101 protein-coding genes and 21 pseudogenes (1 of these 122 cut by a window edge) are annotated in these 113272 nt (G+C 69.0%); 64 read left to right on the forward strand and 58 right to left on the reverse strand.

Going from position 1 to position 113272, the window contains the following annotated elements; all coding sequences use genetic code 11:
* Positions 1–198: 198 nt before the first annotated feature.
* On the forward strand, positions 199–567 hold the full coding sequence (locus F0344_RS00005) for a hypothetical protein (protein WP_185296811.1): 369 nt from the start codon (positions 199–201) through the stop codon (positions 565–567).
* Between the two features lie 512 nt (positions 568–1079).
* Here the strand turns inward: F0344_RS00005 and F0344_RS00010 are convergent.
* From F0344_RS00010 to F0344_RS35225, 6 genes are all read right to left on the reverse strand, one after another.
* Positions 1080–1307, reverse strand: coding sequence for a hypothetical protein (locus F0344_RS00010; protein WP_185296812.1), 228 nt, complete (start codon positions 1305–1307; stop codon positions 1080–1082).
* A gap of 238 nt (positions 1308–1545) precedes the next feature.
* Positions 1546–2040 (reverse strand): hypothetical protein, encoded by a 495-nt coding sequence (locus F0344_RS36425; protein ID WP_185296813.1) that lies wholly within the window; start codon positions 2038–2040, stop codon positions 1546–1548.
* Between the two features lie 242 nt (positions 2041–2282).
* Positions 2283–2783, reverse strand: coding sequence for a S1 RNA-binding domain-containing protein (locus F0344_RS00020; RefSeq protein ID WP_185296814.1), 501 nt, complete (start codon positions 2781–2783; stop codon positions 2283–2285).
* A gap of 91 nt (positions 2784–2874) precedes the next feature.
* Entirely contained in the window at positions 2875–3411 is a 537-nt protein-coding gene (locus tag F0344_RS00025) for a hypothetical protein (RefSeq protein ID WP_185296815.1), read from the reverse strand.
* Positions 3411–3566, reverse strand: a complete 156-nt coding sequence (locus F0344_RS35220; protein ID WP_258049529.1) for a hypothetical protein — start codon at positions 3564–3566, stop codon at positions 3411–3413. Before F0344_RS35220 ends, F0344_RS00025 begins: the two co-directional genes overlap by 1 nt.
* Before the next feature lie 10 nt (positions 3567–3576).
* Positions 3577–3780 carry a hypothetical protein gene (locus F0344_RS35225; protein WP_258049530.1) on the reverse strand — a complete coding sequence of 68 codons (204 nt, stop codon included), beginning with the start codon at positions 3778–3780 and terminating at the stop codon, positions 3577–3579.
* Positions 3781–3873: 93 nt separating this feature from the next.
* Here F0344_RS35225 and F0344_RS00035 point away from each other — a divergent pair, with 93 nt between their 5' ends.
* On the forward strand, positions 3874–4095 hold the full coding sequence (locus F0344_RS00035; RefSeq protein WP_185296816.1) for a hypothetical protein: 222 nt from the start codon (positions 3874–3876) through the stop codon (positions 4093–4095).
* A 209-nt stretch (positions 4096–4304) separates the two neighbouring features.
* On the opposite strand, the gene F0344_RS00040 is transcribed toward F0344_RS00035, so the two are convergent.
* Together F0344_RS00040 and F0344_RS37015 are read right to left on the reverse strand one after the other, a co-directional pair.
* On the reverse strand, positions 4305–4694 hold the full coding sequence (locus F0344_RS00040; RefSeq protein WP_185296817.1) for a hypothetical protein: 390 nt from the start codon (positions 4692–4694) through the stop codon (positions 4305–4307).
* Between the two features lie 177 nt (positions 4695–4871).
* Positions 4872–5000, reverse strand: a complete 129-nt coding sequence (locus tag F0344_RS37015) for a hypothetical protein (protein ID WP_445585686.1) — start codon at positions 4998–5000, stop codon at positions 4872–4874.
* Between the two features lie 6 nt (positions 5001–5006).
* On the opposite strand from F0344_RS37015, the pseudogene F0344_RS00045 reads away from it, so the two are divergent.
* A pseudogene (locus tag F0344_RS00045) lies at positions 5007–5361 on the forward strand (transposase); the annotation flags it as partial.
* Here the strand turns inward: F0344_RS00045 and cimA are convergent.
* Together cimA and F0344_RS00055 are read right to left on the reverse strand one after the other, a co-directional pair.
* Positions 5336–6490 (reverse strand): annotated as a pseudogene (cimA, locus tag F0344_RS00050) (citramalate synthase); the annotation flags it as partial. The pseudogenes F0344_RS00045 and cimA overlap by 26 nt on opposite strands.
* 385 nt (positions 6491–6875) lie before the next feature.
* A complete protein-coding gene (locus F0344_RS00055) occupies positions 6876–7487 on the reverse strand; it encodes a TetR/AcrR family transcriptional regulator (protein WP_185296818.1) in 612 nt (203 codons plus the stop codon).
* Between the two features lie 143 nt (positions 7488–7630).
* Here F0344_RS00055 and F0344_RS00060 point away from each other — a divergent pair, with 143 nt between their 5' ends.
* A complete protein-coding gene (locus F0344_RS00060; protein WP_037738440.1) occupies positions 7631–8365 on the forward strand; it encodes an SDR family NAD(P)-dependent oxidoreductase in 735 nt (244 codons plus the stop codon).
* Between the two features lie 33 nt (positions 8366–8398).
* Complete coding sequence (locus F0344_RS00065; RefSeq protein ID WP_185296819.1) at positions 8399–9022, forward strand: NADPH-dependent F420 reductase; 624 nt, start codon at positions 8399–8401, stop codon at positions 9020–9022.
* A gap of 29 nt (positions 9023–9051) precedes the next feature.
* On the opposite strand, the gene F0344_RS00070 is transcribed toward F0344_RS00065, so the two are convergent.
* The 8 genes from F0344_RS00070 to F0344_RS00105 form a co-directional block, all read right to left on the reverse strand.
* Positions 9052–9474 carry a hypothetical protein gene (locus tag F0344_RS00070; protein WP_185296820.1) on the reverse strand — a complete coding sequence of 141 codons (423 nt, stop codon included), beginning with the start codon at positions 9472–9474 and terminating at the stop codon, positions 9052–9054.
* A 166-nt stretch (positions 9475–9640) separates the two neighbouring features.
* Entirely contained in the window at positions 9641–10228 is a 588-nt protein-coding gene (locus F0344_RS00075) for a TetR/AcrR family transcriptional regulator (RefSeq protein ID WP_185296821.1), read from the reverse strand.
* 5 nt (positions 10229–10233) lie between these two features.
* Positions 10234–10488, reverse strand: a complete 255-nt coding sequence (locus F0344_RS00080; RefSeq protein ID WP_258049531.1) for an ABC transporter permease — start codon at positions 10486–10488, stop codon at positions 10234–10236.
* Positions 10489–10870: 382 nt separating this feature from the next.
* The gene (locus F0344_RS00085; protein WP_185296822.1) at positions 10871–11296 is read right to left on the reverse strand and encodes a hypothetical protein; all 426 of its coding nucleotides are present in this window, start codon (positions 11294–11296) and stop codon (positions 10871–10873) included.
* Positions 11297–11332: 36 nt separating this feature from the next.
* Positions 11333–13888 (reverse strand): hypothetical protein, encoded by a 2556-nt coding sequence (locus F0344_RS00090; protein ID WP_185296823.1) that lies wholly within the window; start codon positions 13886–13888, stop codon positions 11333–11335.
* 442 nt (positions 13889–14330) lie between these two features.
* Positions 14331–15089: a heliorhodopsin HeR gene (gene heR, locus F0344_RS00095; protein ID WP_185296824.1), complete on the reverse strand. Its 759-nt coding sequence runs from the start codon at positions 15087–15089 to the stop codon at positions 14331–14333.
* A gap of 503 nt (positions 15090–15592) precedes the next feature.
* Entirely contained in the window at positions 15593–16648 is a 1056-nt protein-coding gene (locus F0344_RS00100; protein WP_258049532.1) for a cobalamin B12-binding domain-containing protein, read from the reverse strand.
* Positions 16645–16983 carry a SpoIIE family protein phosphatase gene (locus tag F0344_RS00105; RefSeq protein ID WP_185296825.1) on the reverse strand — a complete coding sequence of 113 codons (339 nt, stop codon included), beginning with the start codon at positions 16981–16983 and terminating at the stop codon, positions 16645–16647. The genes F0344_RS00100 and F0344_RS00105 overlap by 4 nt, the downstream gene beginning before the upstream one ends.
* A 493-nt stretch (positions 16984–17476) precedes the next feature.
* Here F0344_RS00105 and F0344_RS35230 point away from each other — a divergent pair.
* The 3 genes and pseudogenes from F0344_RS35230 to F0344_RS00120 all read left to right on the forward strand — a co-directional run.
* A pseudogene (locus F0344_RS35230) lies at positions 17477–17753 on the forward strand (MOSC domain-containing protein); the annotation flags it as partial.
* 179 nt (positions 17754–17932) lie between these two features.
* A complete protein-coding gene (locus F0344_RS00115; RefSeq protein ID WP_185296826.1) occupies positions 17933–19510 on the forward strand; it encodes an outer membrane protein assembly factor BamB family protein in 1578 nt (525 codons plus the stop codon).
* Between the two features lie 385 nt (positions 19511–19895).
* Positions 19896–20075: a DUF6480 family protein gene (locus tag F0344_RS00120; protein ID WP_185296827.1), complete on the forward strand. Its 180-nt coding sequence runs from the start codon at positions 19896–19898 to the stop codon at positions 20073–20075.
* Positions 20076–20172: 97 nt separating this feature from the next.
* On the opposite strand, the pseudogene F0344_RS00125 reads toward F0344_RS00120, so the two are convergent.
* Together F0344_RS00125 and F0344_RS35235 are read right to left on the reverse strand one after the other, a co-directional pair.
* Positions 20173–20343: pseudogene (locus F0344_RS00125) on the reverse strand (telomere-protecting terminal protein Tpg); the annotation flags it as partial.
* 54 nt (positions 20344–20397) lie between these two features.
* A complete protein-coding gene (locus F0344_RS35235; RefSeq protein WP_258049533.1) occupies positions 20398–21099 on the reverse strand; it encodes an excalibur calcium-binding domain-containing protein in 702 nt (233 codons plus the stop codon).
* A 160-nt stretch (positions 21100–21259) separates the two neighbouring features.
* Here F0344_RS35235 and F0344_RS35240 point away from each other — a divergent pair.
* Positions 21260–21577, forward strand: a pseudogene (locus F0344_RS35240) (SAM-dependent methyltransferase); the annotation flags it as partial.
* A 327-nt stretch (positions 21578–21904) separates the two neighbouring features.
* Here the strand turns inward: F0344_RS35240 and F0344_RS00140 are convergent.
* Positions 21905–22804: a helix-turn-helix domain-containing protein gene (locus tag F0344_RS00140; RefSeq protein WP_185296828.1), complete on the reverse strand. Its 900-nt coding sequence runs from the start codon at positions 22802–22804 to the stop codon at positions 21905–21907.
* Between the two features lie 141 nt (positions 22805–22945).
* Here F0344_RS00140 and F0344_RS00145 point away from each other — a divergent pair, with 141 nt between their 5' ends.
* A complete protein-coding gene (locus tag F0344_RS00145) occupies positions 22946–23476 on the forward strand; it encodes an SRPBCC family protein (protein ID WP_258049534.1) in 531 nt (176 codons plus the stop codon).
* A gap of 267 nt (positions 23477–23743) precedes the next feature.
* Here the strand turns inward: F0344_RS00145 and F0344_RS00150 are convergent.
* From F0344_RS00150 to F0344_RS00160, 3 genes and pseudogenes are all read right to left on the reverse strand, one after another.
* Positions 23744–24261, reverse strand: a pseudogene (locus F0344_RS00150) (O-acetyl-ADP-ribose deacetylase); the annotation flags it as partial.
* Between the two features lie 355 nt (positions 24262–24616).
* On the reverse strand, positions 24617–25246 hold the full coding sequence (locus F0344_RS00155; protein WP_185296830.1) for a type VII secretion system-associated protein: 630 nt from the start codon (positions 25244–25246) through the stop codon (positions 24617–24619).
* A gap of 240 nt (positions 25247–25486) precedes the next feature.
* Complete coding sequence (locus F0344_RS00160) at positions 25487–26575, reverse strand: scabin-related ADP-ribosyltransferase (RefSeq protein ID WP_185296831.1); 1089 nt, start codon at positions 26573–26575, stop codon at positions 25487–25489.
* On the opposite strand from F0344_RS00160, the gene F0344_RS00165 reads away from it, so the two are divergent.
* On the forward strand, positions 26574–27176 hold the full coding sequence (locus tag F0344_RS00165; protein ID WP_258049535.1) for a transposase family protein: 603 nt from the start codon (positions 26574–26576) through the stop codon (positions 27174–27176). The two genes, F0344_RS00160 and F0344_RS00165, sit on opposite strands and share 2 nt — an antisense overlap.
* Positions 27177–27525: 349 nt before the next feature.
* On the opposite strand, the gene F0344_RS00170 is transcribed toward F0344_RS00165, so the two are convergent.
* The 3 genes from F0344_RS00170 to F0344_RS35245 form a co-directional block, all read right to left on the reverse strand.
* Entirely contained in the window at positions 27526–28683 is a 1158-nt protein-coding gene (locus F0344_RS00170) for an epoxide hydrolase family protein (protein WP_185296832.1), read from the reverse strand.
* A gap of 257 nt (positions 28684–28940) precedes the next feature.
* Positions 28941–29513, reverse strand: a complete 573-nt coding sequence (locus tag F0344_RS00175) for a PadR family transcriptional regulator (protein WP_185296833.1) — start codon at positions 29511–29513, stop codon at positions 28941–28943.
* Between the two features lie 581 nt (positions 29514–30094).
* Entirely contained in the window at positions 30095–30256 is a 162-nt protein-coding gene (locus F0344_RS35245) for a hypothetical protein (protein WP_258049536.1), read from the reverse strand.
* A 263-nt stretch (positions 30257–30519) separates the two neighbouring features.
* Here F0344_RS35245 and F0344_RS00185 point away from each other — a divergent pair, with 263 nt between their 5' ends.
* From F0344_RS00185 to F0344_RS00195, 3 genes are all read left to right on the forward strand, one after another.
* On the forward strand, positions 30520–30990 hold the full coding sequence (locus F0344_RS00185) for a hypothetical protein (RefSeq protein ID WP_185296834.1): 471 nt from the start codon (positions 30520–30522) through the stop codon (positions 30988–30990).
* 280 nt (positions 30991–31270) lie between these two features.
* Complete coding sequence (locus tag F0344_RS00190; RefSeq protein WP_219732091.1) at positions 31271–31750, forward strand: SDR family NAD(P)-dependent oxidoreductase; 480 nt, start codon at positions 31271–31273, stop codon at positions 31748–31750.
* A 501-nt stretch (positions 31751–32251) separates the two neighbouring features.
* Positions 32252–32509: a hypothetical protein gene (locus F0344_RS00195; RefSeq protein ID WP_185296835.1), complete on the forward strand. Its 258-nt coding sequence runs from the start codon at positions 32252–32254 to the stop codon at positions 32507–32509.
* A 300-nt stretch (positions 32510–32809) separates the two neighbouring features.
* On the opposite strand, the gene F0344_RS00200 is transcribed toward F0344_RS00195, so the two are convergent.
* Together F0344_RS00200 and F0344_RS36650 are read right to left on the reverse strand one after the other, a co-directional pair.
* Complete coding sequence (locus F0344_RS00200; protein ID WP_185296836.1) at positions 32810–34153, reverse strand: M14 family metallopeptidase; 1344 nt, start codon at positions 34151–34153, stop codon at positions 32810–32812.
* A 362-nt stretch (positions 34154–34515) separates the two neighbouring features.
* Positions 34516–34599 (reverse strand): hypothetical protein, encoded by an 84-nt coding sequence (locus F0344_RS36650; protein ID WP_219732161.1) that lies wholly within the window; start codon positions 34597–34599, stop codon positions 34516–34518.
* 284 nt (positions 34600–34883) lie between these two features.
* Between F0344_RS36650 and F0344_RS35250 the strand changes: the two genes are divergently transcribed.
* The gene (locus tag F0344_RS35250; RefSeq protein ID WP_258049539.1) at positions 34884–35012 is read left to right on the forward strand and encodes a hypothetical protein; all 129 of its coding nucleotides are present in this window, start codon (positions 34884–34886) and stop codon (positions 35010–35012) included.
* Positions 35013–35227: 215 nt separating this feature from the next.
* The gene (locus F0344_RS00205; RefSeq protein WP_219732092.1) at positions 35228–35437 is read left to right on the forward strand and encodes a DUF6243 family protein; all 210 of its coding nucleotides are present in this window, start codon (positions 35228–35230) and stop codon (positions 35435–35437) included.
* Positions 35438–36234: 797 nt separating this feature from the next.
* Here the strand turns inward: F0344_RS00205 and F0344_RS00210 are convergent.
* On the reverse strand, positions 36235–36480 hold the full coding sequence (locus tag F0344_RS00210; RefSeq protein ID WP_185296837.1) for a hypothetical protein: 246 nt from the start codon (positions 36478–36480) through the stop codon (positions 36235–36237).
* 186 nt (positions 36481–36666) lie between these two features.
* Positions 36667–37035, reverse strand: coding sequence for a VOC family protein (locus tag F0344_RS00215; protein ID WP_185296838.1), 369 nt, complete (start codon positions 37033–37035; stop codon positions 36667–36669).
* A gap of 186 nt (positions 37036–37221) precedes the next feature.
* Here F0344_RS00215 and F0344_RS00220 point away from each other — a divergent pair, with 186 nt between their 5' ends.
* The 3 genes and pseudogenes from F0344_RS00220 to F0344_RS00230 form a co-directional block, all read left to right on the forward strand.
* A complete protein-coding gene (locus tag F0344_RS00220) occupies positions 37222–38109 on the forward strand; it encodes an alpha/beta hydrolase family protein (RefSeq protein WP_445585680.1) in 888 nt (295 codons plus the stop codon).
* Between the two features lie 10 nt (positions 38110–38119).
* A complete protein-coding gene (locus tag F0344_RS00225) occupies positions 38120–38386 on the forward strand; it encodes a hypothetical protein (RefSeq protein ID WP_258049541.1) in 267 nt (88 codons plus the stop codon).
* Positions 38373–38531 (forward strand): annotated as a pseudogene (locus F0344_RS00230) (VOC family protein); the annotation flags it as partial. The gene F0344_RS00225 and the pseudogene F0344_RS00230, both read left to right, overlap by 14 nt.
* A gap of 221 nt (positions 38532–38752) precedes the next feature.
* On the opposite strand, the gene F0344_RS00235 reads toward F0344_RS00230, so the two are convergent.
* Complete coding sequence (locus tag F0344_RS00235) at positions 38753–39025, reverse strand: hypothetical protein (protein ID WP_185296839.1); 273 nt, start codon at positions 39023–39025, stop codon at positions 38753–38755.
* Positions 39025–39258: a hypothetical protein gene (locus tag F0344_RS00240; RefSeq protein ID WP_185296840.1), complete on the reverse strand. Its 234-nt coding sequence runs from the start codon at positions 39256–39258 to the stop codon at positions 39025–39027. Before F0344_RS00240 ends, F0344_RS00235 begins: the two co-directional genes overlap by 1 nt.
* 698 nt (positions 39259–39956) lie before the next feature.
* Here F0344_RS00240 and F0344_RS37020 point away from each other — a divergent pair.
* The 6 genes and pseudogenes from F0344_RS37020 (at position 39957) to F0344_RS00265 (ending at position 46507) form a co-directional block, all read left to right on the forward strand.
* Positions 39957–40408: pseudogene (locus F0344_RS37020) on the forward strand (class III lanthionine synthetase LanKC N-terminal domain-containing protein).
* Positions 40354–41118 (forward strand): annotated as a pseudogene (locus tag F0344_RS36660) (lanthionine synthetase LanC family protein); the annotation flags it as partial. The pseudogenes F0344_RS37020 and F0344_RS36660, both read left to right, overlap by 55 nt.
* Before the next feature lie 60 nt (positions 41119–41178).
* Positions 41179–42105: pseudogene (locus F0344_RS00250) on the forward strand (ATP-binding cassette domain-containing protein); the annotation flags it as partial.
* The gene (locus F0344_RS00255) at positions 42071–42916 is read left to right on the forward strand and encodes an ABC transporter permease (protein WP_185296842.1); all 846 of its coding nucleotides are present in this window, start codon (positions 42071–42073) and stop codon (positions 42914–42916) included. The pseudogene F0344_RS00250 and the gene F0344_RS00255, both read left to right, overlap by 35 nt.
* A gap of 140 nt (positions 42917–43056) precedes the next feature.
* Entirely contained in the window at positions 43057–43815 is a 759-nt protein-coding gene (locus F0344_RS00260) for a carbonic anhydrase (protein WP_374940042.1), read from the forward strand.
* 178 nt (positions 43816–43993) lie between these two features.
* On the forward strand, positions 43994–46507 hold the full coding sequence (locus tag F0344_RS00265; protein ID WP_374940043.1) for a SpoIIE family protein phosphatase: 2514 nt from the start codon (positions 43994–43996) through the stop codon (positions 46505–46507).
* Here F0344_RS00265 and F0344_RS00270 read toward each other — a convergent pair.
* The 4 genes and pseudogenes from F0344_RS00270 to F0344_RS00285 all read right to left on the reverse strand — a co-directional run bounded on the left by F0344_RS00270 (position 46504) and on the right by F0344_RS00285 (position 49938).
* Positions 46504–46773 (reverse strand): cellulose binding domain-containing protein, encoded by a 270-nt coding sequence (locus tag F0344_RS00270; RefSeq protein ID WP_185296843.1) that lies wholly within the window; start codon positions 46771–46773, stop codon positions 46504–46506. The two genes, F0344_RS00265 and F0344_RS00270, sit on opposite strands and share 4 nt — an antisense overlap.
* A gap of 118 nt (positions 46774–46891) precedes the next feature.
* Positions 46892–47078 (reverse strand): annotated as a pseudogene (locus F0344_RS00275) (IS5/IS1182 family transposase); the annotation flags it as partial.
* Positions 47079–47105: 27 nt separating this feature from the next.
* Positions 47106–47591 carry a DUF1877 family protein gene (locus F0344_RS00280; RefSeq protein ID WP_185296844.1) on the reverse strand — a complete coding sequence of 162 codons (486 nt, stop codon included), beginning with the start codon at positions 47589–47591 and terminating at the stop codon, positions 47106–47108.
* A gap of 1543 nt (positions 47592–49134) precedes the next feature.
* Positions 49135–49938 carry an N-acetylmuramoyl-L-alanine amidase gene (locus F0344_RS00285; RefSeq protein ID WP_258049543.1) on the reverse strand — a complete coding sequence of 268 codons (804 nt, stop codon included), beginning with the start codon at positions 49936–49938 and terminating at the stop codon, positions 49135–49137.
* A 544-nt stretch (positions 49939–50482) separates the two neighbouring features.
* Between F0344_RS00285 and F0344_RS00290 the strand changes: the two genes are divergently transcribed.
* The 8 genes and pseudogenes from F0344_RS00290 to F0344_RS37025 all read left to right on the forward strand — a co-directional run bounded on the left by F0344_RS00290 (position 50483) and on the right by F0344_RS37025 (position 56681).
* A complete protein-coding gene (locus F0344_RS00290; protein WP_185296845.1) occupies positions 50483–50734 on the forward strand; it encodes a hypothetical protein in 252 nt (83 codons plus the stop codon).
* A 379-nt stretch (positions 50735–51113) separates the two neighbouring features.
* Positions 51114–52406, forward strand: coding sequence for an ice-binding family protein (locus tag F0344_RS00295; protein WP_185296846.1), 1293 nt, complete (start codon positions 51114–51116; stop codon positions 52404–52406).
* 203 nt (positions 52407–52609) lie between these two features.
* A complete protein-coding gene (locus F0344_RS00300; RefSeq protein WP_185296847.1) occupies positions 52610–53212 on the forward strand; it encodes a DUF5819 family protein in 603 nt (200 codons plus the stop codon).
* The gene (locus tag F0344_RS00305) at positions 53205–54356 is read left to right on the forward strand and encodes an HTTM domain-containing protein (RefSeq protein WP_185296848.1); all 1152 of its coding nucleotides are present in this window, start codon (positions 53205–53207) and stop codon (positions 54354–54356) included. The genes F0344_RS00300 and F0344_RS00305 overlap by 8 nt, the downstream gene beginning before the upstream one ends.
* Before the next feature lie 67 nt (positions 54357–54423).
* A pseudogene (locus tag F0344_RS00310) lies at positions 54424–54912 on the forward strand (IS5 family transposase); the annotation flags it as partial.
* Entirely contained in the window at positions 54893–55477 is a 585-nt protein-coding gene (locus F0344_RS35260) for a hypothetical protein (RefSeq protein WP_185303019.1), read from the forward strand. The pseudogene F0344_RS00310 and the gene F0344_RS35260, both read left to right, overlap by 20 nt.
* 54 nt (positions 55478–55531) lie before the next feature.
* Positions 55532–55807, forward strand: a pseudogene (locus F0344_RS36665) (Tn3 family transposase); the annotation flags it as partial.
* 25 nt (positions 55808–55832) lie between these two features.
* Entirely contained in the window at positions 55833–56681 is an 849-nt protein-coding gene (locus F0344_RS37025; protein WP_445585681.1) for a Tn3 family transposase, read from the forward strand.
* A 133-nt stretch (positions 56682–56814) separates the two neighbouring features.
* On the opposite strand, the gene F0344_RS00330 is transcribed toward F0344_RS37025, so the two are convergent.
* Complete coding sequence (locus F0344_RS00330; RefSeq protein WP_185302438.1) at positions 56815–57762, reverse strand: alpha/beta hydrolase family protein; 948 nt, start codon at positions 57760–57762, stop codon at positions 56815–56817.
* A gap of 164 nt (positions 57763–57926) precedes the next feature.
* On the opposite strand from F0344_RS00330, the gene F0344_RS00335 reads away from it, so the two are divergent.
* The 4 genes and pseudogenes from F0344_RS00335 (at position 57927) to F0344_RS00355 (ending at position 61381) form a co-directional block, all read left to right on the forward strand.
* The gene (locus F0344_RS00335; protein WP_185302439.1) at positions 57927–58298 is read left to right on the forward strand and encodes a MerR family transcriptional regulator; all 372 of its coding nucleotides are present in this window, start codon (positions 57927–57929) and stop codon (positions 58296–58298) included.
* Positions 58299–58477: 179 nt separating this feature from the next.
* Positions 58478–59224, forward strand: coding sequence for a recombinase family protein (locus F0344_RS35265; RefSeq protein WP_258049544.1), 747 nt, complete (start codon positions 58478–58480; stop codon positions 59222–59224).
* Positions 59225–59491: 267 nt separating this feature from the next.
* On the forward strand, positions 59492–60340 hold the full coding sequence (locus F0344_RS00350; protein ID WP_258049545.1) for a GNAT family N-acetyltransferase: 849 nt from the start codon (positions 59492–59494) through the stop codon (positions 60338–60340).
* Positions 60341–60405: 65 nt separating this feature from the next.
* A pseudogene (locus tag F0344_RS00355) lies at positions 60406–61381 on the forward strand (transposase family protein).
* A 95-nt stretch (positions 61382–61476) separates the two neighbouring features.
* Here the strand turns inward: F0344_RS00355 and F0344_RS00360 are convergent.
* Positions 61477–61950: a MarR family winged helix-turn-helix transcriptional regulator gene (locus tag F0344_RS00360; protein ID WP_185296852.1), complete on the reverse strand. Its 474-nt coding sequence runs from the start codon at positions 61948–61950 to the stop codon at positions 61477–61479.
* 269 nt (positions 61951–62219) lie between these two features.
* On the opposite strand from F0344_RS00360, the gene F0344_RS00365 reads away from it, so the two are divergent.
* Together F0344_RS00365 and F0344_RS00370 are read left to right on the forward strand one after the other, a co-directional pair.
* A complete protein-coding gene (locus F0344_RS00365; RefSeq protein ID WP_258049546.1) occupies positions 62220–62969 on the forward strand; it encodes a DODA-type extradiol aromatic ring-opening family dioxygenase in 750 nt (249 codons plus the stop codon).
* Between the two features lie 80 nt (positions 62970–63049).
* On the forward strand, positions 63050–64033 hold the full coding sequence (locus tag F0344_RS00370; protein WP_185296854.1) for an NADP-dependent oxidoreductase: 984 nt from the start codon (positions 63050–63052) through the stop codon (positions 64031–64033).
* Here the strand turns inward: F0344_RS00370 and F0344_RS00375 are convergent.
* Positions 63990–65399, reverse strand: a complete 1410-nt coding sequence (locus F0344_RS00375; RefSeq protein ID WP_185296855.1) for an IS4 family transposase — start codon at positions 65397–65399, stop codon at positions 63990–63992. The two genes, F0344_RS00370 and F0344_RS00375, sit on opposite strands and share 44 nt — an antisense overlap.
* Positions 65400–66590: 1191 nt before the next feature.
* Here F0344_RS00375 and F0344_RS00380 point away from each other — a divergent pair.
* Positions 66591–67524: pseudogene (locus F0344_RS00380) on the forward strand (TerC family protein); the annotation flags it as partial.
* A 529-nt stretch (positions 67525–68053) separates the two neighbouring features.
* Here the strand turns inward: F0344_RS00380 and F0344_RS00385 are convergent.
* Positions 68054–69094 carry an NAD(P)-dependent alcohol dehydrogenase gene (locus F0344_RS00385; RefSeq protein ID WP_185296856.1) on the reverse strand — a complete coding sequence of 347 codons (1041 nt, stop codon included), beginning with the start codon at positions 69092–69094 and terminating at the stop codon, positions 68054–68056.
* A 93-nt stretch (positions 69095–69187) separates the two neighbouring features.
* On the opposite strand from F0344_RS00385, the gene F0344_RS00390 reads away from it, so the two are divergent.
* The 5 genes and pseudogenes from F0344_RS00390 (at position 69188) to F0344_RS00405 (ending at position 71579) form a co-directional block, all read left to right on the forward strand.
* Positions 69188–69796, forward strand: a complete 609-nt coding sequence (locus tag F0344_RS00390; protein ID WP_185296857.1) for a TetR/AcrR family transcriptional regulator — start codon at positions 69188–69190, stop codon at positions 69794–69796.
* The gene (locus F0344_RS00395) at positions 69793–69951 is read left to right on the forward strand and encodes a hypothetical protein (protein WP_185296858.1); all 159 of its coding nucleotides are present in this window, start codon (positions 69793–69795) and stop codon (positions 69949–69951) included. The genes F0344_RS00390 and F0344_RS00395 overlap by 4 nt, the downstream gene beginning before the upstream one ends.
* A gap of 331 nt (positions 69952–70282) precedes the next feature.
* A pseudogene (locus F0344_RS37030) lies at positions 70283–70405 on the forward strand (TetR family transcriptional regulator); the annotation flags it as partial.
* 89 nt (positions 70406–70494) lie between these two features.
* Entirely contained in the window at positions 70495–70680 is a 186-nt protein-coding gene (locus F0344_RS35275) for an LmrA/YxaF family transcription factor (RefSeq protein ID WP_258050328.1), read from the forward strand.
* 227 nt (positions 70681–70907) lie between these two features.
* Positions 70908–71579 carry an enoyl-CoA hydratase-related protein gene (locus F0344_RS00405; protein WP_185296859.1) on the forward strand — a complete coding sequence of 224 codons (672 nt, stop codon included), beginning with the start codon at positions 70908–70910 and terminating at the stop codon, positions 71577–71579.
* A gap of 358 nt (positions 71580–71937) precedes the next feature.
* On the opposite strand, the gene F0344_RS00410 is transcribed toward F0344_RS00405, so the two are convergent.
* Positions 71938–72777: a PIG-L family deacetylase gene (locus F0344_RS00410; RefSeq protein ID WP_185296860.1), complete on the reverse strand. Its 840-nt coding sequence runs from the start codon at positions 72775–72777 to the stop codon at positions 71938–71940.
* Positions 72778–73251: 474 nt separating this feature from the next.
* Between F0344_RS00410 and F0344_RS00415 the strand changes: the two genes are divergently transcribed.
* Positions 73252–73521 carry a GlsB/YeaQ/YmgE family stress response membrane protein gene (locus tag F0344_RS00415; RefSeq protein WP_185296861.1) on the forward strand — a complete coding sequence of 90 codons (270 nt, stop codon included), beginning with the start codon at positions 73252–73254 and terminating at the stop codon, positions 73519–73521.
* 250 nt (positions 73522–73771) lie between these two features.
* On the opposite strand, the gene F0344_RS00420 is transcribed toward F0344_RS00415, so the two are convergent.
* Positions 73772–74035 (reverse strand): hypothetical protein, encoded by a 264-nt coding sequence (locus F0344_RS00420; RefSeq protein ID WP_185296862.1) that lies wholly within the window; start codon positions 74033–74035, stop codon positions 73772–73774.
* A 246-nt stretch (positions 74036–74281) separates the two neighbouring features.
* On the opposite strand from F0344_RS00420, the gene ctaD reads away from it, so the two are divergent.
* From ctaD to F0344_RS00435, 3 genes are all read left to right on the forward strand, one after another.
* Positions 74282–76015 carry an aa3-type cytochrome oxidase subunit I gene (ctaD, locus tag F0344_RS00425; RefSeq protein ID WP_185296863.1) on the forward strand — a complete coding sequence of 578 codons (1734 nt, stop codon included), beginning with the start codon at positions 74282–74284 and terminating at the stop codon, positions 76013–76015.
* A 247-nt stretch (positions 76016–76262) separates the two neighbouring features.
* Positions 76263–76496 carry a hypothetical protein gene (locus F0344_RS00430; protein ID WP_185296864.1) on the forward strand — a complete coding sequence of 78 codons (234 nt, stop codon included), beginning with the start codon at positions 76263–76265 and terminating at the stop codon, positions 76494–76496.
* Positions 76497–77303: 807 nt separating this feature from the next.
* Positions 77304–77447, forward strand: a complete 144-nt coding sequence (locus F0344_RS00435) for a hypothetical protein (protein WP_185296865.1) — start codon at positions 77304–77306, stop codon at positions 77445–77447.
* Positions 77448–77619: 172 nt separating this feature from the next.
* On the opposite strand, the gene F0344_RS00440 is transcribed toward F0344_RS00435, so the two are convergent.
* The gene (locus F0344_RS00440) at positions 77620–78288 is read right to left on the reverse strand and encodes an ArsR/SmtB family transcription factor (protein ID WP_185296866.1); all 669 of its coding nucleotides are present in this window, start codon (positions 78286–78288) and stop codon (positions 77620–77622) included.
* 84 nt (positions 78289–78372) lie between these two features.
* Between F0344_RS00440 and F0344_RS00445 the strand changes: the two genes are divergently transcribed.
* Both F0344_RS00445 and F0344_RS00450 read left to right on the forward strand, forming a co-directional pair.
* Complete coding sequence (locus F0344_RS00445; protein ID WP_185296867.1) at positions 78373–79737, forward strand: MBL fold metallo-hydrolase; 1365 nt, start codon at positions 78373–78375, stop codon at positions 79735–79737.
* A complete protein-coding gene (locus F0344_RS00450) occupies positions 79734–81002 on the forward strand; it encodes an MFS transporter (RefSeq protein ID WP_185296868.1) in 1269 nt (422 codons plus the stop codon). The genes F0344_RS00445 and F0344_RS00450 overlap by 4 nt, the downstream gene beginning before the upstream one ends.
* 160 nt (positions 81003–81162) lie before the next feature.
* Here F0344_RS00450 and F0344_RS35280 read toward each other — a convergent pair.
* Together F0344_RS35280 and F0344_RS00455 are read right to left on the reverse strand one after the other, a co-directional pair.
* A pseudogene (locus F0344_RS35280) lies at positions 81163–81422 on the reverse strand (alpha/beta hydrolase); the annotation flags it as partial.
* Between the two features lie 325 nt (positions 81423–81747).
* Positions 81748–82431 carry a TetR/AcrR family transcriptional regulator C-terminal domain-containing protein gene (locus tag F0344_RS00455; RefSeq protein ID WP_185296869.1) on the reverse strand — a complete coding sequence of 228 codons (684 nt, stop codon included), beginning with the start codon at positions 82429–82431 and terminating at the stop codon, positions 81748–81750.
* A 117-nt stretch (positions 82432–82548) separates the two neighbouring features.
* Here F0344_RS00455 and F0344_RS00460 point away from each other — a divergent pair, with 117 nt between their 5' ends.
* Entirely contained in the window at positions 82549–83253 is a 705-nt protein-coding gene (locus F0344_RS00460; RefSeq protein ID WP_185296870.1) for a DUF4386 domain-containing protein, read from the forward strand.
* A gap of 475 nt (positions 83254–83728) precedes the next feature.
* Here the strand turns inward: F0344_RS00460 and F0344_RS00465 are convergent, their stop codons facing one another.
* Positions 83729–84604 carry a PaaX family transcriptional regulator C-terminal domain-containing protein gene (locus tag F0344_RS00465; protein ID WP_185296871.1) on the reverse strand — a complete coding sequence of 292 codons (876 nt, stop codon included), beginning with the start codon at positions 84602–84604 and terminating at the stop codon, positions 83729–83731.
* A complete protein-coding gene (locus F0344_RS00470; RefSeq protein ID WP_185296872.1) occupies positions 84601–85239 on the reverse strand; it encodes a GNAT family N-acetyltransferase in 639 nt (212 codons plus the stop codon). Before F0344_RS00470 ends, F0344_RS00465 begins: the two co-directional genes overlap by 4 nt.
* Before the next feature lie 183 nt (positions 85240–85422).
* On the opposite strand from F0344_RS00470, the gene F0344_RS00475 reads away from it, so the two are divergent.
* Together F0344_RS00475 and F0344_RS00480 are read left to right on the forward strand one after the other, a co-directional pair.
* Positions 85423–86442, forward strand: a complete 1020-nt coding sequence (locus F0344_RS00475; RefSeq protein WP_258049547.1) for an alpha/beta hydrolase family protein — start codon at positions 85423–85425, stop codon at positions 86440–86442.
* A 137-nt stretch (positions 86443–86579) separates the two neighbouring features.
* Positions 86580–86822, forward strand: a complete 243-nt coding sequence (locus F0344_RS00480; RefSeq protein WP_185296874.1) for a hypothetical protein — start codon at positions 86580–86582, stop codon at positions 86820–86822.
* Between the two features lie 194 nt (positions 86823–87016).
* On the opposite strand, the pseudogene F0344_RS00485 reads toward F0344_RS00480, so the two are convergent.
* A pseudogene (locus tag F0344_RS00485) lies at positions 87017–87406 on the reverse strand (TetR/AcrR family transcriptional regulator); the annotation flags it as partial.
* A 185-nt stretch (positions 87407–87591) separates the two neighbouring features.
* Entirely contained in the window at positions 87592–88197 is a 606-nt protein-coding gene (locus tag F0344_RS00490) for a hypothetical protein (RefSeq protein ID WP_185296875.1), read from the reverse strand.
* A 401-nt stretch (positions 88198–88598) separates the two neighbouring features.
* Between F0344_RS00490 and F0344_RS00495 the strand changes: the two genes are divergently transcribed.
* Entirely contained in the window at positions 88599–91424 is a 2826-nt protein-coding gene (locus F0344_RS00495; protein WP_258049548.1) for a PQQ-dependent sugar dehydrogenase, read from the forward strand.
* A 201-nt stretch (positions 91425–91625) separates the two neighbouring features.
* On the opposite strand, the pseudogene F0344_RS00500 reads toward F0344_RS00495, so the two are convergent.
* Positions 91626–92644 (reverse strand): annotated as a pseudogene (locus F0344_RS00500) (aldose epimerase family protein).
* A 286-nt stretch (positions 92645–92930) separates the two neighbouring features.
* On the opposite strand from F0344_RS00500, the gene F0344_RS00505 reads away from it, so the two are divergent.
* The 3 genes from F0344_RS00505 to F0344_RS00515 all read left to right on the forward strand — a co-directional run bounded on the left by F0344_RS00505 (position 92931) and on the right by F0344_RS00515 (position 96729).
* The gene (locus F0344_RS00505; RefSeq protein WP_185302440.1) at positions 92931–94484 is read left to right on the forward strand and encodes a glycoside hydrolase family 43 protein; all 1554 of its coding nucleotides are present in this window, start codon (positions 92931–92933) and stop codon (positions 94482–94484) included.
* Positions 94485–96205: 1721 nt separating this feature from the next.
* Positions 96206–96544, forward strand: a complete 339-nt coding sequence (locus F0344_RS00510) for a MerR family transcriptional regulator (RefSeq protein WP_185296877.1) — start codon at positions 96206–96208, stop codon at positions 96542–96544.
* An 8-nt stretch (positions 96545–96552) separates the two neighbouring features.
* Complete coding sequence (locus tag F0344_RS00515) at positions 96553–96729, forward strand: hypothetical protein (RefSeq protein WP_185296878.1); 177 nt, start codon at positions 96553–96555, stop codon at positions 96727–96729.
* A 623-nt stretch (positions 96730–97352) separates the two neighbouring features.
* On the opposite strand, the gene F0344_RS00520 is transcribed toward F0344_RS00515, so the two are convergent.
* Together F0344_RS00520 and F0344_RS00525 are read right to left on the reverse strand one after the other, a co-directional pair.
* On the reverse strand, positions 97353–99764 hold the full coding sequence (locus tag F0344_RS00520; RefSeq protein WP_185296879.1) for a glycoside hydrolase family 65 protein: 2412 nt from the start codon (positions 99762–99764) through the stop codon (positions 97353–97355).
* Between the two features lie 2 nt (positions 99765–99766).
* Complete coding sequence (locus tag F0344_RS00525) at positions 99767–100558, reverse strand: HAD family hydrolase (protein WP_185296880.1); 792 nt, start codon at positions 100556–100558, stop codon at positions 99767–99769.
* Positions 100559–100894: 336 nt separating this feature from the next.
* Between F0344_RS00525 and F0344_RS00530 the strand changes: the two genes are divergently transcribed.
* Both F0344_RS00530 and F0344_RS00535 read left to right on the forward strand, forming a co-directional pair.
* The gene (locus tag F0344_RS00530) at positions 100895–102100 is read left to right on the forward strand and encodes an MFS transporter (RefSeq protein ID WP_185296881.1); all 1206 of its coding nucleotides are present in this window, start codon (positions 100895–100897) and stop codon (positions 102098–102100) included.
* A 516-nt stretch (positions 102101–102616) separates the two neighbouring features.
* Positions 102617–105382: a glycosyl hydrolase gene (locus F0344_RS00535; protein WP_185296882.1), complete on the forward strand. Its 2766-nt coding sequence runs from the start codon at positions 102617–102619 to the stop codon at positions 105380–105382.
* 39 nt (positions 105383–105421) lie between these two features.
* Here F0344_RS00535 and F0344_RS00540 read toward each other — a convergent pair.
* Both F0344_RS00540 and F0344_RS00545 read right to left on the reverse strand, forming a co-directional pair.
* Positions 105422–106011 (reverse strand): annotated as a pseudogene (locus F0344_RS00540) (substrate-binding domain-containing protein).
* A 179-nt stretch (positions 106012–106190) separates the two neighbouring features.
* The gene (locus F0344_RS00545; protein WP_185296883.1) at positions 106191–106352 is read right to left on the reverse strand and encodes a carbohydrate-binding protein; all 162 of its coding nucleotides are present in this window, start codon (positions 106350–106352) and stop codon (positions 106191–106193) included.
* A gap of 145 nt (positions 106353–106497) precedes the next feature.
* Here F0344_RS00545 and F0344_RS00550 point away from each other — a divergent pair, with 145 nt between their 5' ends.
* Together F0344_RS00550 and F0344_RS00555 are read left to right on the forward strand one after the other, a co-directional pair.
* Positions 106498–106740, forward strand: coding sequence for a hypothetical protein (locus F0344_RS00550; RefSeq protein ID WP_185296884.1), 243 nt, complete (start codon positions 106498–106500; stop codon positions 106738–106740).
* Between the two features lie 115 nt (positions 106741–106855).
* The gene (locus tag F0344_RS00555; protein WP_185296885.1) at positions 106856–107203 is read left to right on the forward strand and encodes a hypothetical protein; all 348 of its coding nucleotides are present in this window, start codon (positions 106856–106858) and stop codon (positions 107201–107203) included.
* Positions 107204–107472: 269 nt separating this feature from the next.
* On the opposite strand, the gene F0344_RS00560 is transcribed toward F0344_RS00555, so the two are convergent.
* Both F0344_RS00560 and F0344_RS00565 read right to left on the reverse strand, forming a co-directional pair.
* Positions 107473–109551, reverse strand: coding sequence for a SpoIIE family protein phosphatase (locus F0344_RS00560; RefSeq protein ID WP_374940044.1), 2079 nt, complete (start codon positions 109549–109551; stop codon positions 107473–107475).
* Positions 109552–109718: 167 nt separating this feature from the next.
* Entirely contained in the window at positions 109719–110501 is a 783-nt protein-coding gene (locus F0344_RS00565) for a TioE family transcriptional regulator (RefSeq protein ID WP_185296887.1), read from the reverse strand.
* 58 nt (positions 110502–110559) lie between these two features.
* On the opposite strand from F0344_RS00565, the gene F0344_RS00570 reads away from it, so the two are divergent.
* Together F0344_RS00570 and F0344_RS35290 are read left to right on the forward strand one after the other, a co-directional pair.
* Positions 110560–111786, forward strand: coding sequence for an erythromycin esterase family protein (locus F0344_RS00570; RefSeq protein ID WP_185296888.1), 1227 nt, complete (start codon positions 110560–110562; stop codon positions 111784–111786).
* A 288-nt stretch (positions 111787–112074) separates the two neighbouring features.
* A pseudogene (locus tag F0344_RS35290) lies at positions 112075–112215 on the forward strand (DUF5713 family protein); the annotation flags it as partial.
* 144 nt (positions 112216–112359) lie between these two features.
* On the opposite strand, the gene F0344_RS00580 reads toward F0344_RS35290, so the two are convergent.
* Positions 112360–113272 carry the 3' portion of a polysaccharide lyase 6 family protein gene (locus F0344_RS00580; protein ID WP_185296889.1) on the reverse strand. It continues 506 nt past the right edge of the window, so the window shows 913 of its 1419 coding nt (coding positions 507–1419); the start codon falls outside the window, past its right edge; its stop codon occupies positions 112360–112362.

A 113272-nucleotide genomic window follows, 5' to 3' on the forward strand; every position in this document is an offset into this window, starting at 1 on the left:
TTGATCTGGGAAGCAAACACAACTGCGGAATCGTCACCGGTCTCGCGACAGTCACCGGACGCAGCGTGGCCTTGGAAATGGCCGCCTACGTCGGCGCGCAGGCGGCCCGATGAACATCCGGCGGAACAAGATGCGGGCCAAGCGAGAAAACATGCTCTGCCCTGCGGGCCGTTCCCGTCACGCACATCGCCCACTGGCATGGGGACAGTCAGCTCCGTCACCCACTGCGGCCTCATCCGGCGGCAGTGCCCTTCCCCGCTGATCGCCACGGCAGAGGCGACCCGGGACGCCACCTCCGGCCGCACACGGGAGCGGGCGCAGGCGGCCGTCGCCCGTGCCTATGTCCTGGCCACCGAACTCACCGTCAAACAGCACTCCGAGGCTGCGTGGGCCACAGCCGACCGCGCCCTCATCGCCGCCCGGGCCAGCGGCGATCCGCGTCCCCTCAGCGACGCGACGCGGGTCCTGGCCATCACCATACGCCGTGCCGGCCGCAGCGCAGCCGCCGTGGACTTCCTGGCGGGTGGCCCGCAGGCTGACACTCTGGCCGCCCGCGTCTGCTGCTGATGACCGCTGCCTACACGACCGGCGTCCGGGGGCCGCCGCAGCACCGCGCTCGACCTGCTCCAAGAGGCAGAGGAGACAGCGGCTGGATCCCCCGTCGACCAGAGCGGAAAGCCCGTCGGCCTTTTCACGATCTCGGCGGAGCTCCGCCGAGGTCTCGATGTACCGGATCAGCAGCCTCACAGTCCTCGGCACGGCCCGACGACGCCGTTCCGTACGTCAGCCGTGTCGAGCCCGCGCAGTTGGCGAACACCGAAAGGGTCGCGCGCTACCTCACCGACAACTGCCCGAGGCGCGCCGCGTCCGCAGATCAAGCGCGTACACGTGGCGTCCGCCACCACCACCCGTCTCCGGCTCGGCGGCCGGCACCCCGGCCCTCGGTGACGCGATCGCGGCCCGCGACCTTCTGCTGTCGCTGCGGGAGCGGCGCCGCACACGCTGCCTGCGCCGCAGCGTGGTCGGGACCCGAGTACCGCCGGGGCAAGCCGTCGGTGCCTTGGTATGCCCTGGCATAGCTACACCGGGGCGAGCAGTTCTCCGTGGTCGAGGACCTCGCGCAGTACGACGGAGATTTCCTCGGCAGCAGGTTCACGGCAGCGAGGGCTTCGGAGGTGAGGGGATCTCTTCGAGAGGTACTCGCCGCGGTCGTCCCGCTGGAACTCGGGGCCGCTGCGGTCCGCGAAGTTCCACGTCTTGATGCGGGCGAGGTAGAAGTGTTCGGTCTCGCCGGATGGGTTCTTCACGCTGGTGGAACGGGCGCACAATCTCCGCCTCACCGGCGATCTCTTCACGGATCTCGCGCAGGAGTGCGGCCTCGTGTTGGCGTCGGTTTCTTCGACGCCGCCTCCGACGACACCCAGTAGGGGGTTCGTCCAGGGCGGACTCGCTTCATCAGGAGGGTGGTGTTGTCAGGGGTGATCAGGATGGCGCGGACGCCGCTGCTTCACGGGTTCGGTCTCCCTTGTGGCTGGGGGCGGTGGGCTAATTCATGAGCCCAGCCGCCGTCGATGTGATCTTGCCAGAGCCCGCAAAGTGCACAGGCGGGTACAACTGAACGTGCACGGCGGTGGTGCACGAGTAGTACGTCGGCGCTTTGCCTCTGCTGATCAGTCCCTGTCCGGGGTGAGGCGGGCCCGTGCGGGAGGTGAGGTGGCGTCGCTCCGATGTGCTGCTGGTGCGTCGAGCCGCCTCACGGTAGGCGTGGGCCGCCGCCTCGTGGTCGCCGAGTTGTTCCAGGAGACGGCGCGGGACTGCGAGCAGGCGATGGTGGTGTGCGGTGCGCCAGTCGGAGTCCAGGGTCGCCGGCAGGTCGGGCCCGGCGGCGGGGCCGTGCACCATCGCGACGGCCGCACGGTTGAGGGTGACCACCGGGTTCGGCGCGAGGTGCTCCAACAGGCTGCACAGGGCAAGGATCTGCGGCCAGTTGGTGGCGTCGACATGCTCGGCCTCGTCTCCGACAACGCTGGGTGGCAGCACAGGAGCAGCAGCGCCCGGGAATCGTCCCGGTCCGCGTCCGCCTCGGCGTTCGCGGCGCGGCAACTCGGCCTGGGGGGCGCCGGCGATGCGGCCCTCGCGTTGGCGCCGCGCCTTGCTCGGTCAGAGCTCGTAGCTGCGTAGGCGCGCCAACGGCTCCTCTCAGCGCGCGCTGAGGGTCAGCGCAGTGGAGGCGAGGCGCACCTGGGCGTGATCGTTGAGGGCTCATGCAGGACCGCTTGCCCTCATTCCGTTTGGGCGCGTTTGAGCGAAAGGCTGATGCGGCGACGTTGGCGGTCCACGTCAAGGATGGCTACGCGGACGTGGTCGCCGGCCGCGAGTACCTCCTGCGGGTGCTCGACGTCGTGATCGACCAATTCGGTAAGGTGGACGAGGCCCTCTACGCCCTCTTCCACCTGGACGAACGCGCCGAACGGCACCAGCTTGGTCACCGTTCCCGAGACCGTGTCCCCGCCCTTGTGGGTATCGGCATAGTGCTGCCAGGGATCGGGCTGCAGTGCCTTCATGGACAGGCTCACCTGCTCCTGTGCGAAGTCGATGCTGATGATCTCGGCGCGGATTTCCCGACCGACCGGGGCAATGTCGTCCACCGAGTCGAAACGGGTCCAGGACATCTCGGGAACCCGGAGGAAGCCGAGGTATCGGCCCAGATCGTCATCGAGGTGTACGTACACCCCGATGTCATTGAGCCCCGTCGCGACAACGCCGGTGACAGCCTCGCCCACTCGCAGCGATCAGATCGGCATCCATGACAGCAGAGAAGTCACTCACGGCAACCCACTGAACGGCAGAATCCCACCACCCACCGCACTGACATCACCATGCCGAACCACCACCGACAAAAATCCGCAGATCATCAGTCGGGGGCGTCTGCGGCTGCGGGGCGGCCGGTTCGGCTTCGGGCAGCAGGGCTGAGGCCTCGGCGATGTGGTGTTCCACCTGCTGCAGCTCGGGCTCCAAGAAGGGCCGCATGGCCCGGCGGTGGCAGACGAGGACCAGGCGGATGCCCGTGCGCCGGTGCAGGGCCAGGAGGTCTTTGAAGCGGTGCGGGGTGAGCAGGTGGGCGCGCAGCAAGGTCAGGTGGGTGATGGGGGTGGCCAGGATCCAGGCGGCGGCGGTCGTCCAGGCCGGGACCGGGTCGAGTGGTCGGTGGCTGTTCAGGGGTACGGGCTTGTTCAGGGCGGCGAGGATGTCGTGGGCGAGCGCGACGGCCGAGTCGACGCCCGGGGTGGGGTGGACGGTGAGGCGTCCTTCGTGCGGGGCGTGGGATGCCAGGGCCGCGCGGGTGTGGACCACGTCGTCGTGCGGGTCGATGATCACCGTGACCGGAGGCGGGTTCGGGCAGTCCAGCATCAGACCGCCCGGCGGTGGCTCAGTTTGCTGTAGGCCCAGTGCAGGAGTTCCTCGTCCACGTGTGCGCGTCCGGATTCTTTCATCCTGACGGTGAGGTGGTGGGTGATCTTCGCCCAGGCCCGGAAGTTCCCGTGGGCCGCTTCCCGGTCGCACAAGGCGATCAGTTCAGTGTCCCGCGTCCGTCCGGGCGGGGTGGAAGGCCGGGACGACGGCCAGGACCTCGTCCAGCGGCATGCGGTCGATCTCCTGCCATGCGTAGACGCGGGACTCCAGCATCGGTTCGCCCTGCAGCATCTCGAAGCAGCCGTTGCCGCCGGTGAAGACGATGGTGAGGTCGGAGTCGGTGTCGTCCCACAGGGGGTGTGTCAAGTTAACGGCTGATCCTGGCTGTTGGTGTTGTCAGTGGTCGGTGGGGGTGAGGCGGTGAAGCTGTAGCGGCCCAGGACTTTCAGGTTCTTGTGCTTGAGCGGGGAGAGCCGGGCCACGTCCTCGTCCCTGATGTCGTGGCCCTCCGGCGCGGACCTGGACGAAGACGTCCTCGCCGAGGCCGCCGCCGAAGCGCGGGCCTTCGGCGCCGGCCCGGCGGCCGCCGTCGACGAGCTGGTGCGCGGCCTGCTCGGGCAGTTGGCCGACTGGCAGCAGTCGATCGGCGAGCTGGGCCCGCGCGCTCACCACGGCAACTGAAGGCCGACCGCTACCCGGCTGGTCCACCGACGCCGGCCGCACCGAGGGCATCGGGTGGCGCCAGGCCCGCACCACGCTGCTCGAGGCCGTCGCACGCCACCACCACGCTCACCTGCTCGCCGCCATCGTCGAGCTCGGCGGTGAGCTGGAGCTCCCAGCTACCCGTAACGGGCGCTTCAGGGGCGCGGTCATCCCAGAAGGCTGCGCGGTCAGCGCCGGCCGCCGCCGATGCGGCGGTCGTCGGCCAGTGCGGTAAGCGGGCCGAACTCGCGGGCAAGCTGGTTCCACGTCAGAACCTCGCCACAGCGGGCCGGGAACTCCTTCGGGTTGAACTCGGGCATGGTCCAGGTGCCAGTGCCCCGGTCCCGCAGCCACAGGTCCCCGTCACCGTCGACCACAGTCGGCGGGACCGGTACGGGCTCGGCCTGATCGGTGGGCTCCCAGGTGACCCGGCCCGGGTGGGAAACGCGGCGCAGTTCGGTGGTGGCCAGCCGCGCGGCCAAGTCACGGGTGGACTCTTCGGCGTCCTTGACCGACGCGAGTCGGTATGCGTCGTCAAGTACGGGCAGGGCTGGATTCTTGCTGCGCTTTGAACTCATACGCTGACTACCTCCGGTGGGGGGCGTCACATCCGTTATGGCACCCCGTGGAGGAACACGGTATCCGAGGCGGGAGCCGGGCCGGCTACGACCACTGTCCAGGTGGAGGCACTGGCACACCGGGCGGTAGGGCTAGGAGCGTGTCTCAGTAACCGGCACCCTGCCTGTGGTTCGTCATCATTCATGCGTGATGATGGCGGTATGAGTGGTGGGGATGGGCTGTTCGAGGTCGAGCCGGTCGAGAAGAAGCGGCCGCAGGGCCCTGCGGCGGCGGTCGGCAAGACGTTTCGGGCGTTCGATCCGCATCAGGTCCTGCTGCTGCCGCCGTCGCTGGACGACTGGCTGCCCGAGGACCACCTGGCCCGGTTCGTCGCCGACCTGGTCGACGAGGTGCTGGACCTCGGGCCGGTCCTGGGCCGACTACACCGAGAAGCGCGGCTATCCGCCCTACGATCCGCGGCTGATGCTGCGGTTGCTGATCTACGGCTACACCACCGGGGTGCGCTCATCGCGGGCGATCGAGCGCAAGTGCGCCGACGACGTCGCGTTCCGGTTCCTGGCCGCCGACCAGGCCCCGGGCTTCCGGTCCATCTCCCGGTTCCGCCGCCGCCACCTGGACGCGCTGGCCGACCTGTTCACCATAGCTCGAAGGAGGCGTCGGCCGCTTCGTAGGTGTAGCCCTGGAGCTCGCGCTCCTTGATCCGCTCCACGAGCCGCCACAGAAACTCGTGGTCGTTGGACACGTCGTAACCCAGTTCCTTGGCCTTCAGCTCCGCTGACGCGCGGCCCGCCATGTCGGAGACGAGCACCCGCATGGTGTTGCCGACCAGCTCGGGGGCGATGTGCTGGTACAGGTCGGGGTCGACCTTGATCGCGGAGGCGTGCAGTCCCGCCTTGTGGGCGAAGGCGGAGACACCGACGTACGGCTGGTGTGTGGAGGGTGGGAGGTTCACGATCTCGGCGACGGCGTGCGAGACACGGGTCATCTGACGCAGACTGCCCTCGGGCAGTACCTTCATGCCGTACTTGAGCTCCAGTGCGGCGACGACGGGGAAGAGGTTGGCGTTGCCGACCCGCTCGCCGTAGCCGTTGGCGGTGCACTGGACGTGGGTGGCGCCGGCGTCGACGGCGGCGAGGGTGTTGGCGACGGCGCAGCCGGTGTCGTCCTGGGCATGGATGCCGAGCCGGGCGCCGGTTTCGGCGAGCACGGTGGAGACGACGGCCTGCACCTGGGCGGGCAGGCGGCCGCCGTTGGTGTCGCAGAGGACGACGGCCTCGGCGCCGGCGTCCGATGCGGCCCGGACCACCGAGTTCGCGTACTCCGGGTCGGCCTGGTGGCCGTCGAAGAAGTGCTCGCAGTCGACGAAGACCCGACGCCCCTGCTCGTGCAGGAAGGAGACGGTGTCGCGGACCATCTCCAGGTTCTCCTCCAGGGTCGTGCGCAGGGCGAGTTCGACGTGTCGGCCGTGCGACTTGGCGACCAGCGTGATGACGGGGGCGCCGGAGTCGAGGAGCGCTTTGACCTGTGGGTCATCGGCGGCTCGCGCGCCCGGACGGCGGGTCGCGCCGAAGGCGACGAGCTGTGCGTTTTTGAAGGTGAGCTCCTGCTGCGCGCGGGAGAAGAACTCCGTGTCCCGCGGGTTGGCTCCGGGCCAGCCGCCCTCGATGAATCCCACGCCGAAGCCGTCGAGATGCCGGGCGATGGCCAGCTTGTCCGTGACCGTGAGGTTGATGCCCTCGCGCTGTGCTCCGTCGCGCAGGGTGGTGTCGAAGACATGAAAGGCGTCATGGGTCATGGCGGGTTTTCCCTGTCCTGGGCTGCTGGGCCTGGTGAGGCCGCTGTGTCAGGTCGCTGATGGCAAAACAAAAAAAGACCCCTCGCGAAATGCGAGAGGTCTGCGTGCGGGCGATGGCCGCCTGGGAGGGATCGCCCCCAGGTCAACTCGGTGCCAGCACGCTGCCGCTAATAATGAGCTGGCGCTGCATGGCAGGGATTCTCACACGGCCCAGCCACCGCGGGAAGGCCGTCTCGCGATACGGAACGCGGCCAACCGCTCCGGCCCGGTATGCGGTCCCCGCCCCGTACCCGGTGTTGCGCAGCGTTCAGGACTGCGGAACAAACCCCGTGGCCCTCCTCGGGCGGACACTCCTGATGCCCCAGCCCGGCCGGGGAGTGCCAAGTCAGCCTGACACTTCCTCCGGTCGCCGGTCATCGCCGGCTGTGGCGGGGATGGCGTTGTCGATGAGGACGGCGGCGATGGCGGCGGCGGTGGGAAAGGCGTCGGCGTTGAGGACCCGGGTGCGGGCAGCGGCGCCGTCGATGAGCAGCGCGAGCTGCTCGCCGAGCTGTTCAGGGTCGGCGGCGCCGGCCTCGCGGGCGGTGTCGGCGAGCCGCGCGGCGACGGCCTTCTTGTAGTCGCGTGCGTACTGGGATGCGGGGTGCTGGGGATCGTGGAGTTCGACGGCGGCGGCGATGTAGGGGCACAGGGGCGTGGTGGGGGGGATGTCGAAGGCGGCGAGGAGCCGTTCGCGGGGCGTGAGGTCGGTGCGGTCGAACACGCCGGACAGAACGGAGGGGTCGAACCGGCGCAGGTACTCGGCGACGAGTTCGTCCTTGCCGGTGAAGTGCTGGTAGGCCGTGCGCTTGGACACCTGGGCCGCCGCGCAGAGCTGGTCCATGCCGGTGCGGTTGATGCCCTGCTCGCGGAACAGTTGCTGGGACGCGCTGATGATGCGCTCGCGGGCGCCCCGGCCGCGGCGGCGGCCCGTGGGGCCCTTCTCCAACTCCGTCATGGCTCCATCGTACCGCGGCTAGGTAACGACCGGTGTACATAGCTTGCGCCCTGACCACCCGCCGCGCACGTTAAGCACACAGAGCGGTGTACTTAGCACCGTCGCCTCAGGCACACACGGCACCACCAACCCAGGGAATGACCATGGGAAAGCTCGACGGCAAGGTCGCGGTCATCACCGGCGGCACCACCGGCATGGCGCTGGCCGGCGCGAAGCTGTTCGTCGACGAGGGAGCGCACGTCTTCATCACCGGCCGCCGCCAGGACGCCCTGGACGAGGCCGTGAAGCAGATCGGCCGCAACGTCACCGGCGTCCAGGGCGACGCCGCCGACCTGGACGACCTGGACCGCCTGTACGACACCGTCAAGCGGGAGAAGGGCAGCCTCGACGTGCTGTGGGCCAGCGCCGGCGGGGGCGAGCCCGCCCCGCTCGGCGAGATCACCGAGGCCCAGTTCGACACCTGGTTCGGGCTCAACGCCCGCGGCACCCTGTTCACCGTCCAAAAGGCCCTCCCGCTCTTCAACGACGGCGGCTCCATCCTCATGACCGGCTCCAACGCCTCCCTCGGCGCCTTCCCCGGGTGGAGCGTCTACGCCGGCAGCAAGGCCGTCCAGCAGGCCTGGGCCCGCATTTGGCTCAACGAGCTCAAGGACCGCCGCATCCGCGTCAACGTCCTGACCCCCGGTCAGGTCGCCACCGCCAAGCAGGAAGAACTCTTCGACGAGGCCACCAAGCGCCAGTTCGAGTCCCTCATCCCCCGCGGCCAGATGGGCCGCCCCGACGAAATCGCCACCGCCGCCCTCTTCCTCGCCTCCGACGACTCCAGCTACGTCAACGGCATGGAACTCGTCGCCGACGGCGGCACCACCGCCATCTGAACCGGACAACACACAACCAGGGCAGGACATCTCATGAGCAGCATCAGCATCATCGGCACCGGGAACATGGCCCGCACCATCGGCGCGCGGGCCACAGCGGGCGGCAACACCGTCGAGGTCATGGGCCGCGATCAGTCCAAGGCCGCCGGCCTGGCCAAGGCGCTCGGCGACGGCGCCACGACCGGAGAATGGGGCACCGCCCCGGCCGGGGACATCGTCATCGTGGCCCTGTTGCACAGCGGGGTCATGCCGGCCGTCACCCAGTACGGAGACGCTCTCGCGAACAAGGTCATCGTCGACATCAGCAATCCCTTCAACTCCACGTTCGACGGGCTGGCCCACCGGGAGGAGACCTCGATCGCGCAGGAAGTCGCCAAAGCGGCCCCGGCCGGCGCCAGCGTGGTGAAGGCGTTCAACACCGTCTTCCGCCATGTCCTGGAGAAGGGGCGGCCCGACGTCTTCATCGCCGGCGACAATGCGCAGGCCAAGGCAAGTGTGGAGGCGTTCGTCGAGAGCCTCGGGCTGCGCCCGCTGGACGTCGGCGGCCTGAAAATGGCGCACTGGCTGGAAGGAGCGGGGGTGGTCACGGTAGGCCTCGCCAACCACGGGGTGGGAAACCTGGACTTCGCCCTCAGCATCACCGAACTTCCCCTCTGAGTAAACGGTTGACGGATCACCGAAGGCGCTCAGCGGGGGCGACCCGACCGTGATCGTGAGGCTGGGTCATCAGGAGTAGGCAGCGCGCCATAGGCGGCGGACAGCCGATGCCGACCGCGTTCCCGGCGCGGGAGACGATCAGCAGTCCGAGGAGGGCATGAGGTCGGATACAGCGGATGTGTGGTGTGTCCGATGCGGGATTGCGTGGGCAGCGTGCGGACCACGCCAGTGCGGTCGGCGAGCTGCCGGCGCAGCAGACGGTTCTCCGTCATCGACTGGTGCAGGGCGCCGACCAGCACCTCGACGCCGGTCTTCAGCTGGGCGATCTCCTCGGCGTCGGCGGCCCGCACCTCTTTGGGCTTGCGGACCTGCCGGCGCAGTCGCTTCTCGCCTTGGCCGGAGCCGCGGTGGAGCCAGAGCGGATCGACGCCGATCCGCGCTTCCGTCGACACCCTCCCCGTGCATGGCAGTGTCAGCGGTTACAGAACCGCCACGCCCGAACATGCACCCCGCATCCGCACATCCGGGTGGATCTTCACGAAACTGGTGGCGCACGGACGCCGCGCATGATCCATAAAAGGGTGTCATGGCCGGGTGCTTGAGGGCTGAGGGCTCGGGTCAGGGGGTGTCCGGGCCGGCTCCGCGCAGAAAGAGGTCGACGACGTCCTGGGCCAGGCGGTCGGTGGTGGCCGGGGTGCAGTCGTCCTGTGGGGGGTGGACGGTGGCGGCGAGCTCCATGAAGGCGGTGGCGAGGAAGCCCGGGTCGGCTTCGCGCAGTTCGCCCGTGGCCACCGCCTGGACCATGAGGTCGGTGACGGGCTGGATGAGGCCGCGCACGTAGGCGTGGGAGACCTCGGCGCGCTGGTCCTCTTCGAGGTGGCGGGTCGCGTAGTAGATCTGGTTGCTGAGCGCGGAGTTGTAGGTGCCCCGGGCGTAGGAGGCGGCGAGGGCGAGGAGCTTGTCGCGCAGGGTGCCGGGGGTGGCGAGTGCGCTCTGGAGGAGGGCCGAGGCTTCCTTGGTGTAGTGGTCGGCCACCTCCATGAACAGGGCGGGTTTTCCGCCGGGGAAGTGGTGGTAGAGGCTGGCCTTCTTCACGTCGACGGCTTTGGCGATGTCGTCGAGGGAGACGCCGAGGTAGCCGTAGTCGGCGAGTCGGCGGGCGAACTCGTCGCGGGCACGGGCGCGGGTGTCGCTCTGGCGGGGCATGGTGGTCAGACTCCTGTACGGGTACGGCGGGTCAGGGTGAGGTGGGCCGCGGCGGCGCCCGCCACCAGGATGGCGAGAGCGACGAGGGCGCCCGGCAGCAGGTTCTGCTCGTTCCAGGGTGCGGTGAGCAGGCTGCGCATGGCTTCCAGCGGCGGGGTGAGCGGGTTGATGTCGGCGGCGTGGGCCATCCAGCCGCCGAGCTGGTCACGCGGGACGAAGGTGGCGGTGAAGAAGGAGAGTGGGAAGAAGACGAGGGTCACGGAGCCGACCGCCGAGCTGTTGCCGGTGTGGAGGCCGACCGCGGCGGCCAGGCCGGCGGAGGCCGGCGGAGGCCGGCGGAGGCCAGGGTGAGCGTCTCGCCGTCGGCGCCGGGGCGGGCGAGCCGGATGCTCCGAAGTCCCGGCCGAGCCCGACGGCACGGATGGATGAGGTGGCGACATTGCCCATACCTAAAACCTACCTATCGATAGGTAGGTTTGGCAAGCGGCCCCGCCGGTCCTGAAGCCCGCCGGGCACAAAGCGCGGGCAGACCAGGGTTCGAGCTGATGCCTGCACGGGATGCGGATCCGGACGATCTGCCACCGGTCTGACGGCAGCCCTGGCTCTGGTCAACGACCTCCCGGCCCGTGGCCGTGCTCCAAGTCAGGCGTCCGGTTCGGTGGTGTAGCGGAAGCCAGTGGTGCGACGGTCGGGGTCCGGGGTGTCCGCCCAGCCCCAGGTGATCGGGGTGCCGGAGGCCAGTTCGGCAAGGCGGTCGGGATCCGTGTACTGGAAGCGGAGCCGGTATTCGCCTTCAGCCCCGGCTCCGGGTTCGGTCGCCGGGGAGCACTCGACGACGCGGACGTCTCCGATGAACAGGGCGGGGCCGAGGGCGCGGGCAGGGACCGGGCCACTCAAGGTGACCAGGAACTCGACCGCTTCGGTGCGGTCAGCCAGGGCGGACCGGAAGTTGCGCGGCGGGCGCCTCTCGTAGAGCCGGCGTCCGAGAAACCGGATGTCCAGCACGTCGGGGAGGTTCCAGTCCGGCCGGGAACGACCCGGCAGTTCGGAACCGGCATCGACTGACATGTTCCGCCTCCTCTCCGTCCCGGGGCGCGGGCTCGGCTACTTGACGATCTGGAGATCGTCGAAGGCGAGGTCTCGCTCGTCCTCGCGGTTGCAGCGGATGAGGACGGCCACGATCTCGTCCAGCCGCAGCCGCTCCTCCCTGCCGAAGCATCCTGCATGGAAGCGCAGCGTCGTCGGCATCGACTTGATCAGACCCGGGTTGCGCGGATACGGACGCGGAAGTCCGCCCACCACGTCGGAGTCCAACCAGGCCCGGTTGCCGTTCGTGTCCTCGACGCCCAATTCGAACCCGGTGGCACCCGGGGGAACTTGCGATCCGTCCGTCACCTCGGCGGCACGGATCCACAGCTCGGTGCCCACCAGATCGGTGGGCTCGGTGAGTTCGGACCGGAAGGTCCGGCCACCGGCGCCCGCCAGAGCCACCATGCCGGTTGTCTCACCGTAGAAGGAGTCGTTGAAGGCCCCGGGGACCTGCTGGAAGGGGAACTCGTCCGCGCTCAGACCGGACAACTGCGCGGTCGGCCGTCCCAGGGAGTTCTTCTCGATGGTGTTCCCGTCCTGATGGTTGTCGACCGTCAGCACGTCCTGTCGCGCGAAGGCCAGGTGGACGTAGTGGGTGAGTACTCCTGCGGGCAGCACCGAACCGTCGAGATACGCGGTGGCACTGCCGTGCCCCAGCAGGGTGGACCGGTACAGGGCACAGCCGTACGCCGCCAGGATGCGCTCGTGGTCCGCCCGGTCGATCACCGCGGGCTGAGGCGGCGTCCACAGACTGTCGTCATCGAGCCACTGCCGGTTGAAGAAGTTGTGGTTGGTGAAGTCGACGTACTGCTGGGACTTGAACGGCCCGGGCGCGGCCAGGTCGTAGAACTGCGCGCCGTTGTTGGACGATACGTCGCCGTCGCCCGCCGGCAGCAGAGTCATGAACGCGTGGCTGGGAGCGGGCTGGACGCTCGGCAGACCGTCGTAGTTCGCCCAGTTGGTGGGGGCCAGCGAGAGGGCCGACCTGATGGTGACGCCGGGGAGGGAGACGAGGCTGGGGACGATCACCACCGCCTCCCCGGCCCGGGAGTGGCCCATCAATCCCACCCGGCCGAAGTCGATGCTGTGGTGGAACATTGAACCCGGATCGGCGTCGACCGCCTGAAAGTGCTTGATGTTCTCGATGATCAGGTCCGCCCGGTCCTCGATATTGGCGAACCCGCTGGCACCGTTGTTCAGGGCGTTGCAGTCGATGGACACGGCGATGACGCCCATCTTCGCGAGGTCGTGCTGGAAGTAGTCGTAACCGAGGTAGCTCGGGTCAGAGGCCGAGTGCATGCCGTGCGCCATGAAGACAATCGGCACCCGCCCCAGCGCCGACAGCCGCTGGTTGAACGGCTGGTTCACGCCGTCGTCCTGAGCCGGATAGTAGACGCTGCCCTTGTTGCCGCCGACGCCGTATTCGAGCCGGCCCACCGGGAACAGGTCGAGCCAGGACGGGTTTCCCGCGCTCGGCGGGTCCACGCAGGCCACGCGGATCTCCACGGCGTACAGGCCGTAACAGCCGCCGAGGTCTTGGACCACGTGCAGGGTGTCACCATGGGCCACGGTCTTGGTCAGCGTCACCATCGGTCCGCCGCCGACGCCCACGAGCGTTCCGTCGAGCCACGCGCGGACGACCGCACCGGGGACGAACGCGGAGAGCGTGATGTGCGCGTCCCCGGCCTGCACCGGGCCGACCTGAGGCGGCGGCAGACTGGAACATGGCAGCACCGTCCCGATACCCGGCAGGCTGGGCGGGTCCTCCGGGCACATCGCCTGCGTCGCGCTTGGCGGTTCCGCAGTCGTGAACGGGCCCAGTCCGCCGACGGCCAGCGTCCCGCCCCAACAGCCCCAGGTACCCAGTGGCGTGCCCCCACGGTAGACGGTGACTTTCGCACCGTTCACGACGCCGTGCACGACCACCTGCTGGGGGTCGCTCCCGTAGACCGAGTCGACGGTCGGCGCGGGCAGCGGTTGCGGCGGGAACAGCGCGTTGTGCCCGACGGACGGCGGACTCGGGTCCCCGCACAACTCGAACCAGGCGCGTGCCTGCTGCGCGAGGGCGTACGCCGGGCTCACGTCCACACCCTGTACCGGCCCGCAGCCATCCTGCCGGCCGACCTCGGTGCCGTTAGCGGTGATCCAGACGTTCCCGCCGGTCAGCAGATTGGTGACACCCGTGCGGACGCCGCAGGCATGGACCGGAGCGGGATTGATCTGCGGCCGCGGGGGACCCGCGGGGAAGTCCACGGTGTGGTCACGGACCGTCACCGGGGCGGACCAGTCGCTCTGCGCCGTCGCAGTCGTCTGCCGCGCCCGCACCTCCTGGGTCGCCGCCAGAGCGCCAGGCAGGGGCACGGTGACGCCGAGGGGCCAGGGACAGCCACCGTTGACCACCGGTGCGCCGACGCCGTCGACCTCGACCTCGACGTCGGCACCGGGGACGTAGTCGAAGACGACCACGGAGGTGGCGCACTGATAGACCGGCTGGTCCACGCGGGGCGGGGAGAGGAGACGGGGATCCTCCGCCAGTTGGAGGCCCTTGCGTTCGACGATCTTGGCATCCATGGGCAGTACCTCGACGTACCTCGACCAAGCAGTCAACCCCCATCTCACGTTCCCATGAGGAGGTACGACCGGCAACCGGACCGGAACATGCCTGACGCGGACCACGGATACGGGGCCCTGTCAGCTGAAGACGACCGAGTGGCGCTTCAGGCGTTCCGTGCCGTAGCGGGCGAGGGGTCGGAGGGTGAAGTAAGCCTGAGACAACGTCACCCGTCATGCGATACCACCCAGAACAGTGCACCTATCCCGATCTCTCACCCCGCGACAGTGAACCCGCACCGCAGAAAGCAGCAGACGGGGTCAGGGCCCGCTGCTTCTCCAAGCCTCCGGCAGGATTCGAACCCGCGACACCGCGTCAGGAGTCCTCCCTGGCGGAACAGCGACGCGTGGAAAGGCGGTCGCGTGGCGTGGGGGCCGGGGAACCACCCCGGACGAAGGAGGTTCAGCCGGCCAGCGAGCCGGTGAAGATCTGCCAGGCCAGAAGTGACTTCGCCACGAGGCTGAGAACCAGGTAGGCCTTCTCCCCGTATGCGTAGTCGGACCACCGGCCGACTCCGCGGTACTGGAGCCACTGGTTGAGACCGAAGCTGAAGAAGAGGGCGGCCTGGACGAGAACGATCCCGTACACGAAGCCGGGGATGGCCCCGGTCGCGACGATGTTGTACGTGATCGAGAGCCACGGCGTCACACCGACCAGCGTCCCGAACCAGAACGGGAGCATCGTGGTCACCACCCGTCCCGGCGGGTTCATCTCCTCCTCGATCCAGCCGAAGAGAATCATCCCGACGTTGGCGCCGATCACGGCGATGACGGCGTTGAGGCTGGTGATGCCCGAGTAGAAGCCGATGAGGAGCACCATCAGGGTCGCGCTCAGCGCGTACTCCAGCCACCTGAATCGGTTGATGCCGCGTCTGAGGTCGCGTTCGTAGGTGCCGCGGCACACCGTCGCCGTCAGCAGGTGGTCCAGTGCCGCGAGGGTGAGGAAGACGGCGACGGCCCAGCCGATCGGCACGTCGAACAGTGCTTCGGGGGCAGGCGCCTTCGTCCCTGGGGGCCCCTCGGGCAGAGAGGAGGTGACGGTGATCGAGAAGCTGCCGGCGAGGAAGAGGATCGCCAGGGCCTGGACCAGGTGCAGCAGCGTGAGCCCCACGTTCCACGCACGGAGCCCGGCGAGGCGTTCGGCGGTGACACCGGTGGCCACCGGTGTGCCGTCCTCTCTTCTCAAAATTCCTCCCGAGGGTCGGCGCCGCAGTACGTCTGCATGGTCGTCCCGTCCGGGTGGGGATGACGGCAATCACGTCGCTGCCCCGCCAAAAGCCACACGAGTGGCACAACGAACCGCCGCACCCGCCGCCGCACCCGCCGCTCTCCGGGACGGTCCGCGCGCCGAGAGCGAGTTCGCCCCCCATCCCCTGCGGTGCTGATGTGGCCCGTTAACTCTTTCGCGGTCCTGCAACGCGACCGCTGGCCTCTGGGCCCGGCATGACTGTTGCCCTCTGCCGAAGGCCCCCCGAAGATGATCATCGCCACTGTCCACAACCTCCCGGGACAGGACAGCTAGCGCACGGTCCGGTGCCTCGGCACAGTCCCGGAAGGAGGTGCGCTCGCGTCCGGCAAGCGCCAGCCCGAGCGGCACCACCGCCGGTGATCACCGGATGAGCCGATCGCCCGGTACGCGTGCGTGTCCCGAATCTGCCGCAGGGATCAGGCGTCCGCCCAGGTGTGTCCGGCCCGCTCCAGTCGTCCTCGGCCCGCGGCCAGATGGGTCAGGGCGCGGGGAAGATCACTCAACGGCTCGCAGAGGGCCTGGACCGCCAGGTCCAGGCCGGCCGGCGGTATACCGCGGTGGGCCAGCACACCGGCGAGGAACAGCAGGAAGTCGGTGAACACGCGCGGGTCGTCGACGAAGACACCCGCGGCGAGGAAATCCACCAGGAACCCCAGGTCCTCGACAGCGGCCTCGTACCGGTCGTCGGCGCACCGGCCCATCGGCGGGAAGTGCCGGCGCAGGTGGTCGGCCAGGTGCCGCAGAAGCTCACCGCGACGGCTGACGAGTTGGGTGTACTCCCCGTCAGCCAGGTGGTCCAGTGCGGGCTCCCCGGACAGCGGCGGCGGCCACTGTCCCACCAGCAGGTCCGCGGCGTCCACCGCGGTGCGCGCGTAGAGGTCGGCACCCAGCGCACGGGCCCAGATGCCGTCCGGTCCGAAGCCGGCGCCACCGACCATGACCGGGACACGCGCCAGTCGGCACGCCTCGATCGTGTGGTACACCCGGGGCAGGCGCACCGCCAGCATGCACGACAGGACGATCAGATCAGAGCCGTTCTGATGGAGATACGAGATCAGGTGTGCCGTGGGTACCCCGGCACCGAGGAACCGCACCGTGAAGCCGCGCAGTCGCAGCACCTCCGCAACAATGTGGGCGGGCAGGGTGTGCCATTCGCCGTCCGGACAGGCCACCACGACGCTCCCGAGAGGATGGTCGGGGACCGCTGTCGCGGCGGCGAGTGCGGAGACTGCCCGGTTGCTGACATGGGTGGCCGCGTGTTCCTGGGCCACACTCCACTCGTTGGTCACCCAGTGCTCGCCAACCGCTGCCTGGGCGGGTGCGATCAGGCCGAGCAGCACGTCCTCGGCGCTGACGCCGCTGGCGAGAAGTTCCAGGACGAGTGCCACGGCGGCGGTCTCGTCCGCTCGGGCCAGGTGGTCGTCGAAGGCCGTGCGGACACTCTCGATGGCGTCGGAGCGCTCGGCGGTCACTGCGACTGCCCCCCGTCCGTCGGCGCCGCAGGGGCCGCAGCCTGCACGGCCAGAACGGCGAGGTCGTCATGGTCGCCTCCGGCCAGCCACTGCCCGCTGCGCAGGTCGATACGCTCGGCGACCGCGCCGGCCGGCATGCCGAGGCAGGCGGCCAGGTCGCGCATCAACCGTCGTTCGCCGTACATCTCCTGCTCCGTCGGCCCGCCGCTCGCCTCGGTCACACCGTCGCTGTACAACAGCAGTAGTTCGCCGGCCGCCAGCCGGATCTCCGTCTGGTGGAAGTCCGGGTCGGGCAGGGCGCCGACCAGTGTCCCGCCTATGTGCACTTCCTCCACCGCGCCGTCCTTGCGCAGCACCAGTGGTGGGAGGTGGCCGCGGCCTCGTCCCGCTCGGCGGCCGCCAGCCACCGCCACACCGCACGCTCCCGCACCCCCAGCACGCCCGCCGCCGACCTCACCTGCCCAGTGGTGAGCTTCCCCTCCCGCCGCAGGGCCAGCAGACGGCGCACCACAGGCCCCCGCAACGCCCGAACCGACACAGCCGGCAAAGCCCCACTCGAATCACCACCCGCCCCTTCCGGAGTCGGACCCTGCCATGTCTGATCCACACCCCCGAGCACACCAACACCCATCGACCAGCGGATCAGAACTCACGAAACTGAGACAGCATCACCCCTCACGCGATAACACTCCACGACAGCGATGTCCCATGGATCTCTCACGCCCAGGACAGTGACCCCACACCCCGAAACAACCCATGAGCAGCAACAACACACCCAGACCCCGCTGTCTCCCACCCCACCGTCCCAAAACCGAGAGATCGCAGCCGACCTTCGCCCATCATCTCGGGGAGCCGGGGTGGTCCGGCGGTTCACCCAGCAGGGCGCCACCGGCGCGTATCTGCGGGTGATCGAACCGGGCGCTGTGCGCTCCGGGGACCCTGTCGAGATCGTTCACCGGCCCGACACGAGGTCACCGCCGCCCTGCAGTTCGGGGCCTGACGGCCCAACGCACCCTGTTCCGCGCTGCTGGCTGCCGGGGAGGCGCAGGCGCTGCACCCCGAGGCGCTGCGCAAGGCGCAGGATTACGCCACGCGGCAGGGCTGAGAGCGGGCGGCCGTTCCGTGCAGGGGAAGCGGCGGGTCCGGTCCCGTGACGTGGCGTCATCCGTTGCGAGGTCCCGGGGCACTGCGGCGGGAACTGGATCGGTGCGCGGCGCGTCCACCACCAGTGACCGATGCCCGAGGAGAAGTCTTCGAGCCGAGTGACGTCTCAGGGGGAAGACCATGCCCGACCCGCAGCAGCCCTGGTACGCCCAGGGCCCGCCGCACCAGCCCGTTCCCGGCAACCCATATGCCTCGGAGGGCGGGCCCCAGGGGTTCGGGCCGCCGACCGTACCCACACCTCCGCCGCGTCACCGGTTCGGCCGGGGGCCGGTCGTCGCCGCGGTCGTCGCGCTGGTGCTGGTGGTCGTGGCGGGAGGGGCGTACGCGCTCTCCGACCATTGGCGGGACGAGCCCGCGAAGCCCGTGGCGAAGGAGTCGCCCGGCCCCTCCGGATCGGCGTCCCCGTCCGGCTCCCCCGCGGCAGGCGGCCCGGAGCTGAGCCACATTCCGACGACGAAGGAGGTCGCCGCCGCCCGGAAACCGGGCGAGTCGGCGGCGTGGATCGTCGACGACAAGACCGACCTGCCCAAGCAGATCAACAAGGTCCACGACCTGTGGATCGTCGGTGACACCGCCGTCCAGGCCCTGCACCGGAAGGTCACGGCCTACCGGCTCTCGGACGGCGCCGAGGTCTGGAACGTGACGCTGCCCTCCTCCGTGTGCGAGACACCGGCCAACCCGACGCCCGACGGCAGGGTCGTGGTCTTCCACCACGAGAGGCCGGACAACAATCGGGGCAACCAGTGCAACCAGATGCGGATGATCGATCTGAAGACCGGGGAGCAGGGATGGCGCAAAGAGCTCGACGAGCCCGGTGACCGGGACAACACGTTCATCGTCAACAGCGCCATCAGCGGCGACACCCTGGCCGTCGCCCGGAACATGGTGGCCATCACCTACCGGATGGACGACGGGAGCAAGCTCTACGAGATCCCCCGGGAGAACAAGAACAAGTGCGTCCCCGATGACGTGGCGGGCGGCGTTGCCCGGCTGCTGGTCAGCTCCGACTGCATGATCGCCATCGACCGGAGCAAGAACTACGGCCAGGTGCGCGAGCTCGACCCGCGTTCCGGAAAGGTCCTGTGGCGCTACCGGATGAAGACCGGCTGGAGCTTCGGCAGTCTGATCTCCATGGACCCGGTCGTCTTCACCACCTACAACAACGAGGACAGCGCGAGCGACTGGCGGATAACGGTCCTGGACCCCGGAGGCAAGCACCGCACCACCTTCGACGCCCGGGACAAGGGCTTCGAGCAGTGCGCCGGAGACGCAGGCGGAAACATCCAGCCCTGCCGGGGCTCCGGCGTCGGAAAGGGCCTCATCATGCTGGGTGCCACCGACCAGGTCGGCGCGTACGACCTGAAGACCGGGAAGTTCCTGTGGGGCGTCAAGTCCGATGAGCTGCGCAGGCTGTATCCGCTCCGCGCGGAGGACGGCAAGTCGATGCTCATCTACGAGGGTGCCACTTCGAGCCGCCCCGGCCGGACCTTCGTCATGGGCCCGCGCGGTGCCGGCACGGAGAAGGACGTCGTGAAGCACCCGGTGGCGACCGCCCCGTACGAGTACGAGATGTCCATGGGGCACACGGCATACGTCGACGGAAGGCTCGTCCTGACGTCGACGATCGTGAGCGGGGACGAGAAGCGGAAGCCCTGGCGGGAGGCCCGCATACTGTCCTTCGCCCCTGCCGCACCCTGACCGCCCCGCGGCACCCTGACGGGAAGTAAGGGGCCGCCCCGGCCCGGCCATAGGGACCCGGTCGGGGGTCGCTCAAGGGTCTGCTGCATAGCCGGCAGGCGGTCGGCCGGAATGGGGTCTGTACAGCGACACCCTCGCCCACACACGACCACTGACCAGCCCCAAGAACCCCGCTCAGAACGATCAGCACCGACTCTTACCAACACCAAACCGAGAGATCGCACCTCCGTGTGTCGGGCGTCCCCAGTCCCGGACGGGGGATGGAGATCGAGGTGTACGCCGCCGCCGGACGCCCACAGCTTCATCCCACCGGCTCGCAGCACGTGTCGCCGCGGACAAACGAGCAGCAGATGCGTGATGCGGCGACTGCCGCGAAGCTGGGGGTATGACTGATCCACTCGTGCCTCCCGAGGAGACACCGCCTGCCGAAGGCTCCACTGCTGAGGCGCACGAAGAACGTGCCGACGGCGGCCTGTGGGAACATCCGGGCATCTGGGTGTGGCTGATCATCATCGGCGCCGTCATCGTCGCCGCGTTCTTCATCGCCCGCATGATCTCGTTGTGACCTGGGCAGCACCGAGCTGCGCCGGCCCCGCTGGAACCACCGGATGCCTCATCGCGGCGAGTTGCCCGGGACACCCCGGGGCTGGCCGTCAGCCGGGTACGTCGTCCGAACGCGTCGAGCCGATCCGCGCGTCGTGGCCCATGCGGGCGCGGGTGCCGATGACGATGCCGTCGGAGGTCGCGGCCGTATGTCGTGCCTTCGCCCGGATCTGCGGTCGCCATTGATTCACCTCGCGCTCCAGGCGCGGGCGCGCGGCGAGATCCGGTCGTGCTCCCGATCCCAGCGTGACGGCCCGCCGCTCGGGCACCGGCGACGCATCCCCTCAGTTGGCCTCGCAACCGATGCCGTCACCATCGCGGTCGAGGTTGTGCGGGTCGGACGGGCCGACCCAAACGGGACCGGAAAGGTCCTCGCAGTCGACGTCGGGCTCACCCGCGGGCGGACCGGGCGGGTAGGTGCTCTCGGATTCGTCCGGCGGCGCCGGAGCCTCGACGAGGCGTATGGCGGCGTCAACGATGATCCCGCCCCTGACTGTGTAAGTACCCTCGTACGACTGCTGGGTCCCATCCGGCCGCAGTACATCGATCGTGACAGTCACGCTCCCTCCCGTGACATCAAGAATGTGAACGGTGTCGCGTTCAACATCGGCGAACCCCGCTGCGAAGGACGAGTAGGAAGGGTCGCCGAGGTTCTTGCCCCCGAGGTCCCACGCCCGTCGGTAGTCGCGCGCGTTGATGGCATCGAAGTACGCCTCGACGGTGGAGGCTGCGCCGGTGGGGGCGGGCGGCTCCGGCGTGGTCGGGGCTGGGGGCGGAGGCGGGGTGGGAGTGGCCTTGGGCGGTGCCGGGGAGGGCGTTGGCTCAGGGGTGAGGGCCTGGGTCTCGGTCCGGGTCTGCGTCCGAGTGACCGTCGGAGTGGCCCCCTGCGGCGTCTCGTCGCCCTCGGAGCCACAGCCACTGAGCCCTGCCACGGCAACGGCCGCCGCCAGCAGGAAGGCCGAGCCCGAGCAGAGGACGCGGCTCATAGGCATCACCTCACGGAGAGGGTCCCGCATTCACTCCAGTGTGCGCCGACGGTTTGGGCCGCGCCTGTGGAACCACGCGTCCCGAGGCGGTCGGTGTTTCACCTCGTACCGCGGCAGAGCCGCATCCGGCCGCTGGAAACGTGAGCGCCGCCTGGCAGCGATGTTCGCCGGCCTGGGACCGCAGGCGGTCGCAGCGGACCGGGCGGATGCGGCTGATGTCACCGTTGTACTTGATCAGGCCGGCGGCCATGGCGGCGACGCCCTCCGGCTCGCCGCCGAAGGCTGGGACGTCACGGCTGTCGACGTTTCACAAACCGCCCTCGGCCGCGTGAGCGCGGGCGCCGCGGCCACCGGCGTCACCAACCGGGTCCACACCTGGCGACACGACCTGGCCGCGACCTTCCCCGACGGCGCCTACGACCTGGTCACCGCCACCTACTTCCACACCCTGATCGCCATCTCCCGCGCACACGTACTGCGCCGGGCCGCCCAGGCCGTAGCTCCCGGCGGGCTGCTGATCGTGATCGAACACGCCTCCCTGGGCCCCTGGTCCTGGCGGACCGGCCAGGACATCCAGTTCCCCACCCTCGACGAGGTCATCGCCTCGCTGCAGCTGAAAGACGCTGGCACGTCGAACGAGGCCACGCTCCCCAGCGCACCGCCACCGGCCCTCAGGGGCAGACGGCGACCGTCCCCGGACCCCGCGCCACCGGACGTGCAAGGTTTAGCCGACCGTGAGGGAGCGCGAACCCCATCGTTTCGGGCGTCCTGGGCCGCAGCAGGGCCCGAAGCGGGGCTTCTTGGGTCAGGAGTGACGGGATTCGGCGCCCTTGCGGGGCAGGGCTGCCTCGCTCGGCCCGCCGACGTGGGCGAGGAGAGCCAGGGCCGTCGCGGACGGGGACCCCTGGGCGGCCGTGGCGATCACCACGGCCGGTCCGCTTCCTCGCGGACTCTGGAGTGTCTGCTGGGTGACGGTCAGGTTCCCGACCGCGGGGTGGTGTATCTCGTAGTCGGCGGCATCGCAGGCCAGGATCCGGTGATCGGCCCACATGGTGGCAAACTCCGGGCTGCGGATGATCAGCTCGCCGACGAGCCCGGCCAGCAGAGGATCCTCCGGGTACCGGCCGGCGGTGAGGCGCAGGTTGCCGACCACGGCCTTGGCCTTGGCGGGCCAATCGGTATAGAGGTCGCGGGTGTGAGCGTCGAGGAACACCAGTTTGGCCATGTTCGGCCGACAGCCCGGTTCAGCGGGGCTGCCCCGGTCGAGATGGCCGGCAAACAACGCGTGACCCTGCGTGTTCCAGGCCAGAACGTCACTGCGGCGGCCCATGACGATGGCGGGGGTGCCTTCGAGTGCGGCGAGCAGCGCGCCGTGAGCCGGGGTGACGCGCTCGGGACGGGGCCGGGGTGCGGCTTTGCCCCGCTTCGGTGCACGGGCGAGTTCGTACAGATGGGCCCGCTCGGACTCATCCAGGCATAGGGCGGTCGCGATGGCATCGAGTACCTCGCGCGAGGCGTTGCGTGACTGGCCCTGCTCGAGCCGGGTGTAGTACGGCGCGCTGATGCCCGCGAGCATCGCCAGCTCCTCCCTCCGCAGCCCCGGCACCCGGCGCCGCTCGCCGTAGGTCTGCAGCCCCACATCCTCGGGACGCAGAAGGCCCCGGCGTGCCTTGAGGAATGCGGCGAGCTGCCCGTGCTTGTCCATGAACCGAGTATGCGCGGCAGATCCTGAGCCGCGCCTCACCCTGCTGGGGTACGGATCCGCAGGGTCTGGCTGCTCCCCGCACCGGCCCTCATGATGAGGCCCACACCCCCCTTCTGTCGTCTTCATCTGTTGGGATGCCCTGTGAGCACTACGACGTTCGAGAGCACCGCCCCCAACCGGCGAGATCCGCTGGCCGGCCTCGATCTGACACCCTTCACCTTCACCAGGCGGTGCTGGGTCGACTCGACGCCGGACTCCGTGTATCAGCTGATCAGCGACGTGTCCCTGATCGAGACGTGGAGCCCTAGCGCCAGCGCCGTGAGCTATGAGCCGGGAGACGGCCCATGGGTCGGCGCACGGTTCAGCGGACGCAACCGCCGTGACGGGCGCGAATGGGTCACCCACTCCGAGGTGGTCCAGGCTGATCCAGGTTCCGCGTTCGCCTTCGTCGTCGGCGGAGCCGAGCAAGGCATCGTTCGCTGGAACTGGCACCTCTACGAGCAGGGCGTTGGCAGCATCGTCCAGCAGTCCTGGCGCCTGTTGCGCACCGACCCGCTCCTGGGCAACGCACCCGCGGACCTCCATGCTTTGCGGGACCACATGGCAAGCAGTGCGGAGGCCACCCTGCTGTCCCTGGCGGAGTGGATCGCGCGACACCGCACTCAGCGGTAGCCGCCCCGGTCCAGGTGGCGCGAGACTGTGAGGACGATACGGGTTCACCGCGCGACCCAGCGGCCGCCGCACTCACCGGCGAAGGCTCCCTCCCTGCCCGCAGGGTCCAGATCCATTGCCGGTGAACTGGGACCCAGTCATCTGCCGCTCGGCCCGTCCAGACGACCACCCGCAAGACCTGATTCGGGGCCGGCGCTGATGAATGGACGACACCGTAGTCATCCCCGTGCACGCCCGGCTGGGAATACGGATCCCTGTCCACGCCGTCAGTGCCTCGTCGAAGCAGGCGTACGCCTCCTCGTCGAAGAACACACGAACCGGACCTCGGCGACCGGAGGGAACGCGGCCTCGCGGACCGTACGCACAGCGATCCGCGCCCCGCCTCGAGCGGCCAGCCGTAGATGCCCGTCGAGATCGCCGGAAAGGCAACCGTCCGGGCTCCCAGCTCCGAGGCCACCCGCAGGGATTCCCGGTAGCAGGAGGCCAGCAACACGGAACAATCCCCCGTACGCGACCAGACCGGGCCCACCGTGTGGACGACGTGCTCCGCGTGCAGCCGGCCGGCCGTCGTCGCCACCGCCTGCCCGGTCGGCAGTCCCTTGCCGTAGTGCGAGGCCCGCAGGTCGCGGCAGGCGGCAAGGATCTCGGGTCCACCGCGCCGGTGGATCGCGCCGTCCACCCCACCACCACCGAGAAGGAAAGGAGTTGGCGGCGTTGACCAGGACGTCGGCGTGCTGCTCGGTGATGTCCCCGCGTACAAGGGTGAACGCCGGCCGTGCCGTCATACCAACAGAAGCGCAGCCGCCGCACGAAGGGCACTGACGGCGGCAAAGTCGGAGCAGATCGACCGGGATCACATCTGGGCGTGGAACCACTTGGAGGGCGTCCGGAAGGGTGAGAGGCCACCGAACCGGAGCCCAGCGACGCGCTCCGACCGGGAAGAGGCACGCACGCTGGAGTGGGCACACCACCTGTACGACGGACTTGTCCGATTCTTCGGCGGGACGGCCGGCGAAGGTCACGCCGTCCCGGTCCGGCAGGTCTGATTCCAAACCGCACCTCCGGTGTCCCCGTCGCTGCCCGACGAGTGACTACGTGACCGAGCGGGTGTTGACAGCCCCGCGACCCGGTCAGACCGGATCACGCGACACCCTCCATGCCGGACCGGGACCGTTCAGCTGCCGGGGCAGGACCGAGCACATCGGCGAGTCCCTCCGTGGGCAGCACCATGCTGACCGTGGCCGAACTGTTGACGCACAGGCTGCAGCCCGGAGGAATCCGGGCGAGCAGGTCCGCGACCGGCAGCCGTTCGAACCCCAGCTGTCCGACGGCCCGGAGAAAGCGGGGGGAAGTGTAGACAGGCACCACCGCCGTTCCGTCGGGCGCCGACGCGCTCACCGGCTCACCCTGCGCCGTGAGCAGAACCGCGACCTCGGCCCGAGCCAGGGCTGCGGTGACGTCCTCCGCCCGGCCGTACCCGGTGGTGGCGAGCTGGATCGCGCGGTCCACGTCGTCGGCCGGCTCGGGCCACCCCATCGCCTCGGGCGACGGTTTGTAGTCCTCGTTGTCCTCCCACTCGACGATCTCGCCCTCGGAGTCGGAGCGCCACTGGCCGACAACGGCCCACGCCGGCGGCGGGCCCTCCCCCTGCCAGGCGGGATCGGCCAGGTAGAGCCAGTGGTCGGGTGCCAGCCTGGCGGCCCGGACGAACTCCTCGGGTGGTACGGGGTTTCGGGGGGCGGCGGGGCTTTCGGCTCCGGTCTCGCTCATCTCGTCCTCACTTACTGGTACCAGGGTTGGTGCTGGGCCTGCCCGGTCGGGTTCACCCGGAACGGATTCACCCGGAACGGATTCACCCGTCATATCCGCCCACCATGCCCGCAGACCGTCCACCGGAACGGGCAGGACAACGGGGCGAGCTACTGAGGAACAACACGTCCCGGCCGGGACAACCGGTCGAGGAGGTAGGAGCGACACCGTCACATACACAGGCAACCAGTTCACCGACTCCTACGTCGACACCAGGAAAACGGGCATCGCGAGCGCACCACCAACTGCCCGCGTCCACACCGGCTCCCCGTCCTCGGCCACACGGACAGCTACCGTTCCTGCCTCCGCGAGCACCTCTGCCACGCCCACGGACCACACCGTAACCGGAGGCAGTGCCGGGAACGATTCGAGCACCAGGCCGGCGGCGGGATTCGCCGGTCCTGCGAAGTCCGCGTCCACGACGGACGATCCGCCGCTTCCGGCAACCGGTGCAACCGGTGCAACCGGTGCAACCGGTGCAACCGGTGCAACCGGTGCAACCGGTGCAACGTGCGGGTTGTCGATGTACGGTCCGAGCGGAACTCCGTACTCCATCGGCTGCGCACCGCGGATGTACCGGCAGTCGATGCCCCCGGGGAAGAGCACTTCCCCCTGGTCGGGGAAAGGAGAGGCGAGGCCCAGGGTGGCGTTCACGTCGATGCCGCCGGGGACCTGAATGTCGTAGCGCCAGCGGCAGCGGCAGTAAGGGAGGGGGCGCCCATCGGGTTCGCCCGGGCGCTGTCGCGCACGTAACCGCGGTTGGCGGTCGCGCTCGCGCTCGCGAAGACGGTGTACGGCACAAGGGCGCTGCCGCCGTAGACGTGGTCGACGAGGTGCACCATGTCGGGGCCGTACGGCTTGAGCCCTTCGCCGAAGACCTGCTCGGGCCCGTCGGGGCTGAAGCGGAACAGCGGGCCGTCCGGGGTCGCGCCACAGTGCCTCGGGGAGCGTGTTGCCTGCCAGCGCGGCCGGGTCCGCGGCGGTCGAGGCCGGGTCGACGGGCGGGGTAGGGCTCACCGGTCCGGTGGCGGACCAGCCGACCGGTACGGGTGCGGGGCCCTGCTCGTCGCCGGTGAGCGGGGCCGTCAGCAGGCGGGAGGAGGCAACGAGTCCGCGGCCGGGCAGATACCAGTCCCAGGCCGGACCGTTGCAGTGCACCCGCCCGGCCATGTCGGTGACACCGCCGGCGGACGGGCCGTCGGGGTTGTACTCACCGCGCAGTCCGAGCGACGGTATCTCGGCCACGGACACGTGGAAGTCGGGATCGGCCTGGCCGTAGCCCCACACCATGTGGCGATCGACGGAAGCAGCCACCAGGAAGGCTGCTCTGCTCGCGCCCAAGGCCCCGCGCCTGGACCGCATCCTGAAGAAGATCGCCAGGCGGGGCGGGGAAGTCGTCCTGGTCGACGGCACCCTCGTACCCACCCAGCGCCGCACCGGAAAAGCGAACCGGCCGAACTACTCCGGCAAACACCACACCCATGGCCTGCACTTCCTCGCCCTCACCGACGAACGCGGACGTCTGATCTGGATCTCCGCGGCCCGGCCCGGCCGCACCCACGACATCACCGCCGCCCGCCGAGAACAACTCCTGACCCACCTCCGCGACGTCGGCCTCGGCGCCCTGGCCGACCTCGGCTTCCTCGGCCTGGACGACGATTCGGACGACCCCGTGGTCGTCACCGGCTTCAAGGCCACCCGCTATCGCAAGCTCACCACCTGCGAAAAGGACGCCAACCGGGTTCTGGCCGCCGGACGCGCACCCGTCGAACACGGCTTCGCACGCCTCAAGAACTGGCGCACGCTCACCAAGCTCCGCACCGACCCCGCCCGCGCCACCCAGCTCCTGCGCGCATTGCTCGTCCTGACGAACCTCGAAGTCCACCGCTGACAAGTGACAGATGATCTTCAACGCAGACTGCCGCCCTCGACCAGCACGAGCACGAGCACCCAGACCGAACCCCACGGAAGGGCACCTGACCCCACTAGCCCGCGCGTTTCGGCTGCGGCCGTTCCCGGATCATGAGGCACAAGTGCGCTGCGCGGGCCGGCGGCCGCGGGTCCGGGATTCTCGGATGCGTCACATGCTCATCCGCAGGAACAAACTCGTCTCAGGGCTCCGCAGCTGGAACCCCTACCGTCAATCCATGGGATAGAAGCGGCGTTCCGACGTGTCCTGTCCAGAGAGCTGGATTGGCTCCTGGAGGGTGTTGATGGGGAAATCGACCGGCACTGGAAGATCAGCGTAGGGTACTGAAACTTTCCCTGATCTCGTCGACGAAGAGGTCAGGCTGTTCCAGAGCCGCGAAGTGGCCACCCCTGTCGGGCTCGTTGAAGTGAACGACGTTGCTGTAGCGGCGTTCCACCCAGCGCCGTGACTTCCGCATGGGTTCGGAGGGGAACATGCTGAACCCCGTCGGCACGGTGATGGGGTCGTCGATCGTTGCCGGCGGCCACCACCCGGTCTGCATCATCTCCCAGTACATCCTGGCCGCGGATGTACCGGTGTTGGGCAGCCAGTAGAGCATGATGGCGTCGATGATCTCGTCGAGCGGCATGGACGCTTCGGCGTTGCCCGGTGTTTCGCCGATGTCCTGGATCAGGGCGTAGATCCAGGCAGCCAGTCCGGTCGGAGAGTCCGCGAGGGAGTAGCCGACGGTCTGCGGGCTGTTGGACTGCATCCCAAGGTAGCTCGTCTTCGTTTCCCAGAAGGCTGCCGCGCGTCCCAGCATTGCCTTCTCGTCCGGGGTGGCATCGGCGATTTCTTCGGGGGTCGGCTGGAACATGGTGAAGTTGAGGTGGAGCCCGACGCAGCCGGGCGGTGCCTTGTGGCCGATCTCGTCGGTGACCGCGGCGCCGAGGTCTCCGCCCTGGGCGCCCCAGCGCCGGTATCCCAGGCGGTCCATCAGGGTGATCCAGGCGTCGGCGATACGGGGGTATCCCCAGCCGGACTCGGCCGGCTTTTCGGAGAAGCCGAACCCCGGCAGCGCCGGGATGACGAGGTGGAAGGCGTGACGCGGGTCGCCTCCATGGGCAGCGGGGTTGGTCAGTGGGCCGATTATCTTGCGGAACTCCAGTACCGAGCCCGGCCACCCGTGGGTCATGACCAACGGGAGTGCGTCCGGTTCCGGTGAGCGAATGTGAAGGAAATGGATGTCGAGGCCGTCGATGGTGGTCGTGAACTGGCCGAAGTCGTTCAGGGTCTTCTCTGCGGCCCTCCAGTCGTAGCCCGCGCGCCAGTAGTCACAGAGTGCCTGGATTTTCGCGAGCTGCAGTCCCTGGGTGGTGTCGGGGACGGTCTCTCGTTCGGGCCACCGGACACGGGAGAGCCTGTCACGCAGGTCGGTCAGCTGTTCCTCGGGCACGGACAGGTTGAAGGGGCGGATCTGTTCGGACACTGGTGTTCTCCCTTGATCGGGCATCGTTGACGAACCCCGTCTCGTTTCGGTGTGAGAGGGGCCGTGGTGGGTGTCGGGGCTCGAGCCGTGGGTACGGCCTTGGTTACCGGCGACGGCGTCCCGGCTGGGCACGGGTGAGCGGCGCGTCGAACGGGGCGGACAACGGCCGGGTGCGGCCGAGGCGCAGAAAACGGGGACGGGGAGCGTGCGTGTCCCGTCCGGCCGCGGTGACGGCGTACATCAGGCGCGACGGCAGGCTACCCTCGCGTGGGTTTCGCCCCTGACTGCTCGTCGGCGACGATGCCCGGTGCGGCGTCGATGAGGTCTTCCAGCCAGCTGACCTCCGCACGGAGACGGTATTCCGTGTGGCTCAGCGCCCACTTCTCGCTCACTGACACATGCTCCAGGGCGTCCGCGTTCACCCTCTTCGTCTGTTCGAGCAGGTCGCGCACCGCCGCCAGGCGCTCCGAGAGGACCTCTGGCAGCTCGGTCAGTGTGTCCGGGTCGACGCGGGTCAGCGCCAGATCGAAGGGATCGAATTTCACCCAGATGTCCCGCAGGCCCCGGTGGCGAAGCTCGGCAAGGACGTCACGTCCCGCCGCGGTGATGGCGTAGATCTGGCGCGCCGGTCGATTGCCGTCCCGTTCGCTGCGCACTTCTTCGAGCAGGCCCTCGCCGACGAGGCGTTTGATGGCGCCGTACACGCTGCCCACGGAGATGTCGGTCCACAGGTGGACGTACTCCTGCTCGGCTTGTGCGCGCACCTGGTGACCGTGCATTTCGCCATGCGTGGCGAAGGAAGACAGGATGAACAGCCGGATCGAGGACATGCGATTACTCTTGCATGAGTACTCGCGTGCGTCAATCGAGGAGGAGGTGTCCGACCATGCGTCAGGGCTCGCCGTTTCGGTTGCAATGAGACTGGGAACGTGTCTTCTGTGGTGAATCGGACGAGCTGTTCGTGTCAGCAGAAGGCGACAGCGAGGCGAAACCGCCCCGCCAGATGATTCACAGCTCAAACTGCCGCCCACGACCAGCACGAGCACCCCGGACGGACGTCACGGAAGCCCCGCTGAACAGCGACTTTCAAGATGGCGCACGCTCACGGATTTGATGCGCACGGTGCGCACCCCGCACCGGCCGGTGCGGGGTGCGCATCGAGGGCCCGGCCGAAGCCGACGGCTTCCATCTGGCGCAGGACACCGGCGACGGTCTCACCGCACTCCTCCATCGTGAGGACCTGTGCGACGGAGGCGATGATCGCATGGGCGACACCTTCCGCCCCGCCCGCGACCTGCGCCCAGGCGCGCAGGGTGGCCGTGAGTACCCGGCCGACGGCCTTCAGGGCGAAGGAGCCGTCGCACGGCTCCGGGTCGATGCCGCACAGCGCGGTGACCGGGACGACGATCCGTTATGCGACGTCCGCGAGCGGTGCGGGCATCCGCGGATCGGCGTCGGCGAACCCGGCAGCCGCTTCGGTGCCGCCGGCCTCCACAGCCCGGAGGTAGTTGAAGGCGCTGAACACCGCGTCCGGCGCCATCGGGGCGAGCGGCACGGTGGGGTTCTGGCACATGGACGGCTCCTCAACGACGGGCCGCCCCCTTTGATCGCGGCGGCCTCAAGATCGAGTCTCGGAGCGCAGCCCTGTGGACAGAGTCCGAGCACTGACGCTGAGCGGACGCCGTGTGGCCGGGGGCTACGTTTCCCTTGACCGGGTCCGCTACGTGCGACAAACCGCCCTAAATCGAGAGGGGGGAAGTCTCCCTCCCAGCGCGCTGCGCGACGGCCTGGCGAAAAGGTCCTGCCGTCGGCGCGCGCCGCCGAAAGACTCCGGGGATGACCACGCAGCGGCTGCCGTTCCCGGTCCCGGACGAACGCGCCCACCTCTTCGTCGACACCTACGCCGACATGCACGACCTCGTTGAGGACCTGGTCGTGCCCGACGGTGCTCCCGAGGCCGCGGCGACGGTCCTGCGTACGGCCCGCGAGCTGCTGCGCCAGTCGTACTACTGCTACGAGTTCTCCACCGTGGCGGTCCTGCACTCCCTGATCGCGGTGGAGATCGTGCTGCGCGACCGCATCCCGGACGCGGGCAAGAAGCCGCTGCACGGGCTCATCAAGCAAGGCGACGACGCGGGCATCCTGACCGCCCGGCAGGCGGAGTACCTCGACTACGGTCGACAGATCCGCAACGGAATGGCGCACGGCAAGACCACGCACACGGCGATGCCGCCGGCCATGGCCGTGCCGATGGTAACGACCTCGTTCGCGATCGTCTCCGAGCTCTGCACCGCGCCCGCCGGATGATCACAGGTCGGTAACGTCGCCCGGCAAAGCTCGGTGGAGTGTCACACCGTCGACTTCCAGCACACCTCTAGCAAGTGAGGGCACTCCATCCGGAGTCCCGCGCCACCTGCGTGAGGAGCCTTGCCATGACGTACACCAGCGGTGCCCAGCAGCCCGATCCGGAGCCGCGCCCGACCTGGACAAGGGGTGCTGAGCGGCCTCCGGGCGGCCCGGAATCCAGTGCCGTGAACGGTGCCGCGAACGAATCCAACGTCGTGCCCAGCTGCGCAGCAAGGGCTGTGTGATCAACATCAGCTCGGTCGGCGGCAAGTTCGCCATGGCCACATACGGCGCGTACGCCGGCGCGAAGTTCGCCCTGGAGGCGGTCAGCGACTCGCTCTGCCGGGAGGTCGCTCCGCTGGGCGTACAGGTGGTCGTGGTCGAGCCCGGCGGCGTCCGCACGGAGATGGCTGCCCGCGGGGTCGAGACGGCGAACCACCTGGCTGCCCAGATGACGCCGGAGCAGGGCGAGCGCTACGGCAGCCTGGTCCAGGCGAACAACAAGTTGATGGCCTCGGGCACTGCTTCATGCCTGACCGCCGACGCCGCCGCCCAGGTCATCGCGAGGGCCGTGACGACGCGTAGACCGCGCGCCCGCTACACCGCCGGCCGGGATGCCGCCCTGATCATGCGCCTGGGCCCGATGCTGTCCGACCGCACGCTGGACCGCGTCCTCGCCGCCAACCTGCGCCGCCACTACCCGAAGGGAGCCGTTGGCTGACGAGGACTCCACGAACGACTCCGTCCCCTGTGGTGCGGCCACCGGTGAGCTCACAGACGGACAACTTGCCCTCCGGCCCGGGACGAGGACTCTCCCGGCGTCAAGCCGCGGGCTCACTGCACGAGCGTCGCACCGCGGCCAGACCACCGGCCACGGCTTTCATGCGCAAGGCATCCACATCAGGATCTCAGGCTTTGTTTCTCGATGGCGTCCGGGTCCCGGAAGGGCCGCAGGCGACGACGAGCTTACGAACCACGATCAACCACCTACATGCCCAACCTCCAAGTTCTGCTGGGCGTACGAACGATCGAGGTTGGAGCGTTAGGTCTTGGATTTACGGTCCCAGTCGGCGCACGTGATCAGAGTGAGCCGGGGTTCCGTGGTGGGGGCGTAGACCTGATGGCCGGGGAATGCGTTTTTTGTAGACGGCCATGCTGGTGACGGTGAAGGTGGCTGTGATCCTGTTCGCGGCGTGTGACTTTGCCAGCCCATTGCCAGCCCATGGAAGACATCCGGCTGCGCTCCCCCGAACCGGCGCCGCCCGCCGCCGCGGCCCGCTCCGTCCACCCGAAGACGGACACGAAGGCCACCGACATCACGCTGTACGCCTACGCCACAGCGGCCGACGCAGAGGAACTCCTCACTCGCGTCCGTAACACGTCGATGAAGTTCCCCCCTGACCCGTCCAGACGTGACGGACTCCGTCACAACCGAACCCCTGCCGGCGCGCGGGCTGCCGGGCGGCAGGAGTGGCAGTGACATCTCCGGCGGCGGGACTTCCCGCCCGAGTCGGGGCTGGGTGTGAGCCGCAGTCCGGCCCCGGGTACTGTCCGGGGCCGGAGCTACAGGAAGATCGCGCCGGCGGCGGCAGCGTCTCGCGCGCCGGCACGGGGCGGGAAGGGGGAGTAGCTCCGCAGGGTGAACCCCAGGATCGGGGTGACCCAGCCGGCGTGCCAGGAAGACAGCCGATTCCTCGGCCGCGCCAGTCCCGGTCACACTTCCCCGGGGCGACCCCGTCCCCCTGAGACGCCGGTGGAAGCCAAGCACCGGCTGTCAGCGTCAGGCGCAGTACTGCTGCTCCTTGCCGATCGAGCGGTACATGCAGTCCGCGTTCTCGATCAGTTGGAGTACCGCGTCGCGGTTGCGGCTCGTCTCGCGCTCGATAACCTCGTCGGGCGGGTAGAAACCGCCCCCGCCGGCACCACCGGGATACATCTCGAAGGTGTAGCCGAAGATCTTCTGGTTGCCCCACAGCCAGTCGTCGATGGAACCATCGGTGATGTACAGGTCACTCGACTGCTCCGGGGTGTAGCCGTTGCTGGCGGCCATCTTCCGGCCGACGGTGGCGAAAGCGTCGCGGTCGTCCTGGGTCAGGCCCGGCGCCGTGTCGGCGCTCGTGTAGCCGAACGGCCAGAGGATCAGCTCGCTGTACGTGTGGAAGTCGATGCCCGCCCTGATCTGCTGCTTGCCGCCGATCACCCGGGAGCGCACGAAGTCGGCGACGACCTTGACCTCGGGAGCCGACTCGGCCGAGGGGCCGCGGTAGGTCTCCGAGCTCGTCGAGCCCGAGGAGCCGCCGCAGCAGCCCCACTTGAAGTTCCAGTTGCGGTTCATGTCCGTGCCGACGTACGACGAACCGGCGTTGGGCTGCCGGTTCTTGCGCCAGCTGCGGTAGGAGCCTGAGGCGATGTCGTACTCGCCGCCATCCGGGTTGAGGTCCGGCACGATCCAGAGCTCACGGCCGTTGACGGCGTTGGTGATCCGGGAGTCGGAGCCGTAACCCGCGCCCAGCTCGCGCAGCAGGTACAGGGCCATCTCGACGGTGAGGTGCTCGCGTGCGTGCTGGTGGTGAGTGAAGAGGACCTCGGGCTCGTTCTCGTCGGTGGCCACGTTGTCACTGACCTTGATGGCGATGATGTCCCGGCCCTGGTACGTCTTGCCGATGACCCGCTTGCTCATGATGCCCGGGTACTGCTGGAGCCGCTGATTGATCTCCGTGTTCATCTCCGCGTAGTTGTGGTAGCGGGAGTCGGCGGAGGGGAAGTCCATCGGCCGCACGGCCTGTCCGCCGGTCCGGTCGGGCGGCGCGGGCAGCGCCTTCAGGGTGTGGCCGAGCGTCCGCAGGCGGGCGGCCTGCTCGGGGTTGGCGCTGACGACGACCACGTGGCCGTCCGACTCATCGACGGAGACGCCCGCGGCGGTGAGGGCGGTGCGTTCGGCGGCGGTGTCCGGGCCGTGGATCTCGTACTGCCGGATGACCTCCTCGCCTGCCGCGACTGGTGTGGTGGCGGGTGCGGCGGGCGTGCTCGGGGTGGTCGCGGTGGCGGTGAGCGGTACCGCGACGGCGAGCGCCAGTAAGGCCGTGAGGGTGGCGGACCTTCTGCCGCGTATGCGAAATCGCATGCTGTCTCCTGTGTGGGGGTACGAGGGCTTCCCGTGCGACGCATCGTGCAGTGCTGGCATGAACTCGTCAAGAGAGCCACTCGGGCCACGGCCCGCCCTGCGATCCGTAGCCACCGATCACAGCAGGTGGCAAAGGTGTCAGGTCTCTGCCGGGACTTGTGCCCCGCGGACGAATCGAAGAAGCTACCGAACAGCAGCTCCACCCACAACGAGCAGGGCGGTTCCCAGGGGAAAATATGGCGAGACCGAACGGCTCTGGCAGCGTGTGGGGAGAGTCAGCTGCTGATGCCGATCTCGATTTTCCCCACTGCTGGTCTTCGTCCCAATTGGTTCGCGGAGTGAACCAACTATCCTGCTCGACTTCAGAGTCCTCTGGTTTTGATCACCTGGAAGAGTGCAGAAGCGCCGTCGCCCGGCAGCGGGAGGTAGCCGAGTTCGTCAATCACGAGGAGGCGGGGCCGACGCCTGCCGCAGCCTGTCGGCGACGGCGGCGGCGTAGTAGGACAGGACGATCACGCACCGGTTCGCGACGTCTGATTCAGGTCGGCCGCGAAGCTTCTCGGCTTCCGCCCGGGCCTCGGCCGGTGGAGGTCGGCCGGCCTTCCGAGCTTCCACCGCCCAGCCGCACCGCCCAGACCCGCGCCCCGCAGGCGTACGTGCGCCGACGCAACCGGCGGCCTGCCCGCCGGCCGCGCGCCGGGTATGGACCGCGGCCACCGGGACCAGGGGCGTGCCGGAGTTCATGCCCGGGTTGGCCAAGCACATCGAATCCATCCTCGCCGAGCTGGACACCCGCTGGGCGGGCGGCGACCACCGGCGGGTGCAGGCAGTACGGAGATTCCTGGTAGGAAACGGCTGACCCCAGGCGCTCGCCGAAGGTCGCCTGGCCGAAGCCGGGAGGCGAGAGCCATGGTGTGCGGGGCCGACGGAACCGGGTAACGTCTTGTTCATGGTCTTCCAGACGCCGATTTACGAGTGAGAGCGTGATGGGCCACTGCTGACGTCCTTCGACGTCGCCGCGACCGTCCCCCACAATGAATCCGTAGATCACTTCACATCATTCCCGGAGAACCCGTGAGCAAGAACATCAACAACCCCGTAGGCATGGGCGGCGGCCAGCGCAAGAAGCTGTCCCGCGCCGAGCGGCAGAACAATGGGCCGCACCGCAACCTCGACCGCCAGGGTGCCGCCGACCAGAAGGCGGAGCTGGTTCGCAAAATGCGCGAGAAGGCAGGCGCATCTGAGGACGCCGGGCAGACGGGCGACGACACCGCACAGAGCTGAGGCACGGCCGCCGCAGGGTGGCAGCGCACGCGGCAGGGTCCGGACCGCGAAGCGCGGTCCGGACCCTGCCGCCGCACCGGGCGCGGCCCGCCCCTCAGGTCTCGGCCGGCACCCCGCGGCTCAGCCGACCACCCCCGGAGTAGTCGCAGATTCAGGTTCGGCGGGGCGGTTGTGATGCTCAGCAGCCGGCCCGTTCGGCTGCGCCCTTCTACGCGGCCCGGGCCCGGCGGCATCGCCTGGCGGCAGAATTCACCGCGGTCTCGGTGTGGGAGCGCGGACGGGGCGGGTGCTGGTGAACGCGGGTGAACCGGCCGAGGAGAGTCGACTTTCCTGACCGGGTCAGCGAGGTTCCCAGGGACGGAACTCGCCGAGGCCTCCGGGAGCAGTGGGACCGTCGCTTCCGTGCGGCCTTGCAATGAAGGTCACGTCAACCTCAGGTCGCACATGGTCGCGACCTGAGGTTGACGTGGGAGGACAGCGGGGCGCCCAGCATGGCTGTGTGACTGAGACACTGCCGGATCTGCAGATGTCCCTTCTGGAATCCGTCGTCGTGGTGAGTGCCGTCGCGCTCGTGACAGCCCGCCGGCTTCCCCAACGGATGCGTCGCGTGGGCACCTTGAGCGCCGGAGGGGTGGTGCTGTTGTCGAGCATGGCTGAAGCTTCCCACGCAGCGGTTCCAGCTTGGACCGCACGCTGACGTCGATTCTCAGCGCGTCGCCGACCTGCCGGGCCACCACCGGTCCGGCGGCCTGCCGCACGGCGGCGAGAATGCGCTGGTAGTCCGGCGGGGGCATGGTCTACTCCGCGTCCGGCGTGCGGTGCGGGATGAGTATCACCGCTCGTCCGCCCACTTGTCCGGGCGTCGGCGCGGCCGAGGCGCGTTCGTCGGCGAGCTGTTCGCTCATCCGCTCAAGGCCCCGTTCGGCGACGGCGAGTTCATCCCGCTCGGCTCGCACCTCCGTCAGCTGTTTGGCCAGCTGTTCCTCGAGTTCGTCCAGCTCCGCCCGCCGCGCGGTGATCCGTTCCAGCAGCTCGGGATCCACGTACCGGATCGTGGAAGGCCGCCCGGCCCCAGCAAGCAGGAATCAACGAACCGTCCGGCTCCGTCAGACGATCTACTCCTCAGACAGCACCCCCGAGCAGCGCTGTTCGCCTAGCATCGAGGCCACTACCGGCAAATGATCTCTACCGCAGGCAGCCCACGACCAGCACAAGCACCTGGAACAGTGTCACTGGGCTGGGATCGACTGGGTCAGGTTCACCGGGTTGCCGTCGGGGTCCTGAATGTGGGCGACGCGCTGTCCCCACGGCATGTCGTTGGGGGCGCTGCGGACCGAGCCGCCCAGAGCCTCCACGCGGCCGAGCGTCTCGTCGACGTCGTCGACACCGATGCTGAGCAGCATCCGCGGTGCCGCCCCGGTCCCCAGGTCCGTCTTGGCCACCAGCCCGAGGTCGGTGTCGCCGATGCGCAAGCCGCGGTAGAAGGCCGGCCCTTCCTCCGGTACCCGGAAGATCTCCTCGGCGCCGAACAGCTTCGTATAGAAGCCGAGCAGGACGTCCTGGTCGGCAGTCAGGATCACTGGCTGGATGGTGGACATGGCACTCCTATCTAGAACGGTCGTGTCGCTGGGTAGACCGTTCGTGGACGGTGAACTCATCGGCAAAGCCGCCCTGTCAGACGATCTACGCCCCAGACTGCCGCCCACGACCAGCGTGAGCCCCGAGAACTGGTCACACCAGCCCCTTGACCTGCGGTTTCAAGTTGACGGAGGCTCTCTCCAGGGCTGGGCGGAGTGCGTACCCAGAACTCGGCATGGGCAGAGGAACTGGCCAGCCACGGATATGTCGTCGCAGCCCTTGACCACCCCTACGACTCGGCCGCCGTCCTCCTCGCCGATGGCCGGACCGTCCGTACGAAGGTCACCGCCACAGGTGATGCCGACCGGGACAACGAGTTGGCGGTCAGCTGGACTGCTGTCCGTGCCGCCGACCTGAGCTTCGTTCTCACCCAGTTGGACCGTGCTGCCGGAGGTGAGATTCCGGGGCCTGTGGGCGGGCGCATGGACGCCGGCCGAGTGGCTGTTGCCGGTCACTCCCTCGGTGGAGGCGCCGCTTTGCAGGCCGCTCGTCAGGACCGCCGATTCGACGCCGCCATCAACCTGGACGGCTTTCCGTACGACCCCGACGCGGAGCGTTTCCCGCAACCGGTGCTGGCCCTGACCCAGGATGTCCGCCTCGATATCGACCCGGACTACATACCCCGCCTCACACGTGTGCTCTCGTTGAGCGGCGCGCCCAGTTACCGGCTCTCCGTCCCTGGCGCGGCACATCTCACGTTCACCGACGCGCCGCTCTACATGCCTCCGGTGGAGTCGATCATCGGATCGCGGGGCCGTACCTACGGGCCGCGCATCACCGCCGCTGTCTCACTCGCCCTCCTCGACACCACGCTGCGCCGCGAGCCGGACAACTTGGCCACCGTTCTGCCCTCCTACGGTGCTCTCAGCGTCCACTCACCGCAGGGCAGTACCGGATGGGGAAGGAGGTGCGGCCCCGCCCGCTTTCATCGGCCGGAACCGGTACCGCATGGTCGTGGGGCAGCCGGCTTCGAGCGGCGATGTACGCGGGCATCCGCGGGTCTGCCTCTGCAAGGGGAGAAAAGCGCCTCATAGGGAGTAAGTCATGGGCTCCATCCACATCGAGCTGTTCGCGACCCTCGGTCTCGTCGGGCAGGCTCCCGGCGGGCCCGACGCGGACCCGGTGGGATTCCCGTTCGGCGGCTGGCAGGCGCCCCTGCTGGACAAGGTCGCCGGGGCGCAGGCCAGTGCCGCGTACGAAGGCACGGACGCCCTCCTGCTCGGCCGGCGGGCGTACGACATCTCCGCCGCCTACTGGCCTCACCAGCATGGCGGCGAGGACAACGAGATCGCCACGCATGTTCGCCGTTGACGACATCGAGGACGCCGTTGCGCGCCTGCGCCCTCATGGCGCTGAACTCGTCGGCGAGATAGCCCGGTTCGAAGACAGCCATCTGCTCTGCTACGTCCGCGGCCCGGAAAGCATCATCGTCGGACTGGCCGAGCAACTGCGCTGAGAAGGAGAAACCGAACCATGCAGCCGAACGAGAGCTTCGAGGTCTGAACCGCCCGATCAGCCAGGAACTGCTGGCCCGCGACGTGACCCGCCGGGCCCTCGTCGCCAGGACGGAACCCCGCGCACCGTACCGATCGCCACCACCGAGCACGGGTCCCAGTCCTCCGTGACCGCGGTGGCCCGGCGCCTGGACGAGGGACGGCGCTGGAGCCCCTTCGCTGGTCAGACCTCGATGTACGCGACGACGATCACGGTCCGAAGCGCCGTAACCCAGTACACAAGCCGTACGCGCTCGACTTCGTCGGTGTACTCACGCAGCTGCGGGCCGGCGGTGTCGTCGGGGATCGGCTCGCCGATGCCGGGGTCGACGGAGATGACGACCAGCGCCCGGTCCAGGGCGTGGATCTCCGCCTCGCTGGTCAGGTTCTCCAGTTGCTTCGCGGCGGAGTCGGAGAACGCGATCCGGGCGCGGCGAGGGCCCTGCCGCAGGGCCATCAGACGATGGCTGGGCGCTGAGCGGCGAGACGGGCGAGGTGGGCCTCGCGCAGCTCCTCCCATGGGATGCACTGCTCGGGGCCGGGCAGGCCGTTGGTGGCGATGTCCTCCAGGACGGCGGCGAACCGGTCGGCGTCGGCCCGGGCCTTGGCCGCGTACGCGCGCACAGCGTCGGCGGCCGCGGGCTCCAGCTGCCGGGCGGTGGTGTCGGCGGGGGCCGGCTGTTCGCTCATAGAGGGCTCCAGAGGGCAGAACTAACGTTTCTCACACGGTATCTCCGGGACGGGCCACCGGAGGACGGTACGGGCGCATTCGGTGAGAGCGAGAACGGTGCGGTGGTGTCGATCGGTGTCGATTTCGCCGAGATCGAAGCGGTGACTCGCGCTGTGATCACGTCAACAGCCGAATCGGCCGCACAGGCCGCCGGCCGGGGTACGGATCACTTCGGCGCCCTTGGCCTTGGCGACGTTCAGCTTGAGAAGGTTCACCACCACATTGAGCACACAAGCAGGCAGGCCGCCGCCCAACCGAGGCCAGGGGAGGCCCGGGGACCGCTGTGGAACGGCGCCCGGCTTCACATACGCGGCCGTAGGCCAGATGCAAGGTTCACGGCGGCCTTCTGCTTCAGTTCTCGAGTGGCGCGGTGCGGGTGGGCGTAACTCTGCCGCCCTCCCGGCGCACGAGTTCGCGCCTCTTTCCGCCGGGCGTACCCCGGATCGGAGAAACAGCCGCACGCTCTCGCCGGATGGGATGAAGCAGGCCGGGGGAATGTTGGGCCGGCTTAAGAGGTCGGCAATTCCCCATCAGCGGTTCGGCGTTGAGAGGAACGCACGTGACAAAACATGCCACCGGAGCAAAACTGGAAAGCCTTCTTCACCAAGCGCTGAACTCCACAGGCACAGACGCGCAATGGACGGCCGACACGGACGAAATGTGGTGCCGCCTCGCGCCGCGGTCGGGAACGCGGCGCGAACAGGGCTGGAAGCTGCATCTGTCGGCAACAGCCGCCTCCGCGCCCACGGTACTCGAAAAGGCCTTGCACGTACTGTTGCGGGAGAAGTCGGCATTCAAGTTCGCCCGGTCGCTCGATCAGGTGACGCGCTCAACTCCCGTGCAACGCCCCGGGGTAACTCCGGCATGTTCATCACGGTCTACCCCAGCTCCGACGCCGACGCGGCCCGACTCGCCCAGGAGCTGCACCGGGTTACAGCGGGTCTGGCAGGCCCCCGAATCCTGTCCGACCAGCCCTATGCCGCGCACAGTCTGGTGCACTACCGCTACGACTCCTTCGTCGCACGGCGACGCCTGTCGGACAACGACCTGATGGTGTGTACGACGCGGGATGTGCCGTCGAGGACCGCGGTCTCACCAATCACGCCCTGACTCTCGCCCTGGCACCGCAGCAGCCCACGCCCAGCCACGACATCACCCACGGCACGGCGGGCAGCGGACTCGCCGCCGTCCATCTGTGGCACCGCACCGGCGACCTCCGGTTCGCCGACATGGTTGCCGCTGCCGCAGACCGGCTGACCGCCGCCGCACGGCGTGAGCCGTCCGGCATGAGCTGGGCTGTCCCCGCGGAAGCCGTTTACGAGGAGGCGGGCAAGCGCTACCTGGGCTTCGCCCACGGCACGGCCGGCATCGGCTACTTCCTCCTCGCCGCCGCGGCCGTCTCGGAACGCCAGGAGCACATGGAGGCGGCCATACAGGCCGGCGAGCACCTGGTCGCCCACGTCGTACACACCGGCGCAGCTGCTCAATGGCCGGCCCAGATCACGGACGTGCCCACGGCTCCGTACTGGTGCCACGGCGCGGCGGGCATCGGTTCCTTCCTGATCCGGCTGTGGCAGGTCACCGGCGACGACAGGTTCGGCGACCTCGCCCGCCGGGGTGCCTACGCCGTCACGGAACGCGCCTCCCGTACCGCCCTCACCCAGTGCCACGGGCTGGCGGGCAACGGTGACTTCCTCCTCGACGTGGCGGAGGCCACGGGTGATTCCACCTACCACGACATGGCCAGTGGTCTGGCACGCCTCATCCTCTCCGAGCGCGCCCACCGCCACGACCACGTCGTCTTCCCCGACGAGTACGGGGACATCTCGACCAGCTGGAGCGACGGGGCCGCCGGAATCCTGGCATTCCTCCTTCGCGTCGCCTTTCTCGGCCCCAACGGCGCCGGGAAGTCCACCACCATCGCCCTGCTCTGCGCCTTGGCCCGCCCCACGGCGGGCAGTGCCTCGGTGGCGGGCGCGGACGTGCTCACCCAGCCCCACCAGGTGCGGCGGCAGGTCGGCATGCTCTTCCAGCACAGCGCCCTGGACCCGGACCTGACGGCCGACCAGAACCTCTACATCCACGCGCGCCTCTACGGGCTGCGCCGCCGTCATGCCCGGCGGCGCGCCACCGAAGTGCTCGACCTGGTCGATCTGGCCGACCGTCGGCGCTCCCCGGTCCGCACCTTGTCGGGCGGCATGCGACGCCGCCTGGATATCGCCCGCGGGCTGCTGCACGCGCCCCGTGTGCTCTTTCTGGACGAGCCGACCACGGGGCTCGACCCCCACGCCCGGGCCCAGGTCTGGGAACACCTGCGCGACCTGCGCGACCGCCACGGCAGCACGCTCTTCGTTACCACCCACTACCTGGAGGAGGCGGAGAACTGCGACCGCCTCGCCATCATCGACCACGGTCGCCTGGTGGCGCAGGGAACACCCCTGGCTCTCAGGGCGATCGGGGACGACCGGGTGGTGCTGCACACCAGCGACGACGCGACGGCGCGTCAGGTCGTGCGCCGTATCGCGCCTTCGAACACCAGCATCGCCTCGGACACCGAGGGGATCCGCCTGCGGATGCCCGACGGCAGCGCCTGGATCCCCCGTCTGTGCTCGGCGCTGGAGAGCCACGGCATCGCCGTGCACGCCGCCTCAGCGACCGCGCCCACGCTCGACGGCGTCTTCTTCCACCACACCGGCCGCAGCATGCACGCCCCGGGGACCGGCCCGACACCGGCCGGCCAAGCGAGACCGCGGCGGAATCGGAGGGCGGCCCATGACCACACTCACCGTCCGGACCTCCCGCGATGAACGGCCGGCCCGGCTGCGGCACGAACTGCGCGCGGTCCATGCCCTGGTCCACCGCGACCTGCTGCGTCTGGCTGGTCAGCGCACCCATACCGCGCTGACGCTGGTCCACCCGGTGCTCTACCTCCTCGTGCTCGGAGGTGGGCTGGCCTCGCTGATCCCCCACGCGTCACTGGGCGTCGGATACCGGACCTTCCTTTTCCCCGGGATGCTGATGATGACGGTGCAGATGCCGGCCGTCACGGTCGGCATTCGCATGATCACCGACCGGGAGAGCGGCTATCTGCGCGAGCTTCTGATGGCCCCGGTCAGCCGCTCCACGCTGCTTCTGGGAATCTGTGTCGGCGGCACCATGGTCGCCACTGCGCAGGGCGCTCTCCTGCTCAGCCTGGCCGGCGTCGTCGGTCTGCCCTACGACCCGCCTCTTCTGCTGCTGCTCCTGGCCGGGATGATGCTGGCCTCCTTCACGATCACCGCCGTGGCTCTGGCCCTGGCCGTTGGCCTCCGTCGGGCGGAGACGTACCACGTGCTGCTCGGCCTGGTGATGATGCCGCTGCTGTTTCTCTCCGGCGCCTTCTTCCCTCTGGGGGCCATGCCGGGCTGGGCCCACGCACTGGCCCAGCTGAATCCGCTCGCCTACGGAGTGGACCTGCTCCGCCGCTGTATCACCCTGCGGATACCGGACCATACGGCCGCCGTCGGCATCGAGTGGGCCGGCTGGCAGCCACCCCTGGCCCTCGAAGCCGCCCTTCTCCTGGGCAGTGGCGCGCTGGCTCTTTTGTGGGCCGCCCATCGCTTCGGCCGCCCTGAATGACCGGCCACTCCGGTACGTGTGCCAATTCGTGGAAGGCACCTCCACGAACTGGCAGCTACTCATTCAAGAGCAGCCAAAGACGCGCTGCGCATTCAGTAATCCAATGCCGCGCGGGGGCTGTTGGGCCGTAGGTTTCCGCTGTGACTTCCACTTCCGAACCGCACATAGCCGACGTCGGCACGTCGCCCACGGCGTCCCCCCTGCGTCGCAAGCTGCTCCGCGCAGCACTCACTGGAACCGCCGTCACCGGGGGTGCGTGGGCCCTCGGTGTCCCGACCGCGTCGGCCAGGACGCACTCGTTCGACTGGCCGCGGCCTGTTACCCCTGAAGCGGCCCTGCAAGAACTGAACGCGGGCAATCGGCGCTGGCGTACCTTCCGCGAACGGCACCCTCACGAGACGCATGCTGTCCGGCGGGAAGCAGTGTCCGGGCAGCACCCGTTCGCTGTCGTTCTCGGCTGCATCGATTCCCGTGTGCCTCCGGAGCTTGTTTTCGATCAAGGGCTGGGCGATCTGATGACCGTGCGCTCCGCCGGTGAGGTCTTGGACGAGGCCGTCATGGGAAGCGTGGCGTTCGGCGTTCTCGAACTGGGCATCCCGCTGGTCATGGTGCTCGGGCACCAGTCCTGCGGCGCGGTGTCCGCGGCCGTCCACGCGGAAGAAACAGGCGAGAAACTGCCCGCCCACATCCAGTACATCGCTGACCAGATCAAGCCCGCGATCGACCGCTCCGTCGCGGGCGACGCCCGGATCGACGCGACGGTCACCTCGCAGGTGCGCCTCGTCCGGTCCCGGCTCGCAGCTGAGCCCGACCTGGCCGCGAGGATCGCTACGGGGCAGGTGGCAATCGTCGGCGCCCGGTACGAACTGTCCACCCAGTTCGTCCACCAGATCGCCTGACCACGGCGACGTGCGTTTCCCTGCCGCACCGGGCTGTCGTACCACTCGATGGTGACGGCGACGACACTCACAGCGACACACCGGGGAGGTTCGAGGTCATCGGGCACTTACCCGCCATCCCACCTCTCTGAGTGGCCCACCGGGTGCGCGAACACGCCAATCAGGAGCATGCTGAAATGTGACGTGGTTCGGCACGACGAAACGCGCCCCCCTCGGCGAGAGCGGGGCTGCACCGGCCCGGCCGAGCGGTGGCTGTGTGCCGGATGAGCTGTCCCTGGTGCTCGCGCAGGCCGTGGTGAGCGCGGTCGAGTCAGTCGGCGGATATGCGGGCGGCGTTTATCTGCGCTCCGAAACACCGGAACTGCTGCGCCTCACGGTGCTCGCGGGGCTGCCCATCCCCCTGTTCCGCCCCTGGTGGCGCATGCATGTGAACCGGCCCTTCCCGGTAGCCACGGCCTTGTCCAGTGGTGAGCCCGTCTACCTCGGGGACGCCGAGGAGGCAATGCGCCGGTTTCCGCAGCTGATGGCCGGTCTGCCGTTCCCCTTTGGCTCGCTGTACGTGCCCGTCGTCAGCGGTAACGAGAGGACCGGGGTCCTGGTCGTGCTGCGCCCCGCCACTCCCGGAGAACCGGTCACGCCGGCCGACCGCGGTAGGTTGCAGGACGTCGCCCAGCGGCTGGGAGACGAGCTGACGGCGCTGGCATCCGACGGAACACCGGTCCGATGGGAAGACGACCCGGTTCCCGTCCAACTGCCCGTGGCCAGCGCGCAACCGGTAAGGATCGGTCACTTCGACTGGGATTTCGAAAGCGGCGCCGTCACCGTGGACGAAGATCTGTGCGCGATCTTCGGTACGAGGCCCGCCGACTTCCCTGGCACCATGGACGCGCTGGCGGCGCATCTGGTGCCGGAGGACGTGTACGGACTCTGGACACTGGCCCGACAGGCGGTGAGGACCGGCACACCCGTCACCCGCAGCATGCGGCTCCAAGGCCCCGACGGCAGGTTTCACGTCGTGCAGCTCTCGGGGCGCCGGGCCCATCCGCCCGGCGAAGGCTCGGCAAGCCACTTGACCGGACACCTCGTGGATTTCGGTACCGGGCCCGTCGTCCCGGAGGCAGCGGACCGGCTGCCCCGGGGAATCTTCTCGCTCGACCGGCTGGGACGGATCACCTACGTCAACGATCCGGCGGAAACGCTCCTCGGCACCGCCCGGGCCGACCTGATCGGACGCGTCCTGTGGGAGGCCCTGCCGTGGTTCGGCCACCCCGCCTACGAGGACCACCACCGCGCGGCACTGCTCTCCGTCGAACCCGTTCACTTCCTCGCCCACCGCACCACGAAGGACTGGCTGTCCGTTTCCCTGTACCCGGGCAACAACGGGGTGACGGCCACACTCGCCGCCACGGATCAGCCCGCCTACGCCCCGGGGTCGGTCGTCACCCAGGGCGTCGGGCTCGGATCCCCGGCCGACCGGTCCTCCGCCCCGTACCGGCCGGTAGCCCTGGCCATCGCGCTGACGGAGGCAGTCACCGCCCGACAGGTGTCCGCCGTGGTCACGGAGGAGCTGCTGCCGGCCTTCGGCGGCAGACAGCTGGCGATCTACCTGCTGCACGAGCGACATCTCTACCTGGCCTGGGAGACCGGCTTCCCGAAGGGCTTCCTGGACCCCTTCGACGGTGTCGGCCTCGACGCCCGCATTCCCGGCGTGGAAACCCTCACCTCCGGCCGCCCTATCTTCTTCGAGTCCATGCAGCACCTGGGCGCCGCCTACCCAGGCATCGCCATGGAGACCGATGTCGGGGCCCGCGCCTTCCTGCCACTCATCGCCTCCGGCCGGCCCGTCGGCTCGTGCATACTCGGCTTCGATCAGCCGAGGAGCTTCAGCCCCGAGGAACGTACGGTCCTCACTGCCCTCGCCGGACTCATCGCCCAGTCCCTCCAACGCGCCCAGCGCTACGACACCGAGGCTGCCCTGGCACGTGGTCTGCAGGATGCCTTGCTGCCGAAGCGGCTGCCCCAGGTCGAATATGTCGATACCGCCGGGCGCTACCTCTCAGGCACCCAGGGCATGGACGTCGGCGGAGACTGGTACGACGTCATCGAGACCGACCGGGGCCTCGCCCTGGTCATCGGGGATGTCCAGGGACACGGCGTCGCGGCTGCCGCGACCATGGGTCAGCTACGTAGTGCGGTACGTGCTTTCGCGCTGAGCGGCCGGCATCCGCAGGAGGTGATGAGCGGCACCAACCGGCTGCTCATCGACCTGGATCCCGGTCAGTTCGCCAGCTGCTGCTACATCGTCCTCGACCCGGAGACCGGCTTCGCGCAGGCCGTACGGGCCGGTCACCCGCAACCCGTCCTCCGCCACGCCGACGGCAGGGCCGAGACCCTGGACCTCCCCGGCGGTGTCGTGCTGGGAGTGGATGCCACGGCTTCGTACCCGGTCACCGAGCTACGGCTCGAACCGGGGGCGACCCTGGCCCTGTTCACCGACGGGCTCGTCGAACAGGCGGGCGCCGACATCGACCTGGGCATCGAGCGGCTCCGCAGAACGATCGCCCAGGACAGTTCGGCTTCTTTGGCCGACACCGCGGACCACGTGATCCGGGAGGCGAGGCAAGCGGCCGACCGCCCCGACGACATCGCTCTCCTGCTCGCCTCCCGCTGGCCCATCCGCCGCGCGAGCTAGGACAAGTCCTCTTCCGGTGTCGCCGGCTCAGCCCACCGTGCGGGCCTGTCCGTAGAGGGGAATGCGGTGGGGTTGCCGCCGGTGCCGCCGGCGACGAAGCCCACTGTCACCGAGCCACCCGCTGGAAGGACGCGGGTGTAGTCGGCGGGGATCACTGTGACGTCACCGCCGGTCCGGGACGCTGTGCCTCCCCACATGGTCTGGATCACCTGTCCGCCGGCGAAGCTCCAGGCCAGGGCCCTGCTGGTTGCTGGTGAACCTGCCAAAAGACTCGCACCATGGGCTCACACCGAGCGCATCGCGGCCACGGGCACTTACCTCCCTCGGGCCGGATCCGCTCGACGTGCCTCGGGGACGGTGTCCGGGTTTGTTGCTGTTGGGTGTCGACCGTTCCACGACCCACCGCGTCTTGCCCAGGCCGGAGCCGTGTGGGATGCCGCGGCGGGCGATTCCAGGGGGATTCCACGGGCCCGGATGAGGCGGCGGTACTTGTCGTAGTCGTACCCGCGGTCGGCGAACAGTCGCCGGGGCCGTGACGTGGCCGGCCGCGGAGGCCCCGGATGTGGGGAATCGTGTGCGCCCAGACCGTGGCCACATCTCAAGCCCACACCGCTTTGACCACGGCGTGGCCTGCCGAAGCCGCCTGCCCGTAGAACTCTCGGAGGTCCCGGTGATGTTCGAGGTACTCCTGCCTGGTCCAGCCGAGGGGACTGAACCCGGCACCGACAACGTTCCACAGCTCATCGAGAGAAACTGTCGTAAGGAAGCGCGCGGCCTGTGACACGCCAGGCGCCTCCAATAGCATCAACGGAGGATTGGAGGGGTCGGCGTCAGTGCTGTGGGGCACGGGGCGGCCGCCGTAGATCGGCAGTGCCCACGGCTCGTCGGCGTCGGCATAGAGGGCATCGGCTGCGGCATACAGGTCGTTGACGGCGTCCCAGCCCTTGTTGATCGAGTGGGAGATGCCCGCTGCGTACTCGTCGATGTCGTTTTCCCAGGCCTCGGACATGAACGCAGCAAGCCAGGTGTGGTCGTCCCGGATCTCGGACTCAGCCACGGCACGGAAGTGCAGGTAGATGCTCACGACGACGAATCCCTCAGCTCAACGACCCACCTGTCAGGCCGAACGGCCAGAACCTACTTGAGGGCACTGACAGCACGTGCCGCCGACTATCGACTCGCGCGATCCGGCAGGATTTTCGAAGCAAGGGCTGCTGCAAGAACAGGTGAACTCTGCGGTTCGCACGGCATGTACTCCATCCGCGTCGGACCCGGGGAGCCAGCCTCGTCGGCGCGCGACCGTCTGAACGGGCCCTGGACGGCGCTATCCAACGCTCGACCCGTCGCTGTTCAAAGCGGAAAGGGTCGTGGAACAGGTCTTCACGGGGCCGGTTGGCACCTTGGGCGTACAAGGCATGCCTACACCTGAGCAGATCTGGGCGGACGCCGATCTCCCCGCCCGTCGGCTCACCGGACTGACTCTCTCAACCCGCCGGTGCCGCAAAGCATCCTCCTGCGGCTGCTCTCTGACGCTTGGCTTGCCGCACGGATGGTGCTGTGCCGGGACCGGATCCTGCCCGACACCGTCGTCGACGCGGTGATCGAGCACCCCGGCACCGAGCGCCGCACGCTCATGGCGGACCCCCACCCCGACGTCCGGCTGGCCGTGTCCCTCCACCCCGCACTGAGCGAGGAGGAACGGGACCAGATCGACTACCAGGCCCTCCTGGGCCATCCCTTCGTCTTCCGCCCTGCGCCCGAGATGCCCCGGGATGCCAATACAGTCCGCCGAAACGCACTCTCCAACCACCCGCTGCTGCGCCGGCAGGCAGCCAGGGACCATCCTGCTGCCACTGGACCTCGTCGCGTGCCTGTCCTCCGACGACGACCTCGGCGTACGCGTCATGCTGCCCAATACCATCCGGACGCCCCCGCGCAACTTCTGCTGCGCAGCTTCCTCGAGTACCGGCCCCGAGCGCGGCCACCTCACCACCCGGCCGAACTTCCCGGCCAACGGACTGGCCGCCTTCGCCGAGCACGAGGACTCCAAGGTCCGGGCCTTGTCCGCATTCGATCCCGAAACTGAGCCGACAACCGTGGAGCGGCTCACCCGGGACCCGGAGTATGCCGTGAGGGCTGCGGTGACGCGCCACCCGAATTTTCCGCAGTCCCGGCTCCACGCCGAGCCGAACAGCCGACCCTGCACAACGCTCGGCTGGGAAACCCGGCCGAGCGCCTGCATGACCTGCTTGACTGCGGCCTTCGCGCTGGCCACGGCAACCCGTACGCGGGCCCACGCCGCGCCGGTCGGCGCGCTCCTGCACGGTACCGCTGCACCCTCGATGACGAACTCAGCACCCTTTTCGGCCCGGCACCAACCGCGCCGGACGTCCGGTCCACGCGGACGCGAACGGCGCTGGCCAAGTGCGAGCAGCCGAGGATGGCGCTGTATTGGATCCGCAACTCGCACTCCGCCCGCTTCTCGGCAGCAAGACGCCTAAAAGGCCAGGGGCGTCAGCAGGAAGCAGTGAGGCCGACCGCGCTGCGCGGCCACCGCTGACGACAGCCGCGCACCGGGACGTCGGCGAGCATACGGCGCCGACGCCGCCGGGCGTGCGGCCGTCCCGTCATCCGGAGAAGACCGCGGCGACGTCCGCCCGCAGCGCCGGCAGCTCGCTGTACAGCGTGGCGCCGGGGCACTCCGTGGCAAGCCAGTCGCGGTGGCCGCTGATCATGGGAACGTTCCTCTTGACCCCGTTGACCGGGTTGACGAAGGTGACGTCGGCCTGCGGGTCGAAGTCGTGCACCGCGGACAGCGCCGCCAGAAGCAGGGTGAGCGAGTTACGGGCCGCCGCGGCGGTGGACTGGTCGATGAAGGTGCCGAGCAGGGCGATGCCAAGGTTGCCCGAGTTGTACCCGGCCGCGTGGAAGGCGGTCACCATCTTCCCGGTGGTGTCGTGGGCCGGGAGGCCGTCCGCGCCCGAGTACCGGCCCTCGTAGATCCGCCCGGCCTCGTCGATGAGGAAGTGGTAGCCGATGTCGCCCCAGTCGTTCGTGATCGCGTGCTGGTGGTAGTACGCACGGATCGTGGCCGCCGGGTCCGGGTCGCCGTTGACTCCAGCCGTGTGATGGACGGTCAGGGTTTGCGCCGGGTAGTAGGTCTGCGGCGAGTTCTCGCTGCCGTCCGCCTTGAAACGCAGCGACTCGTCGGCTCCCCAGCCGGCGCGCGTGACGTACTCGACGCCCCCGATGCGGCGGGTCGCGGGGGCGCTGGAGGCCGCGACCGTAGGACCGTTCACCGTGTCGAGGGCGGTCGCGCGCAGGTCGCCCGCTCCATCCGGCACGCGGAGCTCGTACCCGGCGGCACCGCCGGCCGGCACCAGCACGCCGACGCGCGTGGCGGGGTCACCGTCGGCACCGCCCGCGCACATCGGCTGCAGCGCGGTCCACTCACCGCGGCTGCCGTCCTGTCCGAGCAGCCGGATGCCCGCCCCGCGCCGGGGGCCGTTCCAGGAGACTCCGACGTACTCGATGGGGAAGTCCGCCGTCCGGCCACGCTGCTGACGGGCGTGACGAGGGTCCGGGGCACCCGGGCGGCCGGCGCGGCCGCAACAGGTGTGGCGGTGGCGAGGCTCGCCGCGACGGCGACTCCGGCCGCCTGGAGGACGGTTCGCCGCTTCACGTATGGCTGGTGACGCAAGGTCAGTCCCTTCATAAGAGGATGAGCATCATAGGCATGACACCTCCCGGCGCGACCAGCACAGCTCTGACGACACCGGCCGCGAAACCGGGAACACCTCCATGAGGGGTCTTCTCGGGAACGATCGATGCCGCGCCTGCCGCATTCCCGCGGCCAGCACACCCCGAAGCTTCGACCGTCGCTACCGACCGACATGTCTTTCTGTGCCCAGGAATTGGCACCACAGCGCACCAACGCCCGGTACCGGCAACCCTCCTACCGGTCAGGCGGCGCCCATGTCCGCACAAGAGCAGGTCTTGGCCGGCCCCGACCGCGGATTGATCAGCGAGCGTGTGGGCGTGACGGCGATGCAGGAAGTGCCGACGCCGCCAACCGGGCAACCAGCAGAGCTGCATTTCGATCGTGCGCTCGTCGCCCTCGTCCAGCCCGTCACCCTCCCTGGGGCGGCGGCCTGCAGCCTTTGGCGAATGCAGGACCTGACCTGGTGGCAGGTCCTGCGGACTTCTGTCAGAGAGGTTCAGCCATGACAGTGCGGATATTCCAGGTACCAACACAGATGTGCATCCCTTTCGGACACGCCGACCGAGAAGATCCCTCTATTTCGACAGGGAACATGTGACTGATTACTTTTTGCTCGGTTCACGATCGCGGGGAAAATAATTCCGAAAAAACATTTCTGCAACGCGAAGAAACGTTACACGTCGCATAAGTCCTAACGAAGGTCACGGAGGAGCTAGTCGGATTTACCTATAGCCCTGAATTAGTACTCGAAAAAAGCCCGACTCGCCACCATTCCTCCGGGTTTAAGCGCTACGCTGTGCGTAATGTACTGCCGACAACCCGAGGGCTTCCGGGAAACCGCGAACGGCCCGGAAGCCGCCGCCTCGCACAGAAAATCGGTTTCTGATGAATCTCAGAACTCCTGATATCGCAGTACGGCGCATTGTCTCCTCCTGGCTCACCGTCGCTCTCACCGCGACGGTCGCCGCAGCCATGGTGGCCGTGACACCAGCTCCGGCATTCGCCATCGCCACGCCCGTACCGCTCGGGACGGCGGACAGTTTCGCCGTGCTGGCAGGGGAGTCGGTCACCAACACCGGACCCACCGTGATCACCGGGGACGTCGGCGTCAGCCCGGGAACGGCCATCAGCGGATTCCCGCCGGGGCTCGTGAACGGGGTCCAGCACTCGGCGGACGCCGTGGCACTCCAGGCCAAGTCGGACCTCGTGGCCGCGTACAACAACGCGGCGGGCCAGGCCACGGACGCCGCGCTCCCGCCGGACGCCGGGGGTCTGACGCTGGTGCCCGGCGTCTACACGGCCTCCTCGACGCTGGGTCTCACCGGCACGCTCACTCTCGACGCGCAGGGTGACCCCAACGCCGTGTGGGTCTTCCAGGTCGGGTCGGGTCTGACGACGGCGTCCGGCAGCCGCGTCAACCTCATCAACGGTGCGCAGCCGTGCAACGTGTTCTGGGAGATCGGCAGTTCGGCCACGCTCGGTACGGATTCGACCTTCATCGGCAACATCCTGGCCCTGACCTCGATCAGTGTGACCACCGGCGCGACCATCGAGGGCCGCGCACTGGCCCGTAACGGCTCGGTCACCTTGGACAACAACCGCATCACCCGGTCCACCTGCTCCGGCGGCACCACGTCCGGCACGACCACGGGCACGACGACCGGCACCACCACGGGCACCACCACGGGCACGACGACCGGCACCACCACGGGCACCACCACGGGCACCACGACCGGCACCACCACGGGCACCACCACGGGCACCACGACTGGGACCACCACGGGCGGCGTACTGGGCGGGGTGCTCGGCGGCGTCCTTACCGGCGGCACCACAGGAGGGACCGGCGGGGTGCTCGGCGGGGTGCTCGGCGGCGTCCTTACCGGCGGCACCACAGGAGGCACTCCGGGCGGCTCCACCACCACGGGGAACACCGTCGGCAACACCTCCGGAAACATCGCCGGCAACACCACGGGCGGCGGCAAGGGCGGCGGCACCGGCGGCCACTCCGGCGGTCACTCCGGCGGTCACTCCGGAGGCGGCAAGGGCGGCGGCACCGGCGGCCACTCCGGAGGTCACGACAGCGGCGGCTACGGCGACGAGCACGGCGGCTACGACTCCGGCGAGGAGCACGGCGGCTACGGCGACAAGCCGGAGCGCCCCGGCCACCACGAGGGCTGACCGACGGCGCGGCACGCGCGCTGCCGGATGAACGGCGTGCGGCGGGGCATGTCCTTTGCCCCACCGCACGCTTCCACGATACGGACGACGAGAAGAACAGGGCGGGGCTGGGGCACGTGCTGGGTGGAGCCGCAACGGAACATGTACGCAGGCACGTACACGAACACGTACGCAGACGGGTACGCAAACCCGGGCGCAGACCCGTGCGCAGAAGAGTCCTCCACACCGCCGTGGCGCTCTGCCTGACCACGGCTCTCACCCACGTCGGTCTGGTGTTCTTGCACGTGGCACCGTCGAATGTGGTGTCGCAGCGCTACCGCTCCCAGGTGGACGCCTGGGTCTACCCCCTCTTCGAGCAGAACTGGCGGCTGTTCGCCCCCGACCCGGACTCCGTCAACCGGCAGATCTCCGCGCGGACGGCGCACACAACACCGGACGGCTCCCTCCAGGTCAGCGGCTGGGTCGACCTGACCGCCGTGGACGCGTCCGCCATCGAGCACAACGCCTTCCCGAGCCACACCTCGCAGAACATGCTGCGCCGGTCCTGGACGTCGTACGTCGAACTCCACGGCGGCGACGACCTCTCGCGCTCCGACCGGGCCGTGATGATGCAGCGGTACCTGCGCAACATCGCCGCAGACCGCATGGCCGAACGGGACGGCAAGCCGTTCGAGAACATTCAGCTCCGGGTGGTCACTCTGCCCGTAGCCGCTCCGGGCAGCACGGACCGTGACCGCCGTGCCGCCGCCCCGAAGAACGCCGAGACACGGCTTCTGCCCTGGTGGAAGGTGGCCTCCGATGCCTGAGCCGGCCAACTGCCCGAACCGTCCGCAGGAGCCGGTCGGCGGCCCGAACCGTCCGCTGGAACGGGTGACGGGCGCGACACGCCGCGTGTGGGTGCTGTTGACCGACCGCCCTCTCTCCCTCTACGCGGTGTCGGTCCTGCGCATCGGGTACGGCCTCCTCTATCTCGTCTTCCTGCTGCGCGAGTTCCCGCACCGCGATGAGATCTGGGGCCCCGGCTCCCCGTGGACACCGGACCTGGCCCGGCAGCTCTTCGACCAGACGGGCTGGGTCAGCGTGCTGACCCTCTCCGACAGCCGCCTCCACTTCGAACTCTGTTACGTGGCCGCGCTCGTCGTCAGCGTCCTGTTCCTGCTGGGCTGGCGGACTCGCGCGGTCTCCGTACTCTTCGCCGTCGTCGTGGCCTCGTTCCACGCACGGTCGATCTTCATGACGGACGGCGGCGACAACCTCGTCCTCCTGATGGCGCTCTATCTCGTGCTCACCGCGTCCGGCCGCCGCTGGTCCCTGGACGCGAGGAGGGCCTCCCGCGCTCCCGGCCGTCGGTGGCTGCCCGCACTCCCGTCCCAACTCGACGTCGCACGACGTATTTTGGTGACGGCCGTGCACAACTGCGGGCTTTTCGTGATCGCCGTCCAGGTCTGCTTCCTCTACGGCGCCGCCGGCCTCTACAAGGCGCAGGGCGACACCTGGGCCGCCGGAACCGCGCTGCATTACGTCCTGAACCTCGACCTTTTCCAGCCGTGGCCCGCGCTCTCGCACTGGGCGGACGAGCAGGCTCTCGTCATCGCGGTCGTCGGCTACCTGACCGTGCTTCTCCAGGTCGCCTTCCCGTTCGTGCTGTTCGGCAGGCTCAAGTACCCGGTGCTGACGATGCTGCTGGGGATGCACATCGGCATCGCGGTCCTCATGGGGCTGCCGCTGTTCTCCGGCGCGATGATCATCGCCGACGCGGTGTTCCTGCCCGACCGCTTCTGGGTCGCGGCCGGAAGGCTGGCCCGGCGGGCGCTCGGACGTACGGATGAGCCGCAGCCTGCACCGGCAGGGGCACCGGAGACCTCAGGGGTGCCCGAGGCCTCAGAGGCACCGCGTGGTGCGGTGCCGAAGCAGGGTGGCCCTGTGTCCCCGGTCCGCGATCGTCCCTAGGTGCTGTCCGGCGGATCATGTGACCTTCCGACCGGTCGCTCGTTGGTTCGGGTATGGGCCGGGGGATCTGGCGAGCGGCGGGGCACTTCTGGAGCCGCATCTGCCGCCGTCAGGCGGTCGGGGAGGCCGGTGGAGTGACCACCGCATCGTGGTCAACGGGATCCTGTTCCGAGTCCGGACCGGGGTCCCGTGGCGTGATCTACCGGAACGTTAACGGTCCTGGAAGACCGTCTATGAACGACATCGGCGCTGGTCAGCGGACGGAACGTGGGACCGGATCCTGCAGACGGTTCAGGCCGAAGCTGATCTGGCCGGAAGTGTCGATTGGGGCATGGTCGGTGTCGACTCGACGTCCTGTCGTGCCCACCAGTACGCGGCCGGCGCCCGGAAGACCCAACCACGGCCCCAAAAAAGAGGGTTTGAGCCCCGAAACCACCAGCCCGACACAGGAGTTGGACGGTCACGGGGCCGCCTGACCAGCGTGCTGGCGGGCGCGGGCCGCGGTGGAGTCGCCTTCTCACCTGCGGACGCATCCGGTGGCGCTGCGGGTGACGCTGCTGGCCGCGCTGCTGCACGAGCGGGAGCGGGAGATCACGGACACGCTGGTGGAGCTGCTGATCTCCACGGTGCACCGGATCGGGGCGCGGGCGGAGAAGAAGGTCACCGAGCAACTCATCAACGCGTTCAAGAAGGTATCGGGCAAGGAGAACATCCTCTTCAAGCTCGCCGAGGCGTCGCTCGGCACCCCGGAGGGTACGGTCCGCCAGGTCGTGTTCCTGGCGGTGTCCGGGGGCGAGGCGACGCTGCGGGAGCTGGTGCACGAGTTCAAGACCCGCGGGCCGGCCTACCGTCCCCGCGCGATCAGCTCAAGTGCAAGGAGATCTGGGTGGTCGGCGCCGACAAGTGGCGCAACCCGGACGAGGACCTGCCGCAGGACTTCGAGGCCCGGCGGAGGAGAACCAACGGGAGCTGCGCAAGCCGCTGGACGCCGCGGTGTTCATCGACGAACTGCGCGAGCAGATGACCACCGAGGTGACCCTGCTGAACGACCGGATGCCCAAGCTGTCCTGGCTGAACATCGCCGAGCAGAAGTCCGGGGCGATCCGGCTCACGACGGCTGAGGCCCAGCCCGAGCAGCGCAACCTGCGCAGGATCAAGGGCGAGGTACAGCGGCATTGGGGCATCGTGCCGCTCGTCGCCTGGACGCGGTCACCTCCGTCTCCGGCGGCGGCAGCCTCTCGCCGGAGGTGCTGGCCGAACGACTGCTGCTGGTCATCTACGTGTACGGCACGAACACCGGGATCAAGGCCGTGGCGGCCGGCGGCCACGGGCACACCGAGGACGAACTGCGCTACGTGCGCCGCCGGTATTTGTCGGCGGAGGCCGCCCTCGCCATCGCGGTCCAGATCGCGAACGCCACCTTCGCCGCCCGCAGCACCGAGTTGTGGGGCCAGGGTTCGACCGAAGAAGAAGTCCCTGGCCATCCACTCCCAACTGATCAACTGCACCGCCTCCGAGGTCGCCGCGATGATCGAGGGCGCGATGCGGCCCGGCACCACGATGGATGTCGAGGCCAACTACACGGACTCGCACGGCCAGTCGGAATTCGGGTTCGGCATCACGAGGCTGCTGAACTTCGACCTGCTGCCCAGGATCAAGCGGATCAACAAGGTGAGGCTGTACCGGCCGGTGGCCGGCGAACCGGACGCCTGCCCGCAGCTCACCCCGGCGCCGACCCGGCCGATCCGCTGGGAATTCATCGCCCAGCAGTACGACCAGATGATCAAGTACGCCCACCGCGATCCGGACCCGCACCACGTCCGCCGAGGCGACCCTGCGGCGCTTCACCCGCAACGCCTCCCATCCCACCTACGTGGCGATGCTGGAGGTCGGCCGCGCGCAGAAGGCCATCTTCGTGGCCCGCTACCTGCGGCTGCGGGACCTCCAGCGGGAGATCGAGCAGGGCTGAACGTGATGGAGTTCCAACGGCGCGAACTCCGTGATCGCCTACGGCGAGGGCGGGAGATCGCCTCGAAGCGGCGCGACGAGCAGGAGATGTTCGTGCTGTGCCTGCGGATTCTGCAATCGGCACTGGTCTACGTGAACACCCTGATGCTCCAGGACATCCTCGGCGAACCGGAGTGGGCCGAGCTTCTCACGCCCGCCGACCGGCGCGGCCTGACCCCCGCTGTTCTGGTCCCACGTACGCCCGTACGGCGAGGTCAACCTCGACATGGACACTCGCCTCAACCTTGCCGCGGTCAAACTTCCGGGCCCCGAGTACCGACGGACGCCGCCGACCTGCAGCCATCTGAGCATGCGTAGGCGTAGTCGGCCAGACCGGTCCCCACGAGGTATCGCCGAGCTCGTTCACCCGTGTGCGAGACGCCCGTCCTCGGACGACTGATGCCGTGCCAAGGGCTGCGACCGCCCCGGAGGTGGTTCACTTCTCAGAGCTTCACTTGGATTCGATCCGCCCCATAGGGGCGACGCTCTCCGACAAAGCCTTCTGCGCTGCCGTCCAGCTGGTGTCCTCGATGCCGAGTGCGTGACGAAGGTAGGCCCAGGTGACCCGTTGGATCAAAGCCACGCGCTCGGAGTTCTCGTCCGTCGTCTCCCGGACTTCGTAGCCGGCGATTCCGCCGAGGGAGTGCTCCGCCCCGAACAGAGTGAGCAGGCTCTTGCGCCCCGGGCTCAGGTGGTACGGGTCGGCGAGCCACTCCGGCCCTCTGACGGACAGCGGTAGCTCGTCCTTGTCCCCTGCGACCACGAGGGTCGGCGTGGTCATGTGCGCGAAGTCCGGTCCCTTCAACCACGGAAGGTTCTCGGCCGCGAAGGGAGTCAGGTCGGCTCCGCCCCTGCCGGCCGTAGCAAGCAGCACGCCCGCCTTGATCCGCGAGTCGGACAGGTCTTCTGCATTCTTGCTCACCGGATCGAGGACGCGCAGGCCCAGCAGATTGCCCGCCGTCTGGCCGCCGAAGGAGTGTCCGGCTGCGGCAATGCGGCTTCGATCCAGGCGCCCGCTGAGACCGGGAACAGCGGCCTCCAGCAGATCAAGCTGGTCAAGGATGCGCTTCATGTCCTGGACGCGGAAGCGCCAGAGCCGCGGTGTGCGGGGATCGTCCTGGGAAAGACCCACGGTCCTGGAGTCGAGATGGGTGGGCTGAATCACCACGAAACCGTGAGCAGCCCAGAAGTCAGCCAGAGGACCGTAGCCGTTCAACGACGACCCGAAACCGTGCGAGAAGACGATGATCGGCAGTTCGCTCCCGGTTGTCGGCGCGGAAATTCTCACCCGCAGGCCCTCACTGCGGCCCGGTGCTTCCAGCACTACCGGCTTCACCGAGACGATGGGGGCGGGGGCGGTGATGGCCACGTCCGTGGCCGCCGCGTCTGATGCAGTCATGGGCAGATCTTCCTTCGCATTTCCGATGGGGAAGCTGTCGAACAAGCTGGTCACGGTCGCGTCCTTCGCCTTGGCGGAGGGGGTGAGCCGTCGCGAGATACGCTAAGACCTGACGCTGACGTCAGAGGCAAGAAGAGTTGTCTGCCTCACATCGGAGAGACATGATGCGTATCGGCGAGCTCGCCACCAGAGCAGGCGTCAGCGTTCGGGCGCTGCGCTACTACGAGGAACAGAACCTGCTCGCCTCGGAACGCAGCCCCAGCGGCCAGCGGCATTACCCGGACAGCGCGGTCGACCGTGTCCAACTGATCCAGCAGTTGTACGCCGCCGGGCTGCCGAGCAAGTCGATCGCGGATCTGCTGCCGTGTGTCGTGAACGGTGAGGCCACGCCAGAGCTGATCGACCGGCTTTCGGCGGAACGGGATCGCATCGACAGCCGGATCGGCGATCTGGTGGGCGCCCGGGACAGGCTGGGCGCCGTGATTGCCGCCGCCACCGCGAACTGGCGAACAGGCCAACACTGCCGACTCAAGTAATCAGCATGCCGGGCTCTGCGGCTGGGGACGGAGACGCCCAGCAATCAACCGGTTGATGAGCAAGATCGGTAAGCGGCGGTGCGTGGCCGGATCGGCACCGGATCATGCCCATAAAACGGTGTCAGAAAGTCGATGTGCTAAGGAAGTTGAGGAGCACCGTATTCTGCACGATCTGGCAGGTGCAGCTACCCCAGGACGACACCGCCGATCTCCTCGCCCCCGTTCCGGCCGTACGGACCGGCAGCCTCGTGGGATACGCACGCGTGTCCACCAAGGGGCAGTTGCTCGACCGGCAGATCCACGCACTCACCGAAGCAAGGTGCATCCGGATCTTCTCCGACAAGAAGTCCGGCAAGAACGCCGAACGCGAGGAACTGTGGAAGGCCCTTGACTACCTGCGCGAGGGCGACCCTCGTAGTCCCGTCGCGGGACCGGCTCGGCCGTTCTATCCAGGACCTCATCGCAATCGTGTCCGGCCTGCGCAAGCTTTCGGCTGGGGCTACGCGACCGGAGCCGGTAAAGGGTGGGTGGACGGCGGATCGCCGACCATGGGCTTCCTCAGCGGTGTCTCGGCCGGGCCGATGGAGAACACCTTCCATACCTGGGCCGGCGACGCCTGGGCGCACTGGGCCTTCATGCTGGGACTGCTGGGCATCGGCGTGGCACTGCTGAGCGGGGTCGCGCTACGGCCGGCCGCGCTGGCCGGCACGGCCATGATGGCCCTGATGTGGGCGGCTGAATGGCCTCCGGCCCGGCACCTGTCCGACGGCTCGCCCAGCATGTCGACGAATCCGCTCATCGACTACCACGTGCTGTACGCCGCCGTCCTCGTCCTGCTTCCCGTGGCACTCGCCGGACACAGCTGGGGCCTGGGCCGGGCGTGGGCGCGACTGCCCCTCGTACGCCGAAACCGCTGGCTCTTCTGACTCGGTGTCACAACCCGCCGTCAGCACCCTCGGACCGTCGCGTACTTCTTCACGGAGTTGGTGGACGGGGCTGAGAGGAACCCGCCGCGCTGCCGGGCCAACCACCGACCGGGCTGCGGCTCGACCTGGCCCCACTGCCGCAACTCTCCGAGTAACGACTTGGTACGCGATCGCGCTGTCCCGCGCGTGATCGTCCGCGGGAAGGTGGTAGTGGGCGAGTCGTAATGCGGTGGCGGTGGTCGGTGACCTGGTGTTTGGATGCCCCGTGTGACTTCTGTGGATCTTGATGATCGCCCTGAGCGGGTACTGCTGGACCGACTCGAGTGTTACTACGACGCGGTGCCGCGACATAGCGCCCGGGTCGAGGACTTCGGGCCGCTGACTCTGTTCGTGCGGGAAGGCCAGGGATGGCCGTTCTACGCACGTCCGGCTCGGGGATGGTCTGGCGCGGTGAGCGCCGCCGCTGTGGCCCGGGTCCGCGCCCGGCAGCGTGAACTCGGGATCCCGGAGAGTTTCGAGTGGATCGCCGAGACCACGCCCGCGCTGCGGGCCGCGATCGAGGACTCGGGGCTTGTGGTTCACGAGCACCCTTTGATGGTGCTTGACCCGGGCGCCCCAGTGCCCGCTGCGGACGAGTTGTCCGACGGGTTGCGGGTGCGGACCATGGATCCGGACGATCCGGCGCTGGCGAGCGCGCTGGCCGTGCCGCATCTTGCTTTCGCGGAGCCCGGAACTGGTCTCGGCTTCGCGGGAGTCACCGAGCTGGCGGAAGCCGTGCGTGCCCGAGCAGGCGACGGGTCGGTGGAACGCGTGGCGGCACGGATCGAGGCGGGCCTGACTTCGGTTGCCGCAGCGGTGGAAGGTGGGACGGCGTTGTGCGCGGGCCAGCACCAGCCAGTCGGATCGGTCAGCGAAATCGTCGGTGTTGGGACACTGCCCACCGCGCGCCGTCGTGGCCTTGGGATCGCGGTCACCGCGGCGCTGGTGGCCGACGCCCGATCGAGAGCAGTGGAGACCATCTTCTTGTCGGCAGGCGACGATGACGTCGCCCGCATCTATGCCCGACTCGGCTTCCGACGTGTCGCCACCGCGCTGATCGCCGAGCCTGCCGAGTAGCGAGTCGGTCCGTCAGAGACGCGGTCAGCCGTGACGTGACAACGACCGCACGGGTTGGGGAGGTTGTGACGCCATACCCGGCCCGTGCGGCCTTGTCCCATCCTGCCTTCTGCGGCTTGTCCCGAGCACACCTCGGCGATTTGATCGAGGAATTGGCTGTCCCGTGGACCGCTCGGTGCGAGTCGGCCCTCCAAGAGCGGCGCGCCGGACCCCGGCGACGCGCCGCCGGCGCCGGCCCGACCCATCAGCTGGTCTTCACCGACCGCGTGCTGGTCACCCTGGTCGTACTGCGCCTCCAGTTGCCGCACGCGGCCCTGGCCGCCCTCTATCGGGTCAGCCGCCCCACCGTTACCCGGGCGGTGCACGAAATCCGGCCGCTGCTGGCCCGGCGCGGCTTCGCGGTCCCCGACCGGCCCGGCGTGCGCCTGCGGACCTTGGCGGACGTCTTCGCCTACGCCGACACGGAAGGGGTGGACCTGCGTATCGACGGCACCGAGGTGCAGGTGCCTCGCCGGCAAGCTGGCCGCCCTGGCCGCAGGGCATTCGTCTCCGGCAAGTAGAAGCAGAACACCGCCAAGACCACCACCATTTGCGACAGCCAGGGCCGCGTCTTGTGGTCGGGGGCGGATTGTCCCGGCCGCCAGCACGACCAGACCGCGATGCGCACCGAGGGCATCGCCGAGCAGCTCCGTCTCCGCCCGCAGGTCCGAGCCGAGGTCGACGAGGGCTACCGAGGCTTGGCCAACGAGTTCCCCGACCAGGTCAGCGCCCCGCCGCGGAAACCCAAAGACGACGTCCTGCTCGGCGACCAGCATGCCTGGCGCGAGGCACGCCGACGGCAGTCCTCCCACCGGATCTGCGTGGAGCACGCCATCGGCGAGCAGAAGAAGTGGCGCGCTCCAGCGGTACATCGGCCGCCGCGAGCACTACACCGAGACCCATGCCGCCATCGCCGGTTTGGTCTCCGACCGTACTGCCCGCAGGCTGACCCACCGCCCGACGAGCACCGGACTGGTACTCGTCGGACAGGCCGCCTGCTGATCACCCACCAGCCGAACCGCCAGGTCCGCACGCCTTGACCTCAATCGTGCACCAAGGTCGTAAGGCTGACGAAAGGCCCCGCCCGAGGGCGGTGCTCAGCCTCCTTCGACTTCCTGGCGCACGGTAGCGGCGATGCGGGTGAGTGCGGCCCCGAGGTGGCGGCGCTGAGCGGCGCTGAGCGGATCGAACACGAGCCGCTTCACCTGCGCGACGTGTTCCGGTGCGCTCTCGACGAGCTTCTGCCGGCCCACGTCGGTCAGGGCGGCGAGGGTGTACCGACCGTCGCCGGGGTCGGGTCGGCGGGCGACCCAGTCGCGGGCTTCGAAGCGATCCATCACCTTCGACAGGCGGGGTTGGGTGCTGTCGCAGACCCGGGCCAGGTCACTGAGCCGCATCGTGGCCCCGTCGGCCGTGGACAGCTGGGCCATGACCCCGTACTCGAAGTTGGAGATGCCCGCGTCTCGCTGCAACTGGCGGTCGAGGGCCGCCGGGAGGGCAATGACGACCGTGAGAAGCGCCTGCCACACGGCCTGCTGGTCGTCGTCGAGCCAGGGCGACTGAGTATCCATGAACCCCATCATACTTGCCCGGACAACTCCAGCACTTGCCTAGGCAACCTTCAGTGAGCTACTTTTTCACTTGCCAGGGCAAGTGAATGTTCTTGCCGAGGCAAGTGAAGGAGCTGATTTCGACGACCACCACTCGCAGCCCGGCCGCACCGAACGGCCTGACTTCCGCCTTCCCGTCGCGCACACCAGCCGCGGCATACGACGACCTCCTTGCCCGGGTCCTGCCACAGGCGCACGAGCGACGGGTGTGGCATCCCTCCGACGGGCCCTTGCCCAGCCTCTTCGTCAGCCACGGGGCCCCGTTCACCCTCGACGATTCGCAGTGGCTCGGGGACCTCTTCGACTGGGCCCAGTCGATTCCCAGACCCCGGGCCGTCGTGGTCATCTCGGCCCACTGGGAACGGGCACCGGCCGCGATATCCGGAGCCGCGGCCGGTACCCCGCTCTCCTACGATTTCAGCGGCTTCCACCCCCGCTACAAAACCCTTCCCTACGCGACCCCGGACGCCACCGACCTGGCTCGGCGACTCACGGGGCTGCTGGGCCGGACGCCGGTGCACGAGTTCGCCGACCGCGGCCTCGACCACGGCGCCTTCATCCCGCTCATGGCCATGTATCCCGCGGCCGACGTCCCGGTCGTGCAGTTGTCGATGCCGAGCCTCGACCCCAGCGCTCTGTTCGAGCTGGGGGCACGCCTGCGGCCCCTGCGCGAGGAAGGCATCCTCGTTCTCGGCTCGGGCTTCATGACGCACAGCTTCGCTGTCTTGCGCCGGCCGGAACTCGCCGCCGAGACCACGGCATTCGACGAATGGGCCGTTGCCGCCCTCGCCCGGGGCGACGTCGACTCCCTCGCCGACTACCGCAACAAGGCACCCGGCGCCGCGGTCGCCCATCCGACGGCCGACCACTTCGTCCCGTTGCTGCTCACCGTCGGCGCCGCCGATGACCCCAGCAGCGCCGTGAGCGCCATCGACCGCATGGTGATGGGCAACTCCACCCGGTCGGTGCAGCTGACCTGAGTGTCCCGACGTGCATCACCTTCCCGCCCGATCACCTCATCCGTTGACGACGACATCGATACACCCTGGAGGAAAGTGCCATGAAGGCAATGCGTTTCCACGAGTTCGGCAGCAGCGAGGTCTTGCGCTACGAGGACGTCGACCGTCCGGTCCCCGGCAGCGGCCAGGTGCTGGTAAGGGTGGCCGCCACGTCGTTCAACCCGGTCGATGACCACATCCGCTCCGGCGCCCTGGCAGAGATGATCCCGATAGCCCTCCCGTACGTACCGGGGATCGACCTGGCCGGCACCGTCGCCGGACTCGGCGCGGACGTGACCGGCCTGGAGATCGGCGACCGGGTCGTGGCGATGCTGCCCCTCGACTCCGCCGGCGGGGCCGCCGAGTACGTGCTCGCCCCGGCCGAGTCCCTGGCCCCGGCGCCCCGGACGACGGAGCTGGTCGATGCCGCGGCGCTGCCGCTGACCGGCCTGGCGGCCTGGCAGACGGCGTTCGAGCTCGCCGAGCTGAAGCCCGGTCAGACCGTCCTGGTCAACGGGGCGGGGGGCGCGGTCGGCAGCCTCGTGGTGCAGCTCGCCCTCGACGCGGGGGCGCACGTGACCGCAGTGGACGCGCCGCAGCACGCGGACCGCCTTCGGGGCTACGGCGCGGACCGGGTCGTCGGCCCCCTCGCCCTCGCCGCGGGCCCGGCCGCCGTGGGCGGCCCGTTCCAGGTCGTGGTGAACCATGTGCGCGTGTCCCCGGAGGAACTCTCCCAGTTGACGGACTACGTCGCCGACGGCGGGGTCGCCGCCAGCACAGCCGGCCCCATTCCCGAGGACCCCGCCCGGGGGGTGCGCAGCGCGAGCCTGTGGGTCCGCAGCGACGGAGCCCAGCTGGCCGAGCTGGTCGCCAAGGTGGATGCCGGCAAGCTCCGGGTACACGTCGCGGCCCACCGCCCGGTGGCCGAGCTGGCCGCCGTGCATGAGGACGCCGGCGCCGGGCGGCTCTCCGGCAAGACGGTCCTGCTCAACACCGTTGCGTTTACGTCCGCGAGCGGCTCGCAAGTCCGTGCTCGAAGAACGTGACAGTGGTGTGGACGGTGTAGTTCTGGCTGGTCGTGGGGTGTTGTCCGGCGTTCGGGCCGTACTTGCTGGTGGGGTTCTTTCGGGTGCGGGCCTTGACGCGGTGCCGGTGGCGGGCGGGGTGCAGGGCGTCGAGGACGGCCCGGCCGATGGTGCCGACGAGGTCGGCGGGTCCCGTCGGGGGCAGGATCGCGGTCGCGGTGGTCACGGTGTCGCCGGCGGTGGTCTGCAGGACGGTGAAGCTGATGCGGTCCATGTCCAGGCCGGGCCGGGTGCAGGCGGTGTCGGAAGCGGCACGGATCAGGGCCTGGTAGGTGGTGAGCAGGGCGTAGACCTCCTGGTCGAGGCCGGTCAGGCTGCGGGAGCGCAGGACACGGCCGTCCAGCATCGTTGCCTTGATCGAGAAGTACGTCGTCTCCGACTGCCACCGCTCGTGGTAGAGATCCACGAGCCTGGCAGCTGGGTGGGCGGCCGGGTCGAGGAGAGTGGTGAGCAGGCGCCACTGCTCGGTGCGGACGGTGCCATCGGCCAGGGTCACGGTGACGGACGCCTCGATGACGCGGACGGTCAGCATGACGGGCAGGACGCCGTAGCCGATCCGGGCCAGGTAGGAGCCGTCGTCCAGGTGCCGGAAGGGGGTGGGTATGCGGCGGGCGGAGGAGCGCACCAGGAACTGGGCGCCGGTGGCCTGGACGTCCCGGGCGAACTCGTTCGCGTCGAAGCCGGCATCGGCCAGCAGGAGCATCGTGCGGTCCAGCACACTCAACAGGCGTCCCGCGTAGGTGAGTTCGCCGTCACTCTCGGGGCCGAACGCGGCGGCCAGCACGGCACGGGTGCCACACTCGACCAGGACCACGAGTCGTAGCAGCGGGTAGCCGAACTCCACGCTCTCGCCCGCCCGCTTGGGATAGCGCCAGGTGAGCGCCTCCTCATCGGGCACGTGCAGCAAGGTGCCGTCCACGGCCACGGTCCGAAGCCCCCGATAGAACGAGCCGGCCTGCCCGAGGTGGGCGACGGGTCCGGCGAGGATCTCGAACAGCCGCCGCAGCGGTGCCGCTCCTATCCGCCGTCGGGCCCGGGACAGCGAGGAGACCGCCGGACGCACCAACGGCAGTCCCTCCAGCCCCGCCGTCAGCTTGCCCCACACGCCCCGATAGGAACAGTCCTCGAACAGGGCCAGCGCGAGGACGAAATAGACCACCACCCGGGACGGCAGCAGCCGCAGCCGCTTCTCACGTGACCCTGTCTCATCGATCACCGCGTCCACCAGTACGAAGTCCACGATCTGGGTCAGCTCGCCCAAGTGGCCGGGCGCGTACACACCCCCGGCCGCCTCGACCGTGCGCGTGATGACAGACTTCTCCTGCAACGGGACTCCCGATGATCTTCTTGCTCGACACAAGCTGATCTATCAGGACGTCCCGTTGCGTCATTCAACAGGGCTTGACCTGCGACTCAAAACCCAAACGCAACGGCGTTGCGGTCCTGCTCGCTCCCTGATCACCTGACGCACCACACCGGGCCGCCCGCCGTTCGCTCTCCCGCCGGTGGGCGGCCCGGAAGTCCGACGGCGGGCCGCACCCGCGCCCAGTCGGCAAACAGCCATGCCGGGTACGGGGGCCTGGACCCCCGTATCGAGGCCCTGAAAAAGATAAGGGGCAGGTGAACGCCCGTTCGTGCCTGCCTCGGGGAGTGTCGGCGGCCAGCAGGGCGGGTTCGAGCCCGTCGCACACGGCCGCGCGGGAGGTGGCGGGCAGGACAGGGGTTACGCAAGGGGGCGACTGCGCACCGGGCGATCCGGTCTTCGGCGAGATCGGGTCCCAAACGGGGCGGCGGGACGGACGCCACGCCCCTGACGCCCGGGGGCGGGAACACTCCACACCAGGAGTCGTGTTCCACTCCCGTCCGGCGAGGACACCTCCGCGGTGCCACGGGCCATCGTTCGGCACGGTCGGACAGGTTTCGCAGGCCGCGGCGGCGTCTGCCCCCGCCGCCCCTGGCCCCGATCCCGTTTCCGGCGACGGTCAGGGCCACCGGCCGGGACAGACCATGCTCTCCACTGGATGGGCCCGCACCATCACAGGCGCCTACTCTCCACCCCGGCGAACGTTCCCGGTCGGAGCAATACCCGTCACCTTCGGGCAGCGTGCGTCTACGGTGTTCTTCACGCGCGTTGGTTCGCTGCGCTCCTGCCCGTCGGCCGCGGGCACAGGCCGCGGTTAACGGGATCCGCGCTTTGCCGGCCGAGGCCGTCCGCGCGGCCGGACCACGTGCGCGGGTGACCGGACCAGCAGTCGCCGTCTACAGTCTGGCTCCGACTCTCGCTCTGCTGCTCTCCGCCTGACTCCGCAGGGAACGGCGTGCGTGCGGAGCACCGGGCGTCAACGACGTGAATGTAAGAACTGTGCGAGTTCCGCTCCCGGACCGGATCCGCTCCCGGACCGGCCCGTGTACGCGGTCGGCCTCATACGCGCTCCGGCATGCTCCCGGGGGCGTAGTGCCGGAGACTTCTGTATGAGGGCCTGCGTACCGCGCGCGGGCCGCGGTGAGGGTGTTCGGTGTGCTTGAGGTCCCGCTCTGGCTGTGGGGGGCGTTCGCCGCGACGGTGGTGGTGGCGCTGGCGGTTGACCTGCTGTCCCACCGCACCGCGCACGTCATCGGATTCAGGGAGGCAGCCGCCTGGAGCGGCCTGTGGGTGAGTCTCGCCCTGATCTTCGGCGCGGTCGTCTTTCTCGTCCTGGGTACGGCTGCGGGCACCGAGTACACAACGGCGTGGCTGTTGGAGAAGAGCCTGTCTGTCGACAACCTGTTCGTCTTCGCCGTGATCTTTGCGTACTTCAAAGTGCCACGCGCCTACCAGCACCGCGTGCTGTTCTTCGGCGTCATCGGCGCCCTGGTCTTCCGAGGGATCTTCCTCACCCTCGGCGTGGCCGTCGTCAGCCGCTTCACCGCGGTGCTGTTCGCCTTTGCGGCGGTTCTCTTCTACAGCGCCTACAAGCTCTTCAAGGACGAGGAGGTGAGCTTCGACCCGGGCAGGAGTTTCGCAGTACGGATGCTTCGCAAGGCCATCCCGGTGCGTGACGAGTACGACGGGGCGAAGTTCTTCGTCAAGGAAGCCGGGATACGAATGGCGACTCCGCTGCTGGCGGTCGTCGCCGCGATCGAGGCCGCTGACCTGATCTTCGCCGTCGACAGTGTCCCGGCCGTTCTTGCGGTCAGTGACGACGCCTTCATCGTCTACACCAGCAATGCGTTCGCCATCCTTGGCCTGCGGGCCCTCTATTTCGTGCTCGCGGGACTCCTGGACCGCTTCCACAACCTGAGCAAGGGCCTGGCGATCATCCTCGCCTTCATCGGTGTCAAGCTCATCCTGCAGGCGTCCCACAAAATGATCAGCCCCAGCATCCCGGAGATCCCCTCACCGATCAGCCTCGCGGTCATTGTCGTCGTCCTGGCAGGTTCCGTGGTGCTCAGCCTCAGGAAACCCGTCCCGACCGGCACTCTGGAGCAGGCAGGCGAACTGAGTGAAACGCCCGGGATCACCGGGTCACCCAGTTCGCCGCCTGGGAGGGAAGGAGATACCGCTGAGCGCCCACTCGGCTCACCCGGCCCGGAGGCTGGAGCCCACCCGCACGCGGGCCGGCGAGGAAGCGGGGCACTTCCCGACGCACCAGAACAGGCATATCGTAAAGACATGGTCAAAGTGAAACGTAAGCCTGAGGCGTATGTGTGCCCGACCTGCAAAAAGGCCGTACCGACGGCGGTTCACCGTCGTAAAACCCTCGGAATATTCGTTCCCGTTTGGGGCCCGGGCGCATGTCAAGACCGCGACTGTCCCGACTATCGCCTGGACCCCGAAGTCAAACCCGACAAGCACTCATCGGCCTGGTAAGTGCCTTCTCCACATCGGCATGCCGATCATCCATGAACGCGCCGAGCACGCTTCATGCGGTCGGGCCTGCGCGCGTCACCGTCCGGCTCGCACGACATGGCCCGGCCAAGCCTCTTCACCGGCCGTTCTCTTCAGTCCAGGTCGGACATGTCGAGCACGAAGCGGTAGCGGACATCGTTTCGCCGCAGGCGGTCGAGCGCCGTGTCCACCTGTGACGACGGGAGCACTTCGATGTCGGCCGCGATGTTGTTGTCGGCGCAGAACCGGAGCATCTCGGCTGTCGCCAGGCGGCCTCCGCTGCCCGCGGAGCTGAGCTTCTTGCGGCCGATGAGCAGGTCCATGGCCTCGACGGTGACGGGGCCCAGGTACCCGAGGAGGCTGAGAGTGCCGTCCATCGCCACCAGCTTCAGATACGGAGCGAGGTCGTGAGGGGCGGAGATGGTGTCGATGACGACGTCGAAGGTGTCGCGTGCCGCAGCCATCTGCCGGGGATCAGTGGAGACGATGAGGTCGTGAGCGCCGAGCTTGCGGGCGTCGTCGTGCTTGTCCTGGGTGCGGCTGATGACGGTCGTGGTGGCACCGAGCGCCACGGCCATCTTGACCGCGAGGTGGCCCAGGCCGCCGAGCCCGGCCACCGCGACGCGACTGCCGGGGCCCGCGCCGAGGGAGCGCAGGGGTTCCCAGACGGTGACGCCGGCGCACATCAGCGGGGCGGCTGCGGCCGGGTCGAGGCCAGAAGGGAGCGGGTAGACGAACGCGTCACGCACGACGTACTCGCGCGAGTAGCCGCCCAGGGTGATCGCCCCGTCCTGCCGGTCGGTGCCGCCATAGGTCAGAGTCGGAAAGGAGTGACAGAAATTCTCCTGTCCGGCTTCGCACATGGCGCACACGCCGCAGGAGTCGACGATGTTGCCCACCGCTACGCGGTCGCCGACCGAGAAGGTGGTCACCTCGGATCCGATCCCGGCCACCACGCCGGTGAATTCATGACCGGGCACCAGAGGCGCGTCGGTGTACTGGTCATAGGCGTGCAGGGCGTGCAGGTCGCTGTGGCACACACCGCAGTAGTCGACCTGTACCGCGATGTCATCCGGGCGCAGGTCACGCCGCTCCAGCGAGGTGCGCCGCAGCGCTGCGGGACCGGCTGCCTGCCATCCAACGGTCGTTCGCATAGGTGACTCCTTAAACAGACTGTTCGGTCTGCCCAGCTTAGACACGACGGAGCGCCAAGGCAAACCAACTGTTCTGTTTGGTAGAGTGCGGGCATGCCGGAACACCCCCAGACCTCGCGAGGCGCCGCGACGTACCAGCGCATCCTGGACGCCGCCACCGAGGAATTCGCCCAGCACGGCATCGCCGGGGCGCGCATCGAACGCATCGTGACCGCAGCGCGCACCAACAAGGCGCAGCTTTATGCCTACTTCGGTGACAAGGAACGGCTCTTCGACGCGATCTTCCTCAGCTCGCTGGAGCGCATCACCAACGTCGTGCCCATCGACGCCGACGATCTCGCGGAATGGGCCGTGCGCCTCTACGACGAATACCTGCGCCGCCCCGACCTCATCCGGCTGGCGACCTGGACACGACTGGAGCGCCGGCCTGCCGGGCACCTCGTCGAGACCCACCAGCACTACGACGACCGCAAACTCAGGGCCATCGCCGAGGCCCAGGCCGCCGGGCGGATTCGCGCAGGTGACCCGTTCGACATCATGGCCATGGTCATCGCCATGTCCATGGCCTGGTCACCGGTCAGCAACGTGTATGCGGCCAGCAGCCAAGAACCCGATGCCGCACATGACCGGCGCCGCGCCCTGCTCCGTGACTGCGTCCAAAGCGTCACCGCGACCGGCAGAGGCGACGCATCACCCTCATGACTGCCGCCGAAGCCGCAGGGACGCTCCCGCAGGCTGCCTGTGCTCCGGCCAGGACCGGAGCACAGGTCTGGGCGGGGTCCCGACCGAAGCGGTTCCGCCAGGAAGACGCGCTGCCCGTCGACACGACGATCCCGGACGACTCGCGGTCCGCCTGATCGAAGCAGTCGGGTCGGAGAAGTCGACATGGGACCGGCACCTGGCACGACACGCAGGTCTTCGGCTCGACAGGTTCCGGGCTCTGGTCAGCGATGACTTCTCCGTCAAGTCCAGCATGTCGAGCCGAGCGCGCCCAGGGACGCCGTCATAGCGGCGCACCCTCGCCCGAACGGCGTCTGTCGGTACTGGATGCAAACACCGCCGCAGCCCCTCTTGCCTGCTCTATGGCACACCCCATAAGTTACCGACAGGTAGCTCATTCGGCGGGCCGCCCTGTCGGTGTGAAGGTGGTGGTGGGTGAGTCCGCGCAAGAGTGAGCGCCGTGAGCGGATGGTCCTCAGCGCCGCTGCCCTGCTGCGTGAGTACGGGGCGAGCGCGACCAGCGTGGACCGGGCAATCGCACACAGCGGGGCTCCTCGGGACTCGGTGTATCACTACTTTCCCGGCGGGCGGGCACAGCTCTTCGACAAGTCGACGGCGCCGGCGCCGGCGGGGGACTTCATCGCGGACCTGATCGACGCCTTCACGCGGGCCGATGATCCGTGGAAGCCGTCGACGCCTTCTTCGTGCTGTGGCGCGACCGACTCGTGGAGAGCGACTTCCGGGCCGGCAGCCCGATCGTGGCGGTGGCCGAAACCAACGAGGACGCACCCCAGCTCGCCCGCTCCGCCGCCGGCGTCGTCACCCGTCGGCAGGAAGCCCTCGCGGCACTGTTCGTCCCGGACTGACTCAGCAACGAGCGCAGCCGCAGGCTCGGTGCCTTGACCATCGCCGCGGTCGAAGGCGCGGTGATCATGCGCCGGGCCGAGCAGTGCACCGCCCCGATCGAGCGGCCGCGGCCGAAATCCACGACCTGCTCCTCCACACCCTGCGCGACCGCGCCGGGACCAAGCCGCTGCCCCGGCCATAGGCCCCACCCGCTTCACCCGCATCCGTCCAGCTCGAAGGAATCGCCATGCCCTCGCTCGACCGTCACGACAACGTCTTCGTCCTCGACCTCGGAGACGGAGAGAACCGCTTCCACCCCGACTGGCTCGCCGCCGTCGGGGCCGCGCTCGACGAGGTGGAGAAGGCAGAAGGCCCCCGGGCTCTCGTCACCGCTGCCACCGGCAAGTTCTACTCCAACGGGCTCGACCTGGACTGGCTGTTCGCCCACGCCGACCAGCACCAGAACTACGTCGTTTCGGTCCACGCACTGTTCGCACGGATGCTGTCGCTGCCGGTCATCACCGTGGCCGCGCTGCAAGGGCACACCTTCGCCGCCGGCGCGATGTTCTCCCTCGCTCACGACTTCCGCGTCATGCGCGCCGACCGCGGCTACTGGTGTCTGCCCGAAACGGACATCAACATCCCCTTCACCCCCGGCATGGCCGCCCTCATCCAGTCCAGGCTGACCCCGCAGACCGCGCACAAGTCCATGCTCACCGCCCACCGTTACGGGGGGACCGACGCCGCGGCCACCGGCATCGTCGACCAGGCGGTCACCGAGGACGCCGTACGCTCCACCGCCATCGAAATCGCCCAAGCCCAGGTGAACAAGGCCGGCGACACCCTCGGAACCATCAAGACCCGCATGTACGCCCCGGCCCTGGCCACCCTGCGCGACACCGCCAAGCCTCTCGGCTGAGCATGCACCTCACCGAACGCACCACCCGCACCCCGGGCGCTCACCCCCGGGGTGCGGGCCCGCCACAGCTGACACCGCATGAGGAGACAGGGGCGAGCGTAGCGCAGCTCCTCCGAGGGCGGCCGGAGCCATTGCCGACGTCACGTTTCCGCGCACGGTATGTGTGGCAGGCCGGCGAGCAACGGCATGCCCTCCAGCGGCTGTTCCGCGCACCGGACCACGGCAAGCCGCAGCCGAGGCACCGCTGGCGCGGGAGGCCCCCACCCATCAAAGCCCTACCGATGGCCGGGTGCGTGACCCGCTCGATCGGGCCGTGCGGGCCGTGCGGGCCGATGAGTGTTCTCGGGCTCCGGTCGGATCAGCGCGTGCGCAGTCCCGCGAAGAGATCGTTCTCCGGTACGGCCGCGCCTGTGGCGTCCTTGACACGTACGAAGGTCTCCATGCCCATCAACTCGCCGAACCTCTCCTTGCCCATCTTGAGGAAGAAGATGTTCTCACCCTGACTTGCGTGAGCCGCCAGCGCATCGAACTTCTGACCGCTGAATGCGGTGGTGTCCACCCACGTGGTGATTTCGTCGTCGGGGAGTCCGATCTCGGCCATCGCGGCGGCCTCGGCAGGATCCGGCTCCGGCATGTCCTCGTGAAACTCGCGCATGATCTCCCCGAACCGCTGCATCATCGAGCGGGGCATTGTCGTCCAGTACACCTTCGGTGTCAGCCCGGTCATCTCAAGCGCCGCCATGGTGATGCGGTTGGCCTGGATGTGGTCGGGATGGCCGTAGAAGCCGTTCTCGTCGTAGGTGACGACCACATCGGGTCGATAGTGCCGCATGAGTTCTGCAAGTCGGGCAGCACCTTCCTCCACGGGCGTCTGCCAGAAGGATCTGGGGGCGTGGTTGCTCGGCCACCCCATCATTCCGGAGTCGGCATAGTCCAGCATCTCCAGCTCGCTGACCTTCAGGACCTCGCAACTCGCCTCGAGTTCTTGACGGCGCATCAAGGCGACAGCCGCCGGATCGTGCCCGGGATCGCCCGGCTTGGTACCTCCCGGTCCGTCACCGCAACCGCCGTCGGTACACGTCACGAGGACTGTGCGGACGCCTTCCGCCGCGTACCGCGCGAGGACCCCTCCGGTTCCGGTGGCCTCGTCGTCGGGGTGGGCGTGTACTGCCATGAGCGTCAAGGGCCGGTCAGTCATGAAACAGTCCTCCTGCAGAAATACGTCTTGGTCCGAATACGCGGCGGGCGCACCGTGGTTCTGGAGCCCGGACCCTGGCGGGGCGAACGACCCAGTGGTCTCCGTGTTCCCCGCCACTGCGGCGCCGGTTCCTCTGTCGGTGCAACCGTGCGGGCCGGGCCGACTGTTCCCGGCACCGTCAATTGGTCTTCCGGGCGTCGAAGTTCGAGGCCAACGAGGTACAGGCGCGACCTGACGTCTCAGCGCCACGTCTGCCTCGGCGAACTGACATCATGCGCTGCGAACTCGGCGGACGGCTCCGGAAGCTGTCTCCGTGGGCAGCGACTCGCTCGGCCCTGATGCGGACCGGCCCTGCACTGATCGGCACCCCCGTCCGTCCACTGCAGAAAAACGGCGTGATTGACGTTTGAAAGCATCGGCACGGTGCAGACGGTCCTTGACACCGTCTTTATACGACCAGGTAGGAGAGGCATTATGGGGATCATTGCTTGGATCATCATCGGGTTGCTTGCGGGCCTCATCGCCAAGGCGCTCATGCCGGGCAAGGACCCGGGCGGCATCATCATCACGATGCTCATCGGTGTCGCGGGCGGTCTGCTCGGTGGCTGGCTCGGCAAGGTGGTCTTCGGCGTCGACTCCATCGACGGCTTCTTCGACCTATCCACCTGGATCGCCGCCATCGTCGGCTCGCTCATTCTGCTCGTGCTGTACCGCGTCATCACGGGCAACCGCCGCCGCGCCTGACCCGTACGCCCATCACCGCGAAATGGCTCCGCCCTACCTGGGTGGAGCCATTTCGCGCACCACGAGCACTTTGCCATCGCGGTGGCCCGCGGAGAGTGCCGCGACACCGGGCGCGGACCGTGGGCGGGGACGGTCAGCCGCTTCGCGGCGGGCGTTCAGCGTCGAGCGATGAGAACAGGCCAGCGGCATGTGCCGAGCCGCGTCGAGCACTCCTCATCCGTGCTCCATCAGATGTGGTGAACTCCGCACCTCAGAAGGGCGATCCGCCCGGATGTAGCCGAACGCCGAGCAGGCCGCACTTGTCGAATGCGGAGAACCGGTCCGGGAAAGTGGCCCAGACGTGCTCGATGCGATGACGCTGGGTGTCGCGCTCGGGACCGGGGACTTCCCTGTCCTGGTGGCGCTGGAAGGTAACGCCCCGGCGGGCGGGCAGTCTGCGTGAGGTCTTGCGGTCGATGCCCACGACCCGGTCGTGGGCAGGGGGCAGGTAGGTCAGAAGCGTGCGGATCGCCAAGAGGGTGAAGGGCGACCGTGCGCGGCGCCGCCCGCCGCGCGCGCTCCTGAGCCTGGCACGAGGGAACCGGATGGCCCCGCCCAGTTGCTGCCATCGCGCCATTGCGAGCGCGGTTCACCCTGATGCACGCGTGGCTGAGCGGCTCGTCGCGGCGCTACGCCGGTAGGACAGGGGGCGACAGCAGGTGGCCGACGGCGCTCGATCATGCCCCAGGCCGCACTTCTCTACAGGTAGCGGGAGCCCTGAATGACTGCGTCCACCACCGAGCCGCCAACTCTGGTGCCTGTCGAAGGCCGGCGGCCGGGCAGTGTCGTCATCACGTGGATGACGACAACCGATCACAAAAAGATTGGGCACCTGTACCTGGGCGCATCGTTTCTCTTCTTCATGGTCGGCGGTCTGATGGCTTTGCTGCTCCGCGCGGAGCTGGCCCGGCCCGGCATTCAGATCATCTCCAACGAGCAGTACAACCAGACGTTCACCATGCACGGCACGATCATGCTGCTGCTCTTCGCGACCCCCACGTTCGCCGGATTCGCCAACGCCATCATGCCGCTGCAGATCGGCTCGCCCGATGTGGCGTTCCCCCGGCTGAACATGCTGTCGTTCTGGCTCTTCCTCTTCGGCGGCCTGATCGTCCTCGGAAGCCTGCTGACACCACAAGGCGCGGCCGACTTCGGCTGGACCGCGTACACACCGCTCAGCGGCGGCGAGCGCACACCGCACGTCGGCGGCGACATGTGGATCATGGGTCTGGCCCTGGCCGGTTTCGGCACGATTCTCGGTTCGGTCAATTTCATCACGACGATCATCTGCATGCGCGCGCCGGGCATGACCATGTTCCGGATGCCGATCTTCACCTGGAACATTCTTCTTACGTCCGTGCTGGTGCTTCTGGCCTTCCCCATGCTGGCCGCGGCGCTGCTGGTGCTGGAAGCAGACCGCCGCTTCGGCGCACAGGTTTTCAATCCCGAGAACGGTGGCGCACTTCTGTGGCAGCACCTGTTCTGGTTCTTCGGCCACCCCGAGGTGTACATCATCGCGCTGCCGTTCTTCGGGATCGTCACGGAGATCCTTCCGGTGTTTTCCCGCAAACCCGTTTTCGGCTACATCGGCCTGGTGGCCGCGACGATCGCCATCGCAGGTCTCTCGGCCATCGTGTGGGCGCATCACATGTTTGCCACCGGCGCGGTACTGCTGCCCTTCTTCTCCTTCATGACCTTCCTCATCGCCGTGCCGACCGGCGTGAAGTTCTTCAACTGGATCGGCACGATGTGGAAGGGGTCGCTGTCTTTCGAGACACCGATGCTCTGGTCGATCGGATTCCTTGTCACCTTCCTCTTCGGTGGACTGACCGGAGTCATTCTGGCCTCGCCCCCGATGGACTTCCATGTCACGGACAGTTACTTCGTCGTTGCCCATTTCCACTACGTGGTATTCGGCACCGTCGTCTTCGCAATGTTCGCCGGGTTCCATTTCTGGTGGCCGAAGATGACCGGCACCATGCTCGACGAACGGCTCGGCAAGATCCACTTCTGGACGCTGTTCGTCGGCTTCCACACCACCTTCCTCGTCCAGCACTGGCTGGGAGCCGAGGGCATGCCCCGCCGGTATGCCGACTACCTCTCGGTCGACGGTTTCACCGCTCTGAACACCCTCAGTTCAATCGGCGCGTTCCTTCTGGGCGTCTCGACGCTGCCGTTCCTGTACAACGTGTGGAAGACCGCGAAAACGGGCAAGCGCATCGACGTCGACGACCCTTGGGGCTTCAGCCGTTCACTGGAGTGGGCCACCTCCTGTCCCCCGCCGAGGCACAACTTCCTCACGCTTCCCAAAATCCGCTCCGAGTCCCCCGCATTCGCTCTGCACCACCCGGGAATCACCCAGCGCGACGAGGCCAGGACAGCAGGGCGGCGGGATGCCTTCGAGCCAGGTGAAGGAACCGCACACCCACTCGGCAAAGACCGGGACGACAGCTGAGCACCGGCCTTCCCGCACCGCCGCCGAACCCTGCCGCAGGCTTCCGCGAGGTGGAGCGATTCCTCGCGTCGGAGGCACAGCGCTCCCGGGTCACATGGGTGGCACGCTGACGCACCATGGCGGCTTGACAGCGCTGAGAGTCGGCGAGTTACTCATGGGTGTAGAGGTCCACGAGTTGCTCGCCTTCGGGAAAGGTGCGGCTGGCCAACGTGCGCAGTCGCCGAACCCGCCACCAGCATCCGACACCATGACAACCGGCACTCCCGTACCGCCGGTCCCGGTCGCGCCCGCCGGTATGACCCGCAGGGCCAAGAGGTCCGTAGAGGTGGAGGGAATCCGCGTTCCTCGGCAGGACATCGCGCGCCTGCGCGACGCCCGGATCAGAAACGGCATCCCGGCCGCGGAGATCGACCGTGTCGTGGCCTTCCAGGACCGGTCGCACGTCCTGGTGACCGAGAGATCCAGTCCGCGGGCGAGATAATCAGGCCAGTTCCTTTTGATCACTTCCGCTTGCCGAGGTTGTCATAGATGATGCCCGTGTGATCCACCGCATCGATGCTCTGATCTCGGCCTTCGGCGTCCGATGCTGCTGGTTGTCGCCGTTCGTGAGTACCACTCCGGGGCATCGGCCCTCTGGATCGGGGCCGGAGCCCTGATCTTCCTCAGCGCTTCGTACACGCTCGCACGGGACGTACGGCGGCTCCGCTCGGGGCCGGCCGCCTGACGAGCAGCGTGTTGAGCGACGTTCTACGTGAGCAGGAACCGAGGCCTGGCGGCAGTCGCGATGGTGACGCTCCTGTGTGAGGTCGGACGCCCGGGGTGCTCTTGGTGCGCGACAACGACACGGTGGAGACGACGAGCCACCTCGTGAGGTGGCCGCGTCTCGGGCAACAGCTGTACCTGGCTGGAGAGGGGCTACCAACCTCGAACCAGCGCGACAGACGCGTGATCTCGGGATGAGGAGGCTGATGAATATGGCCGCCGTCGGCCCTCATCAGCCTGCCCTTGTCCGGCCCGTGCGATAACGGAGCGCGGCCGGTCGTTCCAACGGCCAAGAGGGACTCATGCCTTCCTTTTCTTCATCCGCCCAAGCCGACGTGGTCACCCAGCGCCTCGTCCTGCGGCCCTGGACCAAGAGCGAGACCGTCGCGGTCCTCGACGACACCCGGTCCCGAACTGGGCGGAGGACTTTCCCGCCGAAGGCGATCACGTGGTCGCGGGCCATTTCGGACGCGTGGTTTCCCAGCGGACCGCCGAAGAGAGCTGATTCGCTGGAGCGTGCGGCGGCTTGCGGGCAGGGGTGGGAGCGGCCGAGTCGGGCATCGTCGAGGAGTTGTCGCACCTCGCCGTATCCGGTGACAAGCCAGGCGTCATCGCCCACACGGGTGCGGACTCTATGGACTGCTCCCTGGGTCTGCAGCTCACGCAGTAGCGGCGGGACCTGGCACCCGGCGGGCAGATCGAGCCGGGTCGGTGGCTGTGACGTGGCGGATCGTGCCCGGCTGCGCATGCTGGATGCGGCACTCAGTCGGAGCAGGAGTGTCACGCCCAGCAGGCCGGGTTGGTGGAGTTGTAGTCCAGATGGACGGGACCGCCGTCGGGGATCATGCGGTGGACATCTTGTCCACGGGCAGCTCGGCCAGCCGCCACTCCAGCATCCCGTCGGTCAGCCGGACGGCCTTACGGCCACGTGCGTGCAGCAACCGTACGGCGTCGTAGGCGAAAACGCAGTAGGCGCCACGGCAGTACGCGACCACCTCGGCATCATCCGGCAGCTCAGTGATGCGCTCGGTGAGCTCGTCCACGGGGATGGAGAGCGCGCCGGGGATATGACCGGCGGCGTACTCCTCGGCCGGCCGGACATCGAGGATGACCACTCCGCCCGCCTGGGCGCGCGCCAGGAGCCCCTCGCGGTCGAGTTCCTCGGCATCGTCCGTACCGAGGTACGCGGTGCGGGCGGGCTCGACGTCGGCCTGATGCGTCTGGGCGACCTGGCGTAGCAGGGCGTACAGGGCTGCGACGTCGTCGCCGGCCAGCCGGTAGTGGATGCGTACGCCGTCGCGGCGGGTAGCCACGAGCCCGGCCTGCTTCAGGGTTTGCAGATGCGCTGAGGCGGTGGTCAGGTTCAGCCCCGCCGCCTTGGCGAGCGCGTCGACGGTGCGCTCGCCCTGCGCCAGCAGATCGAGCAGTTCCAGGCGCTTTCCGCTGCTCAGCGCCTTGCCGGTGCGTGCGAAGGCATCGTACAAAGCGGCTTTGCGCTGAGGGTCTCCCATGACATCCTCCACCTTTCCATGGAATATTGTAGCTAAGGGTGGGCGCTGAAGCGACCTGCACCTTCCGTGAACCTGGAGGATCCGATGGGCTTCGCCAACGATCACTTGATACCGCTGGTCGATGAGGGGCTGGGCAACAGCGCCTACCTCGTCGACCTCGGCGACGGACGGGCCCTGGCCGTTGATGCGAGCCGCGATCTACGGGCGCTGCGTGCGGCTGCCGGCCGACGGGGTCTCACAGTCGCCTTCGCCGCCGACACCCACCTGCACGCCGACTTCCTGTCCGGTGCGGTGCAGCTGGCCGCCGACGAAGGCGCCGCCGTACTCGCCTCCGCCGCCGGGAACCGTGCCTTCCCGCACACTGCGCTCGCCGATGGCGACGAGACCGATCTCGGCGGCCTGACCCTGCGCACGCTGGCTACCCCCGGCCATACCGACGAGCACCTGTCCTTCCTGCTCCTGGAGGGCACCCGCGAGCTCGGAGTCTTCACCGGTGGTTCCCTGATCGTCGGCTCGGCCGCCCGCACGGATCTGCTCGGCGCCGACCGCGCGGAGGAGCTGGCCCGCGCCCAGTACCGCTCGCTGCGGCGCTTGGCCGAACTGCCGGACATGACGGCCGTGTGGCCCACGCACGGCGCCGGCTCGTTCTGCTCCGCACCACCGGATGCCGAGCGGACCACCACCATCGCCACCCAGAAGCGGGCCAACCCCCTGCTCGCCGCACCGGACGCGGACACCTTCGTACGGCAGTTGCTCGGCGGCCTCGGCTCCTACCCCGCATACTTCGACCAGCTGAGCGAGGCGAACCGGCGCGGGCCCGCCATCCTCCACTCCGCCCCGCCTCTCCCGGCGCTCCCCCCGGGTCAGGTGCGCCGCCTGACCGGAGAGGGCGCCCAGATCATCGACGTACGCCCCGTCGTCGACTTCGCCGCAGGGCACATCCCCGGCGCCGTCTCCATCCCCCTGCGGGACCAGTTCGCCACCTGGCTGGGCTGGCTGCTGCCCGACGACACCCCACTCGTGTTCGTCACCAACCCCGATCAGGACCTCGCCGAACTCACCTGGCAGGCGCTGAAGATCGGCTACGAGCGGCTGGCGGGACACCTCGGTGGTGGCATGAACGCCTGGACCGCGGGCGGCGGAGAGCAGGAACGCATCGAGCTGCTCACCGCCGACCAGGTGGCCGAGCGCCCCGTCCTCGACGTCCGCCAGCGGGCCGAACACATCGCCGGACACATTCCAGGCGCGGTCCACATCGAACTCGGCGACCTCACCGAACGCAGCGGCGAGGCGCCTCGGGGCCCCGTCGTGGCCTGCGGCCACGGCGAACGTGCCATGACCGCAGCCAGCCTCCTGCAGCGCAACGGCCACAAGCATCTCGCCGTCCTCGACGGCGGACCGGCCGACTGGTCCAAGGCCACTGGCCGCCCCCTGGAGGAGACCGCGTGACCACCCACGCCACCGGCGGGACCAGCCCCGGCATACGGCTCGGCCTGCGGGCCAACCTCGCCCAGTTCAGCCTGCTCGTCGTGGTCAACGCCCTGGTCGGTGGCATGCTCGGCCAGGAGCGCACCGTCCTGCCGCTGCTGGCCGACGACGTCTTCCACCTGTCCGCGTACACCGCGGCCATGACCTACATCCTGGCCTTCGGAGCCACCAAGGCCGTCACCAACTTCTTCGCCGGCACCTGGTCCGACCGCTTCGGCCGCAAGCCGGTCCTGATCGCCGGCTGGCTGATCGCCCTGCCGGTGCCCGCCATGCTCGCCTGGGGCCCGTCGTGGGGCTGGATTATCGCCGCCAACGTCCTGCTCGGTATGAACCAGGGCCTGACCTGGTCCACCACGGTCATCATGAAGATCGACCTGGCCGGCCCGGAGCGTCGCGGTCTCGCCATGGGCTTCAACGAGGCCGCCGGGTACGTCGCCGTCGCCGCCACCGCCATGGCCACGGGCGCCATCGCCGAGCACGCCGGGCTGCGACCCGAACCCTTCCTGCTCGGCGCCGCCTACGTCATCCTGGCACTGGGCCTGTCCACCTTCGCGGTCCGCGAGACCCGCGACCATGCCCGCTTCGAAGCAGCCCGCCACGTCAGCCCCGCCGGCAGCGAGCACGACGGGGAACTGAGCACCGGCCAGGTCGCCCGCCTCACCAGTCTTCGCGACAAGGCGCTGTCCGCCGCCAGCCAGGCCGGCATGGTCAACAACCTCAACGATGCTCTCGCCTGGGGCATCTTCCCCCTCCTCTTCGCCGCCCACGGCCTGTCCATCGCGCAGATCGGCATCCTCGCCGCCCTGTACCCGGCCGTCTGGGGCGCGGGGCAGATGCTCACCGGCTGGTGGTCCGACCGCATCGGCCGCAAACACCTGATCACCGCCGGGATGCTGCTGCAGGCCGCCGCTATCGCTCTCGTCGCCGCCGGCACCACCTTCGGTGTCTGGGCCACCGCCCAAGTCCTCCTCGGCCTCGGCACCGCGCTGGTCTACCCCACCCTGCTCGCCGTCATCGGCGATGTCGCCCACCCCGCCTGGCGCGCCCGCGCCGTCGGCGTCTACCGCCTCTGGCGTGACGGCGGCTTCGCCGTCGGAGCCCTCCTCGCCGGAGCTCTCGCCGACGCCTACAGCCTGACCACCGCCATCTGGGCCATCGCCGCCCTCACCGCCGCGTCCGGTCTGGTGGTGGCGGTGCGGATGTACGAGACACATCCCCGCACCTGACCGTGTCGGCCAGGGGGCCGTGTACCGCGTCCCGGAGCCGTGCCTGCAACCGGCTTGCCCGAACCATCGATCCCCCATCGCCGGTGCATCCAGGTCTGCCCGGCAGAGCAGGCCCTGTCATCCAGTTGGTTCTGCTGGAAATGCGCCATGGCGTGCCTGTTCAGCGGTGGAGAAGAGTCCGGAGGGCCTTGGCGATGTCGGCGGGAGCCTCTTCGGCCATGAAGTGCCCGCAGGCGACCGTGTCGTGGTGCAGCCCGGTGGCCCAGGACGCCCACCGGGCGGCGGCGTCTAATCCGAGGGCCGTGCCCCAGTCCCTGCTGGAGCACCGTGGGGGGCATGTTCAGCTGATTGCCGGCCGCCCCGGTCCACCTGATCGTGCTCGACGTCAATTCCGGCGGAAGCGCGGTCGGCCTCAATCGCAGAGGCCGGCGAAATGCCCACAGGCTGGCGTGCGACAAGCTCCGCCAACGAAGGCGCTACTGAGACCGATCGGCAACAGGCGAGGGTATCGGAACACCACGGGGCCACGTGATCATAGGGTTCTCTACGCTCGGTATCCCCAAAGGACGGCCTGGCCGCGCTGCTGTTTTCCCCGTCCCCACCCGCGGGCCACTGCTCAGCGTAAGTCCCGTGCCTGCGGATTCGTACGTCAGCCGTCGCATCGGGGTCAGGCTTCGGCAGCCCTATCCCCCGGCCGTACTCGGCCCCCACGAGACCTTCGATACTGGATCAGCCCCCGCCCCCGCTACGCCTTCCGCGTGGACGTCCAGCCCTGGCGGCGGAGTCTTTCGAAGCCGTCAAGGAGGAGGTCCAGAGCGAATTCGAACTCGAACTGGTCGTCGCAGCCGCCACCGACCGTGGAGCCCCCTTCGTGTGCGGCCGTCGCGGCCAGTTCCGCGATGTGCGGGTAGTGCGCCGCCAGGCCGGGGTCCGGCGGGCCGGAAGGGCCCGAGGTGTCGAACAGTTCCTGGCTGAAGCCGAGCAGGCGGCTCCCCATCGCGTGCATGACGTGGTGCGTGAGGTCGGCGGAGAGACCGCCGTCCCGGAAACTACCGGCCATCGAGTCCAGGTACGCCAGCACGGCCGGGGTGGGGCCGGTCCGCGACTCGATGACCCGGGCCGCCCAGGGGTGGCGCAACAGGGCCCGCCGGGCCGAGAGGATCCGCCCGCGGACCACGCTCTGCCAGTCGGAGCCCACAGCCGGCGGGTCGATCTCGCCGACGACGGTGTCGGCCATGCCGTCGAGCAGCTCCTCCTTGTTGGCCACGTGTTTGTAGAGGGCCATCGGTACGACGTCCAACTCCTGCGCGAGTCTGCGCATGCTGAGCGCGTCGATGCCGATCGCGTCGGCGAGCGCGACAGCGGCGCGTAGAACGCGGTCCCTGTTCAAGAAGATCCGTTGCGTGTGCGTGGCTTCCTGCCGGGTCATTCCGGTTCGGCCCCTTCCCTCCTCGACAGCGCCCCCTCCTTGACGAGTGTACGACGTACACCTATGCTCGCGGCCAGGTGTACGGCGTACACCACCATCGAGCGAGGGGCACCGAGAATGAGTCCGGACCGGAGAACCGCGGTGGCCACCGGGTCGCTGTTCCTGCTGACCGAGGCCGCCGCGATAGCAGGGGCGGCCCTGTACCGCCCCATGCTGGGCGCGGCGGACGGCCGGCTTGCGCAGGGCGCCGACACGCTGGCGCTTCTTGGAGTGCTCTGCGAGGTAGTGCTGGTGGTGGCGGTGGCCGGGACCGGGGCGGCGCTGTTCCCTGTCCTGCGGCGCCACGGCGAAGGGCTCGCGCTCGGGTACGCCTTCGGGCGGCTGCTCGAGGCGGCCGTCATCGCCTTCGGGATCGTCGCCGTCCTGGCGCTCGTCACCCTGCGGCGGGACGCGGGGGCGGTGGACGGCGCCGACGCCGCGCTGGCGGCCGTCCACGACTGGACGTTCCTGCTCGGGCCCAACATCGCCCTCGGCATGAACACCGTCCTGCTTGCGTACCTGGCGTACCGCGCACGCCTCGTGCCGCGCTTCATCGCCGTGCTCGGGCTGGTGGGCGGGCCGCTGATCTGCGCCTCGGCCGTCGCCGTGATGTTCGGGGCCTACGCGCAGCTCTCCGTGGCGGGGGCGGCCGCCGCGCTCCCGGTGTTCGCCTGGGAGTTGGCGCTGGCCGGGTGGTTGATCATCAGGGAGTTCGGGCCCGGCGCAGGCGCCGCGGCGCGGGCAGACGAAGAAGTCGCTGATCCGGCAGGTGTCGGTCGCTGAGGCCGACCCCAGCCTGACGGCGGAGCCGTCAGGAGCGACGCACCAGCGCTGCCGAGCCACGGGTTATGTGGGTCGGGTGTCGCGGCGACGGCGTTGCGGAGCTGCACGCGAGGACGCGTCCCTTCCGAAGACGACCAGGACGTGACTGCGGAGCCGCCTCAGGAGAGCCGTGAGCGGCGAGTCGATCCCTCGCGGTCCGTTGGCACGTCGCGTCCTCTCATCACCGATCGTTCGCGTCGGATCCGCCGGGACCGGAAGCGCCGCCACGGGAGATCGAGGCCACTCCGGTCCTGGGCCGCCCCTTCCGGTCCCCGCACGGACCGCGTCCGCAACCGGCTGGGGCGCGCGGCTCGCATCATCAACTCCCCGCCCCGACGGGAGTTTCGAACCGCTCCGAGCGCGGCCCACTGCGTAGACGCGAACCTTTCGCTCGCGAACTTGGCCAACAGCCCCGGTTGCGCCATCCGTTCTCTCTTCAGGGTGTGGTCCGGTCCGCTGCCTCTCGGGTGAGGTCGGCGTAGAAGCGGAAGAGGGCCGGGCGGGCTTCGCCGTGGTCGCTTCCGCGCAGGGCCGCCCAGCATCGGGCGATGAGCTCGCGGGCATGGGTGCCGGGCCAGGGCTGGGGCAGGAGCTGAGGTGGCAGCAGCGGGTCCGGCTCCATGGCGCGGGTGAGTTCGGCGGCCAACTCAACTGCGATGGTGAGGAGTTCGGACGAGGAGAGTCCGGCAGAGCCGTTGAGCCGGTCGAGGCGGGGCTGGGCGATGCGAGAGAGACGGTGGTAGCGGTCGGCGACCTCCTGCAGGGGCCACAGGCGGCGGGCAAGTTCGCCAGGCTCTCGCACGTCGCCCTTGCGTAGATCCGTCGTGGTGAGGAGGGAGAGTTCGCCATGGGCGCCCAGGCGGTGGGCAGCCTCTTCGACATACGGTTCCCAGGCGTTGGCGCAGACGTACAGTCCGCCCTGGAGCGGGGCGCCGCCGAGGTGGAGGAGCGTCTCGCGCAAGGCGTCCCGGGCCGCGCGCGCCGATTCGGGCACGGCGAAGGCGGCCAGGTGCCAGACGCCGTCCCAGGGGGCGAGTCCGGCGTCCTGGCGGAATGCGTGCCGCAGAAAGTCGGCGTTGGGAGCCAGAGCGCGTGTGGTGTCTTCGGTGGCGCGCAGCAGTGCTTTGCGGCCTCGCCCTTCACTGGTGAACCGGTTTTCGGTCACGAGGCGTTTGATGCACAGCCGTACCTGCTGGTCACTCATGCCGAGCGTCGCGGCGACCGTGTACAGCTCGTCCGCGCCGACCGTGCCGTCCTCACGGATCAGCGCGTGGACGAGCATGCGGGTGGGGATCTCGATGCTGTCGGTCATGGCGTGTGCAGTCCCTTCGGCCCATGGGCCTCCACCGGGCGGTGCATGGTGGTCACCGCACCGAATCCCAGCAGCCCGCGCAGACAGGGCGTGTACTCGGTCCGTCCGGCCGTGAAGCCGCGTCGCTCGTAGAGGGCTCTGGCGCGTGGGTTGGTGTCGATCACGTCCAGTCTGATGTCCCGGCAGCGCTGCTCCGCCGCGATGACGGCCACTTCCTCGATGAGCAGGCTGCCGACGCCGCGGCCGCGCACGTCCGGGTCCACGGCGATGCCGTCCATGACGAGCTGCCGGGGGGCCGGGTGGCGTTCGAACAGGGCGAGGAGCAGGAGTCGGTGCAGTCCCCGTAGGTGTCCGTACGCGCGCAGCACCGCGGAGGCCGATCCTCCCGTGAGGGCCCGCCCGCCGAGCTGATAGCCGGCGAGGCCGACGAGGCACCCGTCGCGGAGCGCGCATACAGCACGGTCGGCGTTCAGGTGGGCGGCGATGAAGGGAACCGCCTTGCCCGGCGGGTTCAGCGCGGGGCCGAGTTTGCGACCGAAGGCGTCCCAGTACAGCTCGGCTGCTCGTCGCTCAGCTCCGACCGGAACGCCTCGCTGGATCATCACCGCTCCTGTGCCCGTCTCGTCCAGCCCCATGCCGTGCCCCTCTCCTCGCCGCGAACATCGAATTTCGAACCTCGAACCTCGAACTAAAACTATCACTCCACTCACGATCGTTTTCATAGTGATAGTTTCCGTGCTGTCCACACCCGAAAACGAGGGCGGTCAGATTCCATGTGTCCCAAGATCGAACGCCGACGGCGGGGACTCCGCATTGCCGTGTGGTCACTGGTCACGACCCTGATCGTGGCCGCCGGTCCCGTCGGTGTGGTGCTGTGGCAGAACTCCTACGACATGGACGAGCAGCGGGTCTCGATCCGCCACGGCGGTCACACCCTCAACGGCGTCCTGGCCACCCCCAAGGACGGCCGCAAGCGCCACGGCCTGGTCGTGTACCTCCACGGCGACGGCCCCGTCGACGCCACCCATGAGGACGGTTACAAACCCATGTGGGAAGCGAACGCCAGGGCCGGGTACGCATCCCTGTCCTGGGACAAGCCCGGCGTCGCCGGCGCACCTGGCAACTGGCTCGACCAGTCCATGGACGACCGGGCCGACGAGGCGGCCGTCGCCATCGCCTGGGCCAGGGCCCGCCCGGACATCGACCGCGACCGGATAGGGCTCTGGGGCGCCAGCCAGGCGGGCTGGGTCCTGCCGAAGGTCGCCGCCAGGACACCCGTGAGCTTCGTCATCGCCCTCTCGCCCGCCATCAACTGGCTCCGGCAGGGCCGCTACAACCTCCTCGCCGAACTGCGTGCCGACGGGGCGTCAAAGGCCCGCACCGAGGCGGAGGTCGCGAAGAGCGACGCCACCCGCCGGCTGCTGGAACGCCACGCGACCTTCAAGGAGTACGTCAAGGCCACGCGCGGCGACGCGGACACCATGAACGCCGACCGCTGGGGATTCGTCTCCAGGAACCACACCGCGGACGCCAGGCAAGACCTCCGCGCCCTGCGCGGCGTACCGGTGCTGCTGACCCTCGCAGGCCACGACATCCACGTGGACACCGCCGATACGGAGCGCCACTACCGCGAGGTGCTGGACGCCGACGGCACGCTGACGGTCAAGCACTACCCGGACGCCACCCATTCACTGCTCAAACAGTCCATTGAACAATCCGACTTCAAGACGACGCTCACCGCGCTCTTCTCCCCCCGCTCACTCTTCGCGGATGGGTTCCTGGGCGACCAGCAACAGTTCCTGAAGGATCTCGGCCGAGGAAGCAACACGACTCCATGACAGCCCTGTGCGAGAGGTCTTCCTGGGAGAGCGGAGGCAACCGGCCGGTCGCCTGGTAGCGGCCGCCGTGGCCGCAGTCCAGGTGCTGTCGCCGACCGCTGCTCGTTCACGCAACTTCGCACGATGGGGGATGGGTCATGCCGGATTCTCGACTTCGTACCGCGTCAGCGGTCTTCGTGGTGCTCGCGGCGACTGCGGTCGCCGTTCCGCTCGCGTTCTCCGGGACGGCTGCCGCCGCCGGGCCCGCGACGGTGTCGGGACAGAACGTCGACTTCAACGGGGACGGGGGGCGCACCTGGCGGAACAGAGCGCCCGCGAACTCGGGCCCGCTCGGACCGTCACGTACAAGGGACTGGCACACGGCGGCCTGGCTGCGCTGACGTCGGTCGCCTGGCGGGGAGACCGGAAGCTGTAGCCTCGCCTTGTTGCAGCGAAAACGGCGTAGGTGCACGGGTGCCGGGTGCCGGGTGCCGGGTGCCGGGTGCCGGGTGCCGGGTGCCGGGTGCCGGGTGCCGGGTGCCGGGTGCCGGGTGCCGGGTGCCGGGTGCCGCAAGGACATGGTGCGCCAGGTGCCCTACCGGCCGGGGGTGCGGTTGAGGATCAGGTTGCCTGCTCTGGCCAGAACCTCAGCTCGGGTTCGGCCCTCATGATGGGCCGCGAGAAAGTGGTGCCCGATTGCCACACAGAAGGCCATCAGGCTGCGGGCCTCGACCTCGTCAGGATCGGAGCAGAAGGTCCCGATCGCCTTCCGCAGCAGGTCCATACGCTGGTTGTCCACTCGCCGCAGGCGCTCGGCGACCGTCTCGTCGCGCCGCGCCCAGTTGCGGACCGCCAGGTCGATGGGGAGCAGCCGGTCGCCGGAGAAGGTGAGCATGCCCGCACGCTGGACCCTGGCCCTCGGGTCACCGCCCTCGCGCTCGACCTGAGCGAGCACCTCGTCGGTGCTCTCCCGCTCCCAAGCATCGATCCTCCCGTCCACGCCCTGGCCCCTCATTCTCCTCACGGCCCGAACCGATGGAGGACGCGCAGATCGGGCAGCCCCTGGGCAGGGCGTCGGGTCCTGGCGTACTGGGTACGGGGCCGTACACCCTTCTCCTCCGGCTACCGGCGTGGAGCCTTCGCTTTCAGGCAGGCCGAGCCCACCCCCTGTCAGCCGTGCAGGCCTTCCCGCCGCAGGCCGATAGCCGCCAGGTCGGCGATGACCTGTTCGTCACCTCGACGCCAAGCCGCTGCGAGGCCGCCGGGCGGTGTGGGCAGTGCCGCGAGCTCATTCGGCGGGCCGGTGAGGACGCGCAGCGCGAGGAGATCCGCGCCGCCCGGTCCGGCGGCGAGTTGCCTGGTGACCGTGCTGCGGCGGATCCATCGCAGGCGCGGTGGCAGCCACAGCAGCAGCACGAACACCGTCGGAATGACGATCAGGGCGACCGCGGTCAGTGTCGCCACGTGGCCCACCGTGTCCTGGAGCGAGCGACCTGCGTCGGCCAGCCCGGCACCGGCATCGGCGGCTGACCTCAGCGGCTTCTTCAACTGATCGCCGACGAAGGGCACCTCCGACGCGGCGTCGCCCGCGTCGGAGAGTCCGTCGGAGAGGCTGGTGCCGGCGCTTTCCGCCTTGCGGCCCGGCTCGGCCAGTTGCCTGATCGCGTCGCGCACGGCCATGGCCAGCTTCACCGCGCCGTAGATCAGGGCTACCGCGACCAGGTCCGCGAGAACCTGTCGGGTCCGACGCGCCGAGGTCTGGGCGTAGAGGTGCATGAGCGTGCTCCTTCTCCGGTACGGCATCGAGGGTTGGCGGCTGACCGTACAACTATCCCGATCGGGAGGCGGCAGCGGGAGGGCGGGCCGCCGTGTGCACCATCGGCCCTGGGCCTCACGCAGTCGTCTCATTCGGCTCGTCGGCCTGCCTGTCGTGGCGAGAGTTCGCCGACGCAGGGTCCACTCTCGCCTCCTGACGCTTTGTCCCCTCACTAGAGAAAGTTGTGATCCTTTACGTCGAAAGACTTCCTGGCCGACGAAAAAGCCATTACCTTCCTGACCTGTACCGGACAACAAAGCCCGGGTACCCGGATCCTCCCCCGCCGGGCAGCCCGTGCTCCCGGCGCGACGGCGCGCGCCTGTGCTTGACCCCCCACCCCGTTGCCACACGGAGGATGCGCGTGCACAGGAGACTCTCCCGGCCCCTCGCGGCGTTCGTCTGCACCTTGCTCGCCGCCGCGGGCGCCCTCACCACCGAGCGGAGACAGGCCGAAGCGGCGCCCGCGGCGGCCGACCAGTTCCAGCAGGTCACCCTCGCGAAAGGGGTGGCCGAGACCGGTGAGCCCATGACGCTCGCGGTCCTGCCCAACAGATCCGTCCTCCATACGTCGCGGGACGGCACCCTGCGCATCACCGACGCCGCGGGCACCACCAAGGCCGCCGGGAAACTGGACGTCTACTCGCACGACGAGGAAGGCCTCCAGGGCGTCGGCGTGGACCCCGCCTTCACCGCCAACCGCTTCATCTACCTGTACTACGCGCCGAAGTTGACGACCCCGCCGGGAGACGCCCCCGCGAACGGCTCGGCAGCGGACTTCGCACCGTTCGACGGCGTCAACCGGCTCTCGCGGTTCGTCCTCAGAACCGACGGCACGCTGGACACCGCCACCGAGAAGAAGATCCTCGACGTGCCCGCCAGCCGCGGCCTGTGCTGCCACGTCGGCGGAGACATCGACTTCGACGCCCAGGGCAATCTTTACCTGTCCACCGGTGACGACACCAACCCGTTCGCGTCCGACGGCTACACCCCGGTCGACGAGCGGTCGAACCGCAACCCCGCCTACGATGCCCAGCGCTCCGCCGGCAACACCAATGACCTGCGTGGCAAGGTGCTGCGCATCAAGGTCGATTCCGACGGCGGCTACTCCATCCCCTCGGGCAACCTCTTCGCACCCGGCACCGCGAAGACCAGGCCCGAGATCTACGCCATGGGCTTCCGCAACCCCTTCCGGATGAGCGTGGACAAGCCCACCGGAACGGTCTACCTCGGTGACTACGGCCCCGACGCGGGCACCGCGAACGCGGGCCGGGGGCCCGCCGGACAGGTCGAGTTCAACCGGATCACCAAGGCCGGCAACTACGGCTGGCCCTACTGCACGGGCAAGAACGCCGCGTACGTGGACTACGACTTCGCCACCTCGACGTCCGGCTCCGCCTATTCCTGCGCGGCCCCGCGGAACACCTCGCCGAACAACACCGGTCTGACCGACCTGCCCCCGGCTCAGTCCGCCTGGATCCCGTACGACGGCGGTTCGGTCCCCGAGTTCGGCTCCGGTTCGGAGTCGCCCATGGGCGGACCCGTCTACCGCTACGACGCGTCGTCCGCCTCCACGGTCAAGTTCCCCGAGAGCTTCGACGGCGACTTCTTCGCCGGTGAGTTCGGCCGCAGGTGGATCAAGCGCGTCGAGCAGGGAACCGACGGGACGGTGCAGTCGATCAACGCCTTCCCCTGGGAGGGCACCCAGGTCATGGACATGGCCTTCGGGCCGGACGGCGCGCTGTACGTCCTCGACTACGGCACCGGCTACTTCAACGGTGACGCCAACAGCGCGGTCTACCGCATCGAGAGCGTGTCCGGCGGGCGCTCCCCCGTCGCCAAGGCGGCGGCCGACCGCACGTCGGGCAAGTCTCCGCTCGCCGTGCAGTTCTCCTCCGCGGGCAGCTCCGACCCCGACGGCGACCCGCTGAACCACTCCTGGAGGTTCGGTGACGGTGCCACCTCCACGGCGGCGAACCCCTCCCACACCTACAGCGCCAACGGCCGCTACACGGCGGAGCTGACGGTCTCCGACGGAACCGGGAACACCGCCACCGCCTCCGTGATCGTCACCGTCGGCAACACGGCGCCCAGCGTCGAACTCGAACTGCCCACCGATGGCTCCGTCATCGACCCGGGCGCTGCCGTCCCCTTCGAGGTCACCGTCACCGATGCCGAGGACGGCACGGTCGACTGCTCCAAGGTCAAGGTCACCTTCATCGTCGGCCACGACAGCCACGGCCACCCGCAGACCTCCGCCACCGGCTGCTCCGGCACCGTACAGACCATCGCCGACGGCGAGCACGACCCCAACGCGAACATCTTCGGTGTCTGGGACGCCGAGTACACCGACAAGGGTGCCAACGGACAGCCCGCCCTGACCACTCACGACCAGAACCTCAGCCAGGGCAGCAAGCGCCAGGCCGAGCACTTCGGCGGCTCCGCCGGGGTGCAGATCGTCGACAAGGCGACGGCGAACGGCGGCAAGACGGTCGGCCACATAGACAACGGCGACTGGATCTCGTTCAAACCCTACGTCCTGGCGAACGTCACCAAGCTGACTGCCCGCGTCTCCTCCGGCAGCACGGGAGGCACCCTGGAGGTACGGGCCGGCACACCCACCGGCACCCTGCTCGGAGCGACCGCCGTCCCCGCCACCGGAGGCTGGGACACGTTCCAGAACGTGACAGCGAACCTCACCGACCGCCCTGCCGGTACCACCACCCTGCACCTCGTATTCAAGGGCGGCAGCGGCTCCCTCTTCGACGTGGACGACTTCACCCTCACCACCGCCGCCGCTCCCCCTCAGAGCGGGGAGATCAAGGGTGTCGGCGGCAAGTGCGTCGATGTCGCCGACGGGGAGAGTGCGGACGGCACGCAGATCCAGTTGTGGACGTGCAACCAGTCGGCCGCACAGAAATGGACCGTGGGCGCGGACAACACCCTGCGCGCGCTCGGCAAGTGCATGGACATCAGTGGTGGCGGCACAGCCGACGGTACGAAGATCCAGCTCTACGGCTGCAACGGCACCGGCGCCCAGAAGTGGTTGCCCCAGGCCGACAGCACACTGAAGAACCCGCAGTCGGGCAAGTGCCTGGACGCCGCCGGCGTCTCCTCCGCAGACGGAACCAAGCTCCACCTGTGGACCTGCCACACCGGCGCCAACCAGAAATGGACTCTGCCCAACTGAACGGGTCGACCCGACTCCGTCGTCGCCGTGGAGGACGGTGACGACGGACCGGCCGCACCACCGGGCCGGTGACGGCGGCGGAACGCGACGCCGAAGCGCTCCGCCGCCGTTCCTCGATCTGGGACCCGTCGATGTCGCCGCCTTTCCCATGGCACAGGAGTGGCTGAGACCGCCGGATCTGCGGTTACCGCGCGGTGCCGTTCAGGCTCCGAGGTGGGGAAAGCGCAGTTCGGTGCGGCTGCGCGCGGTGTCGCCGGGGCGCAGCACGGTGCCGGGGAAGTCGGGCCGGTTGGGCGAGTCGGGCAGGTGCTGGGTCTCCAGACAGACCGATCCGTGCCGCTCGTGGCGGCGGCCGGTGGCGTGGGTGAAGGAGCCGTCGAGCTGGTTGGCGGTGTACACCTGGATGCCGGGCTCCGACGTCCACACCTCCAGGACGCGGGCCGCGCGGGGGCCGTGAGCCGTGCGGCGCGACGCAGGCCGCCGGTTCCGCGCAGCACCCAGTTGTGGTCGAACCCCCCTGATGTACTCAGTTGTTCGTCGTCCTGACCGAGCCGTTCCCCGAGCTGGCGCGGGCAGGTGAGGTCGAAGGGCGTGCCCCGGACCTCGGCCAGGGGTCCCAGGGGGATGCCGTCGCCGTCCACCGGAACATGGGTGTCGGCATCGACTTCCAGTCGGTGGCCGAGGACGTCGCCCTCACCGGCGAGGTCGAAGTAGGCGTGGTGGGTGAGGTTGACGGCCGTGGGCCGGTGGCTGACCGACGCGTACGCGATGGCCAGGGTCCCGGAGGCGTCGAGGGTGTACGGGACCGTGCAGTCCAGCGCCCCGGGAACCCCATCTCGCCGTCGGGGCTGTGCAGGCCCAGCCGTACCGGTGGTGTCCGCGCTCGCTTCCCACACCTTGGTGTGGAGACCCTCGGGGCCACCGTGCAGGGCATGGCCGCGGTCGTTGGCGGGGACGTGGTGCGTGGTCCCGTCCAGGGTGAACCGGCCGTGCGCGATGCGGTTGGCGCAGCGGCCCACGACGGCGCCGAAGTACGGGTGCTCGGACGTGTAGTCGTCGACGGTCGTCAGCGAGCGGACGACCGAGGCGGTGGCACCCGTGGTGTCGGGGACGGTGAGCGTGTGCAGCGAGGCGCCGTGCGCACGGCTTGCGCGGCTCCGGTGTCGAGGCACACTGGCACGCCCCCGGCCGGAACCCTCGCAAGGCTCCTGCGGCAGCATTCGCGGACACCGGCCGCAATCGCGTTGAAGCGCTTCGACGCGCCCACCCGGGCGGAAGCCGTCCCCCCTTCGACTGCCCTCTTCGGCTGTACTGCCATCCTCCACCCGTACGAACCACCTATGAGGTGAGTCGAGCCTGGAGGCAAGGTGGTCATTGACAGCCCGGCAGCCGGATGCGATCTTCGAAGCGCTTCAACGATCTGTTCATTGAGGCCCGTACGCCTGACGGCCCGTCCTTCGCCGACTCCCGTCCGACTGCGTGACCACGACTCACCCGAGGACGGACATGGCGCTCTTCGACAATCCCGTGATACCGGGCTTCAGCCCCGACCCCAGCATCTGTCGTGTGGGCGACGACTACTACGTGGCGACGTCCAGCTTCGAGTACGTACCCGGGGTGCCGCTGTGGCACAGTCGCGACCTCGTGCACTGGCGGCTGATCGGACACGCCCTGGGCCGGCCCTCGCAGCTGACGCTGGGCGACGAGACCCCGTCCTCGTGCGGTGTGTACGCGCCCACACTGCGGTACCACGACGGCCGCTTCTGGATGATCACGACCGTGGTTGCCGGCGCGGGCAACGTCGTGGTGACCGCGAAGGACCCCGCCGGTCCCTGGTCGGAACCGGTACCGGTCGGCATCCCCGGGATCGACCCCGACCTGGCCTGGGACGACGAGGGGCACTGCTGGTGCGTGTTCTCGCACGACGGGATGATCCGCGGGGTTCGCATCGAACCGGAGACGGGCGAACTCCTGGGCGAACCGGTGGCCATGTGGTCGGGGAGCGGGCTGCAGTATCCGGAGGGCCCGCACCTGTACCGGATCGGCGACTGGTGGTACCTGCTGCTGTCGGAGGGGGGTACGGAACGGGGTCACGCGATGTCGGTGGGGCGGGCCCACAGCCTGCCGGGGCCGTTCGAGTCGCACCCGGACAACCCCGTGCTGACCCACCGTAGTACGAGCCATCCCGTACAGAACACCGGCCACGGTGATCTCGTGCAGGCGCATGACGGCACATGGTGGATGGTTCTGCTCGGCACCCGACCTCGCGGTGACACCCCGCAGTTCCACGGCATGGGCCGGGAGACCTTCCTGGCGCCCGTCCGGTGGGAGGACGAGTGGCCGCTGCCGGGGCCGTTGGAACTCCGCTCCCAGGCGCCGGCGTTGTCCCCGCACCCCTGGCCGCCCGAGCCGGATCGCGACGACTTCGACTCTCCCGCACTCGCACCCTGCTGGATGTCGCTGAGACGCCACGACCCGAGCGCCGTACGCCTCGATGCGCGACCGGGCCACGTGGTGCTGCACGCCCGTGCGGACAGCCTGGACAAGCCCGGCGCGCTGTTCGTTGGCCGGCGCCAGCGCGATCCCGATTGCAGCGCGCGGGCCCGTATCGACGTGGGTGAGGGTGACCGGGGCGGGATCGCCGTGCGCCTCGACGAGGCGCACCACTACCAGGTGGAATCGGGCGAAGGCACAGTGAGGGCGGTCGCCCGGATCGGCCCCTTGCGTCAGACCGTCGCCGAACGGCGCCTACCTCCGGGCCCGTTGACGCTCCGGATCGACATCACCACCACTGAGATCCTGCCACCCACCGTCACGGCACGCCCCACGGAATCCGCAGCCGCACTCCCGACCGGCCTCCGAGTCGGCGGCCCCGACACCCTCCGGCTCGGGTACGAAACCGAAGGCGGGAGGTTCGAGATCCTCGCCGAACTCGACGGCCGCTACCTCACCACCGAAGTCGCCGGCGGCTTCACCGGCAGGGTCCTCGGGATGTACGCGACCCAGGGCGCCCCTGCCTTCGACTGGTTCGAACTGCGGCCGGGCTCCGGTGAACCCTGAGTTGAGACATGGGGCACCGCTGCGGGGACACCCGAAGCTTCCGGCAGCTCACGCCGGTAGATCCCGGTCCGCACCCGTGCGAGGCCCACGGACTGTGGAGCATGGACCACTGCCCACCGCTCACCCCCAGGAGCGGCCGCAGCCGCTCCCACTCCGCATCTTCAGCTCACCCCGCGCCGTAGACCGTCGGCGCTGGGCGAGTGGAACGGAAGGGCCCGGACGTGGACGGGTGAGAGGTGGAGCTCATAGGGCAGGCAGCAATCGGAGCAGAGGGTCGCCACCAGTGTTCCGCAGACGCAGACCTGGTTCAGTCCCCCCTCTGGAGTAGCCCCGCAGCATGCGGCGGAGGCGTGCCGCGTCGTCAGCCCACGGGAATCATCCGGGTTCACCACGATATTACCTGACGGCCCCTGGGAGACCAGCGACTGCTTGTCAACGTTGTGGAGCGTCCCACGGCGAGGCATCACAGGACCGGGCGCGTCGGCAGCGACGAGGGGCGGGCCGTACGGTTCCGTCTCGATCGCGTAGCAGCCTGACGGAACAGTGGCCGGCGGCGGCCCCATTTCCTCCGCTTCCCACCACGCGTAGAAGGGAGCCTCGGGCACCGCCGACAAGCGATTCAGCGGACCCGTCAGCGCAGCGCCGCAGGCGGCGCACGCAAACACAGTCATCTCCGGCGCGGCCCTGTCGACCTTGACGGAGTCAGGGACGGCGGCCTGCCCGCCGCCCGGTCGGGCACTGACCCCGTCCTGATGACGCTGCTCCTCCATGACGGAACCGTACCGAAGCGCCCTGATCGCCCAGCAGCCGCCTCCGCAGAACCCAGACGGACGATCTACCGCAGTGGGCAGGTACGACAGTGACGCTCATCGTGGCCACCAGGACACGTTCCGGCCTCTGGGTCGCCATGGACCGTTGTCTGCGCAGTGTTTGCGCCTGGCTTCCGTCCCCTCCATTCCGGTGGCGCCTGTTCGAGGTCGAATACCTCGCCGTCGAACACGCGAAAATCTATGGCGGCTGGAGTAGACATTGGGTTGTGGCCTGGCTATGGTTTCTCTCGTAACACAGGAAGACAGCAGAGCCCGACAGAGACGAACTGGCGGGCAGCGGTACGAGCAGTTGCAGTTGGCAGGACGGTGCGGTGACGGAGTTTCGAAGCCAGGGTTGTTGCAGGGCGGCGACGGGACTGGTGACCGGACCGGGTGGCCCGCGGTAGTCAGGGGCCGCCTTGAGCAGTACGGCAGTTGACGCAGTATCCGTAAGCGCAGGACGCGGTACCCAGCAGTGAGGTCAGTGAGCAGCACCTCGGTGAAGGCGTCGGCTGCGGACGCGCGCACCGGGAGGTTCGGCAGTGGGGTTCCAAGCCAGAGCAGACGCAGGACGGGCGACGGGGCTGGCTGCCGAAAGGTGGCGTTTTCACGGCCATCCAGCAATCGGCAGTACCGAATGAGCAGTTGATCACCGAGGGAAGAACGGAGGAGCCAGGCGTCATCAGGATCGCCCGGGCCGACATCTTGAGCCCGGGTACCGCAGGACATCGATAGTGAGGTGGTCTCCGGTCAAGCAACCGCGATCCCCGCACCCCCGACAGCCTTCCCGTCGGGTCAGCGGAATCAGAACGCCGGCGCAGTACCAGGGCCGGCAGATGGCGTAGCAGTTCCTCCGGGGCCCTGGTGTCATAGGACACCAGGGCCCTCCAGCGTGTTCCACAGAGAGGTGCAATGACAGCAGACGACACCTTCGGCCGTCTCGACGACGACGACTACCCCGCCTACACCATGGGCCGGGCCGCCGAGATTCTCGGCACCACCCAGGGCTTCCTCCGGGCCATCGGCGAAGCCCGCCTCATCACACCGCTCCGCAGTCCCGGCGGCCACCGGCGCTACTCCCGCTACCAGCTGCGCATCGCAGCCCGCGCTCGGGAACTGGTCGACCAAGGCACCCCCATCGAGGCCGCCTGCCGCATCGTCATCCTCGAGGACCAGCTCGAAGAAGCCCAGCGCATCAACACCGAATACCGCCACGTCGCCGAGGCAGCCAACTCGACGGCCGCGGGCTGACGTGACGAGTGCTCGCCGCACCGCAACCTGTCGGAAGCCCGGCGTCCCTGCGTCTACGTCAGAGCCTCGACCAGGAAATCCCCTTCGCCCGCATCTTCGTCATGGGCGTCGCACTGACGCTCGACACCCAGGGCGACACCGGCCCCGCAGTGCTGCGCAACAGCAGCGGTGCGGGGCGGCTCTGATCCGCGTCGGGTGCGGCGGTGCGGGTTGATGACGGTGTGCGGTGACCTCGCAGGTGGTGCCACCCCCGCCATACGTTGCGCGCCTCTCAAGCAGCGCGCTCTTCCTGGCATGCCGCATTCCAGGTGGAGCCATATCTACGACCGCGAGAAGAGAGTTTGACGCGCCGTGGTGGCAGCGTCTTTTCCACATCGAACAGAGCGCATTTATCAACCGTACACGCTGCTACCGCATGCTACTGTCGATCACAGTTGCAGTCGCGATTCCCAAAAACTCCCACGCATCTCGGATCTGCTTTCGCCGTTCCGTCCGGACCCATCACCTGAGTTCTCTGCACTCATCTTCCGCTGCGAGAAGTCCGACATGCCGAGCAATTAGCACGTGCGCACTCGCAAGCGGCTAAGCCCCCTCCGAAACCGGACTGCCGACAGAATCCCGGCAATCGAGTACGCAGGCCGCCCTACCGAGCTGTCGCGGTGTGGACGGCGCCACAACCGTGCACGTCACGTTCATCGACGAGATCTTCAAGTGTTCCACCACTGCGCTGAATACCTTGGTAGCGATGAACAGCGACGCCCGGCGCGCAGCGCCGCTGCACCACGGATCGCGGCTGCTCCCGCCTCGTTCACGGCTCCCGCAGCCTGAGCACGACTGAATCACCCGGATCCACCGACACGGCGCGGTCGTGCAGCCGGACCCCGATCGGGGGCATGTCCGAGGGCGGCACGATGATCTCCAACGCGAGTGGCCTGACACGGATTTGAACGCCCCAGTGGCCTTGGTAGCGAATCGAGAACCCATACTCGGCCAAGCTCGGGGTGGGGACCGGATCCAGCCACAGCGCTCCGTCCCGGGCCTCCAGGCCCGTGAGCCCTCGCTGGACGAGGTCGATGGTGCCGGCCATCGCGCCCAGGTGGATTCCCTCCCCGGTGGTCCCGCCCTGCAGGTCGGCGACATCGCCCTCGATCGCCTCCTGGACGTACGCCCATGCCTGCTCCCAGCGCACGCGCGCCAGCACCCAGCCGTGGACCAGCCCGCTGAGCGTCGATCCGTGGCTGGTGCGGTGCAGGTAGTACTCGACGGTGCGGTGCCAGGTCTCGTCGTCCAGCTCGTAGCCCAGCCGGTGGAAGACGCCGGCGAGCTCGGGAGGTGAGAAGAGATAGCCGAGCATGAGGACGTCGGCCTGCTTCGACGCCTGGTAGCGGCTGACCGTGTCTCCCTCGGCCTCCAGGATGCGGTCGAGGCGACGGATGTTGCCGTACCGGGCGCGATAGGCGTCCCAGTCGAGTTCCGCCAGCTCACCGTAGCCCTCGAACTGGCTGATGACGCCGTCGTGGAAGGGCACGCGCAGCTTGCGGGACACATCGCTCCACAGGGCCACTTCCGTAGCGTCGAGGCCGGTCCGTTCGCAGAGCTCCGCACGACGCGGCGGCGGCAGTTCCGCCAGCACGCGCACAGCCCGGTCGAGCACCCAGGCGGCGCAGACGTTGGTGTAGGCGTTGTCGTCCAGCCCCGGTTCCGGCGATCCGGGGTAGGAGTCGTGGTACTCGTCCGGGCCCAGTACGCCGAGGATCCGGTAGCGCCCGGTGTCCTCGTCGTACGTGGCGGAGTCCGCCCAGAACCGGGCGATCTGCGTCAGCATCTCCGCACCTTTGGTGTGCAGGAACTCGATGTCCCCGCTTGCCTCGCAGTACTTCCACACGTTGTAGGCGATGGCCAGGCCCACGTGGTGCTGAAGATGCGAATGATCCGCAAGCCAGTGCCCGGACCGGGGATTGAGGTGCAGTTGCTGGGACTCCTCGCGGCCGTCGCTGCCGCTCTGCCAGGGATACATGGCGCCCCTCCTGCCGGCGTCGTGCGCCGCGGCGAGGGCGCGTGGCAGTCTCCGGTGGCGGTAGAGCAGCAGCGCACGGGACACCTCGGGCAGGTGCAGGTTCAGATAGGGCAGGACGAACAGCTCGTCCCAGAAGACGTGCCCGCGGTAGGCCTCGCCGTGCAGCCCCCTGGCCGGCACACCGACGTCCAGCTCGGCGGTATGCGGCGACAGGGTCTGCAGGACGTGGAAGAGGTGCAGCCGGAGGATTCCACCTGCTGCGCCCGGTACGTCGAGTTCCGCCTTCTGCCACAACTGGTTCCAGGCCGCTGTGTGCGACTCCAGCAGATCCACGAACGCGGGCGCCCGCCCGACTGCGTCGATCGCCGCGTGGAGGGGGTCGCTGATGGCGGGGTCGTGGGAGGTGTAGAGGGCGACAACTTTGTCGACCGCGCCGGGAGAGCCCGGGGAGAGGCGGAGGCGCATGAGCTGGACGGCTCTCAGGGGTTCGTGGGCGGTGGCGGTGTGGACGGTTCCGGTGCCGGCCGTCGTACGGGCGGCCAGGCCGATCCGGATGTCGGACGTACTGGTCCGGCAGCGCAGCCACATGGTGTCGGGCGCGTCCGTCCCGGAGTTCACGTGGATCAGGTGCCGGCCGTTGAGCTGCTTGTAGCGGGCGACGCCGGAGTTGGTCACGGAGCCGTCGAGGGCCGCTTCCACCTCGATGTCTCCGGACCAGCCGCCTTGTGCGGTGAACTCCGTGCGCAGGGCCGCGAGATGGGGCTCCCCCATGTGTACGAGGCGGAGTTGCCGTACGGCGAGGACGCGGCCGTCCATCTCGTAGGTGAGGTTTCGCTCCAGGACACCGGTTCGCAGGTCGAGGCGTTGCCGGTGCTCGCGCAGAGCCTCGCTGTCGGGTGTGAACCAGGGAGTGTCGCCCTGCGGGCTGTACATCCGGAAGCGCAGCGGCAGCCAGTTGGGGAGGTTGACCATGTCCTCGTTCTCGACCCGCCGCCCGGCGACGGTCGAGGTGAGCCGGTTGTAGCAGCCGGCGGCGTACGTACCCGGGTAGTGCACCGTGTCGGCCACGCACTCGGGTGCTGCCCCCCTGGTCGCCATGTAGCCGTTTCCCAGCGTGCACAGTGCCTCGCGCAGCCGCTCCCGGTCGGGCTCGTACCCCACGTATTCCCAGGAGTGGTCCGCTTCCGGCAGGTGCTCAGGCATCGTCAGTCCTCCGTGGGGTCGGTGAGCAGTTCGGAGAGGTCGTCGACGACGACGTCCGCGCCCCGGTCGAGCAGCGCGGCGCGCGTGTCCGGGGCCGCGCTGCGGTCCACGCCGACCACGAGGTGAAATCGACCGCGCCGGCCGGCTTCCACCCCGGCCAGCGCGTCCTCGATCACCGCCGTACGCGCGGCCGCCAGGCCCAGCCGTCCCGCTGCCGCGAGAAAGAGATCGGGGGCGGGTTTGCCCGGTAGCCCGAGGCGGGTCGCTTCACCGCCGTCGATGACGGCGGTGAAGTACGACAGGACGCCGGATCGGTCCAGCAACTCCCGGGCATGCCGGGACGCGGACACTGCGGCCATGCCGATCCCCTGGTCGCGCAGGTGCCGGAGCAACAGGAGTGTCCCGGGGTACGCCTCGACGTCCCGCGCCCTGATCCGCTCGGTGAAGAGCTGCTCCTTGCGGGCCGCCACCGCGCCTACGGTGTCCGTTCCTGGCGGGTCCGCGAGGGTGCCGGGAGGCAGGGTGAGCCCTCGGGAGGCGAGGAAGGAAGCGGCGCCGTCCATGCGCGCTCTGCCGTCGACGTATCGCAGGTAGTCGTCCGTGCTGAACGGTCTCCGCGCGGACGGATCACCGGGCGGGTTGGCCTCCAGACATGTGTCGAAGGCGGTCTTCCACGCGGCGGCATGGAGGCGCACCGAGTCGATGATCACCCCATCGGTGTCGAAGACCACACCCGCCACCTGACGCAAGCGGTCCGGGTACGTCTCCGCCCCCGCGCGAGCCCCGGCGCTCACCGGTGACCGTGCCGGTGTCGGGACTCCGCACTTCGGCCTGCGCTCATGTCCAGCCTCCAGGCATTAGCTGCCGACAAGTCGCGTACTGCTGGGCGCCTGGCTTCCCATAGTGCCAACACTTCGCGCCCGACGCGGGGACGCGGCGCTCGGCGGGGCGCCATCCCCGTGACACGCCCTCGGCCTGGCTCGGGCCCCGGCGCCAGGGCCAGGCCGCATCGACGCCGACGCCACCCTCTCCTTCTATGTGCGCGCGCCTATCACCCGCTTACAATAGCCCGCGTACACAACTATTGTTGACGCTCGTAAAGAGCTTCCGCGCCTCAAAGGATCGACGTCATGCCCCTAGCACTTCTGGCCCTCGCCATCGGGGCCTTCGGGATCGGAACCACCGAGTTCGTGATCATGGGACTGCTGCCCGAGGTCGGCGGCGATTTCGGGGTCTCCGTCCCCACCGCCGGGTACCTCGTCACGGGCTACGCCCTCGGCGTCGTGTTCGGCGCTCCCCTCATGACCGTCCTCGGCACGAGAATCACCCGTAAGCGGATGCTGATGCTGCTGATGGGACTGTTCGTCGTCGGGAACCTGCTGTCCGCCGCGGCTCCGACGTTCGGAGTCATGCTGGCCGGCCGCGTGGTCGCGTCACTGGCCCACGGAGCGTTCTTCGGCATCGGCTCCGTCGTCGCGGCGGAACTGGTGGCTCCGGAGAAGAAGGCCGGCGCCATCGCGACGATGTTCACCGGCCTGACGGTGGCCAACGTCGTCGGAGTCCCTCTGGGCACCTTTGTGGGACAGACCGCCGGCTGGCGGATCACCTTCCTCTTCGTGGCGGCGCTGGGACTCGTCGGTCTGGCCGGGATCGCCAAGCTGGTGCCCGACCTGCCCGAGCCGGAGGGCGTACGGCTGCGCGACGAGCTGAGCGCGTTCAAGGACGTGCAGGTCCTGCTCGCCATGGCGATGACGGTCCTCGGCTTCGGCGGTGTGTTCGCCGCCATCACCTACATCGCCCCGATGATGACGCACGTCACCGGATACGCCGACTCCTCTGTGACCTGGCTGCTGGTGCTGTTCGGTCTGGGCATGGTTGCCGGAAACCTGATCGGCGGGAAGTTCGCCGACCGCGCGCTGATGCCCATGCTCTGCACGGCGCTTGGTGGCCTGGCCCTCGTGCTGGCCCTGTTCACCGTCGGCGCTCATGACAAGGCCACCGCAGCGGTTGCGCTGTTCCTGATCGGGGCGCTGGGCTTCGCCACCGTACCGCCGCTGCAGAAGCGGGTCCTGGACCACGCCCATGGCGCCCCCACCCTGGCGTCGGCCGTCAACATCGGCGCCTTCAACGCCGGCAACGCCCTGGCCGCCTGGCTCGGTGGCATCGTCATCGGCGGCGGGTTCGGCTACACCTCCCCCAACTGGGTCGGCGCACTCCTGGCCGCCTCCGCCCTGGCGCTCGCCGTCCTGTCCAGCTCCCTGGACAAGCGGTCGGCGCGGCGCTCGCCGTCGAGCGGTGAGAGCGCTGCGGGCAAGCAGCCTGTCTCGGTCCGCTGAACATCATGTCTGGCGGTTGAAAGACTTGAGGGAAACGGGGATGTCGTCGTGATGCCAGGAAAGCGGTCCGCCGCCGGCGCACTGCCCCTCGCCTCACTCCTGTCGGGAGCAACCGCGTGTGGCCGGGTGACCGGTGACAGCGCAGCTGCCGGCAGTCCCCGCGACGCGGAGACGAAGGAGGCGGTGCCCGGCGGGGAGGGGCGGCTGACGTCGGGCACTCCGTCGCGGCCGGCCCTGAGAATGCACCGGCTGAGTGTTCCGGCGGGGGCTCGGCGCGTGTCGTCACTCATCAGTGACGGGTGGTCTTCAGACGGTCCCGCCGGGTCTGCCGGCCGGGACCGCGCACCGGGACCGCGCGTCATCAAGACTCGAACACATGGCGACGTGCGGTAATCAGCAACTGCCCCTGCTGTGCGTTCTATTGACACCACGTTTCAGGAGTTTTACGTTCCTTGACATCTGAGAGCGCTCTCAAAGGCGCCTCCGTCCTCCTCCCACGACTTCGAGGTGCTGCTCATGCAAGCCTCCTTCTCCAGACCTGCCGCGGCGACGGTGCTGGCCATCGCTCTGGCCGCTGTCGGCCTGGGTCCTGCCGCAAGCCCGGCGGCAGCCGCCACCGTCCCGGCCGGGGCCGGCAGTTACTCGGACTCCCGTCCCGCCGGCACCTCCGGCCCCACCACGAATACCGGCGCCCCGGTCACGCCCAAGCTCACGGCGGCGGCACGGGACAAGCCGGTCCCCACCAACGACTGGTGGACCTCGCTCGCCTACCAGCGCTACGGCGACAACCCGTACTCCACCCCGATGTACGGCCATCCGCTCACCTACCAGGCCACGTCCGGCGGACTGGAGGTCGGCTACCCGACGAACCCCGCGGTCGTCGGGGGCGGCCGCCAGTACGAGTACCCCCACAAGGCCGATCTCACGGTGGGCCTCAGCGGCCTCAACTCCCCTGACACCAAGGCCGACGACTGGTCCGACTGGACGGTCACCCCGTACTGGTCGGACGGCACCCGTACGCTCCGCACGACCATCGGGCACGGGATGCCCTTCGTGTACGCCAAGGGCTCCGGCGGTGACGCGCGGATCACCACCGCCGGCACACCGACGGTCTTCGCCGACAACGGCAACGTCCTCGGCATCACGGTCGCCGGTCACCACTACGCCCTGTTCGCACCGACAGGCAGCGACTGGACCGTCTCCGGTTCGGCCATCACCGCCGGACTCGGCGGCAAGGACTACTTCTCGCTCGCCGTGCTGCCGTCCACCGACGCGCTCGCGACCTACCGCAAGTACGCCTTCAGCTTCGTCACCGGCTCACGGGTGAGCTGGGAGTCCACCGGCGGCACCGTCAAGGCGACCTACGGTCTGACCACCGAGGCCAAGGAGGGCACCGAGCGCGGCACACTCCAGGCGCTCTACCGGCATCAGTGGCTGCACACGGCCGACGCACTCACGCCGTACACGTACGTATCCCCGCGCGGTGTCATGAAGGTGCGGGAGTCCGCCTCCTTCACCACCAGTCAGAAGAACTCCGGCGTGCTGCCCGCGCTCCCCGCGTCGAGCGGCGTGGACAAGGCCCGGCTGACGGGTTACCTCAACGAGGTGGCGAACGCCTCCGATCCGTTCTCCGGCGCCAGTGACACCTACTGGACCGGCAAGGCGCTGGGCCGCCTCGCCCAACTCGTCCCCGTAGCGGACCAGATCGGCCAGCCGGGCATCCGGGACAAGCTCCTCGGCCTGATGAAGGGCCGGCTCCAGGAGTGGTTCACGGCGGGCGGGGCCAGCGAGTTCAGTTACGACAGGGACTGGAAGACGCTGACCGGGTACCCGGCCTCGTACGGCAGCGACACCGAGCTCAACGACCACCACTTCCACTACAGTTACTACGTGTACGCGGCGGCGATCGTCGCCCAGTACGACCAGGCGTGGGCCGCCGACTCCGCCTGGGGGACCATGGTCAAGACCCTCGTGCGCGACGCGGCCAACCCCAGCCGTACGGATGCCGCGTTCCCGTTCCTGCGTGGCTTCGACGTCTACGCGGGCCACAGCTGGGCCTCCGGCCACCAGGGATTCGCCGCGGGCAACAACCAGGAGTCCTCGTCGGAATCCATCAACCTCAGCGCGGGACTCGTCCTGTGGGGCGCGGCGACGGGTGACACGGCTCTGCGCGACCTCGGCAGCTACCTGCTGACCACGGAGTCGGAAGCGATCACGCAGTACTGGTTCGATGCCGACCAGCAGGTCTTCCCGGGCTCCTTCGGTCACGACACGGTCGGGATGGTCTGGGGCAGTGGCGGCGCGTACTCCACCTGGTGGACCGCGAACCCGGAGGAGATCCACGGCATCAACGTCCTTCCCGTGACGGGTGGTTCGCTGCACCTGGCCCGGGAGAAGACCGCGATCAAGCGCAACATCGCCGAGATGGAGCGTGAGAACGGCGGACCCGCCGTCGAGTGGCGGGATCTGCTGTGGGAGTTCGAGTCGCTTGCCGATCCGGCTGCCGCGAAGGCCAAGTGGGACGCGGGCAACGCGGGTTACTCACCGGAGCAGGGTGAGTCCAAGGCGCACACGTACCACTGGATCGTGACGCTCGACAGTCTGGGCGCTCCCGACCTGACCGTCAGCGGCAATATTCCGACCTCCGCCGTTCTCGTGAAGAACGGCGTCCGCACCTACACCGCCCACAACCACGGCTCCACCGCACGCACCGTCACCTTCTCCGACGGCGCGACCCTCTCCGTCCCGGCCAGGTCCACGGCCACCGGCACGGGCACGGGCGGCGGAGACCCGGACCCGTCCACCGGCAACACCTTCCGGCTGAAGTCGGGTGGCGTCCTCACCACCGCCACGGACGGCGCCGCCGGGGCGGACACGCTGGCCTCGGCCGACGGAGTCAACCGCGACGGTACGCCGTACAAGCCGTTGGTCTACGAGATCAGGAACGTCGACGGGGCGCTCGCGGCCGGCACGTCCACCTCGTTCCGCCTTCGGGTCGACGCGGGCACGACGGTCGGGCTCGCCCCACAGGTCAGGGTCAGTTACGACCTGACCGGAGACGGCACCTTCGACCGTGCCGAGACGTTCCGCTACTTCGCGACCGACCCGGTCACGGGGTGGGAGGAATACACCCAGGCAGTGGGCACGAAGTCGGTGACCGGGAGTCTGGGCGCCCTCCGGGGCGGCACCGTCCGCCTGGAGATCTGGAACGCGCTGAGCAGTGGCACGTCCAGGGTGCAGACCGGAACGGACGGAGCGGTCCTGAAGATCCCGTACGTCTGATCGGAGACACACCTCGAACTGCGGCGGGTTTCGGGCCACTCAGGCCGAGGCCCGCCGCACCGGTGTGGTCGGTGTGACCACGGAGTCGGGGCTTTCGTCGTCCGCGCGATCCCGGTTCAGGCCGCGCAGCAGCAGACGGGCCATCAGCCGGCCCTGGCCCTCGATGGCCTGCCGCACGGTGGTCAGCGGCGGATCGGTGGACTCGGCCACCGAGTCCCCCCGCAGAGCACCTGAGGCCATCAGGTCGTTGGCGGCGAACACCGCGTCGAGGTCGGGCCGCCGCTCCAGCAGCTCCTCCATCGCCCGCGTTCCGCTCTCCACCGTGAAGGCACCCTCCGCCAGGAGGGTCGCGCCCGCGGCGGCGGCCGAGGACCTGATTCCCCGGAGCTGCTGGGAGAAGAAGGGGTCGGAGAAGATGCGGTTCTCGGGCTCCGATCACCACGGCCACGGCCACGGCACCGGTGCGCCGGGTGACCAGCGTGCGCGCGGCGTGGTTGGGGAATGTGGCCGAGTTCTTCCACCGCGAGGAGCACCTTGTCGACCAGTGGTCGACGTACCCCGTCGCCCCCGTTCACCACACGTAGCGCGGTGGCCCGTGAGACGTCGGCCCGCGCTGCGACGGCTTCCAGGGTGGGGCGGGGGCCCGGGGAACTGCTTGGGCAAGGCGGAAGTTCCTCGTCGCAGGGGACTGCGGCGGCACGGGCCGGCCATGGCGACCACCGGATCGGCGACAGCGTGACGCTGACGGCTCGGCGCGGCGAGAGTGCTGCCGCCTGCCGGAAGCGCTCGGGCCCGGCGGCCGTTGTGCTCAGTCGGTCTGCTTCTGCCACATCTTGACGGCCGTCTTCGGATTGGACGCGGAGTTCGACTTGTGTGTCACCGAGCAGCGGTACTGCTTACCCAGATACGTGACCCGGTCATGCGCCGAGTACTGCCGGTTGACTTTCCACTCCGAGAATCCCGCTGCCATGTGAGGACTTCCTTTCCGCAGGCCGACACACTGTCGGCCTGCGGGAATCCTCCCACGTCCAGCACTGCCCCCTCTCCGCCCGGACCGGCCGGTGAAAGGATGCCCGGGAGCGCGGGACGCACCCGTGGGAGTGGGTGGGGGGAACATGCTGGACGGACTGGACGCGGTGGACTGGCACGTCCTGGAACCGGGACGGCTGGACCGGTCGGCCACCGACGTATCGAAGGAGGACGATCCGGGCGAGTCCCACCTCTTCGACGGAACCGTCGGCGGCCACGCACGGTGGGCGCTGACCCGCATCGGGGACCCCCGCGCGCGCTGCCGGACCTCGTCGAGCGCTCGTCGCGCCGTACCGGGACATACAGGGCTGGGGCTACTGCCTCGGTGACCCCCGGCAGCCGGACGTCGTCGACGTACTCCGGCCGCTGCGTGCACACGCGGATGGACTCCTGCCTGCGGTACGGGAGGCGCTGCGGGACGAGGTCGCCCGCAAGGGCTGGCTGGTGCGGGATCTCCGTGAGGTGCTCCAGGCGTGGGGCGAGGACCCGGCGCTTCCCGGGGAGACCGAGCCGTACGCGCGGCCGTGGGTACCGCCGTTGACGGGCGCGGAGCAGGCGGAGGCGACCGTGCTCGCGTTCGCCGCCGACCCGGACGCGGACGAGCCGCACTGGGCGTTCGACGCATCCCTGGCCTCACTCGTCCGCCTCGGACACTCCACTCCGCCGGTCCGCGAGGCGCTGGCCAGGCTCCGGGCCTCGGACCGCCGGTTGTCCGGGTACGGCGACTACCGCGCGTTCCTCGAGGACGAGAAGATCCGTGAACGCATCGACGCGGTGCTCGCACTGCCGTAGCCATGCACCGGGCTCTCCCGGACGGCAACGGTGGCCGTTCCCGTCCGGGATGGGGGTCGGCCGCGCAGCAAGGCAGTGCGTTCGGGGGCGATCCTCCTGGGCGCATGGCGACCGCTTCGTGCTTGAGACCGTTCAGTGCGCGAGGCCGGCGTCGGGGAGCACCTCGGCCAGTGCCCGCGCGCGAGGAGGAACCGAGGTGAGGTCTTCGCACACCGCCGCCGCGGGGGAGCCCATGCCCGGGACCGGTCCGGGCCCGCCTGCCGACCGGCTCAACGGCGGATACGGGCGATGAGCAGGGCCACGTCGTCGTGGTTGTCGGGCCGGCGCAGAGCCGCCAGCAGATGATCGCAGGTGGCTTCCAGGTTGCGCTGTGGGCCGTCGAGGACCGTGAGGAGCGTGTCCAGGCGAATGTCGATGTCCTGGTCGCGTGTCTCGACCAGTCCATCGGTGTACAGCAGCAGTCGGTCGCCCGGGTCCAGATCGACGGCATTGGTACGGAAGGGGACACCGCCCACGCCCAGTGGAGCACCGGTGGGCAGGTCCAAGAGCTCGGGCCGGCGTCCGGGCCGGATGCGGACAGGAGGCAGGTGCCCCGCGATCGAGATGTGGCACTGCGCGCTGTGGGGGTCGTAGACCGCGTAGATGCAGGTGGCGATGTACGGGTCGAGCCCGGTGGTGATCCTGTCCAGGTTGCGGAGCACGTCGGCGGGCGACAGGTCCAGACCGGCGAGTGTCTGTGTGGCGGTGCGGAGCCGCCCCATCGTGCTGGCGGCGTTGATGCCGCTGCCCATGACGTCGCCGACGACGAGCGCGGTCCTGTCGCCGGTCAGGGAGAGGACGTCGTACCAGTCGCCGCCCACCTCGACCGCGGCACCCGCAGGCTGGTAGCGGGCGGCGACCTCGAGCCCGAAGAGGCACGGGGGCGGGTCCGGCAGAAGGCTGCGCTGGAGGGTGAGTGCCGTATCCCGCTGCGCCTGATACCAGCGGGCGTTGTCGATGCAAACGGCGGCACGGGCCGCCAGTTCGCCGGCCAGCGTGGCGTCGTCATCGGTGAAGGGCAGCGGGTTCTGGGCCCGTACCAGGTCGAGGGCTCCGAGGACCTCCCCACGGGCGATCAGGGGGACAGCCAGGTAGGAGTGGACGCCGGCCTCGGAGAGGAGCACGGCGGCCTGTTCGTCGCGCGCGATAAGGCGCAGATCCGCCTCGCCGACGTGCGGGACCATGACGGGCCGGCCGGTTGTGACGCAGCGGGCGATCAGCCGTTCGGCGTCGTAGCGTGCCACGTCGCCCTGAGGGTCGGCTGCCGCGGCGGCTTCCGTGGGATAGGCGGTGGCGACGGCCAGGGACCGGAACACCGCGGGTCCGTGGGACGGGTCGGGGGTGCGGTGCCCGTTCAGGGCGGCTTCGAGCACGTCCACAGCGGCCATGTCGGCGAGTTCGGGCACGGCGACATCGGCGAGCTCACGGGCGGTCTGGTCCAGGTCCAGTGTGGTGCCGATGCGCACGGAGGCGTCGGCGACCACGGTCAGGCGGTGACGGGCCCGTTCGGCGTCCAGGGCCGCGCGGTGCCGGTCGGTGACGTCCACGGCCGAGACACCCACGCCGAGGACCTTCCCGCTGGAGTCCTCCAGCCGGTAGAAGGAGACCGACCAGGCATGTTCGGTGCCGGGGTCGTCGTGCGTGCGGCCGACGGTGTACCGGTCCACGAGCGGAACGCCCGTGGACAGGACCTGTCGCATCGCGGATTCGCTGGTGCCGGCGTCCAGGAACGGCACCAGGTCTCGTGCGCTGCGGCCGAGATGGTCCTTGGCGGACATCCCGTTGATCCGCTCCAGCGCGGGGTTCACCATCACGTACCGCAGGTCCGTGTCCACGACGGCCAGCCCGATCGGCGACTGGTCGACCAGTCGGACGGACAGAGCCAGGTCACGTTCCACCCGCCGCAGTGTGGCCTGATCGGTGGCCAGCCCAAGGGCGTACAGATCCCCGCGGTCGTCCAGCAACCGCATGTTGCGGAACTCCAGCAGGCGCGTCCCGCCGTCCTTGTGCCGTACGGGGAAGGTGCCCGCCCAGCTTCCCTCCCCAGCCATCACCTCGCCGAACAGCCGGAGCACCAGGTCGACGTGTTCGTCCGCCACCAGCAGCTGGATGGCGAGCCGGCCGAGTGCCTCCTCAGCGCTGTAACCGATCAGTTCCTGAGCCTGGGGACTCCAGAACACGATGCGGCCCTCCGAGTCCAGCACGATCGCCGCCACGCCGAGGACATCGAGAAGCCCGCCGGGAGGCGAGCCGCTCAGCCCGGTACGTCCCGCAGGGCCCAGATCCTTCTGAGTCCCGTCCGTAGCCACCGTCCGCCGCTCCTTCCACCGCAGGCAGGCCGCTGATCGCACCCCTCCGCAAGGCGACTCCCCGTGCAGGCGCCGAGGCCACTCCCATACTCCCCCGCCGGGGCCCCCGACGCAGCACTCCGTGCCGAACAAAGGACCACGTCCCGGGCGGGGCCGGGAGCGGCCTCTCATCCGCGCCGGCGGAGATACACCTCCAGCGCGGCGGCCCCGGTCAGCATCGCCCGGCCCCGGGCGGACAGCCGGCCGTGCCAGTCGGTCATCGCGGCTTCCAGCAGCTCCAGCCCACCGGCAGCCCGCACCTGGGCGATGAGCGGGGCGATCTGCTCCAGGAAGTAGCCGCCCCGTCTGAGCTGATGGGCCAGTCGGGCGTCCCGTACATCGGCCGCGTCGTAGACGCGGTACCCGGTCCTCGGGTCGCGACGCGGACGCACCAGGCCCACACGCTCCCACGCGCGGAGAGTCGCCGGCCGGATGCCGAGCTGTCCTGCCAGTGGGCCGATGAAGGTGTCGCCGGGCCCGGACGCGAGGTCTGGCCCGGATGTGGCGCCGGTCTCGGATGTGGCGCCGGTACCGGTGCCGGTCTCCGAGGATGTCGCGCCGGATGCCAGGTCGCGGAGCGCGTTCTCCACGGCATGGAGTGTGCGCCGGTCCTCCAGAAGCTGGGCGTGGCTTTCGTCGATGAGGCGGAACGCCTCCTGCGCCGCGTCCTCGTTCACCGCCCGCATGACCGCCGTCGCCGTCCGGTGGCCGTGGCCCGGCACGAGGGCGAGGAACGCGCCCAGGGCGAGCGCGTGCAGGGGGGTGTAGACGCGGTAGCCGTGGGGTGTGCGGCCGGCGGCCGGAAGGATGCCGGTCTCCTCGTAGTTCCTGACGGCCTGGGTGGACAGACCGTACGCGCGCGCCAGATCAACCGGTCTGAGCCGTTCGGCCGTTTGAAGGTTTCTCCCCATCTTGCTGAGGATAGTCGCGAAAAGTTTCAACCGTAGCTTCAACGATACCGTTGAAGCCATGGCTACTGACATCAGAGACACCGTCCATGCCGTCGACGCCTCGGCCGTCATGGAGCTGCTCCCGGCCCGGCCTCGGCTGCTCGCTCTGGGCGAGCCCACACACGGGGAGGATGCGCTGCTCGAACTGCGGAACGAGCTCTTCCGGCAGCTCATCGAACAGGAGGGATACCGGACGATCGCGATCGAGAGCGATTGTGTGAAGGGCCTGGTCGTGGACGACTACGTCACCTCGGGCACGGGCACCCTCGACGAGGCCATGGAGCACGGATTCAGCCACGGATGGGGCGCGTCCGCAGCCAACCGCGAGCTCGTGCGCTGGATGCGCGCCCACAACGACGGCCTGCCCGCGTCCGAACGGCTCCGCTTCGCCGGTATCGACGGACCACTGGAGATCACCGGCGCCGCGAGCCCCCGGCAGGCCCTCACCGCACTCCACGGCTACCTCGTGTCGGCCGGTGTGGACGCGGAACTGCTTCCCCGCACCGCGCACTCGCTCGACCGCCTGCTCGGCACCGACGACCGGTGGACGAATCCCGCCGCGATGAGGGACCCGTCCCAGTCCGCGGGGCAGTCGGCCGAGGCCGTTGAGCTGCGTGTACTCGCCGACGATCTGGCGGCGCTGCTCGACGCCCGGACGCCGCAGCTGATCGCTGCGACCTCACGGGACGAGTGGGACCGGGCACGCCTGCACGGCCGCACCGCGAGCGGTCTGCTGCGCTACCACCACTGGATGGCCGACACCTCTGCGGCCCGGATGACGTGGCTGGTGAGCGTCCGGGACCAGATGATGGCGCACAACCTCCTCGCCCTCGCGGCCAGGGGCCCGGTGCTCGTGCACGCACACAACTCCCATCTCCAGCGGGAGCGGAGCACGATCCGGATGGGTGGGCTGCCGGTGGAGTGGTGGAGCGCCGGTGCGCTGGTGAGCGCCCACTTGGGCAAGGAGTACGCCTTCGTGGCCACGGCCCTCGGGACGATCCGGCACCAGGGAGTGGACACGCCGCCGCCGGACAGCGTCGAAGGACTCCTGTACGCGCTCCCGGAGGAGCGCTGCCTCATCGATGCCCCGCGGCTGGCCACCGCCCTGGGTGACCCGCGACCCGCGACCCGCGTATCCCCCTGGTTCGGTTACGCCCCTCTCGACCCGGCCCACCTGGCGGGCAGCGACGGCATCGTGTTCGTCAAGGACGTCCCGCGGGGTCAAGGCCCTTCCCTCCGATGGTGAACGGTCATCCACGGGCCGAGCGCCCGCACCGCCCACGCGCCGTCGTCTGCTCTCCCCCGAACCCGAACTCGACATGGCCGGGCCCCCGGGGGCTCCCCCGGTCGCAGCGGTACGGCTTCGCGATGACCGCGGTGGCTTCGACCTCGACCGAGGTGGTCAGGTTCCCCCAGTGCCACAACGCCCAGCAGGGTGATCGGCTCGACCGGATCGATGCCCGGTTCGCCCTGTCCACAGCGCGGCACCGGGCAATGGCGCCGGGGTGCTTGTCATCTGGGCGAGTGTCAGTGGGGCCAGGCAATCCTCCTGCGCCTGTGCGAACGAATCGAGGCGGAACAACCGGCCGATCTGACGGCCCTGTACGTGCTCACCCACGCGGCGACGGAGGAATTCAGCCTGTTGGAGGCGGAGTTCGACGCTGCCGGCAGCGAGACCGGCGCGTACCGGTAGCCGAGGGGTGCGGCGGCGGAGGGGCGTCGCACCCGCCGACGGCGGGCAGCCTGCCGTCGGCGGAAGGAGCCGGTGAAGCGGCACCGGGCCCTTCACCGGATGCCCGCCCCGTCTACCGGTGGTTACTCAAGACGCGTTCGGACCGACGTCGGCCGCCGTGAGGGGGCGGCGGACCGGCACCGTGGTGGCGTACTCGTCGGCGCCCACGTCGCGCGTGGCGCCGCGCGGGTGGCCGTCGATGTCGTCGGCCACGGCCGGGCTCGCGAGCGTCGCCGCGTTGATCGCGGGGCTGCCCGCCGACAGCCGGAAGATCCCGTCGGATTCCCGCCGCAGGAGCGGGTCGACCCGGCGGTAGCCGCCGGAGGGGATGTTGCCGTTGATCGCAGCGCCCCACAGGATGTTGCCCTGCCAGGTGAAGCCGGTGGTCTTGCCCATGGCGACCAGGCTGCCGGCGCTGCCTACCAGGAGGTTGTCGGCGATTACCACGCTCCGCGGCTCGTGGTCCCGGGTTTCGCCCGACAGTGTCCTGGCATTGCCGACCAGGGTGTTGTGGACGATCACCGCGCGGTCGCACGCGTCGTTGCCGCGCCGTTCCTCGGCCGTCTCCCCTGTGTGGTGGTCACGGGTGGTGCCGCTGCCGATCACCAGAGCTCGGTCCGAGAGGCCACTGAGGTGGTTGTTGACGATCAGATGGTCGTTGCCGTAGACGCGCACGCCGTTGGCGCCTCCGATCAGGTAGTTGCCTTCCACTCTGGAGTTGTTTCCGTGCCTCAGCACGATTCCGCCACGGCTGTCACGGATGGTGTTGTACCGGATGGTGTTGTCCGAGGACTTCACCGAGACAGCCTCGGGGTCTCCGTCGCACCGCTCGAACAGGTTGCGCTCCACGATCGCGCCGGCGCTGGACAGCGCCCGCCCGCTGAAGCCGATCCGGATCGCCTCGCCACCGTTGCTGCCGCTGAAACTGTGGTCGGAGAAGTGGTTCTTGAAGATGTTCGGCCGCTGAGCCATGGCGGTCGCGCCGGGGCCGTCCACGACG

This window comes from Streptomyces finlayi (genome assembly GCF_014216315.1).
GTDB classification, from domain to species: domain Bacteria; phylum Actinomycetota; class Actinomycetes; order Streptomycetales; family Streptomycetaceae; genus Streptomyces; species Streptomyces finlayi_A.

Excerpts from the sequence above, each read along its gene's own strand:
- F0344_RS00455 (WP_185296869.1), bottom strand. The coding sequence starts at position 82,431 with ATGACCCGGCAGGAAGCCACGCACACGCAACGGATCTTCTTGAACAGG.
- F0344_RS00225 (WP_258049541.1), top strand. The coding sequence starts at position 38,120 with ATGGGCTCCATCCACATCGAGCTGTTCGCGACCCTCGGTCTCGTCGGG.
- F0344_RS00530 (WP_185296881.1), top strand. The coding sequence starts at position 100,895 with ATGCCCCTAGCACTTCTGGCCCTCGCCATCGGGGCCTTCGGGATCGGA.
- F0344_RS37015 (WP_445585686.1), bottom strand. The coding sequence starts at position 5,000 with ATGCGGATCGAACGCCCGAAACGTCTTGCCGACCGCCGCCGCAGGGCC.
- F0344_RS00390 (WP_185296857.1), top strand. The coding sequence starts at position 69,188 with ATGCCGGAACACCCCCAGACCTCGCGAGGCGCCGCGACGTACCAGCGC.
- F0344_RS00040 (WP_185296817.1), bottom strand. The coding sequence starts at position 4,694 with ATGAGTTCAAAGCGCAGCAAGAATCCAGCCCTGCCCGTACTTGACGAC.
- F0344_RS00075 (WP_185296821.1), bottom strand. The coding sequence starts at position 10,228 with ATGCCCCGCCAGAGCGACACCCGCGCCCGTGCCCGCGACGAGTTCGCC.
- F0344_RS00140 (WP_185296828.1), bottom strand. The coding sequence starts at position 22,804 with ATGGACAAGCACGGGCAGCTCGCCGCATTCCTCAAGGCACGCCGGGGC.
- F0344_RS00025 (WP_185296815.1), bottom strand. The coding sequence starts at position 3,411 with ATGCTGGACTGCCCGAACCCGCCTCCGGTCACGGTGATCATCGACCCG.
- F0344_RS00285 (WP_258049543.1), bottom strand. The coding sequence starts at position 49,938 with ATGTGCGCGGGCGGTGCCGACGGTGACCCCGCCACGCGCGTCGGCGTG.
- F0344_RS00200 (WP_185296836.1), bottom strand. The coding sequence starts at position 34,153 with ATGCGATTTCGCATACGCGGCAGAAGGTCCGCCACCCTCACGGCCTTA.
- F0344_RS35235 (WP_258049533.1), bottom strand. The coding sequence starts at position 21,099 with ATGAGCCGCGTCCTCTGCTCGGGCTCGGCCTTCCTGCTGGCGGCGGCC.
- F0344_RS00240 (WP_185296840.1), bottom strand. The coding sequence starts at position 39,258 with ATGAGCGAACAGCCGGCCCCCGCCGACACCACCGCCCGGCAGCTGGAG.
- F0344_RS35245 (WP_258049536.1), bottom strand. The coding sequence starts at position 30,256 with ATGTGCCAGAACCCCACCGTGCCGCTCGCCCCGATGGCGCCGGACGCG.
- F0344_RS00480 (WP_185296874.1), top strand. The coding sequence starts at position 86,580 with ATGCCGGATTCTCGACTTCGTACCGCGTCAGCGGTCTTCGTGGTGCTC.
- F0344_RS00405 (WP_185296859.1), top strand. The coding sequence starts at position 70,908 with ATGCCCTCGCTCGACCGTCACGACAACGTCTTCGTCCTCGACCTCGGA.
- F0344_RS00060 (WP_037738440.1), top strand. The coding sequence starts at position 7,631 with ATGGGAAAGCTCGACGGCAAGGTCGCGGTCATCACCGGCGGCACCACC.
- F0344_RS00385 (WP_185296856.1), bottom strand. The coding sequence starts at position 69,094 with ATGCGAACGACCGTTGGATGGCAGGCAGCCGGTCCCGCAGCGCTGCGG.
- F0344_RS00445 (WP_185296867.1), top strand. The coding sequence starts at position 78,373 with ATGGGCTTCGCCAACGATCACTTGATACCGCTGGTCGATGAGGGGCTG.
- F0344_RS00195 (WP_185296835.1), top strand. The coding sequence starts at position 32,252 with ATGGAAGACATCCGGCTGCGCTCCCCCGAACCGGCGCCGCCCGCCGCC.
- F0344_RS00120 (WP_185296827.1), top strand. The coding sequence starts at position 19,896 with ATGACTGATCCACTCGTGCCTCCCGAGGAGACACCGCCTGCCGAAGGC.
- F0344_RS00255 (WP_185296842.1), top strand. The coding sequence starts at position 42,071 with ATGACCACACTCACCGTCCGGACCTCCCGCGATGAACGGCCGGCCCGG.
- F0344_RS00410 (WP_185296860.1), bottom strand. The coding sequence starts at position 72,777 with ATGACTGACCGGCCCTTGACGCTCATGGCAGTACACGCCCACCCCGAC.
- F0344_RS00505 (WP_185302440.1), top strand. The coding sequence starts at position 92,931 with ATGGCGCTCTTCGACAATCCCGTGATACCGGGCTTCAGCCCCGACCCC.
- F0344_RS00235 (WP_185296839.1), bottom strand. The coding sequence starts at position 39,025 with ATGGCCCTGCGGCAGGGCCCTCGCCGCGCCCGGATCGCGTTCTCCGAC.
- F0344_RS00395 (WP_185296858.1), top strand. The coding sequence starts at position 69,793 with ATGACTGCCGCCGAAGCCGCAGGGACGCTCCCGCAGGCTGCCTGTGCT.
- F0344_RS00330 (WP_185302438.1), bottom strand. The coding sequence starts at position 57,762 with ATGACTGCATCAGACGCGGCGGCCACGGACGTGGCCATCACCGCCCCC.
- F0344_RS00005 (WP_185296811.1), top strand. The coding sequence starts at position 199 with ATGGGGACAGTCAGCTCCGTCACCCACTGCGGCCTCATCCGGCGGCAG.
- F0344_RS00510 (WP_185296877.1), top strand. The coding sequence starts at position 96,206 with ATGACAGCAGACGACACCTTCGGCCGTCTCGACGACGACGACTACCCC.
- F0344_RS00175 (WP_185296833.1), bottom strand. The coding sequence starts at position 29,513 with ATGTCCTCGATCCGGCTGTTCATCCTGTCTTCCTTCGCCACGCATGGC.
- F0344_RS00185 (WP_185296834.1), top strand. The coding sequence starts at position 30,520 with ATGACCACGCAGCGGCTGCCGTTCCCGGTCCCGGACGAACGCGCCCAC.
- F0344_RS00290 (WP_185296845.1), top strand. The coding sequence starts at position 50,483 with ATGTCCGCACAAGAGCAGGTCTTGGCCGGCCCCGACCGCGGATTGATC.
- F0344_RS00055 (WP_185296818.1), bottom strand. The coding sequence starts at position 7,487 with ATGACGGAGTTGGAGAAGGGCCCCACGGGCCGCCGCCGCGGCCGGGGC.
- F0344_RS00570 (WP_185296888.1), top strand. The coding sequence starts at position 110,560 with ATGGCTACTGACATCAGAGACACCGTCCATGCCGTCGACGCCTCGGCC.
- F0344_RS00565 (WP_185296887.1), bottom strand. The coding sequence starts at position 110,501 with ATGGGGAGAAACCTTCAAACGGCCGAACGGCTCAGACCGGTTGATCTG.
- F0344_RS00415 (WP_185296861.1), top strand. The coding sequence starts at position 73,252 with ATGGGGATCATTGCTTGGATCATCATCGGGTTGCTTGCGGGCCTCATC.
- F0344_RS00490 (WP_185296875.1), bottom strand. The coding sequence starts at position 88,197 with ATGCACCTCTACGCCCAGACCTCGGCGCGTCGGACCCGACAGGTTCTC.
- F0344_RS00295 (WP_185296846.1), top strand. The coding sequence starts at position 51,114 with ATGAATCTCAGAACTCCTGATATCGCAGTACGGCGCATTGTCTCCTCC.
- F0344_RS00160 (WP_185296831.1), bottom strand. The coding sequence starts at position 26,575 with ATGGTGTGGGGCTACGGCCAGGCCGATCCCGACTTCCACGTGTCCGTG.
- F0344_RS00465 (WP_185296871.1), bottom strand. The coding sequence starts at position 84,604 with ATGACCGACAGCATCGAGATCCCCACCCGCATGCTCGTCCACGCGCTG.
- F0344_RS00545 (WP_185296883.1), bottom strand. The coding sequence starts at position 106,352 with ATGGCAGCGGGATTCTCGGAGTGGAAAGTCAACCGGCAGTACTCGGCG.
- F0344_RS00085 (WP_185296822.1), bottom strand. The coding sequence starts at position 11,296 with ATGTCAGTCGATGCCGGTTCCGAACTGCCGGGTCGTTCCCGGCCGGAC.
- F0344_RS00155 (WP_185296830.1), bottom strand. The coding sequence starts at position 25,246 with ATGAGCGAGACCGGAGCCGAAAGCCCCGCCGCCCCCCGAAACCCCGTA.
- F0344_RS00460 (WP_185296870.1), top strand. The coding sequence starts at position 82,549 with ATGAGTCCGGACCGGAGAACCGCGGTGGCCACCGGGTCGCTGTTCCTG.
- F0344_RS00535 (WP_185296882.1), top strand. The coding sequence starts at position 102,617 with ATGCAAGCCTCCTTCTCCAGACCTGCCGCGGCGACGGTGCTGGCCATC.
- F0344_RS00065 (WP_185296819.1), top strand. The coding sequence starts at position 8,399 with ATGAGCAGCATCAGCATCATCGGCACCGGGAACATGGCCCGCACCATC.
- F0344_RS00520 (WP_185296879.1), bottom strand. The coding sequence starts at position 99,764 with ATGCCTGAGCACCTGCCGGAAGCGGACCACTCCTGGGAATACGTGGGG.
- F0344_RS00115 (WP_185296826.1), top strand. The coding sequence starts at position 17,933 with ATGCCCGACCCGCAGCAGCCCTGGTACGCCCAGGGCCCGCCGCACCAG.
- F0344_RS00430 (WP_185296864.1), top strand. The coding sequence starts at position 76,263 with ATGACAACCGGCACTCCCGTACCGCCGGTCCCGGTCGCGCCCGCCGGT.
- F0344_RS00470 (WP_185296872.1), bottom strand. The coding sequence starts at position 85,239 with ATGGGGCTGGACGAGACGGGCACAGGAGCGGTGATGATCCAGCGAGGC.
- F0344_RS00360 (WP_185296852.1), bottom strand. The coding sequence starts at position 61,950 with ATGGATACTCAGTCGCCCTGGCTCGACGACGACCAGCAGGCCGTGTGG.
- F0344_RS00550 (WP_185296884.1), top strand. The coding sequence starts at position 106,498 with ATGCTGGACGGACTGGACGCGGTGGACTGGCACGTCCTGGAACCGGGA.
- F0344_RS00090 (WP_185296823.1), bottom strand. The coding sequence starts at position 13,888 with ATGGATGCCAAGATCGTCGAACGCAAGGGCCTCCAACTGGCGGAGGAT.
- F0344_RS00215 (WP_185296838.1), bottom strand. The coding sequence starts at position 37,035 with ATGTCCACCATCCAGCCAGTGATCCTGACTGCCGACCAGGACGTCCTG.
- F0344_RS00370 (WP_185296854.1), top strand. The coding sequence starts at position 63,050 with ATGAAGGCAATGCGTTTCCACGAGTTCGGCAGCAGCGAGGTCTTGCGC.
- F0344_RS00165 (WP_258049535.1), top strand. The coding sequence starts at position 26,574 with ATGTGGCGATCGACGGAAGCAGCCACCAGGAAGGCTGCTCTGCTCGCG.
- F0344_RS00335 (WP_185302439.1), top strand. The coding sequence starts at position 57,927 with ATGCGTATCGGCGAGCTCGCCACCAGAGCAGGCGTCAGCGTTCGGGCG.
- F0344_RS00440 (WP_185296866.1), bottom strand. The coding sequence starts at position 78,288 with ATGGGAGACCCTCAGCGCAAAGCCGCTTTGTACGATGCCTTCGCACGC.
- F0344_RS00305 (WP_185296848.1), top strand. The coding sequence starts at position 53,205 with ATGCCTGAGCCGGCCAACTGCCCGAACCGTCCGCAGGAGCCGGTCGGC.
- ctaD (WP_185296863.1), top strand. The coding sequence starts at position 74,282 with ATGACTGCGTCCACCACCGAGCCGCCAACTCTGGTGCCTGTCGAAGGC.